Below are 115,343 nucleotides of genomic sequence, written 5' to 3'. Positions count from 1 at the left end.
CCGTGCGCTGGCGGCCCTTTTACCACAGGGGCGCTTTGTCAATTTGCCTTTGGGCACCAGTGAGGAGCAGCTAGCAGGATCTCTGGACCTGCAGGCAGCGTTGCAAGATGGCGAGGTGAGTTTCAAGCCAGGGTTGCTGGCCCTTGCCGACGGTGGCGTGCTTTATGTCGATGAGGTGAATCTTCTTGCAGATGGCCTGGTCGATTTATTACTCGACGCCTGCGCAAGCGGAGTAAACCGGATTGAACGTGACGGCATTTCGCATCAGCATGCCTCGCGTATTGCGTTGGTCGGCACCATGAACCCGGAGGAGGGCGAATTGCGCCCCCAACTACTCGACCGGTTTGGTTTATTTGTACGACTGGACGCCCAAATAGATGCCGGCAGCCGGGAAGCCATCGTGCGTAGCCGTTTAGCTTTCGATCGCGACCCGCAAGGTTTCGTCGAGCGCTATGCCCAGGCGCAGCAAGGGTTGATCACACGCATCGAGCAAGGGCGCGAGCGGATACGCCATTTAACCTTTAGTGATGCGCTCCATCGTCAGGTCAGTGAAATCTGTGTGGCAGCGGGCGTTGAAGGAGTACGGGCTGATTTGGTTCTTTTACGCGCTGCTTGTGCCCACGCTGCTTGGCTTGCGCACGATGAAATCAACGCGGCAGATGTAGACGCTGTGGCTGAGCTGGTGTTGGCCCATCGCCGCAAACATCCGCCCCAGCAGCCGCCAGCGTCGCAGTCGCCAAGTACTGCGGGCCTCGGTGTGAACAACACTGATAATGGCGTCAGTGAATGGGGGGAGATGCCACCCCAGGCCGTGCCGACTCAAACACTCAGCGGTATAAGGCCACTGCCGACAAAAAAGCCCTGAAACCGGCTGCTGTGGGTGAGCAACCGGTGCAAAGTGAGGGGCAAGCGCGGACCCGAGAAGTGGGTAGTGCGCAGAGCACTGCTATTCACTGGCCGCGTAGTCTGAGCAAAAAGGCCAATCAGCCGTGGCAGATGCGGCACCTGCAGTTCAAGCCACGAGCCGGTGGTGCCAGGCAACTGCACTGCTTACTGCTCGACTGCTCAGCTTCAATGCTCAAAGACCAAAACCTCGCACTGGCCAAAGGGCTGCTGATGCAGTGGACGCGCCAGCTTTATAAGCAGAGAAGTGAGCTGGCGGTGATTGTCTTTGCCGGTCGGCACGCGCGGGTGTTGCAAAAGCCACAGCGAGTGGCTGCGTTCAATCAGTGCTGGATTGAGCCCATCACGGGGGGAGGCGGCTCGCCGGTAGCCTCGGCCATTGATTTAGCCGAGCAGCTTATGGCGCAGGTCCGTCGGCAAGCGCCAGATAAGCAGTTACACCTGTGCCTGTTGACGGACGGACGTTATAGCCAGTTACCGCGACGGCCACTGCATACAGACCATTGCCTGGTGGTTGATTTTGAATCCGCCGCCTTGCGTTTGGGGCGCGCCGGGCTAATTGCCCAAGCATGGGCGGCGGACTATATCCATGCTGAAACACTGGCAGCTGACGCAGAACAGCTCAACGGCCGGTAAGGCCATTGGTGTCGTGTTTTTGCCGCTGTGCTTGTGGACGAAGCTGGCAAATGGGTATCATGCGAATAGTTATCATATGCATTTTTGGTGTCGACCGAATATTGCCTCTAACGTCTTTAGCATGCCGTGACAGCCCCGTCTTTTGAGAAGAAAAACATGACCACCCGAAGCCTGCGCAACTGGTATCTGGTGCACAAGTGGACCAGCTTGATCTCGACGATCTTTCTGCTGATGCTGTGCCTGACTGGCTTGCCGCTGATCTTCCACGAGGAGATCGAGCATTACTTTGAGCCCCATCCGGAGCTCACGCCAATCACCGCTGAAACCCCGGCGATCAATTTTGACGACGTCATGACCCGCGCTTTGGCTGCGCGGCCCGGCGAGGTTGCACGCTTTGTGTTTTTCGAGCAGGACGATCCACTGGGTGGGGTGATTTCCGGGCCAACATTGGTTCCTCCGCCAGAGAACGGTCATGTCCAGCCGTTCGATGCGCGCACCGGCGAGTTTTTTGACCCGCTGCCGCCACCCGGTGGCTTTATGTACATCATGCTCAAATTGCACACCGATATGTTCATGGGGTTGCCGGGCTATTTATTCCTCGGGTTTATGGGCTTGCTGCTGGTGGCTTCGATTGTGTCTGGCGCGGTGGTTTACACGCCATTTATGCGGAAACTTGATTTCGCCACCGTGCGCACCAAGCGCAGCACGCGTCTGAAGTGGCTGGATCTGCATAACGTATTGGGCATCGTAACGCTGATCTGGGTGCTGGTAGTCGGCTTGACTGGGGTGATCAATACCCTGGCAATCCCGATTCTGGGCTTGTGGCAGAGTGGCCAACTGGCAGAAATGACAGCGCCCTATAAGGACATGCCGCCACTCAAGGATCCAGGTTCACTGCACAGAGCCCTGGAGACTGCGAAAAAGGCTGCGCCGGGTATGGACGTCAGTTTCGTTGCATTCCCTGGCACCCAGTTCAGCAGTCAGCATCATTACGCGATCTATATGCGTGGTGCGACGCCGTTGACCGAGCGTCTGCTCAAGCCTGCATTGGTTGATGCGCAGACAGGTGAGTTGACCGATATGCGCGAAATGCCTTGGTACGTGCAAACCCTGCTGCTCTCACAGCCCCTGCATTTCGGTGACTACGGCGGGCTGCCGCTGAAAATCATCTGGACAGTGTTGGACCTTATCTCCATCGTCATTCTCGGCAGTGGCCTGTATCTGTGGTTGGGGCGGCGTAAGTCGTCGCTGGAAAAGCGTCTGGCTGAATTGGATGCAGGTGGAGTAATGGCGGAGGCCAAGGGATGAGGCGTGGATTATGGATGATTTTCCGCTGGCCCTTGCTGTTGGGTGTACTCAGCCTGCTCGGCTTGATTTCAGCATTGGTTGGCGATGATGGCTACGATCTGTTCTCTTGGCTCACGCTCGGCCTGCCGCTGGCGTTGGTGGGTTGGGTCTCCTGGCGCTTAACCCGACGGGTGTAGAGCTCTGTTTTGCAAACAATACCCTTCAATTTAAAAGGGTGTGGTTTGCCGCAAGTGAATACGGGTACCCGCGGGACCACGGTCAGGTCGTTGCCTATGACTTGGTTGACAAGGATAGCGCTGCGCATGTGCACAAATCTTCTAAACAGGTTTTGCAGAACCCCGTATTTTAGTAGTCCTTGCAGATTAAGCATGAACCACCAATGGAGTCGTTCGTGGATAAACGCAGCTGGATCGAATTGTCCCAGGATGCCGATACCGGGATCGAGTCGATCCGTGCCCACTTTAAGGGGCATGCCTATGATCCCCATTGGCATGACAGTTTTCTGGTGGGCGTCACCGGGCAGGGCGTGCAGCAATTCAATTGCCGGCGGGTTCGCCACCTGAGTACGCCTGGCAAGGTCATCATGCTGGAGCCTGGCGAGATCCACGATGGGTATGCCCCGACCGAGGAGGGCTTTACTTACTCCATGCTGTACCTCGATCCACATTGGCTGGAACGCGAGTTGCACGCCCTGTTTGAGCATGTACCGGCCGATAGCCAATTAGGTTTTGCCTCTACCCTGAGTCAGGACGCTGGCCTTTCAGCTGCTATAACGCAAGCCTTCCGCGCCTTTCATGAGGCCGATTTACGCATCGTTCGTCAGAGCACGCTCGACACCTTGCTCGGCTCACTGACCTGCCACCTTGATTGGCGCAAGCGTCAAGTTAGAGATCCGCGCCTGCCGTTGGTAGCCCAGGTTGCGCGTGACTACCTGCATGCACATATCTGTGATGACATCGGGCTGGACGATCTGGCTCAGGCCTGCGCTGTAGATCGCTTTCGTTTAACCCGGGCGTTCAAGGCCGCTTTTGGCTTGGCACCCCATGCGTATCTGATCCAGCTGCGGTTGGCCAAGGCACGACAACTATTGGCGCGGGGCGAGCTGCCGGCCCAAGTCGCCAGCACGCTTGGCTTTGCCGATCAAAGTCATCTGGGGCGCTGGTTTCGCCGGGCCTACCAACTCACACCCGCCGATTACCGCAAGCGCTGCTCAAACCTTCCAGACTGACCTGCAATGATTTGCCACGATGGACTTCTTAACTGATTGAGGAGTTCATGCCATGTGTTATTCATCATTGTTGCTTCGTATCAAGGGCGTTTGAGGGATGGAGACTCTATTGCCTTTCATCATGTTTGCCTTTGTCGCGGCGATTACTCCCGGCCCGACCAATATTCTGGTGTTGAGCCACAGTTCCAGAAATGGGCTAGGACCCACGGTACCAATCATTTTTGGAGCGTGCCTTGCAGCAGCGTTGATCGTGCTTGCCGTCGGTCTCGGCATCGGTGAAACAGCACTGCAATTTCCGCTTGTTCAGCAGGTGATGGCTTGGGCTGCAGTTCTGTGGTTGAGCTGGCTGGCTTGGCAGATTTTCCATAGCACACAGCTTTCACTGGACGTGGATGCGCCACGTGACAAAAGCCTGAATGTGGTTAGTGCTGCGGCGCTGCAGATGGTCAATCCAAAAGTCTGGATGATGGCAGTGGCTGTTGTGAGTGTGTTCGTTAGCGGGGCCGACAAGCGTACTCAAGTGGTGATCCTGTCGTTGTCGTTTCTACTGGTCTCATTGCCGTGTATGACGCTGTGGGCATTGCTCGGTTTGGGGAGTGTGCGGTTATTGGGTTCGCCACGGGCCGTACGACGGATGAACCAAGCGCTAGCAATCTTGCTGCTGATATCGGCCTGGTTGCCGGTATTAATCTAGACCGAGAAGGCCACGACCGGCCGGTCGTGGCCTATCACTCATTTGACGAAGCTAGCACCGCGAGTGTTGACGAAGACCGAATAGATGGAGTGACTGCTGGCCATAAACAAGCGGTTGCCTTGTGGGCCACCGAAGCACAGGTTGGCGCATCGTTCCGGCAGGGAGATAGGGCCGATGGCTTTCCCCTGAGGGCTGAACACGCGTACGCCATCCAGCTCTTCCGGTTTGCCCTCTGGCGAGCCATTGCTGCCCCAACCGCACCAGAGATACCGGCTTCGTCGCAATGGCTAATCCCAGTTCCAGCTGCTTTCAGCGACGGCGTCATGGGCATGTAAGCTTTCTGCGTGAACGACTTTGAGCTTGACGGCTGCACTACCTGGTTGCTCGCGCAAGGTCATATCAAGGCGCCTTGCGGCATCTTCACAGAACATCAGGTTTTGGCCGTTGCGCAGGGCGAATGCTTGTTCATCTGCGCGCTTGACTGCAGTTTGTACGGCGGTGCCCAGTGCTTTCTCGGCGCGATCAATCACCGCCAATACCGCAAAGTCAGTCGTCTGCTCATGCAAGCGCAGTTGGATGTGTGCTGTGCTGCGCTGACTATGGGGCGTGGCAACTATGCCGTCGGTGCTGCCGAGCCAGTTATGTATTTGCTCATGGAAGATGGGTGTATTGATGAACTCGTCAGCGAAGCGTTGTTGTATCAACTGCCGCGCCAATGCTGCCGAACAAGGACAGGTCGAGGAGTAGGTGAGGGTCACCCCAAGTTCTAACTTTAGGCCGTCAGCGTCCAAGTAGGCGTCAATGGTGACGGGATAGGATCTCCAGCCAGATAAGTCACTGACCAGTGCTTCGCGTTGGATCATCCAGTCCAGACTTATTCTCAGAGATGCACGCTGCGATAAGCCGCTGTGGCTAGTTAAAAACTCGGCCAATACGGCTTTGAGCAAAGCCGGTGACAGCGGCGTTTGCGCAAGCCTTTGCAGCGCCAAATACAGGCGCGACATGTGAATGCCGCGAGCCGTTTCATCATCAAGACTAACGCCCGCGTCTACTTTGCCAGCGGTGCGCTGTCCCTCGATAAGTAGCGGGATGTCGATATTGCACATACCGACCCAGTCGAGTGCTTGGCGCGCCGGCGCGGACTGCGCAGCGATATCGGGCAAAGTCTGGTTGTTGAGGGTCTGGCTACTGATAACCCGGTTGTTCATTGGGGGCCTCATGCGAATTGATTTTGATCTGCAGAGCACTTCAGGCGAAGCTGGCCGGTCAGGCTTCTCGCAGGTGTTTTTCTTTCAGCTCCTGACGCTCTTTAGCCTCAATACTGAGCGAGGCGGTTGGGCGAAAAAGCAGGCGCTTGAGGCCTATGGGTTCTCCCGTTTCACGGCACCAGCCATATTCGTCTCGCGCAAGACGTTCGAGCGCTTGATCGATCTTGCTCAGCAGTTTTTTCTCTCGTTCAAGCAAACGTAACTGCCACTGACGTTGCTCTTCGGCGCTCCCTGCGTCCATTGGGTCACTGTTGGGCTCTTGTTCGCGAAGCAGCTGTATTTCTTCCTCGATACGCCCTTGCAGCTCAATGCGTTGCCCTATCAGCAGGCTTTTGAAGAATGCCTGCTGAGCGCCATTCATATAGGCGTCGGTCGGTTGTTCGAGCAATTCTTTTTCGGTCAAGCAAGAACTTGCGGTGCTGGCGATGCTCATCAATTCTCCGCGGGGTGAGGGGTCAATAAATGTTAATTGTTAAGTTATAACATATCTTTTGAAAAGACATGCAATAACTCCATATTGGCGCACTTATAGAGAGCGATGGCGGGCGAGAGGGCGGGGCGTGCCTGCTCGGTCTGCGAGCAGGCCAGTACCTTAGCGCGTTGTCGGGTTCAGATCTTTGAGGCTCTTGACGGCGATACCGGGGAAGTCGGTGATGATGCTGTCGACGCCGAAGTCCGCCAGCCGCCGCATCAATGCGGGTTCGTTAACTGTCCAGACAGACACATGCAAACCCGCTTTTTGCGCCTTGATCAGTCGTTCCGGGGTGCAAAGCGTCCAGTTTAATGCCAGGTACTCACAGCCATAATGTTGGGCAACCTTGATAGGGTCGAGCCAAGAGTATTCTGCTACCAGCCCACGTGACAGGTGTGGAGCGAGACGTTGAAGGGCGCTGAGCACTTCCCGCGAACTGGATGTGACTGTGACTTTATCGCTAATGCCAAATTGATCGGCAAGTCTGGCGATGGCTTCAACGGTGCGCGCGGCACGAACTTTCGAGGCGCTTTTGACTTCGAGTTGCCAGTGTTCGAAGGCGCACTTCTCAAACAGCTCGCGGAGCCGGGGAATCGGGCAGGCCTTGACCCAGCCAGGACCGCCTTTGCGGGCGTCATAGCTGACGAGATCTTCAGCGTCGTGCTCAACCACCTTGCCGCGACGGCCTGTGGTGCGTTTGAGCGTTGGGTCATGAATGACCATCAGCTCGCCATCGCGAGACAGGTGCAGATCAAGCTCACAGCGGTTTACGCCATGCTCCAAGCACTGCTGAAAGCCAGTCAGGGTGTTTTCAGGGGCTTCGCCTTTCGCGCCACGGTGTCCATAGATCAGCGTCACAGTTGCTCCTTGGGTTTAACGGTCAGCGATGCACTATTGATAAAGCCAGTTACGTCGTCGGTCAAGCTGGCAGAGCGCTACTGCGCAGGATGCACTGGCAGGTGGCGTACGCTATCGACCACATGGTCATACTCGAAATAAACACTGAACTCGCGGTAGTCCCAGCGCGTGATTGGCGGTTGGCCGACAGGCTTGTGCTCTTCGTCGGCTAGCCCATAGCGATTTAGCACCGCGCTGCGTGACTCGCCACGCTTGGGCAAGGGTTGTGCTTGGTTAGCGTCGCCTTGATGGCCAATCGGGATGGTCAAAGTTTCAGCAAAGCTGCTAAGCGGCAGCATCAGGCTAAGCGCTAATAGGGTAGATAACAGGCGCGGCATAGGCACAATATCCCAGTGAATTAAGTCAGTTAGGGTTCTGCTCTGGTTGTTCCTCTGGCTGTTCAAGGGCTTGGCGGCGCTCGAAAGCCTGACGCTGGAGGATATGCCGAGCGAGTAATTGGCGCTGTGCGTCAGTCAAGGCTTCGAACTCAGTCCCTATTTCGAATTGGCCGTCGTCAGAGGCCAGGCAGTGAATAGTTTTGGCACGTAAAAGTAGGCCCAATGCTTGCGGCATAAGCACTAATTTAATTGCAAGGTGTGTCCCGACCTCAACCGCTTCCGGGCTATTGAAACTGACGCCGCCTTCGGAAATTGTGACCTGCTTAGGCGGCCCGATATCACCGAGCAGGCTCTGGGCTACGGTCTGCCCGAGCATGTCGATACGCTTGTTCATCACCTTTAAATAGCTGGCCAGAGTGCGGTCGCGCTCGCTGATGTGGCGCAGCAGATGCTGCGATTCGAAATCGAGAATATGCAGCTCGCTAAGCAGATTAAACAGCGGCGAGTTGTCATGCAGGGCATCGGTGGATTGCGCCTCGGTGTCGGATAGGCGGCTAAATTCCAGTGCTAAGGTATCTTCGATACGATAGTATTCACGGCGATCTTGATCATCTTGAGTCGACATGGCGAACCCATGGTAGCAGTGGTTGTCTGAGTGTAAGGCTGCTGCCCCAACCTCGCCACATGGACGTTTCTCTTTTCTTCGAACAAGCCCTCAAAAATGTTCAAACCCCTGTTCGTATTTATCGGCACGCGATACACCCGCGCCAAGCGTCGCAATCATTTCGTTTCGTTTATTTCCCTGACTTCCATGATCGGGCTGGCACTGGGTGTGCTGGTGATGATCGTGGTGCTCTCCGTCATGAACGGTTTCGATCACGAAATGCGCTCGCGTGTGCTCGGCATGGTGCCGCACGCCACAATCGAAAGCCCGACACCCATTGATAATTGGCGCAACCTGGCTGACAAAGCCTCGAAAAACCCGCAGGTGTTGGCGGTTGCCCCGTTCAGCCAGATGCAAGGTCTGCTGACCCACGATGGCAAGGTGCAGAAAGTGCTGATAAACGCCATCGACCCGAAAGAGGAGACCAAGGTTTCGATCATTGGCAACTTCTTTAAGGCCGGAAGCTTGCAAGCGCTGCAACCGGGTGAGTTCGGCATCGTTATTGGTGATAACGCCGCGAAAAAGCTCGGTGTTGGCATTGGCCAGAAAATTACCTTTGTTTCGCCTGAGATGACGGTGACCCCAGCTGGCATGTTTCCGCGGCTCAAGCGCTTTACCGTGGTCGGTATCTTTCACGTCGGTGCGGGTGAGATTGATGGTTATGTTGCCATGACCCATATCGACGATCTGGCGCGCTTGCAGCGCTGGAAAGTAGGGCAGGTTCAAGGTATTCGTCTGAAGTTTGCCGACTTGTTCCAAGCACCACGTACGGCTTGGCAGATTTCGCAAAGCCTCGGTCAGGGTGAGTACTACGCCCGCGATTGGACTCGCACCCACGGCAATCTTTATCAAGCTATTCGCATGGAAAAAGCCATGATCGGCTTGTTATTACTGCTGATTGTCGCGGTCGCCGCATTCAATATCATCTCGACCCTGGTGATGGTGGTGAATGATAAAAAAGGTGATATCGCGATTCTGCGCACCCTGGGTGCGACGCCGGGGCAGATCATGCGTATTTTTATGGTGCAAGGCACAGTGATTGGGGTATTTGGCACCGCAATAGGCGCCATACTGGGGATCTTTGCTGCACTTAATGTCAGTGCGGCGATTGCCGGCCTGGAACATTTGCTCGGCATTAAGTTTCTGAATGCCGACGTCTATTTCATCGACTATTTACCCTCGCAGCTATTACCCGCCGATGTTGTGCAGGTCTGCGCGGCTGCGTTGGTCTTGAGTTTCCTCGCCACTTTGTACCCAGCTTGGCGTGCTGCGCGCACCCAACCTGCAGAGGCGTTGCGCTATGAGTAATCAGATTAAAGGTGAGCACGTGATGCAGGATCAGGCTGTTCTAAGTTGCCGTAACCTCAGCAAATCCTATGATGAAGGCCCACAGTCGGTACTGGTGCTGGATGACTTGCAGCTTGAGTTGTTTCCCGGTGAACGTGTGGCGATCATCGGCAGTTCAGGCTCAGGTAAAAGTACCTTGCTCAATATGCTCGGTGGGCTGGATACGCCAAGCACCGGCAGCGTTTGGCTGGCAGGTGAAGAATTGTCTGCACTGAATGAAAAGCAGCGCGGCTTGTTGCGCAATCGCTCGCTGGGCTTCGTCTATCAGTTTCACCATTTGTTGCCCGAGTTCACCGCGCTGGAGAACGTGTGCATGCCACTGCTGATTGGCCGTACCTCGATCAGTGAGTCACGCAAGCGCGCGACAACCTTGCTTGAGCGCGTTGGTCTGGGCCATCGACTGTCGCATAAGCCGTCGGAGTTGTCCGGTGGTGAGCGCCAGCGTGTGGCAATCGCCCGTGCGCTGGTCAATCGGCCGGGGCTGGTGCTGCTTGATGAGCCAACCGGTAACCTCGATCATCACACTGCAGAAGGCATTCAAGAGTTGATGCGCGAACTCAGCAGTTCTTCGCAGACAGCATTTTTGGTGGTAACCCATGACCTGGAGCTGGCTCAGCAGATGGACCGTATCCTGCGTCTTGAGGACGGCAAATTGGTGGCTAACTGATGTTTCGCCCGCTGAGTATCTTTATCGGTGCCCGCTACACGCGGGCCAAACGCCGCAATCATTTTATTTCGTTTATCTCACTGACCTCGATGATTGGCTTGGCACTTGGCGTGCTGGCCATGATCGTGGTTTTGTCTGTGATGAACGGCTTTCAGCGTGAAATGAGTTCGCGGATTCTGGGCATGGTCCCTCACGCCAGCATTTCGGCAGTCACACCGCTGGATGATTGGAAAGCTGTGGCGAGCGCGGCGCAGAAAAATCCTGAAGTGGTGGCTGCGGTGCCATTCGCGGAGCTGGAGGGTATGTTGTCGTTTCGCGGCGCCATGCAGCCGATTCAACTGCAAGGCGTTGATCCTGAGTTGGAGCCTAACGTATCGATCATCGGCGATCACATGGTTAAAGGGCAGCTGGCTGACCTGAAACCCGGTGAGTACGGCGTGGTGATCGGTGAGATTACGGCGCGGCGTTTTCGTCTCAACCTCGGTGACAAACTGGCACTGATTGTCCCTGAAATCAGCACTGTACCCGGTGGTATTACGCCACGCATGAAGCGCTTGAATGTGGTCGGTATCTTTAAAGTAGGCGCTGAGCTTGATAGCTCGCTGGCGCTGATTAACGTTGCCGATGCGGCTGACATTCAGCGCTACAAGCCGGGGCAAGTGCAGAGTGTGCGCTTGAAGGTTAAAGACTTGTATGCCGCACCTAAGGTATCGGCAGAGGTTGCCGCCAGCTTGGGCGCCGAGTATCGCGCCAATGACTGGACGCAAACCCAGGGCAGTCTGTTTAGCGCCATGAAGATGGAGAAGACCATGATTGGTCTGTTGCTCCTGCTGATTGTCGCGGTTGCTGCATTTAACATCATCGCGACATTGATCATGGTGGTGGCTGATAAAGGCGCCGATATCGCTATTTTGCGCACCATCGGCGCAACACCACGGCAAATCATGGGCATCTTCATTGTTCAGGGCACCGTGATTGGCACTGTAGGGACCTTGATCGGTTGTGCGCTGGGCATCGTTGCCGCCTTGAATGTCAGCCAGTTGGTTGGATGGATCGAACGCGTCAGCGGCCAGCACGTGTTCAGTTCCGATGTGTACTTCATCAGCAACCTGCCTTCTGAATTGCAACTTACCGATGTACTGCTTATTTGCGCGGCTGCATTTGGCCTGAGCTTTCTGGCGACCTTGTATCCGTCGTGGCGTGCGTCGCGGATTCAGCCAGCGGAGGCCCTGCGTTACGAGTAGCCGCAACGCGGGTCCTAACGCGAATCAGTCATTCGCGGCCAATAAAAAGCCACTCATTTGAGTGGCTTTTTGCATCAGCTGGATTTGTTATTGCGGCGGCGCTCTTGGCGTTTGCGCCATGCGTGTTTGACCCACCAATGCCAATACGCATTGGTGGCAACATAACCGATAACAGCGAGAATTATGCCAAGGGTGAAGGACCCCAGAAACAGTGGCTGCCAGTGGCTTTGCAACACTTGGCCGACCCACGCGAGTGTGACGTGTTCAGGAATGTGCAGGGTAGGGGTGTCGGTCAACCAGGCGCCGAATTTGTAGCTGCAATAAAACACCGGCGGCATGGTCAGAGGGTTGGTCAGCCAGACCAAGCCAACCGATATCGGCATATTGGCGCGAGCCGGAATGGCTGTCAGCGCAGCTGCCAGCATCTGCATGGGCATTGGGATCATGGCCCAGAAAAGGCCAATTGCCATTGCCCGTGAAACCGAGTGGCGGTTGAGGTGCCAGAGGTTCGGGTCGTGCATCAGCGTTCCCAGAAAACGCAGGGATTTGTTGCCCTTGATTCGATCTGGGTTAGGCATGTAGCGCTTGAATAAACGACGCGGCATGAAGGTTCTCTGGCAGGCTTAAGCGGCAATATTATGCACACATTCATTGCAAACTGCCGCCTCGGATTATGAGACTGTCTGTTACACGACCGGTTAAGCCGGGTTTCATGGATGAAATCCAAAGGGCAGGCAATGATGCTCGCACCGATGATAACGCTGATTGCGGGTCTACTCACGTTAAGGTTTTTACCGCAGTTACCTTGCACATGGTTTTTGGCCGTTTGTTTATTGGTTGCATGGCTGCTGGTGCTGCGTCGGCGATTGCTGCCAGCGCTGTTTTTGCTCGGGTTTGTTTGGGCCTGCGTCAGTGCTCAGTGGGCGCTGGATGACCGGTTGAGGCCTGCGCTCGATGGCCGCACCCTGTGGTTGCAGGGCCAAATTGTTGGTTTGCCTGAGCAAGACGGCAAGGTCGTGCGATTCGAGTTGGCCAATGCTGTTTCACGCCGGGCGACGCTGCCCACGCTTCTGCGGTTATCCTGGTATGGCGGCCCCCCGCTTGTTGCAGGGGAAACCTGGCGCATGGCGGTTCGCCTGAAAAGACCCCATGCGTTGGTGAACCCGCAATCCTTCGATTATGAAGTCTGGCTTCTGACCCAAGGGATTGGCGGCACTGGCAGCATCAAGGCCGGTGAACGCATTAGTGCCGAAGGCGGCGTAAGGACCTGGCGCCAAAGCATTCGCCAGCGCATCCTGGCAGTGCCTGCTTACGGTCGAGAAGGGGCTTTAGCGGCCTTGGTTCTGGGCGATAGTTCAGGCATGAGCCGCGCTGACTGGCTCACTTTGCAGCACACGGGCACTGTTCATCTTATGGTGATTTCTGGTCAGCACATTGGGCTGCTGGCCACGTTGCTCTATGGCTTGGTCGCAGGCTTGGCACGGTTTGGCTACTGGCCAAAGACGTTGCCTTGGCTGCCCAGTGCCTGCTTGCTGGGTTTTGCTGGCGCCCTGATCTATGGCGCGCTGGCTGGCTTCGAGGTGCCGGTGCAGCGCGCCTGTGTGATGGTCGGCCTGGTACTGCTTTGGCGCTGGCGCTTTCGCCAGCTTGGACTGTTAATGCCACTAGTGATGGCAATGCTGTTGATTCTGTTGTGGCAGCCCCTGGCAAGTTTGCAGTCCGGTTTTTGGCTGTCGTTTGGCGCTGCCGGGTTGCTGATGCTGGTGTTCAGCGGGCGCCTCGGTCGTTTGAGTGGGTGGCGTTCTCTGGGGCGAGCGCAATGGGCGATGGCGTTGGGGCTATTGCCCCTGTTGCTGGGCTTGGGATTGCCGGTCAGCATCAGCGGGCCCCTGGTCAACTTGGTCGCCGTACCGCTGGTGGGGTTGCTGATTGTACCATTGGCGCTGCTGGGCACCCTGTTGTTACCGCTGCCATGGCTGGGAACAGCACTGCTCGGGTTGGCCGGCGGCTTGCTTGAGTTGTTGTTCCGAGCGCTGGAATTTGTCGCGCTGTGGTTGCCCGCATGGCTGCCGGCGGGCTTAGCACTTTGGGCCTGGATGCTGGTGGCCATTGCCCTGTTGCTGCTGATACTGCCTAGGGGCATACCGGGGCGCAGTTTGGCGTGGTTGTTGGTATTGCCGTTGCTGTTTACTAAACCCTCGCGTCCCAATGAGGGACACGCTTTGGTGGTGATGTTTGATGTCGGGCAGGGCTCATCTGTATTGGTGCAAACCCATGGGTATGCATTGCTTTATGATGCAGGGGCTCGTTCTCCGGGGTTCGATATGGGTGAACGAGTGGTTTTGCCCTCATTGCGAACGCTGGGACTTAACCATCTGGACATGCTGCTGATCAGCCATTCCGATAATGATCACAGCGGCGGCGCGCTAGCGATTTCTCAAGGCATGTCGATTGGCCAGGTGATGAGCGGCCAACCGGCTGAGCTACCTGTAGCACTGGCCGCGCACGCTTGCCAATCCTCGACTTGGCAATGGGATGAAGTGCGTTTTACCACATGGCAATGGCACGCCGCCAAGCACTCGAACCCCTTGTCCTGTGTCCTGATGGTCGAGGCAGCAGGCGAACGGCTGCTGTTAACCGGGGATATCGATGCGGCAGCGGAGCAGGCCTTGGTGGACAGTGGCATGGACGTGCGCGCTCAGTGGTTGTTGGCACCTCATCACGGGAGTGCCAGTTCTTCTTCGCCGCTATTTATCGACGCAGTCGCGCCGGATTCGGTCTTGATAGGCCGGGGTAAGCATAATTCGTACGGGCATCCCCACCCGGCAGTAGTGCGGCGTTACCAGCAAAGCGGCGCCACGCTCTACGACTCGGTTGAGTATGGCGCAGTGCTGATTAAGCTGGGTTCTTACGACTCTGCGCAAGGAATGCGAAAAATACCGCGCTTTTGGCGAGAAAAATGAGAACAGCTACGGTCGGCGCGCTCACAGCCCTATGCTAGAGTGACGCCAATTTTGTTGAGGGGATACGCCACCGTGTGGGAATTGGTTAAAGCTGGCGGCTGGATCATGCTGCCGATCATCATGTGTTCTATCGTCGCCGCAGCTATTGTTGCTGAGCGCTTATGGACGTTGCGGCCAAGCCGCGTCACCCCGCCCAATCTGTTAAGTCAGGTCTGGCAATGGATCAAAGACAAAAAGCTCAACAATCAAAAACTCAAAGAGCTGCGCGCAAGCTCGCCGCTTGGCGAAGTTTTGGCGGCGGGTTTGGCCAACTCCAAGCATGGTCGCGAGATCATGAAAGAGTGCATTGAAGAAGCAGCTGCCCGAGTCGTGCACGACATGGAGCGTTACCTCAATGCACTTGGCACCATCGCCGGTATTGCGCCACTGCTCGGCTTGCTCGGCACCGTGCTGGGCATGATCGAAATCTTCAGCTCCTTTATGGGCGCGGGAATGGCCAATGCTCCTGTTCTGGCGGGCGGTATTGCCAAAGCCCTGATTACCACTGCAGCGGGTTTGATCGTGGCAATTCCTGCGTTGTTCTTCCACCGTTACCTGCAGCGCCGGGTCGACGAGTTGGTGGTCGGCATGGAGCAGGAGGCAATCAAGCTGGTCGAGGTGGTACAAGGCGACCGCGAAGTTGATCTGGGTGGAGACAAGGCGTGAAGTTCCGGCGTAAAGCGCGGGAGAACGTCGATATCAATCTAGCGCCGCTGATTGATGTGGTGTTTATCCTGCTGTTGTTTTTCGTGGTGACGACGACGTTTACCCGCGAAACCCAGATGAAGGTGGACCTGCCTGAAGCCGTCACTGGCGCGCCTCTGGAGGACTCTCAGACCAAGCCGTTGGAAATTTTGATAGCCGCCGACGGCAGTTTTTCAATCAACGGTAAAGCGTTGCTGAAGAGTGACCTGGCAAGCTTGCTCACCGCGCTGGAAAGAGAAGCGGCAGGCAACTTCACTCAACCGCTGGTCATCAGTGCCGATGGTAAAACCCCGCATCAGTCGGTGATCACGGCGATGGACGCAGCTGGCAAGCTGGGGTTTGCCCACTTGCGCATGACCACGGTCGAGGCGCAACCAGCGCCTTGATGGAGATTGCTTGATGGCACTGTCTGATCGGCTGGTCGACGCTTGGTATAACGGCCACCCCGCGCTACGTTTGCTGGCGCCGCTGGAGGCCTTGTACCGGCGGGTTGTGCAGGGCAAACGTCAGCGTTTTGTTGCAGGCGAGGGCGATATCTACCGTGCGCCGGTACCCGTTATTGTGGTGGGCAACATCACGGTCGGTGGCACCGGCAAAACCCCGATGATTCTATGGCTGATCGAGCAGTGCCAACAACGCGGTCTCAAGGTGGGAGTGGTCAGCCGAGGTTACGGCGCTAAACCGCCTTCATTGCCTTGGCGGGTGACAACTGAGCAAAGTGCTGCCGTAGCCGGCGATGAGCCGCTCTTGATTGTCCAGCGTAGCGGCGCACCTCTGGTGATTGATCCTGACCGCAGTCGCGCGGTCCGGGCCTTGCTTGAGGCTGAACCGCTTGACCTGATCCTCAGTGACGACGGCTTGCAGCATTACCGGCTGGCCCGTGATCTGGAACTGGTGCTGGTGGATGCCGCACGTGGCTTCGGCAATCAGCGTTGCTTGCCGGCGGGGCCGTTGCGTGAGCCCATGGAACGCCTGCAGAGCGTTGATGCGTTGCTGTATAACGGCGCCACAAGTGACCCGGAAAAGGCTTACGCCTTTACCTTGCAACCGACGCAACTGATCAATTTGCGCAGCGGGGAATCTTGCCCACTTGATCATTTCTCGCCCGGTCAAGCAGTGCATGCCGTTGCTGGCATCGGCAATCCGCAGCGTTTCTTCAACACGCTTGAGGCGCTACACTGGCAGGTAAATCCGCATGCTTTTGCCGATCACGCGTCCTATAGCCGCGAGTTGCTGAATTTCAGCCCGGACTTGCCGCTGGTCATGACCGAAAAAGATGCGGTGAAGTGCCGTGCTTTTGCGGCTGATAATTGGTGGTATCTCGCCGTCGATGCGCAGCCCTCAGCGGCATTCGCTGATTGGTTTGATGCCCAATTGAAGGCTTTATTGCCGGCTCGCTAGCTTTATACTGGCGCCCGCCGTTTTACCTCAAGGATCACCCATGGACCCGAAGTTACTCGATATATTGGCCTGCCCGTTGTGCAAAGGCCCGTTGAAGCTGGTGAGCGACAAGACCGAACTGGTCTGCAAGGCAGACGCCCTGGCGTTTCCCGTGCGTGACGGCATCCCGGTGATGCTCGAAAGCGAAGCGCGGACCCTCAACGTTGACGAGCGTCTGGACAAGTAATGAGCCAAGCATTCTGCGTTGTTATCCCGGCGCGCTACGCCTCGACCCGCCTGCCGGGCAAGCCCTTGCAGGATATCGCCGGCAAGCCGATGGTCCAGCACGTTTGGGAGCAAGCCTGCAAAAGCAATGCTCAGCAAGTGGTTGTCGCCACCGATGACGCGCGCATTGTCGAGGCCTGCAAGGCCTTTGGTGCGCAAGTGGTGCTCACCCGCGTCGATCACAACTCGGGGACTGACCGCTTGGCCGAAGTGGCGACCGCATTAGGCCTTGAGCCCGACGCTATCGTGGTCAATGTGCAGGGCGATGAGCCGATGGTCCCGCCTTCGATTATCAATCAAGTGGCGGCTAATCTGGCGGCCAATCCGCAAGCGGCGATCGCCACGCTGGCTGAGCCGATTGAAGACGTTGCCGCGTTGTTCAATCCCAATGTGGTCAAGGTTGCTACCGATGTGACGGGGTTGGCGCTGACCTTCAGTCGCGCGCCGTTGCCGTGGGCCCGTGATGATTTCGCGCAGAGCCGTGACACGCTGCCGGCTGATGTGCCTTATCGCCGCCATATTGGCATTTACGCCTACCGCGCGCAGTTCCTCCACGATTTTGTTGCGTGGGGCCCGTGCTGGCTGGAAAACACCGAATGCCTGGAGCAGCTCCGCGCGCTCTGGTATGGCGTGCGCATTCATGTGGCTGATGCACTTGAAGCGCCGCCTGCGGGGGTTGATACCCAGGAAGACCTCGATCGCGTACGGCAGTTGCTGCGCCAGTAATGCGGATTTTATTCGTCTGTCTGGGCAATATCTGTCGCTCGCCAACGGCTGAAGCGGTGTTTCGCAGCAAGCTGGAGCAAGCGGGACTGACAGAGCAGGTGCAGGTCGATTCGGCTGGCACCGGCGACTGGCATGTCGGCAAGCCTGCTGATACCCGCGCCGGTCACGCGGCGCAATTGCGCGGCTACGATATGTCCGCCTTGCGCGGTCGACAGGTTGAAGCGGCTGATTTTCAGCGTTTCGATCTGGTATTGGCCATGGATAACAGCAATTTAAGCAATCTCGATCGCCTGCGCCCGAGCAATGGTGTCGCCGATCTGGATTTGTTTTTGCGCCGCTTCCAGCTTGAGGTTGATGAGGTGCCAGACCCTTATTACGGCGGTGATCAAGGATTCGAAGATGTGCTTGATCTGATCGAGCGAGCCAGCGATGCCTTGCTTATTGAAGTTAAAGGACGGTTATGAGTTTGCAGGTGGAGCACGGTGTTTCGCTCAAAGCCTATAACAGCTTTGGCATTGATGTGAGTGCGGCGCAGTTTGCTCAAGCCCATACCGATGATGAGGTGTGCGCGGCGATTGCCCATGCCAAGGCGCAGCAGTTGCCGCTGATGTTGCTCGGTGGCGGCAGCAACTTACTGCTTACGGCTGATGTGCAAGCCTTGGTGCTGCGCATGAGCGGTCGGGGTATTCGCATTCTCAGTGATACCCTTGAGCGTGTTGTGGTCGAGGCTGAAGCCGGTGAGCCTTGGCACCCGTTTGTGCAATGGACCCTGGCCGAAGGCTTGGCGGGCCTGGAAAACCTGAGCTTGATTCCAGGCACGGTTGGCGCCGCACCGATGCAAAATATTGGTGCCTACGGCGTCGAGATCAAAGACCTTTTCGTGGGCCTGACTGCCCTCGACCGGCAAACCGGCGAAGTGGCTGAGTTCAGCCTCGAAGACTGCCAGTTTGGATACCGCGACAGCATTTTTAAGCGCCAAGCCGGGCGCTGGGTCATCCTGCGTGTGCGCTTTGCGTTAAGCCGCGCTGCCCATCTGAATCTGGCTTATGGGCCGGTCAAGCAGCGCTTGAGCGAGCAGGGCATTGATACGCCAACGGCGCTGGATGTCAGTCGTGCCATTTGTGCCATTCGCAGCGAGAAGCTGCCGGACCCGGCAGTACTGGGCAATGCCGGTAGCTTCTTCAAGAATCCGCTGGTGCCTGCCGATTTGGTCGAACATTTGCGCAAGCAGCAACCCGATCTGGTGGCCTATCCTCAGGCCTGCGGCCAGTCCAAGGTGGCGGCAGGTTGGTTGATTGAGCGAGCAGGCTGGAAGGGCTTTCGTCAGGGTGATGCCGGGGTACATAAGCTGCAGGCGCTGGTGTTGGTCAATTACGGTAATGCCACCGGCACACAATTACTTGACCTTGCCCAGCGCATTCAGGCGGATATCAAGCAGCGTTTCGCAATAGCGCTTGAGATCGAACCCAACGTTGTGTAACTGATTCTAGCGTGGTCGATGCTCTGTTCGGCCACCATTTGCAGCCACAATCATCCAATATATTTGCAAATCCCACGGTGGCCAAGCTTCGCGTTGACACACCCTACAATTCGGCCTCTGCGTAGGTCCCGTAAGGTGGTTGACGCTTTTTCAGCCACCATTGCGATCTCTAATATCCGTGGTTTTTCGCGCCGGCCACGGTGGCCAAGCTTCGCGTTGCCAAACCCTTGATACGTTGAATCCATTTTTCAACTCGTTGCTAGCCATCCGCAATCGCTAAGTTTAATTCGGCTTATGGGTGAATTGGCTGTATGAAAAGCTAAATTCAAACTACCTATGTTAACGATAACATTATGCTGTTAGAGTGGCCGCTCATTGTTATTTTGCATTGGAGTACTGCCCGTGTTGACGTGTGGAGAGTTGTTGGTTGAGATGTTGGAAGACTGCGGTGTGGATACTGTTTTTGGTATTCCCGGCGTGCATACCGTCGAGTTGTATCGCGGCCTGCCGTCGACCAAGATCAACCACATTACGCCTCGACATGAGCAGGGCGCCGGCTTTATGGCCGATGGCTATGCGCGGGTCAGTGGCAAGCCGGGCGTGTGCTTTATCATCACCGGCCCGGGGATGACCAATATCACCACGGCAATGGGCCAGGCTTACGCCGATTCGATCCCGATGCTGGTGATTTCCAGTGTTAATAACACCGAGCAACTGGCCATGGGTGGCGGACGCCTGCATGAGCTGCCGTCGCAAAGCAATCTGGTGGCCGGGGTTGCCGCATTTAGCCACACCCTGATGCGTCCGGATGAACTGCCGGAAGTGCTCTCCCGTGCCTTTGCGGTCTTCAGCAGTGCCCGTCCACGGCCGGTGCATATTGAGATCCCGATCAACGTGATTACGGCCTCTGCCGATCATGTCAAACGCAAGTTAGGCGCCTTACCAAGCCGTCCGGCACCCTGCCCAGATGCGATCGCACGCGCGGTGCAGATGCTCAAGTCTGCCAAGCGGCCGTTGGTCTTACTTGGCGGCGGTACTGCAAATGCCAGCGTTGAAGCGGTGCGTCTGGTTGAGGCGCTGGATGCGCCAACGGCTTATACGATCAATGCCAAAGGTGTTTTGCCCAAGGGCCACCCCTTGGCGCTGGGCTCGAACCAGTCGCTGGTGCCGGTGCGTGAGTTGGTGCTGCAATCGGATGTGGTGTTGGCGATCGGCACTGAATTGGGCGAAACCGATTATGACGCGGTGTTTGATGGCAATTTCCGCATCGACAGCCAGTTGATCCGGATCGACATCGACGCCGAGCAGCTAAACCGCAATTACCCGGCTGATATCGCCATTCTCAGTGATTCGCGTATGGCCATGCAGGCATTGTCGAGTGGGTTGGGCGAGGGTGCAGGTTTTAGTGCGGATAGCCCTGGCAGCACGCTGGCCGCAGAGGTGCGGGGTCAGCTCGAAGCCTTGATTCCCGATGCCTGGATTGCACAGAAGCGGGTGTTGGATGTTTTGCAGGAAACACTGCCAGATATGGTCTTTGTCGGTGATTCGACGCAGATTGTCTATTCCGGTAATCACCTGTTTGAGGCCAATGCGCCACGCACCTGGTTCAACTCATCAACCGGCTATGGCACCTTGGGCTACGGCCTGCCTGCTGCTATTGGTGCTAAGTTGGCCGCGCCGCACAGGCCAGTGGTGTCATTGATCGGCGATGGCGGCATCCAGTTCACGTTGCCTGAACTGGCCTCGGCGGTTGAGGCCAATGCGCCGGTTATTGTCTTGCTGTGGAATAACAGCGGTTACGGTGAGATCAAGCGTTACATGCAAAACCGTAATATCCCGACCATTGGCGTCGATATCTACACTCCGGATTTCCTTGCACTGGCCAAGGGCTTTGGCTGCAACGCTGAACGGGCTGAGAGTTTTGCCCAATTGCGCGAGCTGCTATTGAGCGCAGCGCAGGCCGATCGGCCCACGGTGATTGAGATCCAGGAAAACGCGGCATTTGTGTCTGCCTGAGCCATGTGGCGACGGACCAGGACCCGTTTGCCATTAGTGATAGTGGCAAACGGTCTCGCCATGGATAATAGCCGCGCCTGCATCAGGCAGGTGCCATGAGGCAGTGAGCGTGACCAAGAATAAACCGACCGTTCAGGATGTCGCACGATTAGCCGGTGTTTCCGGTATGACCGTGTCACGGGCGCTGAGTAAGCCCGATCTGGTTTCGCAAGCCACGCGCGAACGCATTGATCTGGCGGTGCGTGAATTGGGTTATGTACCCAATCTGGCCGCCAGTGCGCTGGTAACGCGGCGCAGTGGCGTGGTTGGTGCGCTGATTACTACGATCACCAACCCGATTCTGGCGACCACCATCGAAATCCTCCAGCAAGGCTTGAGTCAGGCTGGGCTGCACATGTTGATTGGTGAAACGCGCTTTTCACCGGAAGAAGAAACCAAAATGCTTCGCGCTTTTCTTGGGCGACAGCTGGATGGTTTGATTTTGGCCTATGGGTATCACACGCCGGAAACCTACGAGCTGTTAGCGGCGGCGCGGATTCCGGTTGTCGAGTTGTGGGACCTGCCTGAAGGCGATAATCCGCGGCAACCAGTGGGGCAAGTGGTGGGTTTTTCTAATTGGGCCGCGGGTGCGGCAGCGGGTCGTCATTTGGTCGAATGTGGCTATCAGCGCCCTGCGTTCTTTGGCTTTGATGACGCCCGCGAGAATCTGCGCTGGTTGGGCTTCCGTCACGCCGTCATGCAGGGGCTGGCGATCGAGCCGCTACGGATCAAAACCTCGGCGATCCCGCATATTGATGATGGCGTCGATGTGATTGAGCGCTATGCAGCCGGAGAACTTGAGTTTGATGGGGCATTTTTCACCAACGACATGCCCGCCATAGGCGCGTTGTTCAGTTGTCAGCGTAAAGCGATTGATGTGCCCGGTGAACTGGGCATTTGTGGCTTCGGTGATTTGCCGATCGCCCGTGTCGCCACCCCCACACTGACTAGCGTACGGGTGCCAGCAGAGTTAGTCGCCAATGCGACGGTTGAGTTACTGACGCAAATGATCAAAGACCGAAGCCCAGCGGTGGGGCAGGTTGATGTGGGGTGCGAGCTGATTGCCCGTGAATCAACCAATCGCTAGCGACTGCGTGCGGCGATTGCAGGCTAAAAGCTATGCGACGAGCAATACATGCACCGCCCGTGGTCCGTGCGCGCCATACAGTAACTGACCACCAATATCGGCAGTGCTGGAGGGGCCGGTAATTAGCTGTATAGCCTGCGGGATGCGCTGATCTGTGTCGTTAAGCAGCGGCCAGAGCTGATCCAGATGGCTGAGCAGGCGTGTGCTGTGCAGCACCACCAAATGATGTTCGGGCAGAAAACTCAACCCGGCAGGGTTCTGTGCATTCGCCAGCATCACCAGGCTCCCGGTCGCGGCAATACCGGCGAACGCCTGAGCAACACCGATCTGGTGATGCCCCTGAGCCGTGCCACTGTCTATCTGTTGGCCAGCCTGGCTCCAAGGTAGCTGAGCCAAGGCTGGTGCGACTGCTAGGGCACCCTCCAACCGGTGGTCTAGGTAATACGCGCAGACAGCAGCTGGCACCTGGGAAATATCCGTCAGAAATTGCAGGGTCACACCGGTAATCTTCAGGCGCTCCAGGAAGCGCTGTTGCGGAGCTGCACTGACTTCGCTGAGTGCTATACGTTTTTTGAAGGGGTGCGCCTCAATCGCTGACTGAGGCTCGCGGCCGAGTGACTTACGAACATTGTCCAGGATAGCTTGGCGTGACGTACTCATTGTGTACCTTTGCTTGTTTGCGCTTGACGCTGCTTCCAGAGCTGCTGAAACGTTCGGCCTTGCGGTGCAGGCATGTCACGCTGCTGTGTCCATCCACCTGCAAGCGGCAAGCGCTTGATGTGGCCGTGTTTTTTACCGGCCAAAGCCATAATACGTGCCGCTACACCAGTGGCGAGGCGATAGAGTCTTGGCCGGCTTGTTAATGCTGCCCAGACACCGATACCCCAACGTGTCGTGGTCGCCGTCAGGTGCTTTTGCCATTGTTGATTGCGCAATACACGCATCATGTCGGGCAGGGGGATCTGCATGGGGCAAACCTCTGCGCAGCGGCCATTGAGCGTGCAGGCATTTGGCAGGTCGACCGTCTGCTCCAGACTCGTGAGTTGTGGCGTCCAGATTGAACCCATGGGTCCTGGATAAATCCATCCATAAGCATGGCCACCGACCCAGTTGTACACCGGGCAGTTGTCCATACAGGCGGCGCAGCGTATGCAACGCAGCATGGGTCGAAACTCACCTGCCAGCATTTCGCTGCGCCCGTTGTCGAGCAGTATGACGTAGCATTGCTCTGCGCCATCGAGCTCATCGGCCGTTTTCGGGCCGCCGTAAACAGTGGTGTAACTGGTGAGCGGCTGGCCGGTGGCACTCAGGGCGAGTAGCTGCAAATGGACCCCGGCATCTGCACAGCTTGGCAGCACTTTTTCAATGCTGGCGAGGACGATGCGCACTTTCGGCAAGATGCTTGTGAGGTCACCGTTGCCTTCATTCGTGACCAGTACGTGACTGCCATCTTCGGCGATCAAGAAGTTCGCGCCGGTAATGCCTACATCTGCTTCAAGGAAGCGCTTACGCAAAAGACGCCTGGCTTCTGCCAGCAAGTCGGCAGGCTCACTGAGAAAACCTTCCCGCCCCAGATCTTGATGATGCTCATGGAACAGCGTCTGTACCTGCTCCAGCGTCTTGTGAATGGCAGGCCCATTGATGTGGCTCGGTGGCTCATCTGCCAGTTGCAGTATGTATTCGCCCAAATCGGTCTCGTAACGCTCAATGCCCGCGCGGGCGAGGGCATCGTTGATGCCCATTTCCTCACCGATCATGGTTTTACCCTTGATCACGCTGCGTGCTTGAGCTTGATTACAGATGTCCAGCACGATCTGTTGCGCTTGTTCAGGCGTTTGCGCCCAGTGGACCTGTGTACCTTGCCGGGTTGCAGCGGCTTCATATTGCTCAAGGTAATGATCGAGGTGGGCCAGTGTGTGGTCTTTGATTGCTCTAGCTTGATCGCGTAAAACTTGAAAATTGATGGTCGAGTTAACCTGCTCACGAACATGGGCGGCAAAGTTACGATTCTCGGCCATCGCCGCTTGTAGATTTGGGTCCTGCAATGCCGCGCGAGCTGCATTTTTGAAGTTGGCGGAGGCAAGTTGCATCAGTGACGCTCTCCTTCACCAATAGCCGGGATATGGGTCATGCCGGCCAGAACTTCAGCCACGTGGAAGACCCGCACTGGGTTGTTTAAGCGAGTGAGTCGACCACTGATATTCAACAGGCAGCCGAGGTCGCCGCCGACAAGGGTATCGGCACCACTTGCGACAATATTGCTGACTTTCTGACTGGCCATGCGCGCGGACACTTCGGGGTATTTGACGCAAAATGTTCCACCAAAACCGCAGCAGGTCTCGGCTTCAGGCATCTCCACCAACGTCAGACCTTGCACCTGTCCAAGTTGTGTCCGGGGTTGCTGCTTGATGCCCAGGTCGCGCAAGCCGGAACAGCTGTCGTGATAGGTCACTGTGCCTTGATAGTGGGCTTGATTCTCGGTAACCCCCAGCACGTCACTGATAAAGCTAATCAGCTCGAAACTACGATCAGCCAACTGCTGTGCACGTTTCAGCCACTGTGGATCATCGCGGAAGAGTTGCGGGTAATGCACTTTGACTTGACTCATGCACGACCCGGAAGGGCCCACCACATAATCAAATGCTGCAAACGCCTCAATAACCTGGCGAGCCATTGCGCGGGCCGCATCAATGTTGCCGCTGTTGAAGGCGGGCTGCCCGCAACAGGTTTGTAAGCTCGGTACCTGCACCTCACAGCCAGCTTGTTCGAGCAACTGAACGCTGGCAAAGCCAATGCTCGGGCGATACAGATCAACCAGGCAAGTGTGCAGAAGCCCAACAAGAGGCTTGGATTTTGGCATTTGCATAATGGCCATTCGGCTGCGAGTGGGGAGGCCGTGAGTCTATGTTATCGATAACATTTCTGTCAATTAATGGCCTGACCAGGCTTTTTGCGGTTTCGAATGCGGGGCTAAGCCGTTCTATTCTGTGCGATATGGGATTGGGCGCTACGCTTGTTCACGCCATTGCAGCAACCATTGGGCGAAGTGATCGACCTTGGGCTCGCGATTCAATTTGGGCACGACCACATAGTATTCGCCGCAGTTGAGCGGGGTCTTGCACGCGATTTTGAGGCGTCCTGCATCGACTTCCGGAGTGACGAACAGGCGGGGCAGGACAGTTGCACCCAGGCCATGGAGTGCGCCATCAAGGACAAACTGAAAGTGCTCCAGGCGTTGCCCTGGGAGCATGTCTATTTCTTTTGGGCTGAGGCCCGCGTCGTCCAGCCAAAGTTGGGTCGATGACCTGAACTGTGGCGAATGAGCGGCGTGGTGCAGCAGGGGATAGCGCAGAATGTCACGGCGTTCGATGATTTCGCCATAGCGTTCCAGCAGTTCCGGTGTGCAGACTGCAACCATTTCACCGTGCATCAAAAATTGCGAGTCAAACTCCGGCCAGTGACCGTCGCCGTAGAGAATGCCAACGTCATACCCTTCATGGCCGTCATACAGACGGCGCAGGTCATTCATGATTTCCAGATCTATTTCCGGGTGCAGGCTTGCATAGTCGCGCAATTTCGGCAGCAACCAGCGTGTGGTGAAGGAGGGCTCAGCGCCGACCCGAAGGTGCCCGGCATGGCTGCTTCTAACCTGGTGGGTTGCGGCTTCGATTTGGTCCAGTAGCAGGCTGATTTCCTGTACGTACTGACGGCCATTGTCGGTCAGTTGCAGGCGCTGCTTGACCCGTTCGACCAATGAGCAACCCAGCATATCTTCCAGATTTTTGATCTGCCGGCTGACCGCGCTTTGGGTCAGGTTCAGCTCTTCTGCCGCTTTGGTTACGCTCATGTGACGAGCGAAGGCGGCGAAGCAACTCAGTGAGATCATGCTGGGAAGTTGTCTGCGCATGTGACTTCATGACGTTTTGGAATGATTTGCTCAAGAATAAGTCGATATTCCTCATGGTTCAAGCCACCTACTCTCGGCTCATGACAATAAGAGCAGTGGCGTGAACAGCCTGACTCAGCTAAAGCGTGGGTCGCAGTCTGCGCGGTTGCTCTAAATAGCCTGAGGAACCCTGATGCATAATAATTCAACCACAGAGCAGTCCCTGCGTACCGACTTGGCCGCTGCTTACCGGCTGCTGCAACTCAATGGTTGGAGCGATCAGGTATTCACCCACATCTCTGCGCGCATGGCCACGGCCGAACCGGCGTTCTTGATTAATCAGTACGGCCTGTTGCCTGAGGAAATCACAGCGTCCAACCTGGTCGGCATTGATGTCAACGGCAAGAAGCTCGATGCCAGCAGCCCGGACGTCAATCCAGCTGGGTTCACGGTACACAGCGCCATCCATATGCAGCGCCACGATGCTGTTTGCGTGATGCACACTCACACCCTTGCAGGCATGGGTGTGGCGGCGCTTGAAGAAGGCTTACTGCCGCTTAATCAGACCAACATGGCCTTCTATAATCGCGTGGCTTATTACGATTACGAAGGTATTCCGCTTGATCTGGAAGTGCGTGAGCGAATTGTTGGTGCTCTGGGCAACAAGAACTGCGCAATTATGCGTAACCACGGTTTGCTTACCGTCGGGCGCAGTGTCGCTGAAGCCTACTTCTTTATGTTTTACCTGAACAAAGCCTGCGAAATCCAACTTGAAGCCATGAAAACTGGACGGCCGTTGACTATCCCTTCGCCTGAAGATTGCGAAATGACCGCACGCCAATTTGAGCATCCGGCCTACCACCAGGAGAGTGTCGATTTGGTCTGGCAGGCAGAACTGCGCCGGCTTGATCGCATCGACCGTTCATTCCGCGGCTGAAATTCCCGGTTAAAGCGCACAGCTGGCTGCGCGCTTTAACGCCAACGACTGCGTGCCGTCAGAGCAGTACTACAACTACAAAAAAAGGTGAGAACATGCTGGAGTCATCCGAGACACAACCTGCATCAAGTCATAATGGATCGCCCTTGGGACCCTACACCACCAAGCAACTTTTACGCTTCATTATTCCGACGCTGATTGGAATATTGCTCTTCCTGACACCTGTGAGTGTTGATGGCCGTATCACGGTGATGATCGCCTTTATCATTGACTATGTTAATGATGTGCTTAAACCGACGTTGGTACCGGCCACAGTTGCCGTAGCAACCATTCCTAGTTTGATTACCCTGTTGGTGCGTTTTAGCCCGCTGAAAAACAACCCTAACCGTTTCATTCAGTTGTTCAATCCGAGCTTGGCCTGGACTGCTGTTCGGGTGATTGGCGCTGTGTTGATGCTGATGGTGTTTTTCCAGGTGGGGCCGGAGTGGGTCTGGAGCCGGGATACCGGTGGGGTCATGCTCTATGATGTTGGGCCGGTGGTGCTTGCGATTTATCTGCTGTCGGCCATCTTGCTGCCGTTGCTCACCGACTTTGGCCTGATGGAGTTTATCGGCACGCTGGTGAGTCGGGTTTTTGAGAAACTGTTTGGTTTACCTGGGCGTGCGGCAGTTGACTGCGCAGCATCCTGGTTGTCTGCCTCCAGCGTTGGCATCATGCTCACCACCCAGCAATACCGTGGCGGTTTTTATACCAGCCGTGAAGCGTGCGTGATCTCGACCAACTTCTCGATCGTATCCATTGCTTACTCCTACCTGTTGGTCAAACTGATCGGTATGGAGCACGTGTTTATTCAGTGGTACTTATCGGTCGCAGTAACTGGGGTTATTTGCGCGCTGATCGTACCTAAACTGCCGCCATTGCGTGGCAAGCTCAATAGCTACAACCCAAGTGTTGGCAAGCAATTGGCAACTGATAACGGCGAGGGGCAGGGATTGTTTGCGCTGGGTCTGAGCCGGGCAATCAAGCGAGCTGATAAAGCCGATGGCCCCGCTGAGCTGGTCAAGAAAGGGGTGCATATTAGCGCCGACATTGCGATTTCGGTGTACCCCGCAATGATGTTGATCGGGTGTGTGGGGCTGGCGTTGATCAAGTACACCAGCGTGTTCCACATCCTGTCGTTGCCGTTGGTGCCGTATCTGGAGTTACTGCAGATTCCGCAAGCCGCTGAGGCGGCGCCGGCGCTTTTGGCCGGTATTGTCGACAGCATCATGCCGTCGATCCTGGCGTCCGGCATCGAGAGTGAAATCACTCGCTTCGTGCTGGTCGGCGTTGCAGTCACCCAGATCATTTTCTTCACTGAAGCAGCCATTATTCTGGTGCGCGCTAACTTTGGTTTGCGCTTGCGTGACCTGTTTGTGATTTACCTGCTGCGGGTTTTGATCTCGCTGCCGGTACTGTCACTTATGGCCCATTTGGTGCTGTAGCGCACCGCTGTTTTTAGCGCACCAACGGTCTGTCCCGCCCGCTGGAGCGCCTTTTTGATATTTGACAATAATCTGCCTGCTTCGATTTGGCTCGACTGAGCCGCGGAGCATATTGCTTCGAGGTTTATTCGATGGCCAAGTCCGATAATTTTCTTTCCTCCAATATTCCGGGCGCAATCGGCGCCGCTGAGCTGGTGCTGATTAACGGTCGGATCTACACCGTTGATGACCAGCAAAGCTGGGCTGAAGCGGTAGCGGTCAAGCACGGCCGTTTTGTTGCGGTGGGCGATTACCACGCAGTTGAGCCATTTATTGGTGAGCAGACACGGGTGCTGGACCTTAAAGGCCGTTTTGTCATGCCGGGTTTGTATGACATGCACACCCACCCGGACCTGGCGCTGGCGCCGGGCTATTCCGGTGATCTGGCGATTGGTTTGGATGACCCGACGCCTGAGCAGGTTAAACAGTCGGTGCTTGATTATGCCGCTGCCAATCCGGGTGATGGCTGGGTCTACGGCCAATACTTTGTGCGCTACACATTCAAGCAAGCAGGCTTGGTAGCGGACCGTGAGTGGCTTGATAGTTTTATGCCGGATCGCCCGGTGGCAATTCTGGATCGCTCCTGGGGTTGCATGATGGTCAACTCCAAGGCACTGGAGCTGGCGGGAATTGATGCCGAGACCATGGATCCACGCCACGGTTATATCGAGCGTGACAGCATCACCGGCGTGCCGACCGGGGTGCTGGTTGATGGCGCCTATGCACTGATTCACGCCGCCATGCCGCCGACCCCGCAACATGCGCTCAAACGAGCCTACCGCGAAGGCGTGCAGTTCCAGAGTGGCCATGGCGTGGTCGGCACTAAATACGTGCATGTGTGTGAGCATCGACTTAATGCGCTGAAGTCGATCGATCAGGCCGGCGAACTGACGGTACGGGTTGAGGCTGCAATCAGTTGGCAAGATGACATCTTTCCGGTCAAGCGCCGCTGGGAACTGTTGGCCGGTGAGCGGCATTTCTATCGCAGCGCTCGCCTTAATGCCAACGCGGTGAAATTTCACTTTGATGGTACCCACGAATCACGTTCGTCCTACCTTTCCAGCGCTTGGCCAGGTGAAAGCAGCTGGCGCGGCCACCTTAACCTGACCCCTGAGCATATCAGCGACATGGTGGTGGATATGGACCGCAAGGGCGTGCGCGTCATTGCCCACTGTACCGGTGACGGTGCGTCGGACTTGTTCCTCGATGCAGTGGCTGAAGCGCGCCGTCGTAACGGCGATAGTGGCGTGCGTCATCAGTGTGCACACAGCACTACCTTGCTGGATGCCAACTTGCCGCGCTTTGCCGAGTTGCAGGTGACGGCTGAATTCTCTCCGGTTGGCTGGTTCCCGTCTTCCTTTGCCAATGCCCGGGCGGTGTTTGGTGAGGACCGTATGCAGCGTGCCTACAATTTCAAAGGTGTGCTGGAAGCGGGCGGGGTGGCGGTGATGGGCACCGACTGGCCTGTATCGAGCATCAATCCCTGGATTGGCTTCGAAGCGATGATCACCCGGGAAAATCCATTTGGTGATGTAGAAGGCTGCTTCTATGGCAACCCAATCACCTTGGAACAAGCCATGCGCGTGATGACCATCAATGGCGCCTGGTGCATGGGTATTGATGACAAGGCGGGCTCGATTGAGGTGGGCAAGTCGGCCGATTTGATCGTCCTCGACCGCGATCTGTTCGCCCAGAGTCCAAAGGGCAATATCCACAATACCCAGGTACAGCTGACCCTACTCGAAGGGGAAGTGATGTGGGACCGTTTAGGCGAGTTTGACGACACCGACCATGCTGCTATCTGGCAGGGCGAGTTACCCGATTTTTGATCGATATGAGCAGGGCGGGTGTTCTACTCAACAGTTTTGAGGCTTGCGGATTATGAACAGAAGACAAAGTATCCCGGTGACTATTGTTTCCGGCTTTTTGGGCGCGGGTAAGACCACGCTGCTTAACCGCATCCTTAACAGTGACCACGGCCTGCGTATGGCGGTCATGGTCAATGATTTCGGTGCGATCAATATCGACAGCCAGCTTATCGTCAGCCAGACCCAGACCACGGTAAGCCTCACCAATGGCTGCATCTGCTGCACCGTTGAAAGTGACTTGATTGAGCAGTTAAGTCGTTTGCTCAGCAGCCGGGAAAGTCGCCCCGAATATATAGTGATTGAAGCCAGTGGGGTTTCCAATCCGCAGAAAATCGCCAATACCCTCAGGTATCCGCAGTTCCGCGACGCATTGACTATCGACAGCATTGTGACCGTGGTCGACGCGGCGCAGTTTGATGGGCTCAAGGGTGAGATGGCGCAGTTGGCGATGGATCAACTGGATGCAGCCGATATTATTGTGCTGAACAAGATTGATCAGGTCGCTGAAGAGCAGGTAGCGGCGTTGCGCGCGCGCTGGCTCTATCCCAAGGTGCGCCTGTTGCAGGCCAACCACTGTGATGTGCCGCTGGAGTTGGTATTGGGAGTAGGGCGGATAAGTGTTGCAAGCAAGCTTAAGCCAGTGACCTCAGCCAGTGTTTTGGGTGCTGTAACTGAACCTGATCATGGCAATGTCTTTGCGACCTGGAGTTGGCAGTCTGATCAACCCCTTTCACTCAATGCCCTGCGAAATGCTCTTGCAGCGTTGCCTGCGAACATCTACCGGGCCAAGGGTATCTGTAATATCGCTGAAGCGCCTAAGCAGCGAAGTGTGCTGCACTTAGTCGGAAGCCGCAGCGAAATCAAATTGGCAGAAGACTGGCGCGATACCCAGCCTTACAGCCAAGTGATTGTGATTGGCACACGCGACGCGATCAACCCGCAAGACCTGCAAGCCGCATTTGATAAGTGTATTGCCTGACCCGTGGGGTGGATGGCGCTTTTTCATCCACCATTGCGGTTTCGAATATTTACGTGTTTTCGGCACCATGGTGGGCAAGCTTCGCGTTGTCACACCCTACGGATCCGCGATTGCGTGGCTCTGCCGTAGGATGGTCGACGCCTTTTTCGGCCACCATTTACGCTTACACATTCAATTATTGTTTGAGCCACGGTGGCCAAGCGGCGTGTTGTAATCTGGCGGAATGAAAAAGGACGCCGAAGCGTCCCTTTTTCATTACTGAGTGAACTTAGGCTTGCGGTTTTTCCGCGTCATCAGCCTGTTGCTCTTCAGCTTCTTTTACGTCTTTGCTTTCGACTTCCGGCGTTTCGGTAACCACTGGAGCGGGTGCTTCAGGGGTTATTTCAACCGGTGTTGCTGCTGGAGTCACTGGCACAACTTCAACCGGCTCATCTGCAACAACCACTGGTGTAGCTGGGGCTGCTTGTTCAGCTTCACGAGCCAGGCGTTCTTCTTCGCGCTTGCGGCGACGAACTTCGCGTGGGTCGTTCGGTGCACGGCCGTTGCTTGGAACAACCACTGGCGCAGGTTCAGCTTCTACTACGGGTTCAGCAGCCGCTTCAGTAACCATTGGTGCTGCTGGCTCTTGAGCTTCTACAGCAGCAACAGTCTCAGCTTTGGCTTCAATGACTGGCTCCGCGGCTGGCAAGACAGTTGGCTCAACAGCCTCAATGCGCGGCTCAGCTTTTGGCGCTTCAGGCGCTGACGGCTCAGGTGCAGCTTCAGGCGTTGGCAGAACAATAACCGACTCAGTAGCCAGTGCAGGTGCTTCTTCAGCTTTGCTTTCTGCCGCAGGGGCTTCGGTTTCGGCTGCAGGCGCTTGCTCTTCATACTGCTTGCGGCTGTGACGCTGTGGCGCTTCAGCTTGAGCGTCTTCAGCGACTGATTGATCGGCAGGTTGTGCGGCTTCAACTGTTTCTGCAACGACAACACTGGCGACTGCAGCAGCGGCTACGGCGCTGTCATCTTCGTTGCTTTCGCTGTTTTCATCAGTGTTTTCGATCACATTGCCATTGGCATCGCGCTGACGCTCACGACGATTGCTACGACGACGCTGACCGCGTGAACGACGACGTGGGCGCTCGTTCTCATTGCTGTCTTGATCATCATCCTGAGCATTTTCAGTGCTGCTCAGTTCTTCATCTTCAGTCGCCGCTGCAGTCTGCTCTTTACGCGGTTGACGCTCTTCGCGTGGCTGACGCGGCTGGCGTGGTTCGCGTTGCGGGCGCTCGTTGGCAACAGCAGTCTCACCGGCGTTTTCGCTTGGTGCGTCCAGCGGTTCACGCAGCTCACGTACCTGGCGCTCTTCGCGTGGCTTGCGCTCACGTGGTGGGCGCGACTGGCGATTTTCCTGCGGTTCACGAACTTCTACAACTTCGCGTGGCTGACGCTCTTCACGTGGCGCGCGCTCTTCACGCGGCTGGCGCGGTTGACGCTCTTCACGCGGAGCACGTTCTTCACGCGGCTTGCGCTCTTCATCGCGACCACCGTCACGACGGCCACCACGGTTACGGTTTTGTTGACGGCCATTGCGACGCTCGTCGTTACGCGCCGGGCGCTCCGACTTCTTCTCAATGACAACCACTGGCTGCTCTTCTTCCTTGGTCGCAAACAAGCTGACCAACGACTTGACCAGACCTTTGAACAGGCTCGGCTCGGCAGCAGCGACTGGCGCTACGGTTTCGCTCGGCGTTGGGGCGGAGCGAGGCGGGGCTGCCTTGATCGCAGCTTCCTGGCGAACCAAGGTGCGGGTGCCGGTAGCTGGCTTTTCTTCTTCAACTTCAGCGGTTGCCATTTCATAGCTGGACTGAGTCGTTTGCGCTTCCATGCTGTCATCACGCAGACGCTGCACTTCGAAGTGTGGCGTCTCGAGGTGATCGTTCGGCAGAATGACGATGCGGGCACGGGTGCGCAGTTCAATTTTGGTGATCGAGTTACGTTTTTCGTTCAGCAGGAAAGCGGCGACTGGGATCGGCACTTGTGCGCGAACTTCAGCCGTGCGGTCTTTCAGGGCTTCTTCTTCGATCAGGCGCAGGATTGCCAGCGACAGCGACTCAACATCACGGATGATGCCTTGGCCGTTGCAACGCGGGCAGACAATGCCGCTGGTCTCGCCGAGCGATGGGCGCAGGCGTTGACGGGACATTTCCAACAGGCCGAAGCGCGAGATGCGGCCGACTTGTACGCGGGCGCGGTCAGCTTCCAGGGCTTCGCGGACTTTCTCTTCTACGGCGCGCTGGTTTTTAGCCGGCGTCATGTCGATGAAGTCGATAACGATCAGGCCGCCGATGTCACGCAGGCGCAGTTGGCGCGCGATTTCTTCAGCGGCTTCAAGGTTGGTCTGCAGTGCAGTCTCTTCGATGTCGCTACCTTTGGTGGCGCGCGCCGAGTTGATGTCGATCGACACCAGTGCTTCGGTTGGGTCGATAAAGATCGAGCCGCCTGAAGGCAATTTAACTTCACGTTGGAAAGCGGTTTCGATCTGGCTTTCGATCTGGAAGCGGTTGAACAGCGGAACGCTGTCCTCGTAAAGCTTGATCTTGCTGGCGTACTGCGGCATCACCTGGCGGATAAAGCTCAGGGCTTCTTCCTGTGCTTCAACGCTGTCTACCAGAACTTCACCGATGTCTTGGCGCAGGTAATCGCGGATGGCGCGGATGATGACGTTGCTTTCCTGGTAAATCAGGAACGGAGCGGCGCGGTCTTGCGAAGCTTCTTTAATTGCGCTCCACAGTTGCAGCAGGTAGTCGAGGTCCCACTGCATTTCTTCGCTGCTACGGCCAAGACCAGCCGTGCGTACAATCAAGCCCATGTCGACCGGGGCATTCAAGCCGTTCAGGGCTTCACGCAGTTCGTTACGCTCTTCGCCTTCGATGCGACGCGAGATACCGCCAGCACGTGGGTTGTTCGGCATCAGTACCAGGTAACGACCAGCCAAGCTGATGAAGGTGGTCAGGGCTGCGCCCTTGTTGCCACGCTCTTCTTTTTCAACTTGAACGATAACTTCCTGGCCTTCGCTCAGCACATCTTTGATGTTGACGCGGCCATCAGGGGCTTTTTTGAAGTACTCGCGGGAGATTTCTTTGAGGGGCAGAAAGCCGTGGCGTTCTGAGCCGAAGTCGACGAAAGCGGCCTCAAGGCTAGGTTCAACGCGGGTGATACGGCCCTTATAGATGTTGGCCTTTTTCTGTTCCCGAGCGCCGGATTCAATGTCCAAGTCATAGAGGCGTTGGCCATCGACCAGAGCAACACGCAACTCTTCGGGTTGAGTTGCGTTAATCAGCATTCTTTTCATGTAGTACCGTCGGTTTCCGTTGCATCGGAAGCGGCGTTCGGCAAACACGACGTTCAGAGTCGGTGTTAGGCGCGTCAGAAACGGTTGTAAGGCGTTTCATTGTCGAGCGACGGTCAGCCAATTGTGCTGGGCCGCGACAGACGTCTCCTGCTTGCTGTATGTGACAGTAAGCACTAAGTCAGGAGGAGGAATCAGCAGTTGGTAGCGGACGAGATAAGGCGTCTTGATAAAGCTCATTGCTACGCAAACCAGCTGCTGTACATCTCCACCCTACACGTATCGCTGAAAATCTTGTGCCGCTCGCAAAATCCGTAGCGGGTTGGCTATTACCGCAACTCTCCAAAGGGGAGCGTTGCGCATCATTACGTTTTGAGGCTTTATTTCCGAATTCTTCGAGGGCCTTAAAAGGCCTATCTAGCTCTGAAGAACCCGTCGGACGGCCTTGCGTCCAAAATGAATTGCGTTGGTTGGGATGGCAATTTAGCGAACATCGCCGAACCAGACCGCTTTTGGCGGCATTCGCGACTATAACAGCAATGATTAAGTGCTTCAAATCCATAAAAAATTGTTATTATTGACTGAGGGTCTGTTCCCGTTTCAGCGCGAGCCGCGTTGCAGCGTAAAACCTTGTCAGGCTAGGCGGAGGACGCGGGTAATGGTTGTTCCCTTGCCAAGTTCTCCAGCACCGCATGGCGAGATTTTTACGCGCAACCTGAAGGGGCGGGCCTGTTTTAGTGCGATACTGCGTTTTTCGACACTTATTTGGAATAACCAAACTTCGTGTCTCGTGCCTTGCCTCGCGCTAAAGCAGGCTCCGGCGCGGCCGTGAACGAAACGAGAACAGACCCTTGATGACAAATCCTTCCCCTCCAACCTCTGGCGTGCAGCTGATTGAGGTTGCGCCGGAACTTGCCGGCCAGCGCATTGATAATTTCCTGCGCACTCAATTAAAGGGTGTGCCAAAGACATTGATTTACCGCATCTTGCGTAAAGGTGAAGTGCGGGTCAATAAAGGTCGGATCAAGCCTGAATACAAAATCCAGGCGGGCGATATCGTTCGCGTACCACCCCTGCGGTTGCCTGAGCGTGATGAGCCTGCACCTTTGGCTCAAGGGCTGCTTGAGCGTCTTGAGGCGTCCATCGTCTATGAAGACAAAGCCCTTTTGGTGATCAACAAGCCAGCCGGCATTGCGGTGCACGGCGGTAGCGGTCTCAACTATGGCGTGATCGAAGCTTTCCGTCAGTTGCGCCCGGACACTAAAGAACTTGAGTTGGTGCATCGTCTGGACCGCGACACGTCCGGGCTGTTGATGATTGCAAAGAAACGCAGCATGTTGCGCCACCTGCACGAAGCGTTGCGCGGCGATGGTGTCGATAAGCGTTATATGGCCTTGGTGCGCGGGAGCTGGCCTGCGGCCAAGAAGTCGGTCAATGCTCCGCTGCAAAAGAGCAACCTGCGTTCCGGTGAGCGCATGGTGGAAGTACATGATGAAGGCAAGGAAGCGTTGACGCGTTTTCGCGTGCTGCGTCGTTTTGGCGAGTTTGCCACCATTGTGGAAGCCAAGCCTGTTACCGGTCGCACCCACCAGATTCGCGTGCATGCGCAGTTCGCAGGGCATTGTATTGCTGGTGACACCAAGTACGGCGATGATGATTTCAGCCGCGAAATTCGCGATCTGGGAGGTAAGCGCTTGTTTTTGCATGCCTATGAGTTGGTGGTGCCGCTGCTTGATGGTGGTGAACTCAAGCTGTCTGCGCCGGTTGATGAGGTTTGGGCGAGGACCGTGGAGCGTTTGAGTGTCTGATTACCGTCTGCTGATTTTTGATTGGGACGGCACCCTGGTGGATTCGATTGGTCGTATCGTTGAAGCCATGCATCGGGCCTCTGATGCCTGTGGCCTGGTTCGCTGCACTGACAACCAAGTCAAGGGCATAATTGGCTTGGGCTTGCCCGAAGCTATCGCCACCTTGTACGCCCATCTTGATCCTGCTGCGATTGAAGCGTTCCGCGCTGTCTACAGCACGCAATACTTGGCGCTTGAGGCTGAACCTTCGGCCTTGTTTGCCGGGGTTGAGCAGTCGCTTGAGGCGTTTCGTCAGCAGGGCTATTTATTGGCTGTTGCAACCGGCAAGGGGCGTCATGGCCTTGAGCGTGTATTGCAGGGGCGTGGCTGGACTGATTATTTTGATGCCACCCGCTGTGCTGATGAAACGGCAAGCAAGCCGCAGCCTTTAATGCTTGAGCAATTGCTGGCTGAGTTTGATCTGCAGGCCAGTCAGGCATTGATGGTGGGCGATTCTGTGTTCGACTTGCAGATGGCGCACAATGCGGGAATGGATTGCGTGGCTGTGGGCTATGGCGCCCAGTCATTAGACGTTTTGCGTGCGTGTTCTCCGACGCTGGCGATTGAAGAATTTACTGAGCTGCGCAGCTGGCTGCAGAGGCGCGCAGGTAGTCAACGAGTTGAGGTGGGCAGTTATGTCGGATGAGTGGAATTTGCCTGAGTCAGGCGAAGCTAAGCAGTCGAAAGAAGACGTTAGAAGTTGGAAGCTGTTGGAAAAAACCCTGTTGGCGGGCGTGCAGGAACAACGCCGCTCGCGCCGCTGGGGGATTTTCTTCAAGGCGCTGACCTTTATATACCTGTTTGTCGCGCTGGCGCTGTTCTCGCCAATTTTCAAGCTCGGCAAGGGCGCAGTGGATGCCAGTGCTTCCCACACTGCCTTGGTCGAAGTGCGCGGTGTGATCGCGGATAAAGAAGCAGCCAGTGCTGACAACATTGTTGGCAGCCTGCGCGCTGCATTCGAGGACGAAAACACCAAGGGCGTGATTATGCGCATCAATAGCCCGGGCGGCAGTCCAGTGCAGTCGGGCTACATCTACGACGAGATCAAGCGTCTGCGCGGCGAGCATCCGAATATTAAGTTGTATGCAGTCATCAGCGATATCGGTGCCTCTGGCGCTTATTACATCGCCAGTGCTGCCGATGAAATCTACGCCGACAAGGCCAGCTTGGTCGGCTCTATTGGTGTTACGGCAGCAAGCTTTGGTTTTGTTGGCTTGATGGACAAGCTCGGCGTAGATCGTCGCGTCTACACCTCTGGCGAGCACAAAGCCTTTCTTGATCCGTTCCAGCCACCGAAACCTGAGGAAACCCAGTTTTGGCAGGGTGTGCTCGATACCACGCATCAGCAGTTTATCGACAGCGTGAAGAAGGGTCGCGGTGATCGTCTCAAGGTTGCTGAGAATCCGGAGCTGTTTTCTGGCTTGGTCTGGTCGGGTGAGCAGGCGCTCAAGATTGGCCTGATCGATGGCTTGGGCAGCACAAGCTATGTAGCGCGTGATGTGATCGGCGAGAAAGAGTTGGTCGACTACACCGTCCAGGATTCGCCGCTCGACCGCTTCGCCAAGAAGCTCGGTGCCAGTGTGGCTGAAGATCTGGCGCTGTGGATGGGCTTCCAAGGCCCGGCCTTGCGTTAATCAAGGCGCTCAACAAAAAAGCCCGGCACGCCGGGCTTTTTCGCATCTGTCATTTAGATAAAGCGCACGGCGCGGTTGAGGTTTTTTTCAGCCATCATTGGCAGCGCCGAAATTTTTCAGGGTGCCGGGCCGTTGAACTTGGGCGTCTCACGCTATCGCTTAATGCAGAGCAGGGTGGTGCGCTATGTCGAATTTTTCCGCGAGCCTGGCAAGGCGTTTGTCCAGTGTCCATAGCTGTGTGCTGGGTGTTGTGAGGGTGGAGGCAAGAAGGGTTATGTCTACTAGGCCGCAGTCGAGGCCATAGAGCTTTTCACGCTCGATGAGCGCCATTGCCTCGGCTAGGCTGGTCTGATTGCATTGCTGTAATAGCGAAAAGCTGTCCAGCGTCTGCGTTCTTGGAGCGGGTGGTGTGCCGCAGGCAATTTCCATAATGACCATCGGGTGAGTTATCGCAAGGTCAAGCCCAATAAGGTTGGTCAGTTGAGCATTGCCGTGGCGGAAGTGATCTACCCAGACCGATGTGTCGATAAGTACCCTCATTTCTACGCTGGGCCACCACTGCGGCGCGGTGCGTCCTGAATTTCAGGCGTCGTGCCGCTCAGCGCTGCAAGGCGCTTTCCAGCTTGTACGCGTATGAAGGTTTTCATGGCTTCACGGAAAATATCCGCTTTATCCATGGTGGGGTCGGCCATCTCAAGGGCTTTTTTATAGAGCGCGTCGTCGATGGTGATTGTGGTGCGCATGGGCTTGGCTCCTTGTCGCTTTTTTGTCCGTTATCTGCGCCGCATAATTCCGCTATTCGCTGAGGGGCGATGGACAAGCTTTGCTCGTCGCACCCTACGGGATTTTCCAGCCTTCGTTGTGCAGCATGTCAACCAGGCGGATCAGAGGCAAGCCGATCAAGCTATTGGCGTCTGTACCTTCGGTGCTGCGAAATAGGCTTACGCCTATGCCCTCTGCTTTAAAGCTGCCCGCGCAATCGAAAGGTTGTTCAATCTCCAGGTAGCGCTGGATCTGCTCTGGGCTAAGCTCGCGAAAGTGCACGGTAAAGGGTACGCAGTCGACCTGGTGCTCACCGGTGGCGCTATTCAGTAAGGCGAGGCCGGTCAGGAAGATCACGCTTTTGCCGCTGGCGGCGCTTAACTGGTCAGTGGCGCGCTCCAGAGTGTGGGGCTTGCCGAGCACCTGCTGGTCAAGTACGGCAACTTGGTCAGAGCCGATAATCAGGTGTTGAGGGTGGCTGCTGCTCAGTGCATGCGCTTTTTCAAGTGCTAGGCGTTTGACCAGGTCTATGGGCGTCTCGTCAGGGTGGCGGCTTTCATCGATATCGGGCGAGCTGCAACTAAATGGGATATTTAGCCGGCTCAGCAGTTCGCGACGATAGGGTGAGCTTGAGGCGAGAATCAGTGGCAGCATGGTGTGTCCTGTTGGGCGATCAAGCTATAGAAGGCGTTGGGTTGAACCGTTAAAGGTCTATTATAAAGGCTCTAGGTGCTACTGTTTAATTGGCAAAATTGGCGGCTTGCATGGCCAGATGTTGGGTGTAATCCTCGGTGTCAGGCGAAATTTTCACGCGAAATTAGGCGGGACTTGGCAGCTTAATAAAGATTGATGATCTTTTGTGCTGCAGATAAGCCTAATTTCCTTTGACAGGTACGGGTCTCATCCCTAGAATGCGGCGCCTATGTCGAATGGACCGATTCCACCTCACGTTGATCCGCGTAAGTTAGCAGATCGCACTGCCACCCTAGAGGGTGAGATTGCGCTTGCCGATTTACAAAGGCTCTGCAGCCCGCTTGCCGCTAATGACGGCATGGTGCGCGCGAAGTTTTTCTTCGAGCGTGACGAGCGCAATGCTGTGGTTTTCCACAGTGAGCTTGAGGTTGATGTCAAAATGGTTTGCCAGCGTTGTCTGGAACTGGTCGCTCTGCCGATCCAAAGCGCATGTGATTACGCTGTGGTGAAAGAAGGTGCGAATACCCAGTCTGTGCCGCAAGGCTATGACGTGCTGGAGTTGGGTGAAGATCCTTTGGATCTGCTTGCGCTGGTTGAGGATGAGCTTTTGCTTGCCTTGCCCATTGTCCCAGCTCATGACCCCGATGATTGCCAGCAGCCCGGCGGGCTCGATGAGCCTGAACCGAGCGAGGACGAGGTAACGCGGTCCAACCCGTTCAGTGTATTAGCACAGTTAAAGCGTGACCCAAACGTTTAGGAGTTAATTAGTATGGCTGTTCAGCAGAACAAAAAATCCCGTTCCGCTCGCGATATGCGCCGTTCGCACGACGCACTCGAAGGCAACGCTCTGTCCGTAGAGAAGAGCACCGGTGAAGTTCACCTGCGTCACCACGTATCGCCAGAAGGCGTTTACAAGGGTCGCAAAGTGATTGATAAGGGCGCTGACGAGTAATCTTGTCCGCTCCAATCATCGCGATTGATGCAATGGGTGGGGACTTCGGTCCTCACTGCATTGTTCCGGCAAGTATCGCTTGCCTGCAGAAATACCCCTCGCTGCACCTGGTCCTCGTCGGCCAATCTCCCGTAATACAACGTCTGATAGACCAGCATGCCGCTATTGATCGCTCGCGCCTGAAGATCGTTCACGCCAGCGAAACGATTGCGATGGATGAGTCGCCCGCGCACGCCTTGCGTAATAAGCCAGATGCTTCCATGCGCGTTTCTCTCGAGCTAGTTGCTGCTGGGCAGGCGGATGCGTGTGTCAGTGCCGGAAATACCGGCGCCTTGATGGCGTTGTCGCGTTATGTGCTTAAAACCTTGCCGGGCATCGATCGCCCCGCGATGATTACGGCTGTACCCACTGAGCGGGGTGTCAGCTATTTGCTTGATCTGGGCGCCAATGTAGATTGCTCGGCTGAAAACCTGCTGCAGTTTGCGTTGATGGGTTCTGTTGCGGCTCAAGCTCAAGGTATTCAGAAGCCGCGAGTGGGTTTGCTCAATGTTGGAACCGAGTTGATTAAAGGTAATCAGCAGGTGAGGGCGGCTGCGGCGCTGCTGCAGCAACATCCCGAGCTTAATTACGTCGGCTTTGTCGAGGGGGATGGTCTCTATCGCGGCGTTGCTGATGTTGTGGTTTGTGATGGTTTCGTTGGCAATATCGTGCTCAAGTCCAGTGAGGGGTTGGCGAGCATGATAGCCGGGCGTATTACAGAGTTGTTTACCCGCAATCTGTTGAGTCGTGCGCTGGGGCTGATGGTTTTGCCGCTTTTGAAGCGTTTGCAAGGGGAGTTGGCGCCCTCGCAGCACAATGGCGCGAGCTTGATGGGCTTGCAGGGGATTGTTGTCAAAAGTCATGGTGCGGCGGATGATGCAGGCTTTCAGAGTGCAATTCGCCGGGCTTTGACGGAGATCGAAGAAAATCTACCGCAACGATTGCAGGGTCGCCTTGACGATCTGTTGCGTTAGAATGTGACCGCACTGGATGCTCGGTCATCCAAGCGACAGCGTGTTGTGCACAGGTACCCCCTGCGCCAACTTCCCCGACGTTAAACAACACTAGGGATCTGTTTAAATGTCTGCATCCTTCGCATTCGTCTTTCCCGGTCAAGGCTCACAATCCTTGACCATGCTGGCTGACCTTGGCGCCCAGCAAACCGTCATTACCGACACCTTTGCCGAAGCCTCCGCTGCCCTCGGTTACGATCTCTGGGCGCTGACCCAGCAAGGTCCTGAAGAACAGCTCAATCAAACCGATAAGACCCAGCCTGCGATTCTCACGGCTTCGATTGCCTTGTGGCGTCTGTGGTTGGCTGAGGGTGGCGCTAAGCCGGCTTTCGTCGCCGGGCACAGTCTGGGTGAGTATTCGGCCCTGGTTGCGGCTGGCAGCGTTACCCTGGCTGATGCGGTGAAGCTGGTTGAGCACCGTGGTCAGTTGATGCAGCAGGCTGTGCCGGCTGGTCAGGGCGGCATGGCGGCGATTCTCGGTCTTGAAGATGCCGACGTCTTGGCTGCCTGTGCAGAAGCGGCGCAGGGTGACGTGGTCAGTGCAGTGAATTTCAATGCCCCGGGCCAGGTGGTCATTGCAGGCAGCGCTGAAGCTGTCGCGCGGGCTATCGAGGCGTGTAAGGCGCGTGGCGCCAAGCGCGCCATGGCATTGCCAGTCAGCGTGCCTTCGCATTGTGCACTGATGCGTCCTGCGGCTGAGCGTTTTGCCTCGGTTGTCTCGGCTATCGACTGGAAGATGCCACAGGTTCCCCTCGTGCAAAACGTCAGCGCTGCTGTGGTTAGCGATCTAGAAGTGCTCAAAGCTGACCTGTTGGCGCAGCTGTATAGCCCGGTGCGCTGGGTTGAGTCGATGGTTTGCCTGTCTGAACACGGGGTTACCGATCTGGTCGAGTGTGGCCCTGGCAAAGTGCTGTCGGGTCTTAACAAGCGCTGCGTAAAAGGTATCAATACCCATAATCTGGAAACTCCAGACGCTTTCGCTGCAGCACGTGCGGCGTTGGCCTGATTGAGGAAATGAGTATGAGTTTGCAAGGTAAAGTCGCACTGGTAACCGGTGCAAGCCGTGGCATTGGCCAAGCTATTGCCCTCGAATTGGGCCGTCAGGGCGCAGTGGTGATTGGTACTGCTACGTCCGAGTCGGGTGCCGGTCGCATTTCTGAGACGCTAAAATCCAACGGCATCGAAGGCGTTGGTATGATGCTCGATGTGTGCAGTGACGAATCAGTCAGTGCCGTGCTGGAAAATATTCAGAAAGAATTCGGTCAGCCGCTGATTTTGGTCAACAATGCTGGCATCACCCGTGACAATTTAATGTTGCGGATGAAAGACGACGAATGGTTTGATGTGATCAATACCAACCTGAACAGCCTGTATCGCCTTTCGAAAGCTGTTTTGCGGGGTATGACCAAGGCGCGTTTTGGTCGTATTATCAACATTGGCTCCGTTGTGGGTGCCATGGGCAACGGCGGACAGGTAAACTACGCTGCAGCTAAAGCAGGACTGGAAGGTTTTGGTCGTGCTCTGGCACGTGAAGTGGGGTCGCGTTCGATTACAGTGAACGCAGTGGCACCGGGCTTTATCGATACAGATATGACCCGTGAATTGCCGGAAGCACAGCGTGATGCGCTGCTAACGCAGATTCCGCTGGGCCGTCTTGGGCAGGCACAAGAGATAGCAAATGTTGTCTCTTTCCTCGCTTCTGATGGCGCAGCATACGTCACAGGGGCTACTATTCCTGTGAATGGCGGGATGTACATGAGCTAAATGTGACGGCGGTCATCCGAAAACTGTCATAGGTTTTGTCTAAAATCCGTTATAAAGCTGCAACAGGTTTATAGGCAGATCGTTGATGTGTTTTTGGGGGCCACCCTGCATTCAGCTTGAAATGCTAAAAACCCTTTATATACACTTGGCTGCACTGACAAGCTGCCTTGATTTGTCCAATTAGGAGTGAAAATACGGTATGAGCACCATCGAAGAACGCGTCAAGAAAATCGTTGCTGAGCAACTGGGCGTGAAAGAAGAAGAAGTAACCAACAGCGCTTCCTTCGTTGAAGACTTGGGTGCCGACTCTCTTGACACCGTTGAGCTGGTGATGGCTCTCGAAGAAGAGTTCGAAACCGAGATCCCGGACGAGCAAGCTGAAAAGATCACCTCTGTTCAGGAAGCCATCGATTACGTTACCGCTAACGCCTAACGTTTATCGTCGGTTACCCGATTAGAAAAAGCCGTACGGTCTTTATGTCCGTGCGGCTTTTCTTTAACTGGCTGTTGCTAGCCGGCTTTTTTGGATTGCAGCGCGTAGTGGCTCGGCTTAATCTGCCCGGTAATACGCGGCCTCTTCACTGTGCAGGTTTTTGCAAAGTGGCTGAGTGTTTAGTGCACTCGTATGGACTGCAACCGTGCGTTGTAAAACAGAATAAAGGAGATTGCTGTGTCGCGTAGACGCGTCGTAGTTACCGGTATGGGCATGCTGTCGCCGCTGGGTAACGATGTGCCGAGCAGTTGGCAGGGCATTTTGGCCGGACAAAGCGGTATCGGCCTGATCGAGCATATTGATCTTTCTGCTTACACCACCCGTTTTGGTGGCTCGATCAAAGGCTTTGATGTCGAGCAGTACTTGTCTGCCAAAGAGGCGCGCAAGCTCGATTTATTTATTCAGTACGGGTTGGCGGCCAGTTTTCAGGCCATGCGTGATTCCGGTCTGGAAGTCACCGATGCTAACCGTGAGCGCATTGGCGTGGCACTGGGTTCGGGTATTGGCGGTTTGACCAATATCGAAAACAGCTGCAAGGTTTTGCAAGACCAGGGCCCGCGGCGTATTTCGCCATTTTTCGTGCCGGGTTCGATTATCAATATGATTTCCGGTTTCCTGTCGATCCACCTGGGCATACAGGGACCAAACTATGCAATTGCAACGGCCTGTACCACCGGTACCCATTGCATTGGCATGGCAGCGCGCAATATCGCTTACGGCGAAGCTGACGTAATGCTTGCCGGCGGCGCTGAAATGGCGGCGTGTGGTTTGGGTATGGGGGGCTTTGCAGCGGCCCGTGCACTCTCGACGCGCAACGATGAACCCGCCAAGGCCAGTCGTCCGTGGGATGTCGACCGTGATGGTTTTGTCTTATCTGATGGTGCCGGTACGCTGGTTCTTGAAGAGCTTGAGCATGCCAAGGCACGGGGCGCACACATTTATGCCGAGTTGATTGGCTTCGGTATGAGTGGTGATGCTTTCCATATGACTTCACCGCCGGAAGACGGAGAAGGGGCTGCGCGTTGCATGGCCAATGCCATTCGTGATGCGGGCGTGAACCCGGATCAGGTGCAGTACATCAATGCCCATGGCACCTCTACCATGGCCGGCGACAAAGCTGAAATTGCAGCGGTCAAGTCGGTCTTCGGTGATCACGCCTACAAGCTCAGCGTCAGCTCGACCAAGTCGATGACTGGCCATTTGCTCGGCGCTGCCGGTGCTGTAGAGGCGATCTTCAGTGTATTGGCGATTCGCGATCAGATTGCGCCGCCGACCATCAACCTCGATCAGCCTGATGAAGGCTGTGATCTGGACCTGGTGGCGCACACGGCTAAAGAAATGCCGATCGATGTGGTGCTGTCCAACTCATTCGGTTTTGGTGGCACTAACGGATCGCTGGTGTTCCGCCGGTTCAACGATTGATGTTGAGTTGGATCGACGGTCGCCCTGAAGAGTTGCTGTCGATCAAAGATCGCGGCTTGGCCTACGGTGACGGTTTGTTTGAGACTGTCGCCGTAACTGCCGGGGCCCCGGTTTTGCTTGAGCGCCATTTGAGTCGTCTGGCTCAGAGTTGCGCCCAGCTGAAGATCGAACTTGATCATGCCCTTGTGCGTACCGAGTTGCTGACCTTTTGCGCCGCCTTGGGTGACGGCGTCGCCAAGCTGATCATCACCCGTGGTGACGGTTTGCGCGGATATGCACCACCGCCAGCTGCGCAGCCACGGCGTATCCTGCAAAGTTCTGCAACACCTGCCTACGCACCTGAAAACGCCGAACAAGGTGTGCGCCTGTTTGCCTGTGCCACGCGTCTAGCCGAGCAGCCTCTACTCGCTGGGATGAAGCATCTCAACCGTTTGGAGCAGGTACTGGCCCGCGCCGAATGGAATGACCCACTCCACGCCGAAGGCCTGATGTGCGATGTCAGCGGCCGGGTGGTAGAGGGGGTCTACAGTAATATCTTTATGGTCAGGGATGAGCAGTTGTTCACCCCGGACTTGAGTCGTTGCGGCGTTGCCGGGGTGATGCGTGCCGAACTGCTGGAGGCCGCCGCGAAGCTGTCGATACCCTGTAGGGTGACGGATATCAGCTTCGACGAACTGCGCCGCGCTGACGAGGTCTTTGTTTGTAATAGTGTTTATGGCGTTTGGCCGGTGCTGGAACTGCTTGATAGTCGCTGGTTGGCAGGGCCTATGACCCGTAAACTGCAAACAATCGCTCGTGATTTATTGGATAGCTAATTCGTGATTCGCAAACTACTGCTGTTTCTTGAAGTCTGTGTGCTGCTCGCGGGCCTGACATTTGCGCTGGCCGCCTGGCAGCAACATTCGGCTTTGGAGCAACCGCTTCAGCTCAGCCAGGAACGTCTGATAGAGGTGCCCAAGGGCGCTACACCGGGCGGGGTGCTCAATCGACTGGAGCGTGAAGGGGTCATTGATAAAGCCTTTTGGCTGCGCTTGTATTGGCGCTTCAATCTACGCGACGAACCCCTGCACAGCGGTGAATACCGCTTGATGCCTGGGCAGTCGGTGCGCGACATGATCGGCTTGTGGCGCCGGGGCGAAGTGGTGCAGTACAGCCTGACCTTGGTTGAGGGCTGGAATTTTCGTCAGGTTCGTCAGGCATTGGCGCGTCAGGATGCTTTGCAGCTCACCTTGAGTGATGTCACTGATGAGCAGTTGATGGAGCGTTTGGGTGAGCCTGGAATGAACCCGGAAGGGCGATTCTTCCCCGATACCTATCGCTATGTGCGCGGCATGAGCGATTACGAATTGCTTAAGCAGGCCCATACGCGCTTGCTGCAGGTGCTTGATGAAGAGTGGCAGGCGCGGGCGGATGGTCTGCCCTACAAAGCACCCTATGACGCCTTGATCATGGCTTCCATGATCGAAAAGGAAACCGGCGTGCCGCAGGAACGCGATCAAATCGCTGGCGTGTTTATCCGCCGGTTGACGATGGGCATGCGCCTGCAGACTGATCCTACGGTGATCTACGGCATGGGCGAGCGCTACAAGGGGCGGATTACCCGTGCAGACTTGCGTGCGCCGTCGCCGTACAACACCTATATCATTGATGGTATGCCGCCGACCCCCATTTCATTGGTAGGGCGTGAAGCAATCCATGCAGCGTTGCACCCGGCGCCAGGTAAAAGTTTGTACTTCGTCGCCCGCGGCGACGGCAGCCATGTATTCTCCAATTCCCTTGAGGCGCATAACAAAGCGGTACGTGAGTATCAGCTCAAACGGCGGGCGGATTACCGCTCAAGCCCTGCGCCGGTTCCAACCCCTGATCAAAAGGACACTCAGTGAGCGGTTTGTTTATCACCCTTGAAGGCCCGGAAGGCGCAGGCAAGAGCACTAATCGCGACTATTTGGCGCGCCAGCTCGAGTCGCAAGGTTTAGAGGTTGTCCTGAGTCGTGAGCCGGGCGGCACACCGCTGGCTGAGCGCGTACGCGAGTTACTGCTGACGCCCAATGACGAGCCGATGGCGGCAGATACTGAATTGTTGCTGGTATTTGCGGCGCGCGCCCAACATATCGCCCAAGTGATTGCGCCTGCACTGGCCCGTGGCTGCGTGGTGTTGTGTGATCGCTTTACGGATGCGACCTATGCCTATCAGGGCGGCGGGCGGGGTTTGTCAGAGGCGCGCATTGGCCAGTTGGAGCGCTTTGTCCAAGGTGACTTGCGCCCTGACTTGACCCTGATTTTTGATTTGCCGATTGAAGTCGGATTATCCCGCGCTGCAGCGCGTGGACGGCTTGATCGCTTTGAGCAGGAAGGCACTCAGTTTTTCAATGCCGTGCGTCACGCGTATCTGAAGCGTGCCCACGCTACGCCTGAGCGTTACCGCATTGTGGATGCAGCGCAAACCCTGGAGCAGGTGCAGCGGGCCCTGGATGCATTGCTGCCTGATATTCTGGAGTTGCGCCGTGGCTGAGGCTTACCCTTGGCAAGATCAACTGTGGCAGCAACTGGCTGGGCGCGCTCAACATGCCCATGCCTATTTGCTGCACGGCGCACCGGGCATCGGCAAGCGTGCGCTGGCCGAGCGCCTGCGCGCACGCCTGTTATGCCAGCGTCCACAGGGGCTGGATGCCTGTGGTGAATGCAAGGGCTGCCACTTATTGGCTGCTGGTACCCATCCTGACTCGGCCGTGCTGGAGCCGGAAGAATTTGATAAGCCAATCAAGGTTGACCAAGTGCGTAGTCTGGTCAATTTTTTGGTGCAGACGGCGCAGCTAGGCGGTCGCAAAGTGGTGTTGGTCGAGCCTGCTGAAGCAATGAACCTGAACGCCGCCAATGCTTTGCTGAAAAGCCTTGAAGAGCCTTCCGGCGATACGGTTATTTTGATGATCAGTCATCAGCCCAGTCGCTTGCTGCCAACGGTCAAGAGCCGCTGTGTGCAACAGGCTTGCCCCCTGCCAAGCGAGGCCATGAGCCTGCAATGGCTGGCTCAAACCTTACCCGATAACAGCGCAGACGAGCGCGCTGAGTTGCTGTGCCTGGCCGCAGGCTCGCCTTTGGTTGCAGTGCGCATGCAGGAGCAGGGCGTGCCTGAACAGCGCGCTCAGGTGGTTGAAGGTGTTAAAAAACTACTCAAGCAACAAATTGCCGCGAGTCCCTTGGCTGAAAGCTGGAACTCAGTGTCTTTGCAACTGCTGTTTGACTGGTTTTATGATTGGTCTCAACTGATGCTGCGCTATCAATTGACCCAGGATGAACAAGGGCTTGGTCAAGCCGATATGCGTAAAGTTGTGCAGTATTTGGCCGATAAAAGTTCACAGGCCAAGGTGATAAAAATGCAGGACTGGATTTTGCTGCAACGACAAAAAGTCATTGCAAAAGCTAACCTTAACCGTGTGCTGCTTCTCGAAGCCTTACTGGTACAGTGGGCAAGCTTGCCCGGACCGGGCTAGAATCGCCCACTAAGTATTAAAAAATCAGGAATGCCGCATGAGCTTGCCACCTAACCTGGGCCCGCGTAATGGAATTTTGTCTCTGACCATCAAAGACAAGTCCGTGCTCTATGCCGCTTACATGCCTTTCATCAAAAATGGCGGGTTGTTTATCCCGACCAACAAAAGCTACAAGCTGGGTGATGAAGTGTTTATGTTGCTCAACCTCATGGATGAGCCTGAAAAAATCCCGGTTGCCGGTAAAGTCATTTGGATCACCCCGAAAGGTGCGCAGGGCAATCGTGCCGCCGGTGTTGGGGTGCAGTTCAATGACGGCGACAACACCGCACGCAACAAGATTGAAACCTATCTGGCTGGCGCGCTTAAGTCGGACCGTCCGACGCACACCATGTAAGTGGATTGACGCACAGGCTATAAGGCAAAAGGCCGCATTGATTGCGGCCTTTTGCATTCACTCTATTTGCTGAAGATTATTGAGTTTTTATGTTGATTGACTCGCACTGCCACCTCGATCGCCTGGACCTTGGCGCCCACAACGGCTCGCTGGATGCTGCACTGGATGCGGCGCGCGCACGGGGTGTTGGTCACTTTCTATGCATTGGTGTCAGCGCGGATAACGCCGTAGCGGTCAAGGATCTGGCGGATCGCTATGCCGATGTGGATTGCTCGGTCGGCGTGCATCCGCTGGACTTGGAGCAGGGCGCTACCCCGACGATGGATTGGCTGCTCAGCGAGCTTGAGCACCCACGGGTGGTTGCTATCGGTGAAACCGGGCTTGATTATCACTACGAGCCAGAAGCCGCTGAATTGCAGCAGGCATCGTTTCGCCTGCACCTAGAAGCGGCTCAGGCCACCACCAAGCCTGTTATCGTCCATACCCGAGGGGCTCGCGCAGACACCTTGCAGCTGTTGCGTGAGGCCGCATTGCCGCAAGCCGGGGTTTTGCATTGCTTTACTGAAGACTGGGACATGGCCAAGGCCGCCCTGGACTTGGGTTTTTATATCTCACTGTCGGGTATTGTCACCTTCCGCAATGCTGACGCCCTGCGTGAAGTCGCACGCCAAGTGCCGGTTGATCGGTTATTGGTTGAGACCGACTCGCCGTATCTGGCGCCTGTGCCCCACCGTGGCAAGCCGAACCTGCCTGAGTACGTGCGTGACGTCGCTGAATATCTGGCGGTGTTGCGGGGGGTTAGCTTTGAGCAATTAGCCGAGCAGACGTCGACTAACTTCAAGCGTCTGTTTCCGTTGGCGAGGGTGGTCTGAAACCGGCGAAATTAACGCGCCGGGCAAAAAAAACCCGGGTTCTGGGGGATGAATCCGGGTTAAGACCATTAGGAGTAATCAAGGTACGCGGTCCACGGTACCTTGGCTGGCGAGTCACTTGGGGGGAGATGCCCCGCCAGTACCTATGAGTATTGGCCAACTTTTCCGATCGTCCAGTAGGTTCTTAAACGTATTTGGAATACCTCACCAACTGCTCAGTTCTCAGCCGCTGCTGGCTTGGCGTATAAGGCGTAAAGTCGACTCAATGACCTCAGGTTCCGTATAAAAGTGTGGCGAGAGGCGAATACCCTTACCCCGTCGTGCGCAGACTAAATTGTTCTGCTTGAGGTGCTCGAACAGCGCCTCAGTATTCCAGCTATCGAGGGTGAAGTTGATAATGCCCGCCCGCCGCTCTGGATTCAGCGGGCTGTGCAGGTTAGCCCCGTTAATTCGGCCCAGCTCAGTGGTCAGATGCAGCACGCGCGCTTCGAGTGCCTTGCCCACGGCATCCATACCCACCTCTTCAAGTAGCGACAGGCTGGCCTCAAGCGCCATGGTGCCAAGCATGTTGGGGCTGCCGGATTCAAAGCGTACGGCGCTCTTGGCAGGCTCCCAATCGGTGCGCGAGTAATCACCGGCATGCTCAAGCATGTGCCAGCCGTACTCATGAAGGTTGAGCTGGTCACGCAGTTCGTTACGGCAATAAAACAGGCCAAGACCTTCTGGCCCGAGCATCCATTTGTGCCCATCGGCCATGGCGAAGTCGCATTCACTGGCTTGCACATCGAAGGGCAGGGCACCAATGTGCTGTATCGCATCTACGCAGAACAACACGCCACGCTGTTTGCAGCCGTGACCGAGGCGTTGCAGGTTGAGGCGCAAACCGCTGGCAAATTGCACCGCGCTGATAGACAGCAACCGGGTTCGCGGACCACAGGCTTCCAGTAACGCCATTTCAGGGTCATTGTTGGCCAAGTTGACCTGTTTCACCTCGACGCCTTGAGAACTTAAGGCCTCCCAGACAATTTTATTTGAAGGGAATTCTTCGTCGCTGATAACCACCTGGTCACCGGGTTGCCAATCCAGTCCAAAGGCGACGTATGACAGCGCTTGGGATGTGTTTTTGACCAAGGCGATGTCGTCAGTCGAAGGCGCGTTGACCAAGCGGGCCAGGCGTTCGCGCAGCAAATGCTCGGTTGCCAGCCAGTCAGAATAGTTACGAGCGCCCAAGCTGGCGTTCTCATTGGCGAAACGATTTACTGCGTCTACGGCGCGCTTTGGCCAGGGTGAAATGGCGGCATGATTGAGGTAATTGATTGCAGAAAGCTGCTCAAACTCGTAACGAAGTGCGTTCATAGTCGGATGATCCGTGCAATTTGGCGCTATTGAGGCATAATAGTCGGCTTCGATTTTTGACCACTTAGTCCCTTTATGCAGAAAGAACCCCGTAAGGTCCGTGAGTTTCGCCGCCGCGAGCAAGAAATTCTCGACACTTCGCTAAAACTATTCCTTGAGCAAGGCGAAGACAGCGTGACTGTCGAAATGATCGCCGACGCAGTAGGGATCGGTAAAGGCACCATCTACAAACACTTCAAATCCAAGGCTGAGATTTATCTGCGCCTGATGCTCGACTATGAGCGTGACTTGAATGAACTGTTGCACTCGGCCGATGTAGACCGTGATCAGGAAGCCCTGTCACGTGCCTACTTTGAGTTCAGGATGCGCGACCCACAGCGCTATCGTCTGTTTGACCGTCTTGAAGAAAAGGTGGTCAAGGGCAATCAAGTGCCTGAAATGGTCGAGCAACTGCACAAGATCCGCGCCTCAAACTTCGAGCGCCTGACCTTGCTGATCAAGGGCCGGATTGCCGAAGGCAAGCTTGAGGACGTACCGCCATACTTCCATTATTGTGCCGCTTGGGCGTTAGTACACGGTGCGGTTGCCCTGTATCACTCGCCATTCTGGAGCAATGTTCTGGAAGATCAGGAAGGCTTCTTCCAGTTCCTGATGGACATCGGCGTGCGCATGGGTAACAAGCGCAAGCGTGATGGCGAGCACGACGCGTCCAAGCCGTTGTGATCGATTTCAGCCGCATCATCTCTTGGTGCGGCTGTCAGGCTCCCCGGCACGATAACGCTGTCGGGTGCAGCTGAAATGCCCCTGGCATAAGGCATTCAAAAATCCCCAGAACACTTTGAATCCCTCGTCTGTCTGCGCTGTAAAGCAGCGTCCTGTTATTAGGCGCTCGGTTCGCGCAGCATCATCGCCGCCTGGGTACGACTCGATACGCCCAGCTTGAAAAAGATGTTTTTCATATGCGACTTGATGGTTTCTGGGGTGACACCCAGTTGCTTGGCAATTTCTTTATTGGATAGACCGTCAGCCACCAAATTCAAGATTTGCAGCTCCTTGCTGGTCAGCTCGTCGGTGGGGTCGGTCAGGTTTTGCACCTCGCCTTGGATCATGCCCAGCAGTGCGCTGAGTTTTTCGCGCTGGTTACGGGTCAGCGTCGGTTGTGCGCTACAGATATTGAGTTGATTGCACAGGAGCCCGTGGGCCGGGTAGTCGAGCAGTATCTGGCAGGCGCCGCTTTGCTCAATCAACTGACTCGCCTCAAGCAGGCTAGTGCACGCCTGCTCAACTTCTTCAAGAACGGCCACGGCAATTAGCAGTTCGCTCAAGTGGATCGAGGCATTGCAGGTGCGGGCGATTTGTAACTGTTGTTGGAGTTGCGCTGTGTCTGGCAGTTTGGCCGGCGTTTCGCTGGCGGCAATCCAGAGTTGCAGCAGCAATAGCACTCTTTGCCCGGCGTCAATATCGGGGTTGCTTTGCAGAGTCTGTTCTAACTGCTGGGCGCAGGCTGAAGCCTCGGCCATGTTGTGTTCAAGCAGCGCCAATCGTCCACGCTCGAGGAGCATATGGACACTTAGGCGTGGCCAGTTGCGGCTCTGGGCAAGCGCTTCGGCTTCATCCATCTGTGCCCGCGCTGCAAGCGGGTTGCCGTGCAGAATATCCAGGCGGCAGGCAGTGCTGAGTGCGCGGGTGACACAGTCAAGAAAGCCGACTTGCTTGATGATGGTCAGCGACTCGAGGTTGAGCAGCCGTGCTTCTTTGTGCCGGCCTTGTTGATAGCGTATGTAGGACAGCAGTGCGGCTGGCAGTCCACGTAAAACCGGGCTGGCGTGCGGGTCAACACTGCCCATGCCCGGGGTTGCCTGACGGATTGCTTCCTGCAGCAGGGCACCGGCTTGCAGCAGACGCCCTTGATTGGTATCACCAAGCGCTATCAGGCAATGGCGGTAGGCCAGAGTCACCAAGTAGCGCTGGGACTTATGGGGCATGGCCAAGGTGGCGGGCAAACTGTAGAACGCTTGCCAGTCACAGGCTTGCAGGTCGCCAAAGCCGATCACGTTGTGCAGCACGTTGGCAATCCATGGGCGGTCATTGAGGTGCGGCAGGCATTCACGGGCCAGACTGGCACCGGCTGTGCTTTTGTCAGCCAAGGCTAGCAGCATGGCTTTTAGTGCAAGGCATTCCCACTTCAGCTCGCTGTGCTCAAGGTTGGGGCCGAGGGCGCGGCGGGCTGCATCAATCAATTGCAATGAGTGGTCGCTGAGCATCGCGAGGCCAAAGGCCCAAGCCAGCGCAAGTTGCAAGGGGACGGGCGCCTCGATCAAACGGTCATGAAGCCGACGCTGCCAATCGAGTAGCTGGATAAAGTCGCCGTGCTCTACCAGCGGCATTGCGCACTCTGAAATCCAGCGCAGTGCGTCCTGTTCTTCACCCGCTGCGAGCGCACAGCGCACGGCATGGGCCCACATCTTTTGTTCGGCAAACCAATGGGCTGCGCGCACTAAAGCCTGCTGCTGCGCTCCTTGGCGCGTGCGTAGGTGGCGCAGCAGGTGTTCGCGAAACAGCGGGTGCAGGCTGTACCAGGTACCGCTGTCATCCAGGGCATTGATAAACAGCTGTTGCTGCTCAAGCTGCTGGATCAATGCGTGGCCGTCGGTATCCGCGCATAACTCCCCGGCCAGAGTGGCGCTGAACTGCTCGACCACGGACAACGACAGGAGTTGTTCAAGCAAGGGGGCGGGAAGTTGTACCAGCAGGTTATCGAACACCTCGCTCACGCCAAGGCCTGCAGGAATCACCGCCTGGGGCGTCTGGCGCAGCATCAGTTGGCGCGCTCGAAGCCCGGCAATCCAGCCATCGGTTGATTGCTGCAGGCTGTGTGCGGTGCTGGCTTGCAGGGCGCTGTCGCCCGCGATCAATTCGCAGGTTTCTTCAAGCGTGAAGCGTAATTGATTGGAGCCCAGCAATAGCGCTGCATCGCCATACAGCGATTGGCTGAGGGAGGCGGGCAGGTCGCTTCGCCCTGACAAAATAAGGTGCAGATTATCGGGTGCGTAGCGGACCAGAGGCGCCACGGCTGCCTCGAGTATGGCGGGCGGCACGGTATGGCAGTCATCCAGGAACATGTAGCACGGGGCGTCGCATTGCTGCACTTCGTGTACTAGACGGCTGATAAGTTGCTCGCGCGGCATCAGGGCCAGGCTTTGCAGGGTTACGCTGGGGGCTTGCAAGGCGTGTCTGACCGAGGCCGTCATGTATTGCAGCAGCCGTTCCACATCATCGTCGTGCTCATCGAGCGTGAGCCAGGCCACCCTTGCGCCCCCGGCGCGTGCGGTCTCTGCCCAGGTGCTGATCAGGGTGGTTTTGCCAAAGCCAGGAGGCGCCTTGACCAAGGCCAAGGTCGTTTCGCCAATCTGCTGAATCAGTTGATCAAGGCGCGGCCTGGGCAGCGTGTGGCGGGCACGTCGCGGCGGGGCAAGCTTGGTGGTGATCAATGGTTCTGGATGGCTGTGGGTCATTTATTAGATTCATCCGCCCCCCATCAGGGGGATATATCCCGTTTAAGTACTTATCCAAGATCGCTCAATGAAAGCGGAGCCCCCGCTCGACAAAAATTTGGAGAGGACAACAACAATGAGCGGATACCTCCCGCGAGTAGAACTTGAACCCACTGGACTTGAAGTCGGCCTCAGTGAAATGGAGCGGGCGGTTCAGAACAACGTCCGGCGCTTTGCTGAAAAAACCTTAAGGCCCATCGGCCAACAACTGGACAAACTCAGCCCTGAGCAAGTCATCGCCGCCGACTCGCCATTATGGCGTGTGTTCGCCGAATTTTCCCAGCTTGGATTAACCCTGTCGGATATTTTTGCGCTCGAGCCGCAAGAGCAGGCTTCGATGATGAGCCTGGTGTTCGAAGAGTTGGGTTGGGGCGATGGTGGCCTGGCGGTTTCCCTCGGTGCTGCGATGTTGCCCAGTTTGGTAATGCACCTGATGGGTCGCCAGGATCTGCTTGAACGCTATGCGGACCGTCCTCTTGGCTGCTGGGGTATTACCGAGCCTGACCACGGTTCAGACATGCTCGACGCCAGTGGACATGCCCGACACCCGAATGTCGGCGTGGGTCGCCTGAGTTGCTATGCGCGTATCGAGGGTGACGAAATTGTGGTCAACGGGCAGAAATCTGCCTGGGTATCCAACGGGCCGATCGCTCAGGTCTGTGCATTGTTCTGCGGTTTGGATGATGGTTCCGGTGAGGACAAACGTTGCGTCGTGCTGGTGCCAATGGACGCCCAAGGTGTCAGCCGTGGCCAGCCGTTGGACAAAATGGGCCAGCGGGCACTCCCGCAGGGCGAGGTCTACTTCGATGAGGTGCGCATCCCCCGTGACCATTTGTTGGCTGGCCCCGAGGATTATCAACGCGCAGAGCAGGGCATTCTTGCTGAAGCCAATGCCCTGATGGGGTTGATCTGGACCGGGGTTGCCCGTGCCGCCTATGAGCTGGCCTATGACTACGCGCATGAGCGTAAGCAGGGCGGCGTAGCCATTATTCAGCACCAGAGTGTGCGCGCGCGTTTGTTCCATATGTTTGCCCGGGTCGAAGGGGCTCGGGCCTTGGCTCAGCGCGTTATTCGCTACAACTGTGTGGCGCCGGCCCCTGCGCTGCAAGGCTCGATTGCCTCGAAAATCACGGTGACCCAAACCGCGTTCGATGTCGCCTCCATGGCTATCCAACTGCACGGTGGCAACGGCGTTACCCGTGAGTATCCGGTCGAGAAGCTGTTGCGCGACGCGCGCTCATCGATGATCGAAGACGGTTGCAACGACATGCTCGCCATCAAGGGCGGCACTTTGATTTCTCGCGTTTGAGGCACAGTTTATGAAGATGAATGCTTATGTAGCTGGCGTTGGCATGGTGCCGTTTGGCAAACACCTGGATAAAACGCTCAAGAGTCTGGCTGGCCAGGCCATTGAGCTGGCCTTGGCGGATGCCGGGGTCGATAAGTCTGCCTTGCAGGCGGCCTGGATGGGCAACGCGGCAGCCGGTGTCGTCACCGGTCAGGAAATGATTCGCGGCCAGGTGGTGTTGCGCGCAATGGGCATCGGCAAGATTCCGGTGGTCAATGTCGAGAACGCTTGCGCGTCATCCTCCACGGCGTTTCAACAAGCCTGTGCGATGGTCACTGCCGGGCTGTATGACATTGTGCTGGTCTGTGGTTACGAGAAGCTGTTTCACGAGGATAAATCCCGCAGTCTCGGTGCGTTTTCCAGTGCCGTCGATGTTGAAGATCCGGACGGCGCAATCAATGTGGTGAAAAAGTTGGCTGAGGCTGCAGGTGAGCCTTTTGATGCGCAGGGCGCTGGCCAAAGCCGCTCGGTGTTTATGGACATCTACGCAATGATGGCCAAGAAGCACATGAAAAACTATGGCACTCGTGTTGAGCATTTTGCAATGGTCGCGGCGAAAAACTCGTTCCACGGGAGCCTCAATCCACGGGCGCAATTTCGTGATGTGCTGACCGTTGAGCAGGTGTTGCAGGCGCGACCTATCGTTGATCCCTTAACCCTGCCGATGTGTTCACCCATTGGTGACGGCGCGGCCGCAGTGATTCTGGTGAGTGAGCGTAAAGCCCGGCAGATGGGCTTACGCAACCCTGTGCGGGTGGCATCTTCGGCATTGGTTTCCGGTTGGGATTTCGAAGATCCAGACGACAGTGTTGGCGCCTTTGCTGCCGAGCAGGCCTATGCTGCCGCGGGCCTGGGTCCGGAGGATCTGTCCTGCGTTGAATTGCATGACGCCTCTGCACCCTCTGAGATTCAGGCCTATGAATACCTTGGCCTCTGTGGTCGTGGTCAGGGCAGCGAGTTAATCGAGTCGGGCGCTACCCGTCTGGGCGGACGTGTGCCGGTCAACACATCTGGCGGTTTGTTGCGCAAAGGACATCCGGTCGGCGCCAGTGGTTGTGCGCAAATTGTCGAGTTGACCGAGCAGCTGCAAGGTCGTGTCGGCGGGCGTCAGGTTGACGGGGCCCGTGTGGGCCTGGCGCATAACGGCGGTGGTGCCATTGGCCTGGATGCCGCCGCGACAGTGGTGAGTATTCTGGTGCGGGAGGACTTTTCATGAGTGCTCTGAGTGAGTTGCACCTCACTGGCCTGATCGGCAACCGTGCGGATCAGCAGCCGGATTTTCCGGTGCTGACCGTTGAGAATGCGGGCCGTAGCCCCTTACAAACGCGCACCTATGCTGAGCTCTGGCGCAACGGTCATCGTTTGGCGTGGGGCCTGAGCAAACTAGGTTTGAAACCGGGCGATAGCTTTGCCCTGTTAATGGCAAACCATGCTGAGTTTGTCGACGCGATGTTGGCCGCTGCAATCACCGGCACGGTATTTGTGCCCATCGATCCGCGGGCCAAGGGCGACAAGCTGGCGTTCTTCCTCAACCATGCCCATTGCCGTGGCGTGATCGTGGCCGATTACGCCCTGGCCAATCTGCAGGATGTACGGCAACAGCTGGAAACCGTCGACTGGGTGGTTGGCCTGGCGTCTGGCGAGGCAGCCAGCGCCGCACCGTGGCCAGAAAATGTTCGCTGTTATCAGCAACTGCAAGAGGACGCCGAAGGGTTGCACCCTCTGGCCGAGCAAAATCCTGAAGCGCCGATGCAGTTGATCTTTACCTCTGGCACCACGGGCGATCCCAAAGGGATTGTCATGACCCACGGCCGCTATTGCCAAACGGCATTGCTGACGCGTCAGGTTTTCGGTTATCGCGACGACGACCGACCTTACTCTGGGCTGTCGCTGACTCACGCCAATGCGCAACTGGTTACTCTGGGTGCTTCGCTGGCGCTGGGGCTGTCTTGCGTGCTGTCGCGACGCTTCAGTAAATCACGCTTGTGGGATATCTGCCGCGAATATGGTTGCACCAGCTTCACCTTGCTGGGCGGCATGACCACCGCTTTGTATGCCGAGCCGCCGAAAGCTGACGATGCCGACAACCCCGTACGGTTTGTCGTGTCGGCGGGTATGCCAAAGGCCATCTGGAGTGAGTTCGAACAGCGTTTCGGTCTGCAACTTCTGGAGTTCTACGGCGCTGCTGAAGGCGGCTTGACCGTGAAACCCATTGGTACTGGTCCTATCGGCAGCATCGGGAAGCCCGTGCCGAGCTTGCGCCATCGCATCGTCGACGCTGACGGCAATGACTGCGCCCGGGGTGAGCCGGGTGAGTTGTTATTCAAGCCGATTGATGGCAGCCCATTCAAAGTCGAGTATTTCGCCAATCCGCTCGCATCGGCCAAGAAGTGCGCCGATGGCTGGTTGCATATGGGCGATGTGGTCAGCGAAGACGCAGAGGGTTGGTTGTTTTTCCACTATCGCCAAGGCAGTGGCATTCGCCGTAACGGCGATTTTATCAACACTGCATTTATCGAAAAAGTCGTGGCCGAGTGCCCAGCAGTGGATGACGCCTACATCTATGGTATCGCCTCTGCAAACGGGGTGGCGGGCGAGCGAGATGTGGTCGCCGCCGTGGTACCCAAAGACATCAATGACTTTGATGTACAGCAGGTATTTAAGCGCTGCCGCAAGCAGCTGGAAGCCAACTCTGTGCCCAGCTATGTGCAGGTGCTGACGCAAATTCCCAAAACAGCTTCTGAAAAGCCCCAGGAGCGCTTTCTTGTTGAAGCGCTTGCAAGTGACCCCGTGAGTGTTCACCGCGAAGTGCGCTGAACCGCATCATTCTAATTACAAGAGAGGAACCCTTCATGACTCAAGCACCTAAAGTTCTCATCTATGGCGGCAGCGGCTACACCGGCAAACTCATCGCCGAAGCATTGGCCCGCCGCGAGATTCCGTTCTATTTCGCCGGCCGCACCCGCGCCAAGTTGGAGGCCGCGCTGAAAATCGTCGAAGAGCGCCGTGGCAGTCCAGTCAATGCAGAGATTGTTACTGCCAACAATACCGTTGAAGAGTTGCTGCCGCTGTTGCGTGAGGTCGACGTTGTGATCAATGTGGCTGGGCCGTTTATGCAAATCGCCTGGCCGGTGGTGGAAGCCTGTTTAGAGGCCGGCTGTCATTATATGGACACCACGGGTGAACAGGATTGGACAGCTGCCATCGCCGATAAATTCGGCGACGCCTTCGCTGCCAAGCAATTGCTGCTGGCTCCGGCTACCTCGTTTATGTGGGCCTCAGGCGCCATGGCGGCTGAAGTGGTATTGGAAAACCCGGAAATCGACAGCCTGGATATTCTCTACCAGATCGATAACGGTTTGCCGTCGGAAGCATCGACCAAGTCATTTCTGCGGATGGCCTGCAACGACACCTCCCAGTATTACTTGGAGCAAAAGCAGCTCAAGGCCTGGCCAAATGATGTGGCCTACGACGTGCAAGTGCCGTATCGCAACGCCAAGTTGCGTGCATTGCCTTGGGGTGGTGCCTGCGAGCCTATCTGGTTCAGCAAGGATGAGCGGGTGCTCAATTGCAAAGTGCTGACCGCGATTGGTGAACATTTGGTCGACGGTGTACTGGCGGCGATTAATGCATTCAACGCTGTGGCGCCGAGCCTCAGCCAAGAGGAGCGCGAAGCCTGGACCAACCAGATGGGCGACCAGATGGACACCGGCGAGCCGCCAAAAGATGATCTTGATGTGCAGCGTGGCGTGATTGTAGTGCACGGCCAAGGCCGCCAAACGACCAGCACTTACGTGATGAACTTGTCGGCAGCCTACAGCTGGACCGGTGAAATCTGCGCTGAGTCAGCCGAGCGACTGCTCAACGGCCAATTGAAAAATGCTGGCTTCCAATCTTCAGCCAAGGCCTTCGGTCACCGTGAACTGATCAGCGCCTTCCACAAACTGGGTTATTGCAGCGCGCTGCCAGACGCTAAGTAAGGGCATTGAGAATGACGAACTATTTAGAGCAAACACGTCTGGACGGCAAGGTTGCGTTGGTCAGTGGCGCTGCTCGCGGGCTGGGCGCTGAAATTGCAGAAGCACTGCTGCAAGCCGGTGCCTCTGTGATGCTCAGCGATGTGCTGAGTGATCTCGGCGCTGAAACCGCTGCCCGTTTGGCAGCTGCTCACGACGGCCGTGCGGCGTTTTTCAAGCACGATGTGACCCAAGAGAATGATTGGGCTGCAGTGGTAGAGGCAACAATCAAACAATTTGGCCGCCTTGATGTCCTGGTCAATAACGCCGGCATTGAAACCGCTGCGTTGGTGACTGACTGCGAGCTGGCGGATTTTCAGCGCACCATGTCGATCAACGTCGACGGGGTGTTTCTCGGTATCAAGCACGCCCTGCGTGCTATGCGTCCGGGCGGTAGTGCAGGGCAAGGCGGCTCGATCATTAACCTGTCGTCAGTTGCAGGGCTGGTTGGCATGCCGACATTAACCGCCTACTGCACCTCCAAGGGCGCCGTGCGGTTAATGAGCAAGGCTGCTGCAGTCGAAGCCGCCAAGTTGGGTTATGGCGTGCGGATCAACTCGGTTCATCCCGCCATTATCAAGACGGATATGGGCGCCAATGTGGTGAAGAACGTGGCACGCCTTGGCTTGGCGCCTGATGAAGCCAGCGCTGATGCTTATGTTGAATCCCTGCACCCTCTGGGGTACGGCCAGCCGCGTGACGTGGCGTCAGCCGTGCTGTTCCTTGCCAGTCCTGCGTCGGCGTGGATGACCGGTTCTGAGTTGGTGGTTGATGGCGGCGCTTCGGCGGCCTAGGCGAGGACAACTTGATGTCACACCGCAGCCTCTACCTCAGTGCAGCACTGTTTAACGGATTAGTTGGGCTGGGCCTGCTTTTCGCCCTGACGCCGCTGTTGCCGTTATTGCAGTTGGCGCCTATGACTGGCGCAGCGCAGCTGTTTGTCGATCTGTTTGCCGTGTTGGTATGCGGCTTTGGCATTGCGTACTACCTGCTGGCAATCGACTTTGAGCGTTACCGGGTGCTCGCTGCACTTGGCGCAGGTGCCAAGCTCGCGGTGGTCGCCCTGGTGCTCTGTTATTACCTAGCCGGGCATATTGCCTGGCCATTGCTGGCGCTTTCAGGTGGCGACTTTATTTATGCCTTGGTGTTTATCGGCACCCTGCGCAAACCAACGGCTTAGGCAGGCACGTCTGCAAATTCGGGAGTCTAACAATGAAAAAGACCGTAACCCTGTATGGCGCCACTGGTGTGGCCGGTAGCGCCTGCGTTGATGAAATGCTGGATCAAGGGCTGTTCAATATTCGCGTTCTGGTGCGCCAAGGCCAGGACCGCGACCGCTCGACCATGGGTGCCCGTGGTGAAGCAGAAAAGCAGCAGCTCTACACTCGCTGGCGCGACAGCGGTGTGGAGTTTGTCGAAGCCGATATCGCTTCCCATGCCTCCTTGATTCCAGCGCTCAAGGGCACAGATTATCTGGTGTCTTGTGCGCCGTATGCGGCCACCGAAAGCCAATATGCGTTGATTTATGCCGCGCGTGAAGCGGGTGTGGAGCGCTTTGTTCCCTCTGAATTTGGCTTTATCTATGAGTGGGAGCAATTCTGGCCCACCGAGACCGAGCACCGTGCGATGGCTCGGCAAAAGGCTTTTATCCGCCGGATGATCGAACTGGCTGGGCTCGACTACACCATCATCCCAGCGGGACTCTGGCCGGAGTACTACTTGCTCGAACCGGTTGCCGTCATGGGCGATGGCAACACCAAGTTTTCATGGTCAACCGGACGCGATGTCGGGCGCATCATTCCTCACGTGCTGGCTCACCCAGCCTCGCGCAATGCAGTCTGCCCGGTCGCGGCCACTGCTTACTGCACATGGAATGAGCTGCTCGCCGAGCGCGAACGTCTGCTAGGTCGCAGTGTGGAGCGCAACTATCTGGATGCAGCGCAGTGGCAAACCGCCTATGCCGCTCAGTCTCCCGGTCCGCTCAAAACGGTGATGGCCATTGGTGTAGCAGCTACTCAGTTCCCTGAAGGCATGCCGCTGTGGGCCAACTGGAATGGCTTGTACCTGCCTGACTTCAAAGGCACCCCGCTTGATCAGTTATTCCCCAATTATATTGAACCCTTCACCGCCGCCATGAAGGCGAGCCTGAATCTCTAGTGCATCGCGGCCGCGAAAAGCGTGCCGCAAAGGGAGCTGTTGATGAAACGTTTGAATAACCAAGTGTGTCTTGTCACGGGTGCTGCCAACGGTATTGGCTTAGCCACTGCCGAGCGCTTTTTGCAGGAGGGTGCGATCGTCATCCTGACTGATGTGGATGTTGCCAACGGCCAGAAGCAGGTTGAGCGCTTGCGTGGTGAAGGCTTCAATGCGCACTTTATTGAGCAGGATGTTAGCCAGGAGGCGTCATGGACGCAGACCTTGGCTCAGGTGCGCGAGTCTTGGGGCGCGCTGGATGTGTTGGTCAATAACGCTGGCGTCGCCGTGCTGGCAGATGTCGAGAGTTTGACCCTGGAGCAGTGGCGCAAGACCAATGCGGTGAATCTTGACGGTGTTTTTCTGGGCACTCAGCAGGGCATCGCAATGATGAAAGGCCGTGGCGGCTCGATCATCAATGTCGCCTCGATCGAAGGCATCATCGGTGAACCCTTGGTGCCTGCATACAACGCCAGCAAGGGTGGTGTGCGCATCTTCACCCGCTCTGCAGCGGCACACTGCGCGCGCAAGGGCTACAACATCCGCATCAACAATGTGTGTCCCGGCTATGTTGCAACGCCCATGATAAGTGGTGGATTGGTCGATCTACCCAGCGAGCAAGCCCAAGCGTTCCAGGCTTATCTGGGCCAACGTATTCCGATGGGCCGTTTGGCTGAGGCCGCCGAAATTGCATCCGCTATCGCCTTTCTCGCCAGTTCAGACGCGAGTTATATGACGGGCAGCGACATGGTCGTCGATGGCGGTTATCTGGCGCAGTAGAGGCTTACGCCCCAATGAAACTTTATGGGTTTCAACTGTACCAATTCAGAGGTACTACACTGCATGTGTTTTGAGCTGTTGCAGCTAAACACCTGCATTTACCAGGAGTGGTTGAATGAACATGGACACGCGCATAAGCAAACTTAAACTTATCGCGGTGGCGTGCGGCATGCTATGTGCCGTTCAAGCAAGCGCCGCCTCAACTGACCTACAACGCTTGCAGGCGTTGGCGCAGCAACCTTTCGTTAAAGATTATCCCACCGAGCAAACCAGTCGCACGCTTGAGCAGGAGCTGTTCTTTCAGCGTGCTGTGCAGGTTTATCACTGGGCATTGCCTGCTGTAAATATGTACGCGATGAAAGAGGGGGCCGAGAAAAATTACGGCGCGGGTTACAACGTATTGAGTATCTGGAAGAAACGCCTCGATGCCAAGACGCTGATTCTGACGCCGAACTCAGACGTGATCTACGGTGTGGGTTTTCTCGATCTAGCCAAAGATGGGGCGATGGTGGTTGAAGCACCGCCAGGCTTGCAGGCATTAATTGATGATTTTTGGCACCGGCCAATTCAAGGCCCGACCATTGAGGGTCACACCTATTTCGCTGATATTGGCTTGCCCGGACCCGACAAGGGTAAAGGTGGCAAGTACCTGATACTGCCGCCAGGCTACAAGGGTGAAATCCCCGATGGCTACTTTGTGTATCGCAGTGAAACCAATGGGGTTTTTCTGTTCTTGCGCAGTTTCTTCAAAGACCCGAAAAATCTTGAACCTGCAGTCAGCAGTATGGAACAGATCAAGGTCTATCCACTGGCCAAGCAGAAATCTGCCAGCGCCATGGAATTTCCTGATGCTTCGGGCGTAGCAGCCAACCTGTTGCCGCCGGGTGACGGGCATTATTTCGATATTCTTAATCGCTTTATCCAAGGCGAGGTGGTCGACCCTGAAGACCACTACATGCGCGGCATGGCCGCTGCCATCGGCATCGTCAAAGGCCAGCCATTCAAACCCAGCGAAGAGCAGCGCCAACTGCTGGATCTGGCCGCTAAGACAGCCTGGAAGATGGCCAAGGTCGTCGCTTTTGACCAATTTGAGAAACAGCCCAAGGCCAAATGGTATGCCGACCGTCAGTGGCTAGCGCATGTGCGCAATGGCGGCGACGACTTTGCTCAATCGAGCGTCAATTTCAATTACGAAGTTGAGGGCGAGCACTACACCGACCTTGATGCTCAGGTGCATATGTTTATCAATGCCTACTCAATGAGTCCGGGCATGATGACCTCGATCCCCGGTGTGGGGGCTAAATACCTGGAAGGTGCCAAGGACGCTAGCGGCCAGTTCTTGGTCGGCGATAACACCTACAGTCTGACATTGCCTAAAGGCATCCCGGCTAAGTTGTTTTGGTCGGTCACCGCGTATGACGCCACTACCGGCTCTGGCCTGGCTAACGGCCAGCCATTTCCGTCAATTGGCTCGCGTGACAATGTCAAGGCCAATGACGATGGCTCGGTCACGCTGTATTTCGGCCCCGAGGCGCCTGAAGGCAAAGAGACCAACTGGGTGAAGACAGTACCTGGCAAGGGCTGGTTCTCGTTGTTGCGCCTGTATGGCCCTGAAAAGCCGTTCTTCGATAAGGCGTGGATTCCGGGCGACTTCGAAAAAATGCAGTGACGCGCACCTAAATCCTCCGGCCGGTGATGCATCCGGCCTGTTGCTTGGTAGACATGGAGTAAGTGAGATGAAGCAATTTGCAGTGGCAACCTTAAGTGCGCTGACCCTAGCGGTGGCGTTCAGCGCCCAGGCTGACGGCGTACCCCTCGAGCAGGCCAAGCTTCACGGCGACGAGACGATTCAAACGCCGGTTGGCGATATTGAGCTGCAAGACAGCTACTTTAATGATGATGCATCCAAGCGTTTGTTCGATGAAATGGACTATCAGCGTGCCAGCCAAGCCTATATCTGGAGCACCCCGCTGGTTAGCATCACCGCCTGGCGCAACAATCAGGGCAAAGCCTACGGGGTTACCAAGGACACCGACTTTGTGGTGCTTGAGTCACTGAAAGAAAAGCGTGGCATCGTTACCGGCAACCTGACCACGCCTTATATTTTCAATTTCATTAGCCTTAAGGATGGCCCGATCGAGATCAAATACCCGGCGGGCAAAACTGCTGGCGGGGTGCTCGACTTCTGGCAACGCCCGATTTTTGACTTGGGTTTGACCGGGCCGGATAAGGGCCAGGGTGCCACTTATGTGCTCGTTGGACCGGGCCAAGACCCCGCCAAATTCAAGAAAGACGGCGTCAATGTCTATCAAAGTGAGACCAATAACGTTTTTATCGGCCTGCGAATTCTTGAGTCCGACCCCGGCTACTTCGACAAATTTGCCAAGCAATACCAGATGGGGCGTGTCGGCAAACCCTTGGCTGCGAGTCGCTTTATCAAGAGCAAAGATGTTGAATGGAGTGCCACTGCTCCCCGCGGTATCGAGTACTGGAAGCTGCTCTCCGATATCCTCAATGAGGAGCCTGTACGCCCGATCGACAAAGCCTGGACCGCCATGCTCGCACCGCTTGGCATAGAGAAAGGCAAGCCGTTTGAGCCTAATGAGCGCCAGAAAACAGCCTTGCTCAAAGGGGCGGCCATGGGCGAGCTGATGACCCGTAACCTGCAGGTTAATCCGCGTTACGTCGACGTCTACTGGCCGGGTACTTCCTGGTATAAGAGCTTTGATTTCCAGACCGAACAGGAAACCAAGGATCGTGCGCAGATTGATGAGCGTGCAACCTGGTTCTATGAAGCGGTATCCAGCACAAAAGGTATGCTGAATCCGCAGCCTGGTTCTGGGCAGGTCTACATGACCACCAAGCGCGACAGCGAAGGTCGACTGCTACGGGCTGACAAAAACTACAAGCTGCACGTGCCTAAAGATGTGCCGGTGGCGCAGTTCTGGGCGCTGACGCTGTACAGCGAGAATACTCGCCGGCCTTATGACAATGGCGGTACTGATATTCGCAGTGCCAACCTCGACAGCCACCTGAAGGACCTCAAGCAAAATGCCGATGGCAGCATTGATCTGTACATCGGGCCAAAAGCCCCAGCCGGCTTTGAAAAGAACCACATGAAGACTGTGGGTGACGACGGTTGGTTCGTTTACTTCCGCCTGTATGCGCCAACCCAGCCCTTCTTCGACAAGAGCTTCAAGCTGCCGGACTTCGAACGGTTGGACTGATGCCGTTTGTTTGAATGCACCACTGGTTATGGAGCGCTTGCGCTCCATAACTCATTTGAATCTTGGTTTGGCCGAACACCGATTTCTGTTGCCGTTGTACTGGCTTTTCCCTCCTGATTTCTTACGCCCGCAAATCGCTGGTTGTGATTGTTCGGCTGTGCGTTGCTGATCAAAAATTTGATGAGCTATTCGTGTGATTTTGGCCGGCAGCGAGTATCTTTGCAGTTATTATTCCCCGCCTGAATTGCTTCTTGACCGTTATTCAGTCGGATCGACTATCTGACTTGGTTTGAGTGATTTCCCATGGCTGCAACATTTCCCATTGACTATATCGAGCCGGTATTTCGCCCGCCGAGTGAGGCGCATTCGCTGATCTTGCCGGTTACCAACGGCTGCTCATGGAACAATTGCAGCTTCTGCGAAATGTACACCCAACCACAAAAGAAATTTCGCGCCCGTGATGAAGCGCTGGTGCTTGAGGAAATTCGCAAGACTGGCGAGCAGTTGATCGTGCAGCGCGTATTCCTAGCCGATGGCGATGCGCTGGTGCTGCCCACACGGCGCTTGCTGACTATCCTCAACGCGATCCGCGAACACATGCCTGATGTTAATCGGGTATCGAGTTACTGCCTGCCGCGTAACCTGCGTAAAAAATCGGTGGCTGAACTTAAAGAGCTGGCAGATGCTGGCTTGCGCATGGCTTATGTGGGGTGTGAGTCTGGCGACGATGAGGTGCTGGCACGCATCAACAAGGGCGAAACCTACGAGTCGAGTCTCAGTGCGCTGGAGAAACTGGGCGAGGCGGGGATCACGCGCTCAGTGATGATTCTCAATGGTCTGGGTGGCAGTGTGCTGAGCGAGCAGCATGCCGACAATTCGGCGCGCTTGATGAATGCTGCGCAGCCCGAGTTTCTGTCGACCCTTGTGGTGAGCTTTCCCCAAGGTGAGGCACGCTTGCGTCGCGGCTTTGCTGACTTTGAGCAACTGAGCCAAGCGCAGTTGTTTGTTGAAATTGAGCGATTACTCCAAGGCCTTGAGCTCAAGGACACCGTATTTCGCAGCGACCATGCCTCGAATTATCTGGTGCTCAAAGGTAACTTGGGTGCCGATAAGCGACGTTTGCTGGCGCAGGTTCGGGAAGCCATTGAGCGCCCGCAGCAGGCGCATTTACGCCAAGAGTGGCAGCGCGGGCTTTAGGAAACCTCTGAAAACTCCCATCGCTCGCCACCTTTTTCAGAGGATCCTTAGCGGCTACGCGAAGCTGGCTACATGGCGTACCCTGTATAGCCGGTCTCTGTAGAAGAAGGAAACCCGCATGAGTTGGTCTGCCCAGCAGTATTCGATGTTCGAGCAGCAACGCACTCGCCCGGTTCGTGACCTTGTCGCTGCAATCGCCACGGCGGAGGTGCGCACCGCCGTCGATCTGGGCTGTGGCCCCGGCAACTCAACTGAGGTGTTGGTCCAGCACTTTGCTGGCGCGGCCGTCAGCGGTCTCGACAGCTCCGAGGACATGCTGGTGAAAGCGCGTCAGCGTTTGCCTGGGATTAACTTTGAACTGGCCGATATCGCGCGTTGGCAGCCCGTGCAACGCTTTGATGTGATTCTGGCGAATGCTTCATTGCAGTGGTTGCCGGATCATGCCGTGCTCTATCCGCATCTGGTCGCGCAACTCAATCGCGGCGGCACCCTAGCGGTACAGACCCCAGACAACCTGAATGAACCCGCCCACCTTCTTGCCCGTGACGTTGCTGTGAACGGTCCCTGGGCTGAGAAGATTGGCGATGTGAAACACAATGAACGCCATACAGCGAGCTATTACTATGAGCTGCTCAGCCCACATTGCAGCACCGTGGATGTCTGGCGCACGACTTATCATCACCCGTTAGCCGATGGGCATGAGGCAGTTGTGGAGTGGTTCAAGGGCACCGCGTTGCGCCCGTTTTTGGCTCCGTTAACGGTCGATGAGCAGGCTAGCTTTATCGCCGATTATCGCCAACGAATCAGTCAGGCATATCCCGCACAGGCAGACGGCACTGTGTTGCTGCCATTTCCGCGGCTGTTTATTGTTGCTCAGCGTTAGCTGCGATCGATAGAACCTATGCCAGGCATCAGGCGAAACGGCGAGTGGCTCTGCTGTCGTTTAATCTGTAGACTAGATATTGTTAGTTCTAAGTCTGTAGATTGTTGGTGAGGTGGCAAAGATGAACGCAGTTATCCAGACTCAGGAGTTTTCCAAGAGCCAATGCGTGGCTGGCTTGCGCGCGGCATTGAATATTCTCGATAAGTGGCAGGCTACTGCCGAGCAAGCGTGTCGCGTGTTGCGCATTTCGCGCAGCACCTATACGCGCGCCAAACAACCTGATTCGGAGTGGGCCGTGGCTCTGGATTCTGATCAGATGCAACGTATCAGCTTGCTGCTCAATATCCATGGGGCGCTACGGCTGGTGTTCGACAATCCGGATAACGTCTATGGTTTTGTCGGGATGGAGAATCACAATGAGTTCTTCAATGGCCGCACTCCGCTTGAGATCATTGCTCAGGGCGACATGATTTCCCTGTATGAGACATTCCGGCGCATTGATGCGCTGCGTGGTGGGCTGTGGTAATGCTCAATAGCTTGGCCGTGTTGGATGGCGAGCGTTTGCAGGCATATCGGTTGGTGAATTCCAAGTTTCCGCCCATTGCCTTGTTCGATGATGTGGCTGATGCAGCGGATTTCGACACCCTATATTCACTACAGGCAATGACCAATCCCAGGTTGCTAAATGAGGTGGGTCGCCTTGAGCTAATTGCGCGCAGTGAAATTCCGTTCGGTATCACCGGCTGCTCATATGCAACGGCGCCATTTACCCATGTAAATCCACGTGGCTCGCGTTTTAGCAGGGGTGGGTTTGGTGTCTTGTATTTAGCGGACAAGATGGAGGTGGCCATTGCTGAAGTGCGTCATCATCAAGGGCAATACTGGTCGAAGGTGCAGGGGCTGAACTATGAGCGGTTTGTCTTTCGTGGGCTGACGTGCAAGTTCGCTGACACGCAGATGCGAGACCTTGGGACCGTGGCTTTGACCGACCCGGTTTATGACCCTGACGATTACACTCAGTCGCAACAATTAGGCGATCAAGCCAAACGCGACAAGTGTCCGGGGCTGCGGTACAACTCGGTGCGCTCGCCAGGCGGTGTGTGTTGGGCACTGCTGACGCCTCGACCGGTCACCTCGATTATCCAGGCTGCCCATTACGAGATGATCTGGAGCGGGCAAATCATTAGCGTCAATCGGCTCAGCAAACCCACTCCGCGCTAAGGGTTGCTACTAGTGCTTGGGCGAAACATTGTCGTTGCACGGAATCACCCGTCTGACCACTTTGCCGATGGTCATACCCTGCACCAGTATCGAAAACACCACCACCAGATAGGTCAGGGAAACCACCAGGTCGCGTGCTTCGCCCGCCGGCAGCGACAACGCCAGCGCTACGGATATTCCGCCGCGCAAGCCACCCCAGGTGACCACACTCCAAGAGCCTTTTGGTAGCCTGAAACGCTCGCCAAGCAGGGCAATCGGCAAGCCCACGGTTACCCAGCGGGCAACTAAGGTCAGCAGGATAATCAGTGCACCGGTGGCAAGCAGTGAGTTGGAAAACTGGATCAGCACCACTTCTAAGCCGATCAGCACAAATAGCACCGCATTGAGGATCTCATCGATGAGCTCCCAGAACATGTCGACGTTTTTCTCGGTCTGTTCAGACATCGCATAGGAGCGGCCTTGATTGCCGACGATCAGGCCCATTACCACCATCGCCAGCGGACCGGAAATGTGTAGGTGAGTGGCAACGGCATAGGCGCCAAGAACGGCCGCCAAGGTGATGAGTACCTCTTCTTGGTAGCTGTCGATGCTCTTGAGCATGCGGAAGGTGATGTAACCGACCACTGCGCCTAACAAGACCCCACCGCCGGTTTCCGTGAGCAATAGCTGCGAGGCCCCGGAGACAGACGGTGCTTCACCACTGGCGATCATTGCCACAATGAGTGAAAAGAGTACGACGCTGACGCCGTCGTTAAACAGTGATTCGCCGGAGATCACCAGCTCAACGCTCTTCGGCGCACCTGCTGACTTGAGGATGCCCATTACTGCGATGGGGTCGGTCGGGGAGATGAGCGCACCGAACACCAGGCAGTAGCCAAACGGCAATTGCAGATCAGTCAGGGATAACAGTTTCCAGAGCACAAAGCCGATAAACAGTGTTGACAGGGTTGTACCCACCACTGCCAATGATGCGACTTGCCAGCGATAGGCGCGCAGTTGCGACAAGTCAACATGCAGCGCACCGGCGAACAACAGCAACGACAAAATGCCCTGCATCAGCAGCTCGGAGAAATCGATCGATTCGACCAGCGACTGCTCCAGGGTGTGCAAGGTGTGAAAGCCCACTGCATCGAATGCCATGTTCAGCAACGACAGCACTAGCGCAATCCCCATTACACCGATGGCGGACGGCAAGCCGATATAACGGCGATTAAGGTAGGCGAGCGCTGCCGTGATGCAGAGAAATAGCGCAATTATGTCGAGCATTGGGCAGGGGATTCCTTATGTGCGAATCGTCATTCTCATCTCAGCAGGTGACCGCGCGTTACACGTCCGGGGACTCCAGCATACACCTTGACAGCCCGGCCAAGGCCTCAAAGACCAGATATTGACTAGACTTTTGGTACTAACCGTCGGTGTTGTGCGTGACGAAATCCGTTGTTTTTTTAAGTTTTTGTAACGGTTTATTTGCCGAAGGTGCTGAAACCCAATAACCTAACCGTTAAGTCAGGTTTTGATTTCCGCTCAATCGCTTGGTTTCGTCAGAAATAGCGTTTTTGAGCGACTAAGCTTGCAATACATAAGCAAAAGGGCAGGCCGATAACTGCCCAGAGGATGAGTTATGTCCAACCGTGATATTTCCCGACGTTCGTTTCTTCAGGGCGGGCTCGTAGCGGGCGTGAGCGTGACGCTTATGCCTCTGGGCAGCAAGGCCATGGCTGCCTTGATGGAAGACAGCGTAACCGTACCGTCCGAGCAGTGGCTCGGCAATAATGGCAAAGCGCGCGCACGCAACGATGCCTTGTCCAAAGTCTGTGGCAGCAAAGTCTTCGCCCGCGATATCCGCGCCAAAGACATGCCCGGTTGGCCTGAGCAGCAGGGGCACGCCATGCTGCTGAAGACCATTAAAGCCGACCATATTTATGCTGGCATGGATTTGACGTGGCTCGGCGCCGAGTTGCAACCCGACCGCATCGTCACCGCCGAAGATCTGGTGAACGATGGCATCGTGTTCCCTGAAGAACATGCCCCTGATCCGCTGTTGCCAGCCGGTAAAGTGCCGATGTTCATTGGTCATCCGGTGGCGATTCTGATCTGGAACGATTTCGAGCGTTTCCGTCAGGCCAAAGCCAAGCTCAAGTTCAATGACAAGGCCATTCGCTACGGCGCCAAGGCACCGCTGTACCAAACAGATCCCTATGGCAGCTTCCGCTATGTGCGAGTCGGCGGGGCGACCTCGGCGGATGAAGATGAGTTTGCCAGCCTCAAGGACTCGATCCTCTTTCCGATGCTGCGCAATCGGCGCCCAGTGTGGAATTCACAACCGGATCTGCACGGCAACCTGACCGAGCGCGGGCTGTTCTATGCCGAGCGCATGAAGCAGCAGGTCGAAAGCCCGCCTGACAACTGGTTGGTCTTCGATGAACGCTATAAAACGCCTTCAATCGAACCCGCTGCGATGGAGCCGGATAACGGCAACGGCTGGTATGACCCGGCGACCCAAACCTTGCATTTTGTGGTGGCTACCCAGTGTCCGCATGAGGCCGCAACAGAAACCGCGAAGATGATCGCGCCGTCGCGTTTTGGCTTGGCCAAGCTGAATATGCACCCCGGTTATACCGTGGGTTACGGCTCCAAGGACCACAATATTTTTGTGTACTACGCAGCCCTTGCGGCCTTGTACGGCGCCGGTGTGCCAGTGCGTCTGGCCAATGATCGCTACGAGCAGTTCCAGAGCGGAATCAAGCGTCACCCGTTCGATATTCGTTACCAGTTGGCGGTGGACAAAACCGATCATAGCTTCAAGATTTTCCGCGCTGAAATGACCGTTGATGGCGGCGGTCGGGCTAATTACAGCCCTTCGGTGGCGGCGGTTGGTGCTACCGCAGCGCAGTCGATTTACTACATGCCGCAGAACGACTTGCAGGTTACGGCCTATCATTCGCGCGGTGTCGAAGCCGGATCGATGCGCGGCTACGGCACGCTGCAAAGCATGGCCTCGACCGAAATGATGGTCGATGAGATTGCCGGTCGCCTGGGTATTGATGCCATCGATTTGCGCAAGAAAAACGCCATGGTCTCGGGCATGAAGAACACCCAGGGCGCAGTGCCAGCAGGTGCGTTACGTCTGCACGAAATTCTCGACAAGGCTGCAGCTCACCCGATGTGGAAAAATCGCGATGCCTTCAAGCAGCAACGCGAAGCTGCAGATGCGGATCACTGGTATGGCGTTGGGTTTGCCATCTGCCAGAAAGACTTCGGCACCGGCTCCGAAGCGCCGATGGCCAGCGTCGAATTTACTGCCGATGGTCACATCAGCCTACGCCACATCGGTATTGAAATTGGCACCGGTATGTCGACGTCCCAGGCCTTGGTGGTGGCCGATTTTATCGGCTTGCCGGCCAGTGAGGTGAAGACGGGCGAAACCGAATGGCAAGAGTTGCAGCTCACCTCGGGCGGCAACCCATACACCATGAGTCAGGCTGAGCAAGACGGTTTTTTGCGCAACCCGCGTTGGGTTGGCAAGTTGGCCTCGGCTTCATCAGCGACCAACTCCGCCTACTACTTCAGCCATGCTACCCGTGAAGCCGCACGCGTGCTGTTCAACCATGGTTTATGGCCTGCGGCGCTGCAGATATGGCGTCAAGGTCCTTACGGCGGTCAAGCCAACCCCTACGTGGTTCGTCGTGAAGACGCCCATTGGGTTGACGGCAAACTTACCGCCAATGGCATGCAGCCGCTGAGCTTTGCCGAACTGGCCAAGCACGCCCATGAGCAAGGTCTGGTCACTGGCGCGACCGTGCATGGTTTTAACCGTTGGAGCTGGGCAGAGGCTGAGTTCAGCATTGACGGTGTACGTGAACGTCTGCCGCTCGACGGCCTGGCCGTGAAATACGGCGATGGCGCTGCGGATGTCAAAAAAGCGCAGATGAGCAGCGCTGGCTTCCATCTGCTCGACCGCCAGAACGTGCATTACCCGGACACGCAGTTGAACAACGCAGCGGTGACTTACTACAGTCCGGTGGCGACCTTGGTCGAGCTAAAGGTCAATAAGGGCACCTATGACGTCCAGGTACTCAACCATCATTCATGGGTCGAGTGTGGTCGGGTGCTGGTTGAGGAACTGGTCAGAGGGCAGTTGGAAGGCGGGATAGCCATGGGCATTGGTCACGCGCTTATGGAGGAAATGCCGTTGTATGAGGGCGGGCCGGGCGAGGGGGACTGGAACTTCAACCGATACCGTCTGCCGATGGCGCGGCATGTTGCGGTCTGGAAACAGACTGCGGACATACTGCCGCCGTTGTCACCGAGTGACCCGTCCAAAGGCATCGCCGAGGTGGTGATGATCCCGGTCGTGGGCGCTATCGGCAATGCCGTGACCCACGCCATCGGTAAGCGCATTCGCGACTTGCCTATCACTTCTGCGCGCATCAAGGAGGCCCTCAATGGCTAATCGTCCGCTGCAACTGACCCTCAACGGTAAAACCGTCGACTCCGCGGACATCCCTGATGACCTGCCGATGATCGACTACCTACACGAATATAAAAATCTCACCGGCTCGCGCTTGGGTTGTGGTCAGGGCATCTGCCATGCCTGCGTGGTGATCGTCGATAATCCCGACGGCACCAGTGAGGAAGTGCGCACCTGTATCACTGGGGCCCATTATTTCGCCGGCAAAAAAGTGCGGACCATTGAAGGTCATGCCAGTCGTGATGAGCAAGGGAAGGTGACCGAGCTCAACCCGATCCAGCAGCGCTTTGTCGATGAATTTGCGTTTCAGTGCAGCTACTGCGCGCCGGGTTTCGTCAATGCGGCCACCCTGTTGGTGGAAAAGCTGCAACGCAAGCCGGTCCTCACCAGTCAGTTGGAGCAGGTTATTGAAGGCAGTCTCGGCCATCACATCTGCCGTTGCACTGGCTATGTGCGTTACTACAGCGCTACACGCAATGTGCTGACCGATCTTGGTCTGGTCAAGGAGGGTTGAGCATGAAGTACCTACTTTCTTGCATGACCCTGGCGCTGGGCATGGCTGCACCGGTGCTCCAGGCCCATGCCGAAGATCAAGCGCAGCGCGGTGCCTATCTGGCTCGTGCGGCCGATTGCATGGCGTGCCATACCCAGCCGGGTGGTGCGCCTTACGCCGGTGGTTTGCCGATCGTTTCACCGTTCGGCACCATCTATGGCACCAATATCACCCCGAGCAAAGAGCACGGCATTGGTCTGTACAGCGATGAGGAGTTCTTTGCTGCGCTTACCGAAGGTAAGCGTCGTGACGGTGCCAATCTGTATCCAGCAATGCCGTACACCTCGTATCACCTGATGCCCCGTGAAGACTCAGACGCAATACACGCCTATCTGAAAACCATCGAGCCGATTGAGCGTGCTGCGCCAGAAACCAGCCTGAGCTTTCCGTTCAATGTGCGCTTGGGCTTACTCGCCTGGAACATGGTCTATGCCGACGATTTGCAACTGCAACCCGCAGAAGGCAAAAGCGCTGCCTGGAAGCGTGGTCAGTATATGGTCGAAGTACTGGGACATTGCGGCGAATGTCACACGCCTCGCAGCCAGACCGGTGCGATGGAGCTGGACAAGCGCCTGACCGGGGGCGTGCTCAATGGCTACTTAGCGCCGAGCTTGCTGACCAATGATTTGGCCGCCCGTGGCTGGAATCATCAGGACCTGAGTTCTTTTCTCAAGCATGGCATGAGCGCTCAGGGCACCATGTTTAACGAGATGTATCCGGTGTTTCACAACAGCACTCAGCACCTGAGTGACGCCGATCTTGCGGCGATGGCGACATTTCTCCTCAGTGATAAACCACCAGAGGCGAAAGCGCTGACTGAGGTGCCATTGGATAAGCTCAGCGCCAGTGCCCAAAGCGGTCGCCAGCAGTACCTCAATGTTTGCGCCGGTTGTCACGCCGCCGGCGGTGAGGGCAAGCCGCATATTGCCGTGGCCATGCGCGGGAACACAACCTTGCGCCTGGATGATCCGCGTAACCTGTTGCGGGTGATTGAGGATGGCATCGGTGAGCAGCAATTCACCGGCTTTGAGCGGATGCAACCCATGCCGGGGTTCGCCGACAAGCTGAGCCAGCAACAACTGACTGACCTGCTCAATTACCTGCGCCAAAGTTGGGGAGGTAACGCCGGGGATATGGCGCTGAGTGATGTGCAAAAATTGCAGGAAGAGGCGCCGCAGACCGAGCATTAATCAAGTGCTTTAACCTGTAAGCCCGCTGTCATCCAGCCAGATGCCAGCGGGCTTTTTTGTTGAAGGTGTGTAGGGTGGATGACGCTGTTTTCATCCACCATTTTCGTCTTGCCATTAAAGCTGAGGATCAAGATGGGGCAGTAAGCGTGTGGCGTGCGCTGTTTTGGTTCCCCTGGCTCGGTGTTTTCCACTCACGCGCATTTCAAGCGTCCACGAGAGGGCTCTGCGGCGCAGGTCGGGCTAGTTTGGCGCGCAATTTGCTCTGTTACTGGTGAGTTAATTGATACAAGCGCTACAAATCAGCTGGAGCCCCATGATCAACGGCGATCAGAAGGCATAACCCTTCACTGACAGTTGCGCAAACAGGGCGATAGAGCCCCTAGAATAAACAGGCAAAGGCGCCTGGAGCTGAAAGGCTTCAGGCGTCTTTTTTTTTTGCGTTTAAATACCCCCACTCAGAGAATAAATATGTCCTATTTAGCGCCCGCTGAGTTTGTCAGCAAAATGGTGGATGCCGGCGAATCAAAGGTGTTCATGTCTACCCGCGACACCCTTATTCGGGCCTTTATGGCCGGTGCAATTCTGGCGTTGGCGGCTGTTTTTGCGATCACCATCACCGTGCAAACAGGGATGCCATTGGTTGGCGCCATGCTGTTTCCGGTTGGTTTTGTGATGCTCTATCTGATGGGTTTTGATCTGCTCACCGGGGTTTTCGTGCTTGTTCCCCTGGCCTTGCTCGACCGCCGCCCGGGTGTGACAGTCAAGGGTGTGCTGCGTAATTGGGGCCTGGTGTTTCTGGGCAACTTCGCAGGAGCTCTGGCCGTGGCTTTTATGATGGCATTTGTTTTCACCTACGGCTTCTCTACCAGCCCAGGTGTTATCGGCGAAAAGATCTCGCACATTGGTGAGGCCCGGACGCTGGGCTATGCCGAATATGGGCTTGCCGGTTGGTTGACCATTTTCCTGCGCGGCATGCTGTGCAACTGGATGGTATCGATGGGTGTTGTGGGTGCGATGATCTCGACCACAGTAAGTGGCAAAACCATCGCCATGTGGATGCCGATCATGTTGTTCTTCTACATGGGTTTCGAACACTCAGTTGTGAACATGTTCTTGTTTCCTTCAGCCATGATTATGGGTGGAAACTTTTCGGTGATGGATTACATGCTGTGGAACGAAATTCCTACCGCACTGGGAAATCTGGTTGGCGGCATGGCATTTACTGGACTGACGCTGTACACCACTCACGTGAAGACTGCTCCCAAGCGCACCTTCAGCTAATAGTGCTAGAGCGGCTTGCCTGCAGCATTGGCAGGCCGTAGTGGGAGCCGCATGGCAAATCAGCTCAGTGTCTCAGTGGGGCAATATTCTGATAAGGGGCGCAAAGCTGCCAATCAGGACTTTCACGGCATCTGCATTCCTCAGGAACCGCAATTATCGGCCAAAGGCATTGCTATCGCGCTGGCAGATGGCATCAGCAGTAGTGCTGTCAGTCATATCGCCAGCGAGTCTGCGGTTGCCAGCTTTCTCGGTGATTATTTCTGCACCTCCGATGCATGGTCGGTAAAGAAATCTGCACAGCGGGTGCTGATGGCGACCAACTCCTGGCTATACGCGCAAACACGGCAAAGCCAATACCGTTATGACCTCGACCGTGGTTATGTGTGCACCCTGAGCGCCATGGTGATCAAATCCACCACCGCACATATCTTTCATGCCGGCGACACGCGTATTTACCGCCTGCGCAATTCCAGCCTGGAGCAGTTGACCGAGGATCACCGGCTCTGGGTTTCTCAGGACAAGAGCTATTTGAGCCGGGCGCTGGGCATTGGTACTCACCTTGAGCTTGATTACCGCCGTTTTACCGTGGAGCAGGGTGACCGCTTTGTATTTGCCACTGACGGTGTTTATGAATTTGCCAGTGCTACACGTATGGTCGAGCTGATTGACGCTCAGGATCACGATTTGGATGAGGCCGCACGTGCAATTGTCGAGCATGCTTTTGAGCAGGGCAGCAATGACAACTTAACCGTGCAGATTGTGCGGATCGACAGTGTGCCGCAGCAAGGTGCAAGTGAACTGCAGCAGCAATTGACTGAGCTGCCGTTTACGCCGGTACTTGATGCCCGAGCAGAGTTCGATGGCTATCGGATCATTCGTGAGTTGTACGCCAGTAGTCGTAGCCACATTTATTTGGCTGAAGATCTGAGCAGTCATGCCCAAGTGGTGATCAAAGCGCCATCGGTGGATTTGCACAGTGACCAGGCACATTTAGAACGTCTGCTCAGCGAGGAGTGGGTGGCGCGGCGGATCGACAGCCCCCATGTACTTAAAGCGCCCACGCAGACACGCAAGCGTAACTACCTGTATAGCGTCAGTGAATTTGTCGAAGGGCAAACGCTGCGCCAATGGCTGCTTGATCACCCCCAATCTGAACTGGAGAAGGTCCGAGATATAGCTGAGCAAATTGGCAAAGGCCTGCAGGCATTTCATCGTATGGAAATGCTTCATCAGGATTTACGCCCCGATAACATCATGATCGATGCCTGTGGCAGCTTGAAGCTGATCGACTTTGGATCGGTGCAAGTTGCAGGTCTGATGGATACGGCTTCGCCGATTGAGCGCAATCAACTGCTGGGCACTGCGCAATACACCGCACCGGAGTACTTTTTGGGCGAGAGTGGTTCACCGCGCTCTGACCAATTCTCACTGGCGGTTATCGTTTATCAAATGCTCAGTGGGCGGCTGCCTTATGGTGCCGAAGTGGCCAAGTGCAAAAGCCGCGCAGCGCAGAATCGTCTGGTTTACCAGCCGTTACGCAATAATGAACGAGAGTTGCCTGCATGGCTGGACGATGTTCTGCGCAAAGCGCTGCAGCCTGATCCACTCAGGCGCTACAGCGCGCTTTCGGAGTTCATTTTTGAATTGCGCCAACCGAGCAAGGAGATCCTTAGCAAGCACCGCGCACCCTTGTTGGAGCGAAACCCCTTGCTGTTCTGGAAGAGTTTGTCGGCGCTGCTTCTGGTGCTGGTCGTCTGGTTGCTCAGCCGCGGCTATTGAGTTATCCGGCATCAGACTGGTGCACAGCACCTGCAACTGCACCAATGGCGTTCTAAAGCAGCGCCTAATTAATCCTTTTGTTTTGGTAGTGAAGCCTCTGGTACGGCGCTTCTGGGTAAATGGCATAGCCTTTGCTAATACTGGGTAGTGCTCTCACACGTTGAGAGCGGCCCAATCGATCAATGGCGATCGAAACATCTGCAATGCAGTTGGGCATCAAAGGCTAAACGAGGCATTGCGGCCGGTTGTTTAGCGGCAATGAACAGGCAAAGGCGCCTGAGACCGAAAGGTTTCAGGCGTTTTTTTTGCTTTGAAAATGTGCATGGCTTGGATGGGTGAACTATGAACTCCACTGACGCAACCTTGAATCATCTGCAAACCCTGATTGTTATCGGCAACGGTATGGTCGGTCATCATTGCGTCGAGCAATTGATTGAGCGCGGTGCGTTAGCCCAATACAGCATTCACGTATTCAGCGAAGAGCCGCTGCGCGCCTATGACCGCGTGCACCTGTCCGAGTACTTTACTGGCCGTGATGCCGAGTCATTGGCCCTGAGCAGCGTTGAACTGTATCAGCAGCCTGGCGTGACCCTGCATTTGGGCGTACCCGTGCTGGAGATCGACCGTGAGCGCCGCGAAGTAATCACCGCAGACGGCTGTTTCTCCTTCGATAAGTTGGTGCTTGCGACGGGCTCTTATCCATTTGTACCGCCAATTGAAGGCGCTGAAGGCAATTCGCGCCTGGTTTATCGCACCCTGGCCGATCTCGACACCATTCAGGCTGCTGCAAAGGGTGCCCGGCGCGGTGTCGTCGTCGGTGGCGGCCTGCTGGGCCTGGAGGCCGCCAATGCACTTAAATCCTTGGGGTTGGAAGCCCATGTGGTGGAGTTCGCCCCACGGTTGATGCCGGTACAATTGGATGATCACGGCGGTTTGGCGCTCAAGGCCCAGATCGAAGCACTGGGCGTCAGCGTGCATTTGTCCCGCGCGACTCAATCGATCAGCGCTGGCACCGAATACCGCTACCGCATGAATTTTGCGGGCGATGAGTTTCTTGAAACCGATCTGATCGTGTTTTCTGCCGGTATTCGCCCACAGGATGTATTGGCCAAACAGTGCGAATTGACGCTGGGCCCGCGCGGTGGGATTGCAATCGATAGCCAATGCCGAACCAATGATCCGGATATCTTTGCGATCGGTGAGTGCGCGGCATGGAACGGGGGCGTCTATGGTTTGGTTGCTCCGGGTTATCAAATGGCCCGCGCGGTTGCCACGCAATTATGTGGCGAAGACAGTGAGCCATTTATGGGCGCCGATATGTCGACCAAGCTGAAGTTGCTCGGCGTCGATGTTGGCTCTATTGGTGATGCCCATGGCGCCACACCCGGTTCACGCAGTTACCGTTTTATCGATGAGGCCACCGCCAGCTATCGCCGTTTAGTCGTCTCGCCAGACGGCAAACATGCCATTGGCGCGGTACTTGTGGGTGACAACAGCTACTACGACAGCCTGCTGCAGTACGTGCAAAACGGTATAAAGCTGCCAATAGACCCATCCTGCTTGATCCTGCCGCAAGGCGAGGGCGCACCGGCCTTGGGTGCGGATGCATTGCCGGACACGGCAACCATTTGCTCCTGCCATAACGTCAGCAAAGGTGCGATTTGCACTGCCATTGACGGCGGTTGTGGTGACCTTGCTGGGCTCAAGGCCTGCACCAAAGCAGCAACAGGCTGCGGGGGCTGTGCGGCCCTGCTCAAACAGGTATTCGAGCACGAGTTAACAGCCCGCGGTGTGGTGGTTGATAAGAGCTTGTGTGAGCACTTCGCTTATACCCGCCAAGAGTTGTACGCGATTGTGCGTGTCGAGGGCATCGAGACGTTCGATGAGCTATTGAGCACGCATGGCAAGGGTCATCTGGGTTGCGATATCTGCAAACCCGCAGTGGGCTCGGTGCTGGCGTCCTGCTGGAACCGTTCAATTACGGATCCGCTGCTGGTGCCGCTGCAAGACACCAACGACACTTTTATGGCCAATATGCAAAAGAACGGCACCTACTCGGTGGTGCCGCGTATTCCGGGTGGTGAGATCACCCCGGATGGCTTGATCGCGATTGGCGCGGTAGCAAAAAAATACGACCTCTACACCAAAATTACAGGTGGTCAGCGCATCGATTTGTTCGGTGCGCAACTTCATGAGCTGCCTGATATCTGGGGCGAATTGATTGCAGCGGGCTTTGAAACTGGCCACGCTTATGGCAAATCACTGCGCACGGTGAAGTCCTGTGTGGGCAGCAACTGGTGCCGTTACGGGGTGCAAGATAGCGTTGGCATGGCGTTGATTCTTGAGGACCGCTACAAAGGGCTGCGCTCGCCCCACAAAATCAAGTTCGCCGTCTCTGGCTGCACCCGCGAATGTGCTGAGGCGCAGAGCAAGGATGTCGGTGTTATCGCTACTGAGAACGGCTGGAATCTCTACGTTAGTGGCAACGGTGGTATGCGCCCACGCCATGCCGAGTTGTTTGCGACTGATTTGGATGACGCCACGCTGATCCGCTATATCGACCGCTTTCTGATGTTTTATGTGCGCACTGCCGACCGTTTGCAGCGCACCTCGGTGTGGCGTGAATCATTGGAAGGCGGTTTGGATTACCTCAAGGCCGTGATCATTGATGACAGCCTTGGTCTCGGCGCGGAATTGGAGTCGCAGATGCAACTGGTAGTTGATCGCTACGAATGCGAATGGGCCAATGCGCTGAAGGACCCAGAGAAACTCAAGCGCTTCCGCACCTTCGTGAATGACAAACGCAGTGATCCTGACATTCGCCTAGTGACCGAGCGCGAGCAACGGCGCCCAGTACGCGCGACCGAACTGTCACTTATTCCGCTCTATGAAGAGGTGGTCTGATGAGCCTTCCAAAAGCCGTTAAGCAACAGCAAGCCCTGAATTGGCAATTGCTGTGCAACCGCCAAGATTTAGTCGCTAATTCCGGGGTTGTTGCCTGGGTCGATGGCGCGCAGGTGGCACTGTTCTATGTGCCGACCGATACGAACGGTCAGCAACTGTACGCCGTTGATAATCGTGATCCTAAGTCCGGTGCCAATGTGATTGGTCGTGGCATTATCGGCAGCTTAGCGGGTGATCTGGTGATTGCCGCGCCGCTGTATAAGCAGCACTTTCGTTTAAGCGATGGCACATGTCTGGAGTATCCCGAGCAACGCCTGCGGACCTGGCCAGTGCGCTTTGATGGCGAAGCGGTCGAGATTGCAGTGCGCTGAATAGCTCCCCGAGGCAGGGCTAGTCTGGCGTTGCCTCGGGGGGCGGTTTAGATCTGCGTGAACAGGTAGCCACCGCACACAGCGCAGATCCAACCCAGAACCTGCAATATGGCTCGGCCCTTGGTCAGCTTGAATAGAAGCGTCGCGCCCACGGCACCCACTACATGAAGAAATGCGGTGGTGCTGAGAAAGCCGGCCGAGTAGGCCAGTTTGTTATCCATCACCGGCATTTCGTAGCCGTGGGCGTAACCGTGAAATACCCCGAATATGCCCACTCCGAGCGCTGCGATTGCGACAGGAAAGGTTTTCTCCAAGGCAATCGCAAGGCCTAGCAACACCACCGACAGGCAAATGCCGATCTCTGCACCGGGCAACTCCACTTGCTCAAAGCCGACAAGGCCGCCGAGCATCATGCAGCCGACAAAAGCGCTGGGCACAATCCAGATGGCGCGGCGTCCCATTTGGCAACTCCAGGCCCCAATCGCAATCATTGCCAGCAGGTGATCGAGGCCGGATAACGGATGGAGCCAGCCAGCCTGGACACCGGCGTGCGCCTCGGCGCCGGTACTGGCGAACATGATAAGCAGCCAGATCACCAGTTGCTGAAGCTGTTTCGGGCGATAGGTCATGGGGTTTTACTCGCTGGATTTGTTGGTCAGCTGGACGGTCAGGGATGCCCACAGGCTTTCCCAGTCACTCCCGTCTTCGATGCTGGGCTCCATGTGTACGGCGTTGAACAGCCATAGTCCGTCTTTGGGAAGCTTGAAGCTAACGCGACCTTGGGCATCGGAGGTGGCGCTTAACTCAATAACCGGATCAGCTTTGAGTTGTGCCTTGATCAAGGTATTCGGCAATGGGTCACCGAGGTACATCAGTTGCAAGTTGAACGGCTGCTCAGGGCTCAGTGCCAGTGGGTCTGACAACGGCGTAAGCTCCATGGGCAGTCCGATCTGCCGGTCAAACCCCTGGCTTTGCCCGTCAACCAGAACGATGCTTTTGGCGCAGCGGGAGAAGTTTTCCCGGCTTGGCGCATCACTCATGCCGAAACGCTCGCGGGTCTTCAGTACCTCGGTAAGACCTTCGTCCTTGAGGTACTGATTGAACTCCGAAGCCGGTAACTCAAGATGAGCGCTGTTGGTGCGCATGCCAACCACGGTCGCGCCTGGCGAGCGGGTGGTGAAGTTGCCGACTGCAAGGGTGCCATCGCGACCGGCGACCGGCCATTCGCCTTGGGCATCCTTGGCTTTGAACCAATTAACCAGGTTGTCGATGCGAGGTGTCTGTACCCCAGGCCACGTCGGCCCGACGCGCAATTCAAAGACCACTTTTTGCTTGAGGCCAGTCTGTGCATCGTGGGGCACCAGCCAGAACTCATGAGCCATGGCCAGCGGAGTGAACATCAACATTGCCAGCAAACCGATGCACAGGCGTAGACGCCGGGTCAGAGGCGCAGGCAAAGCACCGCCTGCTAAAAAATGCGTTAGCGAAAACACGGTTTCATCCTTGCTTATGAGGGAGGCTACCCGCCACGCAGCCATTTGGTGCATGGCGGGTAGTGGGCCTGAGGCCGATCAGTTAGCTGTCGTTGGGATCAGGAAAGGGAAAGCTGTAGTATGCAGTTTCGGATTGCTGATTTTCTGATCCGTCGGCGTGCCCAGCAGCAGGGTCAATACGGTGCTCATTGCATCGTCGTCCAGCGAACGGCCATTGCGCTCGCTCACGGCATACTTGGCCGGTGTGCCAACCTTGTAAGTGAGCACATCCGGCACCAGCAAATCGGCTGTTTTGTCAGCGTATTTGATTGGGTCTTGCTGTGATTTTGCCAGCAACACGGCCCGGGTGATGCGCGCTGAGACTATAGACTTGGTTGCCTTTTGCGTGTCCGGACGGCTGCCGTCATGCGCGGCCTTGAGAGCGGCATTCTCGAACAACATGGAGTGCGAGAGCAGCGGGTTAGCCGAGTATTGGACCTGCTGCCATGCACCGTTTTTCTCAACATCGGTGGTCATAAATACGCGGATGTCAGCGCCCAGCATTTTGTTCGGCACATCCAAGACGATGGCCGCGGCTTTACGGCCGATAAAGATGCTTTTGCCTTCAGCCTGTGCCCAGATGGCCGGGTTGTAAGGGCTGCCATTGTGCAACTGGGCGCGCAGCAGGCCCAAGCTGGTGGAGTTGCCATAGAACGGATCTTTAACCACGCCGGTCCAGGCTTTGATGCCGTCAGCCAGTTCGATGACCTTGCCAACACTACCTGATCCAAGCTTGTTGCCCATGCTGCCGGGGGCCGCGTTGGGAGCGTCGGTGCCATAAGCGCTGAACTTGTCTGCACCTTGGAAACTGAAGCTAAAGGTGTGCCCGGTTTTATAGGCTTTGTCGTTGGCTACGTGGATGTTGTACAGGCCATGAGTTGAGAACGTGCCATCAACCCCGGCTTTCGGCACTGCGCTTACCGTCATCACAAATACGGTGTGGTCGGGGCGGTCCGAGGGGAAAACGTAGTTATCTAACTGATTAAGCGTGGGGGTTTGCTGAACGATGGTGGATTCGAAGTGATGGCTGGCCAGTGCTTGGCCGCTGCAAACGATAGCTGTTGTAAAGGCGATTGCCGTGCCGATGCGCTTGAACATGTGTATCTCCCTATTGAGTGTGTTGAGCGCGGTCACGCCTGTCCATCGCGAAACCGTCCGTAAGGATGTCGAACCTGTGCTGTGTGAGGTGATATCACGGTGCCCAGGTCCAACGACTCAAGGCGGGCAGGGTATAGATCGAGTTTCGGTGGGTCAACATAGCTGGACAAGTGGTTAACAGAGCGACTTTGTGGCAACTGGGCTGTTACTACAGACTGGGCCGGCACTACATAGTTGGATTCGCGCAACTGGGCAAATGATTGATCAGCACAGCAAATGCTGGCTACCTTTACCCCGCGCCAAGCGCTGTTTCCGGGGTTTTGGCTCATTGCCAAGCACGCTCAATGGGGATTGCAGCACGTAGTTGGCTGACCGTTTTTCCTAGCGACACCTATTGTGATCCACGAAACCATATCGACTAAAGCGGGCTTGTCGTTCGCCAAAGGTACGGTGCTGCCTCCCGCAATCGGGCTTGGCGCCGGATTTTTCGCAGTTGCAAGCGTACTTTGCGGGCGGCAAAGTTCACACTTTCGCTGGGCGTTATTGCTGGGTTACTGCTTTGCCTGGCCCTGGCTGGCGTATGGATTGTCACCCATGACGGCCTTATTCTCTGGCGTACTCTATTGAAGGCGCTGCAGCTCAAGTTGAGTGAAGGAACAAGGCCGAATGCTGTGCGGTTGTTGACCGGCGCCCCTAAGTAATGAGCACTTATTTCAGGCGGCGTTGTCATCTAGGCATAGAGCAGTATTACTTAAAGATTGCCTCCCGAAGGATAACAACATGGACTTACGCTCAGGGCACTGTTTTTGGCCAATTAAGTCAGGTTTGGTCCGCACATATCCGAGCCTGTCGCAAAGCCTTGATTGTGATGTGCTGGTCATTGGTGCAGGCATTACCGGCGCGCTGGTGGCTGATCATCTTGCACAGCAAGGTCTGAAAATCGTGGTGCTGGATCGGCGCGATGTCGGTCGGGGGAGCACCAGCGCCTCTACTGCGATGCTGCAATATGAAATCGATATGCACCTCAGTGAGTTAATCACCCGTATTGGCAAGGCACCCGCCCAGCGGGCCTATCAGCTATGTTCTGACGCCATCGACACATTGGCGGATATCACCCAGCAATTACCCGATTGCGGTTTTTCCCGCCAGACCAGTTTTTACTTTGCCTCATCTGCAGATGACGTTGAGTCCCTGGAGCAGGAGTACCAAGCGCGTAAGGAGGCGGGGTTCGATATTGAGCTTTGGCGGCAGAAAGACATTGAAGCCCGGTTCAATTTCAGCGCGCCGTGCGGGCTGTATTCCAAACAAGGCGCACAGGTTGATCCCTTTTTATTGACCCACGCTTTACTGCAGCGTGCAGCGGATAATGGTGCGCAGATTTTTGATCGCACGCAGGTGGGTAAGATCGAACAGGCAGAGCAGGGTGTGACGGCTTTCACGCAACGGGGCTACCAGGTTCGTGCGCAAAAGGTGGTTTTCGCTTGCGGCTATGAAGCGCAGAGCTTTCTTGAAGAAAAGGTCGTCGACCTCAACAGCACCTTTGCATTTATCACCGAGCCCGTTACGACCTTTGAGGGCTGGCATGAGCAGTGTTTGCTCTGGGAGTCGGCGCGCCCCTACACCTATATGCGCACCACCAGTGACAACCGGATTATTATCGGAGGGGCCGATGAGGCCTTCAAAAACAGCGAATTGCGTGACGCCGTGCTGCCAGTAAAACGCGCGGCGCTGAGTAAAAAACTCGCCGAACTCATGCCGAAGATACCGTTCGAGATCGCCTATGCATGGGCGGGAACCTTCGGCGAGACTAAGGACGGCCTCGCTTATATCGGCGAGACGGCCGAGTTTCCCAATGCATACTTTGCCTTGGGTTATGGGGGCAATGGCATCACCTACAGCGTGGTGGCCGCGCAAATCATTGCCGATCTATATCAGGGTAAGCCTAATGCCGATGCGGAGATATTCCGCTTTGGGCGCTAGCATCCACAGCAGCCTGTCCCTCTGATTGCGGTCGCTGCGCAGTCCAGCTGCATTTTGGCGTGGATTCTGCATTGCCTGCTTATTCGCCGGTTTTCTGTCACCGGTACCGGAGGGATGTAATGCGTAGCCTGTTTCCATTGTTAGCCATGCTGGCACTCCTGCCGCTCAGCGGATGCATGACCGTCAGCGATATGGCGGCGGGTACCGAGTACCAATTGCGCGACGCTGGCGTGCTCGACCACAGCAATACGCAACGAGCCAACTCGCGGCGCCTGCAGGCCGATTCGTTTATTTATATCGCCCAAGGCTACTTCACGCCCCGCGGCGAGGCCAACCCCAAGGCAAATATCGTCGCCGAGGAAGCCTTTAAGGGCTTTATCGAGTACTTCCCTCTGGTTCGTAGGGCGAAGACACCGCTTGGGTTAGAGCAGGCGATGAGCGAGGCACGGGCGGCCGGGGCGCATTATCTGCTATATGGACGCTTCGCCACCGCAGATGACCGCATCGGCACCGGCACCGAGTGGGAAGATCAAGAGGCGTTGGACCGCATTGGTGTGGACAGCGGCGTGATTCAGTTGATGCTGATCGAGACCAACACCCGTTATCTGGTCGATACTGCGCGAATTCGTAGCCGCGGCGGCTTCCTGACGTTTTATGATGAGAAGCCTGAGGACTTGATCGGGCCACCGCTGGAGCAATATGCGCGTAGTCTGATTGGCTTAAGTGATTAATTTCCCAGTGTTGGACCTTCGTGCCGATGCTGACCAGAGCATGGAGGAGAGGGTATGAGTGATCCAGGCAAAGCCAATGACCTGCTTTCGCAGATTCCGAAGAGCGAGAAGAAAGGTCTGCCGCCGGTGCACCTTTGGAATCCGGATTTCTGCGGCGATATCGACATGCGTATCGCCCGCGATGGCACTTGGTTCTATATGGGTACGCCCATTGGACGTAAGCCGATGGTCAAACTGTTCTCAACCATTATCCGCCGCGATGGTGATGACTACGTGCTGGTGACCCCAGTCGAAAAAGTCGGAATTCGCGTCGATGTAGCACCTTTTGTCACCATAACGCTGGCGGTTGAAGGTGACGGTGAGGGCCAGGTTTTGCGCTTCACTAACAATGTTGACGATGAAATTGTTGCCGATGCCGAGCATCCGATTCGTGTCGAGCTCGACCCGCAGACCCAAGAGCCTGCGCCGTTTCTATTGGTGCGCACTAACCTTGAGGCACTGATCCATCGCAATGTGTTTTATCAGCTCGTTGAATTAGCGGTGCCTCGTGAGATTGATGGTCAGAACTGGCTCGGTGTCTGGAGCAGTGGAGAGTTTTTCCGAATAGCCCCGCAACCGGACTGAAGTGTGGCTCGTCTTGGGTATGGCAACGGGAAAATTGTCGCCCACTGTTCGGCAATGTGCCGAATCTCTGCGAGCAAATGGTGGATGAACAAGGCGTAGTCGGCCCGCTGAATCCTTTAGATCGCAGCCATAAAAAATGCCCGCTGATTTAGCAGCGGGCATTTTTCTTAGCGGCTGAAATTACATGTTCGGGTAATTCGGGCCGCCAGCACCTTCAGGCGCCACCCAGGTAATGTTCTGGGCAGGATCTTTGATGTCGCAGGTCTTACAGTGCACGCAGTTCTGCGCGTTGATCTGGAATTTCTTCTCGCCGTCTTCCTTGGTCACGATCTCGTAAACCCCTGCAGGGCAATAGCGCTGCGCCGGTTCATCGTACATCGGCAAGTTCTTCTCCACTGGAATGCTCGCATCGGCCAGTTTCAAGTGGCACGGCTGCTCTTCTTCGTGGTTGGTGCTGGAGAGGAATACCGACGACAGCTTATCGAAGCTCAACTTGCCATCCGGCTTTGGATAGTCGATGCGCTTGGAGTCAGCCGCCAGCTTCATGCAGGCATAATCAGGTTTGGTGTCATGCAAGGTGAACGGAATTTTACCGCCAAAGATATTCTGGTCGATAAAGTTGAACGCACCACCGAGCAGGGCGCCGTATTTGTGCATGGCTGGGCCAAAATTACGGCTGCAGAACAGCTCGTCGTAGAGCCAGCTCGACTTGAAGCCGTCGACGTAACCGGTCAACTCGTCGCCACCTTCCTTGCCGGCGAACAGTGCGTCAGCCACGGCGTCTGCTGCCAACATGCCAGATTTCATGGCGGTGTGGCTGCCCTTGATCTTGGCGAAATTGAGGGTGCCCAAATCGCAACCGATCAGTGCACCGCCGTTGAAGACCATTTTCGGCAGTGAATTAAGACCCCCTTTGGAAATCGCACGCGCGCCGTAGCTGACGCGCTTGCCGCCTTCCAGGTACTGAGCAATCACCGGGTGATGCTTGTAACGCTGGAATTCATCGAATGGCGAGAGGAATGGGTTGCTGTAGGACAGGTCAACGATCAGGCCGACCACCACTTGGTTGTTTTCCAGGTGATAGAGGAACGAGCCACCCATGTTCTCATCGTCCAGCGGCCAGCCGGCGGTGTGAACAACCAGGCCTTGCTCATGTTTGGCAGGGTCGATGTCCCAGATTTCCTTGAGACCGATGCCGTAATGCTGGGCATCTGCTTCGGTGTCGAGGTTGAATTTTTTGATCAGTTGCTTGCCCAGATGGCCACGGCAGCCTTCGGCAAACAGGGTGTACTTGGCGCGCAATTCGATGCCCGGCGTATATACGCCTTCTTTAGGATTGCCTTCGCGGTCAACGCCCAGATCGCCGGTGAGAATACCAGTGACGACGTTATTTTCGTTGATCAGCACTTCTTGTGCGGCGAAGCCCGGGTAAATCTCTACACCAAGGTTTTCAGCCTGCTGGGCCAGCCAGCGGCACAGGTTGCCCAACGAGATAATATAGTTACCTTCGTTGTGCATGGTCTTGGGCACAAACAGGCCAGGGATCTTGGTGGCACTGTTAGCGTTCTTCAACATATAGATGTCGTCACGCTTGACCGGGGTGTTGAGCGGGGCTTCAAGCTCTTTCCAGTTAGGGAACAGCTCGTTCAGCGCGCGCGGCTCGAATACCGCACCGGATAAGATGTGCGCGCCGACTTCAGATCCTTTCTCGACGACACAGACGCTGATCTCTTTACCTGCGTCGGCAGCTTTTTGTTTCAGTCGGCAAGCGGCAGACAGGCCAGCAGGCCCAGCGCCGACGATGACGACGTCGAACTCCATAAATTCGCGTTCCACAGGTTATCTCCTACTCAGGCACTCTTAATATTTTATAATGTTGGCTGGCTCGCGCCCAAAGCCATGCTGGCGCATTATATCTACACACGCCGTTTGGGCCAATACAAACGTTTGTTTGAATTTTCTGTAGGGCATGTAGAATAGTACTACATGAAAGATGACTGGCCAGTTCGGTGTATTGACCACACCGGGCTGTGCAGTCAAGATACGGTCGGTTTTGCGCTCGCCGTCTGGGCTGAAAAGTCGGTTAACCCCGATTGGCAACACTGGCCAGGTCCATCTTGGCGACATTCCTATTCACCAGAGAGTAACGGGGAATCCATGAAGGTTCTTGTAGCTGTCAAACGAGTGGTCGACTACAACGTCAAGGTTCGCGTTAAAGCGGACAACAGCGGCGTTGATCTTGCGAACGTCAAGATGTCGATGAACCCTTTCTGCGAAATCGCTGTTGAAGAAGCGGTCCGCCTGAAAGAAAAAGGCGTGGCGAGCGAAATCGTCGTCGTGACTATTGGCCCGACAACGGCTCAAGAGCAACTGCGCACTGCGCTGGCTCTGGGTGCTGATCGTGCAATCCTGGTTGAATCCAGCGAAGAATTGAGTTCCCTGGCTGTGGCCAAGCTGCTTAAAGCAGTGGTCGACAAAGAGCAGCCGCAGTTGGTCATCCTTGGTAAGCAAGCGATCGACAGCGATAACAATCAGACCGGCCAAATGCTGGGCGCTCTGACCGGTTACGCTCAAGGCACCTTCGCCTCCAAGGTAGAAGTGGCTGGCGACAAAGTTAACGTAACCCGTGAAATCGACGGCGGCCTGCAGACTGTTGCACTGAATCTGCCCGCTATCGTGACCACTGACTTGCGCCTTAACGAGCCGCGCTACGCGTCGCTGCCAAACATCATGAAAGCCAAGAAGAAGCCACTGGAAAACATCACCCCAGACGCACTGGGTGTTTTCACCGCTTCTACCGTCAAGACCGTGAAAGTCGAAGCGCCTGCTACGCGCAGCGCTGGCATCAAGGTGAAGTCGGTGGCTGAATTGGTCGAGAAACTGAAGAACGAAGCGAAGGTAATCTAAATGGCTATCTTAGTTGTTGCAGAACACACCAATGACGCGCTGGCTCCTGCCACGCTGAACACTGTCGCCGCGGCAAAAGCGATCGGTGGCGATATTCACGTACTGGTTGCAGGTTCGGGCTGTGGCGCTGCTGCTGAAGCCGCTGCCAAAGTTGCAGGCGTGGCTAAAGTACTGGTTGCCGATAACGCTGCCTTTGCTCACCAGCTGCCTGAAAACGTTGCTCCGCTGATCGCTACTCTTGTTAAAGAGAGCGGGGGTGCTGGCTACAGCCACATCCTGGCGTGCGCGACCACCAACGGCAAAAACTTCCTGCCACGCGTTGCAGCGCAGCTAGACGTTGATCAGATCTCTGAAATTATCTCGGTCGAAAGCCCGGATACCTTCAAGCGTCCGATCTACGCCGGTAACGCCATCGCGACCGTGCAGTCCTCTGCTGCGATCAAAGTCATCACCGTGCGTTCCACAGGTTTTGACCCGGTTGCTGCTGAAGGCGGCTCTGCTGCCGTTGAAGCCGTATCGGCTGGCGCTGATTCGGGTAAATCTGCATTTGTTGGCGAAGAGCTGGCGAAGTCTGATCGTCCTGAGCTGACCGCTGCTAAAATCGTCATCTCTGGCGGTCGTGGCATGCAGAACGGTGATAACTTCAAGCACCTGTACGCGGTTGCCGACAAGCTGGGCGCTGCTGTAGGTGCTTCGCGCGCTGCCGTTGACGCAGGCTTTGTACCAAACGACATGCAAGTCGGTCAGACCGGTAAAATCGTTGCGCCACAGCTGTACATCGCTGTCGGCATCAGCGGTGCCATCCAGCATTTGGCTGGTATGAAAGACTCGAAGGTTATCGTCGCTATCAACAAGGACGAAGAAGCACCGATCTTCCAGGTTGCAGACTACGGTCTGGTTGCTGACCTGTTCGAAGCCGTGCCTGAGCTCGAAAAACTGGTTTAATCCGGTTTAGCCCGCTCAATAAAAACCCGCTCATCGAGCGGGTTTTTTTATGCCTGTATAAGGCCTCAGGTAGAGGGCTTTGCAGTGGATTGGGCAACTTTGTCGAGAAACGCTTGGTAATGCCCGGCTGTTTCGTCCGGGCGTTCGAGCATAGGTACGTGCCCGCAGTCTTTCATCACCACCACGCTTGGGTGTTTAAGCAGCGGCTGCATCACCTCGATACTTGATACATCAAGCACGCGGTCATGATCACCCCAGAGCACCAGCGTTGGTGCTTCAATCTTGCCCAACTCGGGCTCAAGTGGAATGTAGCGATCACGCAATTGCTGGAATATCTGTTGATTCATGCTGCTATTGGCAATGGCTTGCTCGGCCATGTAATGCTTGAGACGTTCAGGCAGCGCCGGGGCTTGGTAAAACACGAAGTCGATCAATTGATCGAACTCTTGCACCCTGTTGACCACCAGAGGGTTGGGCTTGCCCTGTTCAATGCGCTGGTAGAGCTCGCTTTCGTGTGGGGCATTGATGCCGGCATTGTCCAGCAACGCGGCACTGGCTACTTGCCGCGGATAGCGCGCCGCATAGAGTGCGGCGATGTGCCCGCCCATGGAGTTGCCAATAATGTGCAGCCGCTTGATACCCAATGCCTGGGTGAACGCTGCAATGCGTTCAACTTGAGTGCCAACATCGTAACTGGCGTGGGGTTTACTGCTTTCACCAAAGCCGGGCAGATCAAGCGCGATAACGTGGTAGCGCTGGGTGAAGTGACGGGCAAATTGCAGCCAGTTATTTTTATCGGCGCCAAAGCCATGAACCATGACGATGGTTTCGCCGTCCTGTGGGCCGCCTTCATAGTAATGAATGCTAAGATCGGCGACTTCAACTTGCTTGCTCGAAAGGCCGGCAACGGTTTGGCCGATCAACTGAAGGCTTGCCATCAGCGTGGCCGGGAATACATAAAGCACTGCGCCCGCGGTAGCAATGACCAGGATCAGGGCGAGTAAAATTTTTTTCATTGCATGTCCTTATAACCCGTTATTCTGCGCTGGGGTTAAACTATCACGAAGTTCAATCCGGGCGTTGGCGCAACATCAAAGGTTAATTTGAGAGTTATGAATGCTTGATCGTCACTTGCTAAAATCCTGGGTACTGGCCATCTCATGCATGAGCGCTTGTAGCCTGACTTTTGCCGAAGGTTCCTGTGAGCGGCTAGTCGCAACGGGCAACCCGAATAACCCGCCATTCATGTGGCGTGACCCGCAAAATCCCAAGCAATTGATGGGCGCCCAGGCCGACATGCTGCAAAAGGTCGCCAAGGACCTTGGGCTGCAACTGGATGTGCTGTACAGCCGCTCATGGGAGAAGGCCGAGGATGAGGTGCGCAGTGGGCGCATCGACCTGTTGGCCGGCGCAGAGCTTAAGCCAGCCGCGCTGGATGATATGGATTACATCTACCCGTCGGTATACAGCCATGATTCAGTAGTCTGGGTGCGAAACATCCTTAGCTTCCCCTACATAGAATGGGCTGACCTGCGTGAACGCAAAGGCGCGAAAGCGGCGGACATATTGAGCCCAGCCTTTACCGGCTATGCCAAAGCCAATTTGAACATCGAGCAAGCGGCCAACCTCAGTCAGGCTTTTCAGAAGCTGATGCTGGGTGAAGTGGATTATGTACTGGCCGAACGTGAGTCGGGGTTAGCGCGAGCCACCACCATGGGTTTGCAGGACGATTTGTTGCCGCTGTCGCCGCCGATCGAAGGGCAGCCAATGTATCTAGCCTTGTCGCACAATTCAGCATGCAACGATGCGTGGCTGCGCGGACAGTTGGCGAAAAAAATGACAGAATTGACCGCGTCCGAGTTGCCTGCCTCCTTACTTCAGAAAAATTTGCAGCGTTGGAAACAGCAACAGCCGCAGTTGGAATCTGTCAGCGCGCCTAAATCCTAGGGTATTTCAGTGATTAATCGATTTTTCCCAGCCTCCCTGGCTTTGCTGGTGTTGACCGGCTGTGCCAACGACCCAGTGCCAACCGAACAATTGCGTCTTACCGATCAGGCCATTGAGCAGGCGACTGCCGTCGGCGCAACCGCTGATGATGCCTCGATGCAGTTAGCCTTGAGCAAGCAACAGCTTGCCCAGGCTGCGCTGTTGGATGAGCAGTACAAAGAGGCGCGCGTTCTGGCAGAGCAAGCTGAGCTGGACGCCCGTGAGGCAGAGTCGAGGGTGTTGGCGAGCAAAAGCACTGAGCAATTGGTGGAAATCAATAAGCGTATTAACCGTCTGCGCAAACAATTGGGTTATCAGTTATGAAAAAACTGAGCCCCGTTATTATCAGCGCCGTTCTAGCCTTGGCGCTGAGTGGCTGTGCCAGTTCGCAGCAGACCAGCGATGATGCATTGGAAGTGGCGCGCTCAAGTTTTCAGTCGGTTAAAGAAGACTCGAATGTATTGCGCAGTGCGCCCAAGGATGTGATTCGTGCGGGCGAGTCATTGGCGCGCGCCGATCGGCTATCAAATTACTGGGGCAGCGAAGCGGATGTTGAGCATTATGCTTACCTGAGCCAGCGCTACAGTGCGATCGCCAAGCAGAAAAGCGAGTTGATGCTTAATCAGGAGCGTGAGGCCAAGCTTGAGCTTGAGCGTCAGCGCCTGCAGTTGGCTCTGCGTGAAGCAAAAATGTTGAGCCTGCAGGAGCAGGGCAGCTTGCTGGGCGATCAGATGATCAACTTGGCTACGACTGAGACCGAGCGCGGTTTGATCATCACCCTGGGCGATGTGCTGTTCGATGCAGGTCATGCTGATTTGAAGGCCTCAGCCAATCGCACCGTGCTCAAAGTTGTGCAGTTCCTACAGCTCAATCCACGGCGCATTGTGCGCATTGAAGGCTATACCGACAGCAGCGGTGATGACGCGCAGAACCTGGAGTTGTCACGCGACCGGGCGCAGGCGGTGGCGGATGTCTTGACTGATTTGGGCGTCGAGAGCCGGCGCATCAGTGTCAAAGGCTTGGGCGAAAGCTTCCCGGTTGCGGAGAATGCCTCGGTCAAGGGCCGGGCGCAGAATCGTCGGGTTGAAATCGTTTTCTCTGACGAGCAGGGCAGTCTGGGTGAAAGCCGTTAACGTATCGCCTGATTGCTCATAAGTTGGCTGACGATTTTTTCAGCCACCATTTCCGCGCGCACATTCACAATACCGACCCCACCGCGGTGGGCACGCTACACATTGCCGGGCAAAGCTTATCCCGCTTGGATGGCGCTCAATCAAACAGCGATTTCTTGCTGGTCTGCTGGCCTGACCACAGCTCATCAAGGTGTTTAAAGTTCCACTTGGCAGGGTCTTCGCGGCTGACGATCTTGTCGCGTCCGGCGATCTTGCTCAAGTCGACTATTTCTTGATTGATTGGCACTTTCGAGCGTGCTGAAAAGAATACTTTAACCACCGGGGTCAGCAATGATTTTGTGCTTTGCTCCATGACCAACGCGAGTCTGCCGCTCTCGAGACGCACTAAGGCACCGCAGGGATAGATACCGACGCATTTGACGAAGGCCTGGAATACCTGCGCATCGAAATGGCCGTGCCACTCCGCCATTTTGCGGATCGATTCGGCCGGGTCCCAGCCTTTTTTGTAGGGGCGGTCCGAGGTGATAGCGTCATACACATCACACACCGCACCCATGCGCGCAAACAGGCTGATGTCCTGCTCTGTTGATCCATTGGGATAACCGCTGCCGTCTATCTTTTCATGATGGCTTAGGCAAACATCCAGTACTTGTGCGCTGATCTGCGGGTTATGCAATAGCATTTCATGGCCGGCAGCAGGATGGCTGCGTACGATATTGAATTCTTCTTCGGTCAGGCTGCCTGGCTTGTTCAGAACTGAATCGGCAATTGCCATCTTGCCGATGTCATGCAGCAGGCCACCAATTCCAGCTTCTCTGACGAGTTCCGCCGGAAGCTCAAGCTCTTGGGCCAAGGCGATCATCAGTGCGCTGACCGCGACCGAGTGCATGTAGGTGTACTCATCAGCCGTTTTTAGTCGGGCCAAACTGATCAAGGCACTGGGATGGCGCTGCACTGATTCAGTCATCTCGTCTATGAGTGCCGAAACCTGTTCGACTGCAACCGCTTTGCCCATGCGTGCGTCAGTGAACATCTCAACCACGGCGGCTTTAGATTTGGCGCATACCCTTAAGGCACGGGTGATCTCATCATTAAGATCGACTTTGCCGGCCCGTTTTGAATGCTGCGCACCGCTGAGCAATGCATCGGTTTCCTCGGCGACCTGGGCCTGAGTTTTGCTGTTTTCCACGTCGGCAATATCATCGCCCTTGCTTGCGTCTATCCACAACTCACGCAGGTTGGAGTTACGAATCGCCCGTAAATCTTCAATTCGAGTAAGTAGGAAACGGCCTTTCCAGAAAGGGTGATCCATCCATGAACCACTGAACTCATGGATATACATCCCCATTCGCAACTGGCTGACTTCGATTTTTTTGAGCACGGTAGGTCGATTACTCAAGCGGTTATCAACTGAGTTTAGTGGCGAAATGTCGAGGCCGTGAAGCAAATCAGTGAGCGCCGTAACAATTGTCTGGCCGAGGCGAGGGGATGCACACAATGAGTTGCTGCCATTTGGCGTTTAGCGCTTACCTGCGCTGGCGAAACTCAACTGTATCGTCCACTATAAAATAATCTGTACCGGTGCAGTTTGCAGGGTTCAGGTTACTGTAACGGTTCAGTAAAGCGAGATCGCCAATATGACCAATCTGTTGCTCTACCAACGTATCGCCCAGCAATTAGCTGAGGATATTCGCCGGGGGGTTTATCAGCCCGGAGAGCGCGTGCCATCGGTGCGTAAGATGAGTACTCAGCTCAGTGTCAGTCATGCCACAGTGTTGCAGGCCTATGCCAACCTTGAAGATCAGGGGCTGATCCGGGCGCGTCCGCAGTCCGGTTACTATGTTCACCAAACCCCAGCATTGACGGCGCCCACGCCTGATGTGGCGAGGGTTGAGCGGCCAAGTCTGGTGACCCGCAGTAGCATCATCAATCAGGTGCTGGATGAGTCACGCCGGGAAGGGGTGTTCCCATTGGGCGCCGCTGTGCCACATATTGACTATCTACCGGCGCGGGCCCTGCATCAGCAATTGGCCAAGGTTACCCGTTTTCAGAGTGCGCGGGCCTTCAACTATATGTTCAGCCCCGGCTATGAGCCTTTGCGCCGCCAGGTTGCTATCCGCATGCGTGATGCGGGTGTGGTGGTTGATCCATCGGAAGTGGTGATCACCCACGGCTGTGTGGATGCGCTGCAAATGTCGTTACGCGTATTAACCAAGCCTGGCGACCTGATAGCGACTGAATCACCCACTTATTATGGCCTGCTGCAGTTGGCAGACTTGCTTGGTTTGAAAGTGATCGAGATCCCCAGCGATCCCACCACTGGCATGAGCCTGGAAGCATTGCAGTTGGCCGCCAGCCAGTGGCCAATCAAGGCCATGGTATTGACCCCGCGCCTGAGTAATCCCCTGGGCGGAACGATTCCAGAGGACCGGCAAAAGCAGTTGCTCAGGCTCGCCGAGGACTTCGATATCCAGATTATCGAGGACGATATCTACGGTGAGTTGATGTTCGAGCAAGGGCCGACCAAAGCCTTGAAGTCAAATGACCTCGAAGGGCGTGTGGTGTATTGCTCAAGCTTCTCGAAAACCCTGTCGCCCGGTGTGCGAATCGGCTGGATTATCGCCGGTAAGTATCAGGATGAGATTCAGCGTTTGCAGACCTTTTCGACCCACTCAGCTTGCAGTGTCACGCAGATGACGGTAGCGGCGTATCTGGAAAACGGTGGCTATGACCGGCACTTGCGCTATATCCGTCAGGAGTACCGGAAAAATCTCAGCGCCTTCCAGCTTGCGGTGCAACAGCATTTTCCAGAAGGTACGCAAATGACCCGGCCCAAAGGCGGCTTTATCTTGTGGGTGAGCTTGCCAGCGCGAGTCAACACCAAGGACCTGCACACCCGCGCCTTGCAGCAAGGCATCAGCATTGCCCCAGGCCTGATCTTCAGCAATACCGAACAGTTCAACCATTGCGTGAGGATCAACTGCGGTGTGCCTTGGAACCGTGAAGCTGAACGTGCGGTGATGACCTTGGGAATGCTCGCCACTCAACTGTGCCAAGAGGTGCAGCCCGCGCAAATAAATTAATGGCGGTTAACCCGGCTGATTGAACGGCTGCGTCTACTTGGATGAAAGGAATTTTATTCAAGGAGACGCTGTCATGCGCACCCCCATTCGTTGCCCTGAATCACTGGTCTATGGTTTCACCGGTTCGCTGCTGATCGCCTTAAGCGCTTGCAGTTACGATGCACCTGATCCGGCTAAAGCGACTTTAAAAAGCCCGCAACCGGCAGCCGACGCATTGCAACAAGAGATAGTCGCCCCGGCACTGCGCAAGCAGCTTAGCCGTGAGCCTGTGCAACTGTCTGAGTACGCGGCAAGCCCCGCCAGCCAAGCCTATATCCTGCCGGCTCCAGTCGAATCTCAGGCGGCCCTTTACGCCACTGAGGACCGTGAGCAGTACCAGCATTACCCGCAGAACCCGGTCTTCGCAGTGGCGCAGGCGCCCGTATCGACCTTTAGCATTGATGTCGATACAGGCGGCTATGCCAATGTGCGGCGCTTGCTTAACCAAGGTCAGCTGCCGCAACCGGATGCGGTGCGCCTGGAGGAGATGGTTAATTATTTTCCCTACGCATACCCTCAAGCCAAGAGCGACGCGCCTTTCGCACTGAGCACCGAGGTAGCCCAAACGCCATGGAATGCGCAGAGTTTGCTGTTGCGTGTGGCGATCAAAGCTGAGGATCGCTCGGTTGCAGAGTTGGCACCGGCGAATTTGGTGTTCCTGGTGGATGTGTCTGGCTCGATGGATCGGCGTGAAGGTTTGCCCATGGTGCAGAGCACGCTAAAACTACTGGTGGAGCAACTGCGTCCTCAAGACCGTGTCTCGCTGGTTGCCTATGCTGGCAGTTCATCAGTGGTGTTGGCGCCTACATCCGGAAGCGACAAGTCAACCATTCGTGCCGCTATCGACCAACTTCAGGCCGGCGGCTCGACTGCGGGCGAATCGGGAATTGAGCTGGCCTATCAGCAAGCGCAGAAAGGCTTTGTCAAACAGGGAATCAACCGAATTTTGCTGGCCACCGATGGCGACTTCAATGTGGGGATCAGCGACTTTGATGCACTGAAGCAACTGGCAGCAAGCAAGCGCAAAAGCGGAATATCACTGACAACGCTGGGGTTCGGCACTGGCAACTACAACGAGCGGTTAATGGAGCAGTTGGCCGATGCGGGTGACGGCAATTATGCCTATATCGATAACCTGCGCGAGGCCCGCAAAGTGCTGGTTGATCAACTTGGTTCAACCCTGTCGGTGGTCGCTAAGGATGTAAAAGTCCAGCTGGAGTTCAATCCTGCGCAAGTCAGTGAGTACAGCTTGCTGGGCTATGAAAATCGCGCACTGGCCCGCGAGGATTTCAGCAACGATAAAGTAGATGCGGGTGAGGTTGGCGCAGGCCATAGCGTGACAGCCTTGTATGAAATTGTCCCGGTGGGTAAGCAGGGTTGGCTGGAGCCTTTGCGCTATCAATCAGTAACCGCCAAGCCCGCCGCAGACCAGCCCAGCGACGAATTAGCCTGGATACGTCTGCGCTATAAAGCACCTGAGCAAAACACCAGTCGTCTCCTGGAAGTGCCAATCGCCAAGCCTGCACAAGTGGCCGCCATCGACAAGGCTTCTGAGGATTTGCGCTTTGCCGCAGCCGTTGCCGCCTTCGCCCAGCAGCTGAAAGGTGGCCAATACACACGGCAGTTTTCGCTAAAAGACAGCGCCGAGCTGGCCCGCGGGGCTAAAGGTGATGACCGCTTTGGTTTGCGCGCTGAGTTTATTCAGCTGGTGGAATTAGCGCAGAGCTTGCAAACTTCAACCCATGATCTGGCCACTAATCGAGTTGACTGAGTGTGAAATCAGCTGTTTCTGAATCCAAGGAGAGCGATGACGCCAGCCTGTTGCTGCGTTATCGACAAGGTGATGCCGATGCGTTTGCGCAACTGTACCAGCGCCATCGCCTTGGCTTGTTTCGTTTCTTGTGCGGACTGTGCGGTGATCAGGCTCTGGCCGAGGAGATCTTTCAGGAAACCTGGCTCAGCATTGTCCGCAGTCAAACGGTGCAGCGCGAAGCGGTTTTATTTAAAACCTGGCTGTACCAGATCGCACGTAACCGCTTGATCGATTATTGGCGCAAACATGGCAAGCGTGATGCCTTGCTCGATGAATACGATGAGCAGGAGCATGCCCAGGTCGATTCGCAGCGCGGGCCTGAACAGCAGCTCGACTTGAGTCAAGATCAGCGCCGCCTGCAATTAGCCTTGGATGAATTACCGCCGGAGCAACGCGAGGTGTTTATGTTGCGCGCGCAGGGCGAGATGGAGCTGCACGAAATAGCCGAGTTGACCCACACAGCGGCTGAAACGGTGAAGAGCCGCTTGCGTTATGCGATGCAGAAGTTACGTCGGTTGCTGGAAGAGGTGGCAGTATGAAAACCCAACATGATGATCAACAGCTATTGGAACACTTTCGCCAGAACCAGCAGCAGGCGCCTTCAGCTGAGCTGGATGCGAGCATTTTGGCTGCAGCCAGCGCCGAAGTACGCAAACCCTCTATAGGGGCGCGTCTGCACCGCTGGTTCTTCGCTGGCGGACACGGGCGTTGGTCGGTGGCGTTAGGCAGCCTTGCGGTCGTGGGGATTGCGGTTGGTCTTGTGTTCAACGGTTATCGGCCTTCTTCTCCTGCCTATGACAACCCGGCCCCGGCAATGCAGCGTTACGCTGCGCCAGCGCAAGCCCTTAGCAGCGCGCCACAAGCGGATAGTGTGCCGTTGCTGCGCAAGTCCATGCCGGCCAAGGAGGCTGCTGGCGAGGAGATGGTTGAACCAGCCATTGCTCCCCGGGCCGCTGAGGAGGCGCTGACCCAGTCACCGTCATCAGTTCAGGCTGAGGCCGACGAGCTGCAGAGGCAGCTGCAACTGATTCTTCGTTTGCGCAGAGACGGCCACACACAGCAAGCTGAGGCCCTGACTAAAGACTTGCAAGTGCAGTATCCAAGACTCGACATCGATCATGAGTTGCAAGCCTTGGGTACACAAGGTAAATAGCCGGTGCGACAAAGGCGAGAGGCGTACTATTGCCAATGTGCCTGCCAGCTTAAGGATGATGCAGGAGGTGTGCAGAGGTGCTGTTACTGCATGGGTTTAATTTTATGTGTGTAGATTAATCATGAATGTGATGCGTTTTGCCCTTGTATCAGTTTTATTTGTCGCCCTGAGTGCTTGCGGCCCTGATAACGAGCCTGCCAAGCCGGCTGTGAAGGCTGATAATTCTTCTAAAGACTCAACCGCTTCGTCAGCGGCAAAAAGCCCCGCAGTTCCGCAGGCTGGCCAGGCAGATAGTAGCGCTGAAACGAGCGTAGAACCCGCGCCTGCCGCTAAGCCCGAAGCGTCAGAGCAAGCCGTGAAGCTGGATCTTAATTTGAAGTTGAAGCCAGCGCCCAAGCTTGAAACTGATTTTGAGCCCGAACTGGAGCCCGAGCCGGTTGTGGAAACACCAGTTGAGAAGCCGGCGGTGGCCAAGCCGGTGGCAGAGGTGCCAAAGCTCAAGCTTGATCTGAGGCTACCCAAGGATTTGGTCCAGGAACTCAATGATGCAGATACCAATGAGTACAGCGCGGAACGGGCCTTGCCGCCGATGTTCGCGCCCAAGGACGCTGAGCCAGAACCCTTTGAATTGAGTGGCAAGTTGCTGATGGATGAAACCGGAAGTAATGGCTCCCATGACACTATCGACGGTGCGCAGCTGCAATTCAAATTCAAGCAGTAACCCGTTGCTTTTCCAGTCGACATAGTGGAACCGGCATCAATGGCACAGCATCTCAGTTTGACTTAGAAGCGGTAGTGCTCAGCAGCGATCGCCAAATACACCTGTGCGGTTAAAGGCGTAAAGCTATCGCTACCCGGTAGGCGGACGAACAGTGGATCTTCAACCCGCTCCGGGTTGTAAGCGCTGTGTTTAAGCTCGGCCTTTTTGTACTTGAAGGTGCCGGTTGTTTCAACATGATCAAGCAGGCGAATAAACACCGGTACTGCATACCCAGGCAGTTGACTATCCAGGTAGTGGGCCAAGGCCGGACCGTCAAAGCTCGACTCTGAATCGAGGCGCAAGGCGGCCATGCCGCACCGGCCACTGGCGCCTGCAATCTCGACACCGTAGACCACCGCATCTTCAATGCCGGCAAAGGTTAGCAGCGTACTTTCAACTTCGGTCGTCGAAACGTTTTCACCTTTCCAGCGGAAGGTATCGCCCAGGCGGTCAACAAACTGGGCATGCTTGCAGCCGATGTTGCGCATCAAATCACCGCTGTTGAACCATGCATCGCCCTTTTTGAAGACATCACGCAGAATCACTTTTTCACTATTGGTGGCGTCGGTATAGCCGTCAAAGGGCCATTTATCAGTGATCTCGCTGATTAACAGGCCGGGCACGTTTTTCTTGGTTTTTTGCATAAACCCCTTGGCGTTGCGCACTACCCGGTCATGCTCCAAGTCGTAGTTGACGATTGCAAAGGTCGCCGGTGAAAAGCCCACGGTATTGTTGAAATTAAACACATTGGTAAAGCCAATGTTGCCTTCACTTGAGGCATAGAATTCGGTCACTTGCTCAATTGCGAAGCGCGCTTTGAAGGTGTGCCAGATGGCAGGCCGTAATCCGTTGCCGATCATGCAGCGCAAACTGTTGTTCTGTTCCTCGGGGCACTCCGGTTGATTGAGCAAATAGCCACACAGCTCGCCGATGTAGCCGAAGCAGGTCGCGTTAAAAAACTGCACATCAGCCCAGAATGCGCTGGCCGAGAAGCGCCGACGTAGCGCGATCGCTGCTCCAGCGGCAATCGCGGCGCTCCAACACACTGTCACGGCGTTATTGTGGTAGCAGGGGAGTGTCAGGTACAACACGTCGTTGCAATTCAGGGTCAGGCCCGAGTGACCAAAGCCACCGTAGGCTTTGATCCATTTGCCGTGACTCAATATCGAGGCTTTAGGCAGGCCTGTGGTGCCTGAGGTGTAGATATAGAAGCAGGGGTGCTTCATTTTCACCTGATAGCTTTCTACAGGATTGTTTTCGGGCTGGCCCTGCGCATGCTGTAACAGGTTTTTCCAGCCTTGAGGGGCGCAGCCGGTATCTTGCAGGCAGTCTTCGTCGGCAACCCAGTAACGTTTAACAGGGGTGGGCTCCAGCAGCGGCGCGGCGTCACTGATGCTGGGCAGCAGTTCTTCGCCAATCACCATATAGCTGGGCTTTACCAGATTGATGCTGTGCGCCAGAACCTTGCCCCGTTGCGTGGTGTTGATCAGCGCCGAGACCGCGCCCAATTTGCTCAGTGCGGCGAGAATTGCCAGTAACTCAAAACGATTTTCCAGCATCACCGCGACCACCGAACCTCGGTGCACGCCATCCGTTCTTAAGGCGGCGGCGATGCGGTTTGCCCAGGCATTTAACTCGGCGTAGGTGAGTGAGCGTTGTTCATCAATCAGGGCAGGGCGTTGTGGGTACTTAGCCACTGTGCGTTGCAGCGCCCAGGCTAGCGAAAGGTTTTTTTCGCGATTACCTATGCGGGTGTAGTACAGCCCCAACAGTCTACGTGGTAGGTCTGGCAGCTGTTTCGGCAGAACACGGAGGAGATCTAGCGGGGAGATTAAGTCTGAATGGCTCATTAGGCTCGCACCCTTGGCTTGGCAAATAGCCACTCTAGGTGCGGGCTATCACGCCCGACTATGGCCCTAAGGCGAAACAGTCGGGCAGATTGGCGAACTTCAGGCAGTCGTGCGGTTAATCGAGGAACAGGTCGGCGATCAGCGGGCCGCCTTGCGGGTCGTAACGGTAATGCTCGAACTCGGTGTGTCCTTGTTCGCGCAGGATTTCTTCATCAATCAATAAGCGCCCGCTGATGCTGCGCTTATCGCTGCTTATAATTGCACATGCGGCATCCGCCATGATTAAAGGGGTGCGTGCGCGCTTGAATACATCGCGGCTGCCCAGTTCAAATTCAATGGCTGCGGTGGCAATCATGGTTTGCGGCCACAGCGAGTTCACGCTGATGGCGTATTTCTTGAATTCCTCACTCATGCCCAGGGTCAGCATGCTCATACCGTACTTGGTTACGGTGTACGGTCCATGCTGGGCAAACCATTTGCGGTCTAAATTGAGTGGCGGTGAGAGGTTCAGGATGTGGCCGTTGGCGCTTTTTTTAAGATAGGGCAGTGCAGCTTGGCTACACACCATCACCGCGCGGGTGTTGATCTGGTACATCAAGTCAAAGCGTTTAGGGGGAAGATGTTCAACCCCGAGTAGCTTGATCGCGCCGGCGTTATTGATCAGCACATCAATGCCGCAGAAGTGTTTAGCTGCTTGCTCCATGGCCTGTTTGACAGCCTCTTCATCGCGCACATCCACTTGCAATGCCAGCGCTTGGCCGCCTGCGGCTAGCACTTCTTCAGCGACGCTATGAATGGTGCCCGGCAGTTTGGCGTGCGGCTCTGCGCTCTTGGCTGCAATTACAACATTAGCGCCCTCACGGGCCGCGCGCAGGGAAATCTCGCGGCCGATGCCACGACTGGCGCCGGTAATAAAAAGGGTTTTGCCTGACAGTGACATTGAAGTTCTCCGGTTTAGCTCGCCAACACGTCGGCGTCATTGGCTTGAATTTCGACCAGCAGTTGACGGTTTTTCACCTGCTCCCCTTGATTGACCTGCACGCGGCTGATGACGCCATCAATACTGGCCTTGAGCGGGTGTTCCATCTTCATCGCCTCGAGCACCACGAGCAGCTGCCCTTTAGTGACATGACTACCGGGCTCAACCAGCACCGCCACGATGGCGCCGTCCATGGGCGCTTTAACTAAGCCGTTGCCGGCCGTTTCAGTGCTGCCTATGGTTGTATGTGTGGCGTTGTGGATTTTCAGCGAGCCGTTATGCCCAAACAGATGCAGGGTTGTGCCTGTCAGTTGATAGGCATAGCGTTGGCGCACACCGTCGATTTCGACGCTGCAATCAAGGCCATCTGCGCTCAGTAGCTGCAACTCGAAACAGTGCACCCCATGGTTGACGCGCAGTTTGGGTTGCTCGCCAGCTTGAACAATATGGACCGTTAGCTGGACGCTATCGTCAGACGAGTCGAGTTGGTAGTTCAGTGCTGGGCTAGCCGCATTACTCCAGCCGCTGAGCCCGGGTTGATGGGCTCGGCCCATAGCCGAGTCCTGATAGAACAGCGCTGCCGCCAATGCTAATTCTTTGCTCGAAATCGCCGCTGCGCTCAGGCTTGGGTCATCGCTGAAGTCTTCGCTGACAAAGGCTGTAGTGGCGTTGCCTGCGGCAAATTGTGGATGCTTGAGCAGGTTGGCGAGAAAGCGTTGGTTGGCTTTAACCCCAAGCAACACACAATCTTCAACTGCACGGGCGAGCTTACGCCGGGCTTCTTCGCGGGTGGCGCCATAGGCGATGATTTTTGCCAGCATCGGATCATAGAAAGGACTAACCAGTTGTCCCTCGCGTAAACCATGGTCAATACGCACGCCCTCCAGCAGGGCCGGTTGCCAGCGTAAAACTTTTCCGGTTTGCGGCAGAAAACCATTAACAGGATCTTCTGCATACAAGCGGACCTCCATAGCATGGCCGCTGAGGCGTATCTGCTCTTGTTTGAGCGGCAATGGCAGACCTTGGGCCACGCTGATTTGCCAGGCAACCAGATCTTGGCCGGTCACCAGTTCGGTTACAGGGTGCTCAACCTGCAAGCGGGTGTTCATTTCCAAAAAGTAGAAATCACCGCTCTGATCGAGGAGAAACTCGACCGTGCCGGCGCCTACATAGTTGACCGATGCGGCCGCCTTAACCGCTGCTTCCCCCATGGCTTGGCGCAGCGACTCGGTCATGATCGGACAGGGTGCTTCTTCTACGACTTTTTGATGCCGGCGCTGCACTGAGCAATCGCGCTCGCCGAGATAAACCAGATTGCCGTGCTGGTCGCCGAAGACCTGGATCTCAACGTGACGCGGTTTTATCACCGCTCGCTCGAGAATTAACTCTCCAGAGCCAAAGGCGTTGAGGGCTTCTGAACGGGCAGTACTTAACTGCTCGGTAAGGTCAGTCGGTGACTCGACTAAACGCATGCCGCGACCGCCGCCACCTGCGCTGGCTTTAATCATCAGCGGGTAGCCAATGCGCTGCGCCTGCTCATTCAGGGTCGCGTCGTCCTGGGCTGCACCTTCATAGCCGGGTATGCAGGGCACGCCCGCTTCGAGCATGGCAATTTTCGAAAGGCGTTTGCTGCCCATCAAGTGAATCGCTTCAACGCTCGGACCGATAAATGTGATTCCGGCGGCTTCGCAGGCTCGGGCGAACTCGGCGTTTTCCGACAGAAAACCGTAGCCAGGGTGAATTGCATCTGCAGCGGTTTTTTGTGCTGCGGCGATGATAGTGTCGATCTGCAGGTAGGACTGGTTGACCTGGGCGGGCCCGATACACACGGCCTCATCCGCCATTTGCACATGAAGGGCTTGAGCGTCAGCCTCGCTGAATACCGCCACTGTGCGGTACCCCAGGGCATGTGCTGTACGCATGACACGACAAGCAATTTCGCCGCGGTTAGCAACCAGTATTTTGTTGAAGGCGGGCATGTCGATTACTCCTGCCGGGTTGCGAATTGTGGGGGCACATGGCAGCTCATAGCGCCCAGCCGGGTGCGCGTTTCTGTACAAACGCGAGGGTGCCTTCGACGCCTTCCTCGCTCACTACAGCTTCGGCAAACGCCTGCGCGGCCTGATCCAATAATTGCTCAAGGGGTTGTAACTCAGTGTTCAAGAGCAGGGCTTTGGTGGCAGCGTTGGCTTGCGGTGCGCAGCGTTTTATCTGCACCAGGGTTTCGTCGAGGCGTTGCTCAAGGGCAACAGTGCTGGCTTCACTGAAATGCACAAGACCCAAGCGCGCGGCCTCCTGGCCGTTGAAGCGGGCTGCGGTGAGCGCAAGACGTCTGGCTTGGGTTAAGCCGATGCGTTTTGCCACAAATGGGGCGATTTGTGCAGGCAGGATGCCAAGGGTGGTTTCCGGCAAGCCGAACTTGGCGTCGTCGATGGCGATAGCAATATCCGAGATGCAGGCCAGACCAAAACCACCGCCCAAAACCGCCCCCTCAAGCACGGCAATGACCACTTGCGGTAGTTGCTGCGCGTGCTCAAGCATGCTGCCAAAGGCACGGTTCAGATCGCGGTAGGCATCGATTCCGCTGGCCCGTGCGTTGGCCATGTCCTTGATGTCGCCACCGGCACAAAAATGGCCGCCAGCGCCACGAATAACGATGGCCCGAACACTGGATTCACAGGTGAGCTGGCGAAACAGTTGGCTTAGCTCCTCAACCATATTCAGGCTCATGGCGTTACGCGATTCAGGACGGTTGAGGATCACCGTCAGAACACCGTGCTGCAGGCTTACAAGCAGTGTTTTAAGTTCAGGCAGTTGCATGGGCGTATCTCTGGCTGAGGGCTTACGGGCGGTCTGCGTCAGTCTTTCTTTTTGCCGGGCAGAATGCCCATCAGTTTGCAGATGATGCCAAGCATGATTTCATCGGCGCCGCCGCCAATCGAAACCAGGCGCACATCACGGTAGGCGCGAGACACAGGGTTGTCCCACATAAAGCCCATGCCGCCCCAATATTGCAGGCAACTGTCGCTGACTTCACGGCCCAGTCGACCGGCTTTAAGCTTGGCCATCGATGCCAGCTTGGTGACGTCCTTCCCGGCGACATACAGCTCGGTAGATTGATAGACCAACGCACGCAGGGCTTCGATTTCGCAGGCCAATTCGGCCATGCGGAAATGAATAACTTGGTTGTCGATAAGTGCGTTGCCGAACGTTTTGCGCGTTTTGCAGTAGTCGATGGTGACGTCGACGCAGTGCTCCAGGCCTTTGATCATATTGGCAGCACCGAACAGGCGTTCTTCCTGAAACTGCAGCATCTGCATCATGAAGCCAGCGCCTTCCTGGCCGATCCGGTAGCGCTGCGGCACCCGTACATTGTCGAAGAATACTTGGGCGGTCTCGGAACTGCGCATGCCCAGTTTGTCGAGGTGCGGGCTCAGGGTGATGCCCGGACTGTTCATCGGCACCATGATCAACGACTTGTTGACGTGTGGCTTGCCGTCCGAGGTATTGGCCAGCAAGCAGATAAAATCTGCGCTAGGGGAGTTGGTGATCCACATCTTGCTGCCGTCGATGATGTAGTCGTCGCCGTCTTTGCGGGCAGTGGTTTTCAAGCCGGCGACGTCTGAACCCGCCCCCACTTCCGACACCCCGATGCAGCCGACCATTTCACCGCTGATCGCCGGGCGCAGGAATTCATCGCGCAGTTCGTCAGAGCCAAAGCGGGCAAGGGCGGGCGTGCACATGTCGGTCTGTACGCCCAATGACATCGGCACGCCGCCACAATGGATGGTGCCAAACTCCTCGGCTGCAACGATTGAATAGCTGTAATCAAGGCCCATGCCGCCGAATTTTTCCGGTTTGGAAATTCCCAGCAATCCGAGATCACCGGCTTTCTTGAACACCTCGTGGATAGGGAAGCGGCCGTCTTTTTCCCACTGATCAACATAGGGGTTGATCTCTCTATCAACGAAGTTTTTAACCGTGCGGCGCAGCTCTTGGTGTTCTTGAGTGAAGATCATTTTATTATTCTCCAGAGCAAAGAGGCTTAAGTCGGGCTGGCAGGGCTAGAAGCGGGCCACGCCAAAATGGTTGGTTTTAAGAGGGCGGACGGCAGCTTCTGCACAGATATCCAGCAGGTAACCCAATAGCTTGCGGGTGTCGCGGGGGTCGATCAGGCCGTCATCCCAGAGGCTCGCCGTGCCGTACAGCGCCGTCGACTGGCTATCGAGCTTTTGCGCGGTGACCTGTTCCAGCATGTCGAGCATTTTGGGATCTGCTTCTTTTCCTTCTTTGACATGTTTGGCCTCAGTGACAATGCGCAGCACCTTGCCTGCCTGTGCTCCGCCCATGACGGCCGTTCGGCTGTTGGGCCAGGCGAAGATAAAGCGCGGGTCAAGGCCGCGTCCGCACATTGCATAGTTACCCGCACCGTATGAACCGCCGACTACGATAGTCAATTTGGCCACTGTGGCATTGGCCACTGCCTGAATCATTTTTGAACCATGCTTGATCACGCCCTGTTGCTCAGACTCGGTGCCAACCATAAAACCTGTGGTGTTGTGCAAGAACAAAAGAGGCGTATTGCTCTGTTCACACAACTGGATAAATTGCGCCGCCTTGCTCGCACCTTGGGGCGTGATGGGACCGTTGTTGCCAATCAAACCGCAACGTTGCCCTTCGATACTCAGGTGACCGCATACGGTTTGCTGATCGAACTCGTGTTTGAAATCGAGAAACTCTGATCCGTCGGCAATCCGCGCAATGATTTCACGTACGTCGTAGGGCTTTTTTGGGTCCGCAGGAACAACACCCAGTAGCTCTTCAGCGTCATGCAGCGGCGGGCAATAGCGCTGTGTTGGGCGCACAGGCAACTGCGCATTCCAGGGCAGCATGCTGACAATTTCCCGTGCAAGCCGGATGGCGTCGGCATCATTTTCGGCTAGGTATTCAGCGGTGCCGGCGGTTTGCGCATGCATTTCGGCGCCGCCGAGTTCTTCATCGGTTGCCACTTCACCGGTTGCGGCTTTGAGCAGGGGCGGGCCCGCGAGAAACATCTTGGCTTTGCCACGCACCACCACTACATAATCGGAAAGCCCGGGTTGATAGGCGCCTCCCGCCGTGCTGGAGCCATGCACCACGGTGATTTGCGGCAGACCCATGGCCGACATGCGCGCCTGATTGGCAAAGCCGCGCGCGCCCTCGATAAAGATGTCTGCTGCGTAGTTGAGGTTGGCGCCGCCACTTTCAGTCAGCGCAACCAGGGGTAATTTGTTCTCAACCGCAATCTGCTGCAGTCGCAGGGTTTTTTTCAATCCGGTTGGCGAGATGGTGCCGCCCTTGATCGCACTGTTGCTCGCGCTGATCAGGCAGCGCACGCCGGCGATATAGCCGATGCCCGAGATGATGCCACCGCCGGCTTGGGTGCCGTCTTTATCGTCGTGCAGCTTGTAGCCCGCCAGTGACGACAACTCAAGAAAAGGAGCGCCGGGGTCGAGCAGCAGGCTCAGGCGTTCGCGGGGCAACAATTGCCCACGTTTGTCGAATTTGTCTTTGGCCGCTGCGGCTTTATCCAACACCTTTTGTTCGGCGTCGCGAAAGCTGCCAATGGCTTTGAGCATGGCGTGGCGATTATCAGCAAACTCGCTGCTGAGCACATCCAACTCAGATTGAATCACCGGCATGGCTTATTCCCCTTTGAGCACGTCTGGCAGGTAAGCGCGGTGAAAACCATTGAATGGCGGATTCGCGCCAGCTTGGGCTTTGGCCAGCGGGAAGGCGCGGGTGCCTTGGCTGGATGCGCCATCAATACGCAGGGTGGTGCCACTTATAAATGCTGCGCCGGGGCTGAGCAAAAAGACAATCGCCGCAGACACTTCAGACTCAGTGCCGATGCGTTTCAAAGGCACATGTTCACGCAGCACCGGAATGATTGCCTTGAACGCGCCTTCATAGGTGTCCATGCCGCTGGAGGCTATCCAGCCAGGCGCTACGGCGTTTACGCGCACGCCTGAGCACGCCCATTCAACGGCTGCGGTTTTGGTGAAGTTTTCCATCCCAGCGCGAGCTGCCCCTGAGTGACCCATCCCAGGCATACCGCCCCACATATCGGCAAGCATATTGACGATACTGCCGCCGGTATTTTTCATTGACTGATTAAAGACTTCGCGGGCGACTAAAAAACCGCCAATCAAATTCGTTTTGACCACCGCCTCGAAGCCTTTGAGGGTGATTGAAGCCAATGGTGCCGGATATTGCCCACCGGCGTTGTTGACCAAGTGGTGAATCTGGCCGCGCTCGGCAACGATGTTTTCAATCAAGCCTTTTACTGCGACTTCATCGCGAATATCGCAGCTGTAAAAACTGACGCTGCCGTTGTCTTGACTGATCTCAGTGGCGGTTTTTTCGAGCTTTTCAATATTGCGCCCAACCAGCACGATATGAGCACCCAGCGCCGCCAGTTCATGAGCAGTGCAGCGACCAATCCCACTGCCACCACCGGTGACGATGATGGTTTGGCCGGCGAACAAATCAGGCTGAAAAATCGAGTTATAGCTCATTGTTATTCTCGTCTGGTAGAAGGCATAAATACCGCTGTATCGGGATCAATCACTCGAGGTCATTTGCCAGCGAATTTGGCACGGGTACTGGAAACTCCAGCAATTGTTGGGCGAAAGCTTTGCCCTGTGGATCTATGCGCACGCTGGCAACACCACCGCCACCCAAGGCATTTTCGAGCAAAAAATTCAGACTATGGCTGCCGGGCAAATACCAACGGCTGACCTTGCTCTGTTGCGGGTCAAGGACGTGGGCCATCCATTCGGCCACGGCTGACTCGGTTAATGCAGCCGCGATCCACGCCATGTACTCGGGCTTTCTGGCCATGACCCCGATATTGCTGTGATTACCCTTGTCACCTGAACGCGCCACTGCCAACTTCACCAACGCTACCTGTGTTTCAGTCGAGCCGGAGACTGTCGGCGCTTCGACTTCTGGCGCATGTGGTTGGGATGTTAGCTGTGAGGGCAGGGCAACGCTGGTGCGCTCTCCGTTCAATTCGACTTCAAGCGTGCAAGCGCCTTTGTCGGTCAGAAATGAGAACAGGCGAATGACCGGGTAAACCGTAGGTCGCCCACCGACAATGCCGGTAAGGCCCGGCGCCATGCCTGTGGCCGCTTGGGCGATCTCCCGGGAGAATAGAATCAAGGCATGTTTATTGGCGTGGCGTACCCCAAGTTTGATCACTACTTCGCGGCTGTCCTGACGTTGCCCATGGGGACCATAAGTGGCTTCGCTGCCGAGTAGTTCTATATTCACCTCGCGATAGTTGCCCCAACCACGTTCAGCGAAAATCTCCTGGGTTTTATTGATAATCGCTTGGCTGACCCGCTGGGCTTTTTTCACCGCATCGATGCCACTGATCAAGCAACTCGCGCTGCAACGAAAGCCATCTGGGTAAGTTGCGCTGACTTTATAGCTGTCTGTTGGCGGCAAACCTTTAGCACCGCTGACGCTGACAACGTTTGCTGCAGACTGCTGCAATTTGACCTGACTAAAATCGCAGATGACGTCCGGCAGCAGGTAAGCCCGAGGATCACCTATTTCGTAAAGCATTTGTTCACCAACTGTCAGTATGCTGACCAGCCCACCAGTGCCTGCTGGTTTGGTGACAACAAAGCCGGCATCGGCATTGACTTCAACCACCGGGAAGCCGATGTGCTCATAATCGGGTACGTCTTGCCAGTCAGTGAAGTTGCCACCGGTGCATTGCGCGCCGCATTCAATGATGTGCCCGGCCAGCGCTGCTTGTGCGAGTTTGTCGTAATCATTCCACGACCAGCCAAACTCATGAACCAAGGCGCCACTGACCACCGCGCTGTCGACCACACGGCCGGTAATTACGATATCTGCGCCAAGCTCAAGCGCCGCGGTAATTGCCGGTGCCCCAAGGTAGGCATTTACCGAGACGCAAAAGGCTGGCATTGCGGCGCCGCTGAACATTTCTACGGTGCCTGCTTTGGCCAGTTCTGCGGCTTTTCCTTGAAGGTTGTCGCCATGCACCACAGCTATTTTGAGATCCACACCAGCCGTGTGGCAGGCAGCGCTTAGCGCGGCTGCGCAGGCTTGCGGGTTAACCCCGCCCGCGTTACTGATGACCCGAATCTTGTTGCTGGCGATTTTATTCAACAGGGGCGCCAAGGTCTCGACGAAGTCAGTGGCGTAGCCGGAATCCGGGTTCTTCATTTTCGCCGCGGCCATGATCGACATAGTGATTTCGGCGAGGTAATCAAATACCAGGTAGTCAAGCGGGCTGCCGTTGACGAGCTGGGCAGCGGCAGTAGAGGTGTCGCCCCAGAATGCGGAGGCGCAGCCAATGCGAACGGTTTTAGTCATTAGAGTGGGCCCGCAACACGCTGATAAGGTGGAGTCAACACTACCAAGCAAGCGCTTGGTTGAAAAGCCCTGGTGGAATATTTATCGGGGAAAGTAGTGCCAAGCGCTTGCTTGGTTTACTCTGTGGCATAGATCTTAGTTAATGCCATCAAGCACTTGCTGCGCACTCTTAATCACTTAAAGAGCAGGCGGCTCGCAGAGGGAGTAACGGTTTGGATGACTTAAAAGCCCAGGCAGTGATGCAGGATTTGGTGGCCAGAGGTTTGGTAACCGATCCCGACAGCGCCCGCGGCAAATTACTGCAAATGGCCGCTCACCTGTTTCGCAGTAAAGGCTACGAGCGCACAACCGTGCGCGACTTGGCCAGCGCTGTAGGTATTCAGTCAGGCAGTATTTTTCATCACTTCAAAAGTAAAGATGAGATTCTGCGTTCGGTAATGGAAGAGACCGTTCGCTACAACACGGCATTGATGCAAGCCGCGTTAAGCGACGCCACCACTTTGCGTGAGCGGGTTCTAGCGCTGATTCGCTGTGAATTGCAATCAATTATGGGCGGCACGGGTGAGGCGATGGCCGTGTTGGTGTATGAGTGGCGGTCCCTGTCGGATGAGGGCCGTGCGCATATTTTGGCCCTGCGTGAAACCTATGAGCAGATTTGGCTTGAGGTTTTGGACCAGGCAAAAGCCAAGGGCTACTTCAATGCGGACCCTTTCATTATCCGACGCTTTCTGACGGGCGCGCTGAGTTGGACCACAACCTGGTTTCGCCCGGAGGGGCCAATGGGGCTGGACCAGTTGGCCGAAGAGGCGCTGTCGCTGGTTTTGAAAGACTAAGCTGTCGAAATCGGACAAAGCTTAGCGGAAATCAGCCATTTTCAGCCGAGTGGTCATTTCGGTCATTTTTCAGTTTGCTTAAGTGGGGTAGAGTTTGCGTTAGTGGCTATTTGCCAATATGGATGTTCGGGTAATAGGCCAGACTATGTTCAAACCCTTTCTAGCGCTTGTGTTTATCATCTTCTCCACCCCGCTGCTGGCGAAACAGATCGTTAATGTCAGCGGTGTGTACTTCCCGCCCTATGCGTTTGGTGACAGCGAGGTGACGACCCGTGGCATATTGCCTGAGTTGATCGCCGCATTGAACAGCCAGCAGTCTGAGTTTCAATTCCTGATTGTCCCGACTTCCTTGCAGCGCCGTTACGCGGACCTGAACAGCGGACGTGTGGATATCAGTCTGTTCGAGAACCCGGATTGGGGGTGGCAGGCTATTCCACATCAGACTCTGGATATGGGGCTCGAAGATGCCGAGGTGTTTGTCGCACGTACCGCACAAGGCCGAAATCAGGCTTATTTCGACAATATACTGGGCAAACGCCTAGCCTTGTTTAACGGCTACCACTACGTGTTTGCAGGCTTTAATACCGATCCAGACTATCTGGCTAAAAACTACAATGCCATGGTCAGTCGATCGCTAGACGGTAACATCAAGATGGTGATGCACCGGCGGGCTGATATCGCGTTGATAACGCGCTCGTACCTGAAGGTTTTTCTCGAGGACTACCCCAAGTATGCCAAGAGCCTGTTGATCTCCCAGCGGGTCGATCAGATCTACAGGCACCATGCGATTTTGCGGCCCAATTCGCCCATCTCTGCGCAGCGCTTTCAGCAGTTGTTTGAGAGCCTGCGTCAATCAGGGCGGCTGGAGAAAATATTTGCGCCTTACAGCATCAAGG

108 protein-coding genes and 1 pseudogene (2 of these 109 cut by a window edge) are annotated in these 115,343 nt (G+C 55.9%); 77 read left to right on the top strand and 32 right to left on the bottom strand.

The genetic code is table 11. The features are described from left to right. The 6 genes from AACY09_RS00805 to AACY09_RS00780 all read left to right on the top strand — a co-directional run. Positions 1-865: the 3' portion of an ATP-binding protein gene (locus AACY09_RS00805; RefSeq protein WP_339485504.1), read on the top strand. Its footprint begins 143 nt before the window's first position; only the last 865 of its 1,008 coding nucleotides appear in the window; its start codon lies off the left edge, out of view; its stop codon occupies positions 863-865. Beyond that, on the top strand, positions 787-1,539 hold the full coding sequence (locus tag AACY09_RS00800; RefSeq protein ID WP_339485503.1) for a vWA domain-containing protein: 753 nt from the start codon (positions 787-789) through the stop codon (positions 1,537-1,539). Before AACY09_RS00805 ends, AACY09_RS00800 begins: the two co-directional genes overlap by 79 nt. A 156-nt stretch (positions 1,540-1,695) precedes the next feature. Then, positions 1,696-2,847: a PepSY-associated TM helix domain-containing protein gene (locus AACY09_RS00795; RefSeq protein WP_339485502.1), complete on the top strand. Its 1,152-nt coding sequence runs from the start codon at positions 1,696-1,698 to the stop codon at positions 2,845-2,847. After that, entirely contained in the window at positions 2,844-3,023 is a 180-nt protein-coding gene (locus tag AACY09_RS00790; RefSeq protein ID WP_339485501.1) for a hypothetical protein, read from the top strand. The genes AACY09_RS00795 and AACY09_RS00790 overlap by 4 nt, the downstream gene beginning before the upstream one ends. Positions 3,024-3,238: 215 nt before the next feature. Beyond that, positions 3,239-4,075 carry an AraC family transcriptional regulator gene (locus AACY09_RS00785; protein ID WP_339485500.1) on the top strand — a complete coding sequence of 279 codons (837 nt, stop codon included), beginning with the start codon at positions 3,239-3,241 and terminating at the stop codon, positions 4,073-4,075. 97 nt (positions 4,076-4,172) lie between these two features. After that, positions 4,173-4,769 (top strand): LysE family translocator, encoded by a 597-nt coding sequence (locus AACY09_RS00780; RefSeq protein ID WP_339485499.1) that lies wholly within the window; start codon positions 4,173-4,175, stop codon positions 4,767-4,769. 38 nt (positions 4,770-4,807) lie between these two features. On the opposite strand, the pseudogene AACY09_RS00775 reads toward AACY09_RS00780, so the two are convergent. The 6 genes and pseudogenes from AACY09_RS00775 to AACY09_RS00750 form a co-directional block, all read right to left on the bottom strand. Continuing rightward, a pseudogene (locus tag AACY09_RS00775) lies at positions 4,808-5,076 on the bottom strand (SMP-30/gluconolactonase/LRE family protein); the annotation flags it as partial. After that, a complete protein-coding gene (gene folE2 / locus AACY09_RS00770; protein WP_339485498.1) occupies positions 5,057-5,977 on the bottom strand; it encodes a GTP cyclohydrolase FolE2 in 921 nt (306 codons plus the stop codon). The pseudogene AACY09_RS00775 and the gene folE2, both read right to left, overlap by 20 nt. Before the next feature lie 58 nt (positions 5,978-6,035). Next, a complete protein-coding gene (gene dksA / locus AACY09_RS00765; protein ID WP_339487041.1) occupies positions 6,036-6,440 on the bottom strand; it encodes an RNA polymerase-binding protein DksA in 405 nt (134 codons plus the stop codon). A gap of 189 nt (positions 6,441-6,629) precedes the next feature. Further along, positions 6,630-7,367, bottom strand: a complete 738-nt coding sequence (locus AACY09_RS00760) for a glycerophosphodiester phosphodiesterase (RefSeq protein ID WP_339485497.1) — start codon at positions 7,365-7,367, stop codon at positions 6,630-6,632. Positions 7,368-7,444: 77 nt separating this feature from the next. Next, entirely contained in the window at positions 7,445-7,735 is a 291-nt protein-coding gene (locus AACY09_RS00755; RefSeq protein WP_445323780.1) for a phosphodiesterase, read from the bottom strand. Positions 7,736-7,769: 34 nt separating this feature from the next. Beyond that, positions 7,770-8,369 (bottom strand): PilZ domain-containing protein, encoded by a 600-nt coding sequence (locus AACY09_RS00750; RefSeq protein WP_339485495.1) that lies wholly within the window; start codon positions 8,367-8,369, stop codon positions 7,770-7,772. A gap of 96 nt (positions 8,370-8,465) precedes the next feature. On the opposite strand from AACY09_RS00750, the gene AACY09_RS00745 reads away from it, so the two are divergent. The 3 genes from AACY09_RS00745 to AACY09_RS00735 are packed head-to-tail and all read left to right on the top strand — an operon-like array spanning position 8,466 to position 11,666. After that, a complete protein-coding gene (locus tag AACY09_RS00745) occupies positions 8,466-9,716 on the top strand; it encodes a lipoprotein-releasing ABC transporter permease subunit (RefSeq protein WP_339485494.1) in 1,251 nt (416 codons plus the stop codon). Positions 9,717-9,738: 22 nt separating this feature from the next. Beyond that, positions 9,739-10,422, top strand: coding sequence for a lipoprotein-releasing ABC transporter ATP-binding protein LolD (gene lolD / locus AACY09_RS00740; RefSeq protein ID WP_339487040.1), 684 nt, complete (start codon positions 9,739-9,741; stop codon positions 10,420-10,422). Next, on the top strand, positions 10,422-11,666 hold the full coding sequence (locus AACY09_RS00735) for a lipoprotein-releasing ABC transporter permease subunit (protein WP_339485493.1): 1,245 nt from the start codon (positions 10,422-10,424) through the stop codon (positions 11,664-11,666). Before lolD ends, AACY09_RS00735 begins: the two co-directional genes overlap by 1 nt. A 74-nt stretch (positions 11,667-11,740) precedes the next feature. Here the strand turns inward: AACY09_RS00735 and AACY09_RS00730 are convergent, their stop codons facing one another. After that, the gene (locus tag AACY09_RS00730; protein ID WP_339485492.1) at positions 11,741-12,271 is read right to left on the bottom strand and encodes a DUF2062 domain-containing protein; all 531 of its coding nucleotides are present in this window, start codon (positions 12,269-12,271) and stop codon (positions 11,741-11,743) included. A gap of 147 nt (positions 12,272-12,418) precedes the next feature. Between AACY09_RS00730 and AACY09_RS00725 the strand changes: the two genes are divergently transcribed. The 10 genes from AACY09_RS00725 (at position 12,419) to AACY09_RS00680 (ending at position 22,386) form a co-directional block, all read left to right on the top strand. Beyond that, positions 12,419-14,629, top strand: a complete 2,211-nt coding sequence (locus AACY09_RS00725) for a DNA internalization-related competence protein ComEC/Rec2 (RefSeq protein WP_339487039.1) — start codon at positions 12,419-12,421, stop codon at positions 14,627-14,629. Between the two features lie 72 nt (positions 14,630-14,701). Then, positions 14,702-15,334 carry a MotA/TolQ/ExbB proton channel family protein gene (locus tag AACY09_RS00720; protein ID WP_339485491.1) on the top strand — a complete coding sequence of 211 codons (633 nt, stop codon included), beginning with the start codon at positions 14,702-14,704 and terminating at the stop codon, positions 15,332-15,334. Further along, a complete protein-coding gene (locus AACY09_RS00715; protein ID WP_339485490.1) occupies positions 15,331-15,759 on the top strand; it encodes an ExbD/TolR family protein in 429 nt (142 codons plus the stop codon). Before AACY09_RS00720 ends, AACY09_RS00715 begins: the two co-directional genes overlap by 4 nt. Positions 15,760-15,772: 13 nt before the next feature. Continuing rightward, positions 15,773-16,774, top strand: coding sequence for a tetraacyldisaccharide 4'-kinase (lpxK, locus tag AACY09_RS00710; protein ID WP_339485489.1), 1,002 nt, complete (start codon positions 15,773-15,775; stop codon positions 16,772-16,774). A 40-nt stretch (positions 16,775-16,814) separates the two neighbouring features. After that, on the top strand, positions 16,815-17,000 hold the full coding sequence (locus AACY09_RS00705; RefSeq protein WP_339485488.1) for a Trm112 family protein: 186 nt from the start codon (positions 16,815-16,817) through the stop codon (positions 16,998-17,000). Beyond that, complete coding sequence (gene kdsB, locus AACY09_RS00700) at positions 17,000-17,764, top strand: 3-deoxy-manno-octulosonate cytidylyltransferase (RefSeq protein ID WP_339485487.1); 765 nt, start codon at positions 17,000-17,002, stop codon at positions 17,762-17,764. The genes AACY09_RS00705 and kdsB overlap by 1 nt, the downstream gene beginning before the upstream one ends. Next, on the top strand, positions 17,764-18,228 hold the full coding sequence (locus AACY09_RS00695; RefSeq protein WP_339485486.1) for a low molecular weight protein-tyrosine-phosphatase: 465 nt from the start codon (positions 17,764-17,766) through the stop codon (positions 18,226-18,228). The genes kdsB and AACY09_RS00695 overlap by 1 nt, the downstream gene beginning before the upstream one ends. After that, entirely contained in the window at positions 18,225-19,244 is a 1,020-nt protein-coding gene (gene murB, locus AACY09_RS00690; protein WP_339485485.1) for a UDP-N-acetylmuramate dehydrogenase, read from the top strand. Before AACY09_RS00695 ends, murB begins: the two co-directional genes overlap by 4 nt. A 402-nt stretch (positions 19,245-19,646) precedes the next feature. Next, positions 19,647-21,260 carry a 5-guanidino-2-oxopentanoate decarboxylase gene (locus tag AACY09_RS00685; protein ID WP_339485484.1) on the top strand — a complete coding sequence of 538 codons (1,614 nt, stop codon included), beginning with the start codon at positions 19,647-19,649 and terminating at the stop codon, positions 21,258-21,260. Positions 21,261-21,369: 109 nt separating this feature from the next. After that, on the top strand, positions 21,370-22,386 hold the full coding sequence (locus AACY09_RS00680) for a LacI family DNA-binding transcriptional regulator (protein WP_339485482.1): 1,017 nt from the start codon (positions 21,370-21,372) through the stop codon (positions 22,384-22,386). Positions 22,387-22,416: 30 nt separating this feature from the next. On the opposite strand, the gene AACY09_RS00675 is transcribed toward AACY09_RS00680, so the two are convergent. From AACY09_RS00675 to AACY09_RS00660, 4 genes are all read right to left on the bottom strand, one after another. Next, complete coding sequence (locus tag AACY09_RS00675; protein WP_339485481.1) at positions 22,417-23,046, bottom strand: LutC/YkgG family protein; 630 nt, start codon at positions 23,044-23,046, stop codon at positions 22,417-22,419. Then, entirely contained in the window at positions 23,043-24,476 is a 1,434-nt protein-coding gene (locus tag AACY09_RS00670; protein WP_339485480.1) for a lactate utilization protein B, read from the bottom strand. The genes AACY09_RS00675 and AACY09_RS00670 overlap by 4 nt, the downstream gene beginning before the upstream one ends. Beyond that, positions 24,476-25,252 (bottom strand): (Fe-S)-binding protein, encoded by a 777-nt coding sequence (locus AACY09_RS00665; protein ID WP_339485479.1) that lies wholly within the window; start codon positions 25,250-25,252, stop codon positions 24,476-24,478. The genes AACY09_RS00670 and AACY09_RS00665 overlap by 1 nt, the downstream gene beginning before the upstream one ends. 141 nt (positions 25,253-25,393) lie before the next feature. After that, positions 25,394-26,293 (bottom strand): LysR substrate-binding domain-containing protein, encoded by a 900-nt coding sequence (locus AACY09_RS00660; RefSeq protein ID WP_339485478.1) that lies wholly within the window; start codon positions 26,291-26,293, stop codon positions 25,394-25,396. Positions 26,294-26,465: 172 nt separating this feature from the next. Here AACY09_RS00660 and AACY09_RS00655 point away from each other — a divergent pair, with 172 nt between their 5' ends. The 4 genes from AACY09_RS00655 to AACY09_RS00640 all read left to right on the top strand — a co-directional run bounded on the left by AACY09_RS00655 (position 26,466) and on the right by AACY09_RS00640 (position 31,579). Continuing rightward, positions 26,466-27,209, top strand: a complete 744-nt coding sequence (locus tag AACY09_RS00655; RefSeq protein ID WP_339485477.1) for a class II aldolase/adducin family protein — start codon at positions 26,466-26,468, stop codon at positions 27,207-27,209. Between the two features lie 95 nt (positions 27,210-27,304). After that, on the top strand, positions 27,305-28,693 hold the full coding sequence (locus tag AACY09_RS00650; protein WP_339485476.1) for a YjiH family protein: 1,389 nt from the start codon (positions 27,305-27,307) through the stop codon (positions 28,691-28,693). 131 nt (positions 28,694-28,824) lie between these two features. After that, positions 28,825-30,561 (top strand): amidohydrolase, encoded by a 1,737-nt coding sequence (locus tag AACY09_RS00645; protein ID WP_339485475.1) that lies wholly within the window; start codon positions 28,825-28,827, stop codon positions 30,559-30,561. A 52-nt stretch (positions 30,562-30,613) separates the two neighbouring features. Then, entirely contained in the window at positions 30,614-31,579 is a 966-nt protein-coding gene (locus tag AACY09_RS00640; RefSeq protein ID WP_339485473.1) for a CobW family GTP-binding protein, read from the top strand. 268 nt (positions 31,580-31,847) lie between these two features. Here AACY09_RS00640 and rne read toward each other — a convergent pair whose 3' ends face one another. Continuing rightward, positions 31,848-34,913, bottom strand: coding sequence for a ribonuclease E (gene rne, locus AACY09_RS00635; protein WP_339485472.1), 3,066 nt, complete (start codon positions 34,911-34,913; stop codon positions 31,848-31,850). A gap of 851 nt (positions 34,914-35,764) precedes the next feature. Between rne and rluC the strand changes: the two genes are divergently transcribed. Genes rluC through sppA form a run of 3 tightly spaced genes read left to right on the top strand, consistent with a single transcriptional unit; the run spans position 35,765 to position 38,391 of the window. Next, the gene (rluC, locus tag AACY09_RS00630; RefSeq protein WP_339485471.1) at positions 35,765-36,718 is read left to right on the top strand and encodes a 23S rRNA pseudouridine(955/2504/2580) synthase RluC; all 954 of its coding nucleotides are present in this window, start codon (positions 35,765-35,767) and stop codon (positions 36,716-36,718) included. After that, on the top strand, positions 36,711-37,403 hold the full coding sequence (locus AACY09_RS00625) for an HAD-IA family hydrolase (protein WP_339485470.1): 693 nt from the start codon (positions 36,711-36,713) through the stop codon (positions 37,401-37,403). Before rluC ends, AACY09_RS00625 begins: the two co-directional genes overlap by 8 nt. Next, the gene (gene sppA / locus AACY09_RS00620; protein ID WP_339485469.1) at positions 37,393-38,391 is read left to right on the top strand and encodes a signal peptide peptidase SppA; all 999 of its coding nucleotides are present in this window, start codon (positions 37,393-37,395) and stop codon (positions 38,389-38,391) included. Before AACY09_RS00625 ends, sppA begins: the two co-directional genes overlap by 11 nt. 159 nt (positions 38,392-38,550) lie before the next feature. Here the strand turns inward: sppA and AACY09_RS00615 are convergent, their stop codons facing one another. From AACY09_RS00615 to AACY09_RS00605, 3 genes are all read right to left on the bottom strand, one after another. Continuing rightward, the gene (locus AACY09_RS00615) at positions 38,551-38,931 is read right to left on the bottom strand and encodes a type II toxin-antitoxin system VapC family toxin (RefSeq protein WP_339485468.1); all 381 of its coding nucleotides are present in this window, start codon (positions 38,929-38,931) and stop codon (positions 38,551-38,553) included. A gap of 2 nt (positions 38,932-38,933) precedes the next feature. Next, positions 38,934-39,134, bottom strand: a complete 201-nt coding sequence (locus tag AACY09_RS00610) for a type II toxin-antitoxin system VapB family antitoxin (RefSeq protein ID WP_339485467.1) — start codon at positions 39,132-39,134, stop codon at positions 38,934-38,936. Between the two features lie 94 nt (positions 39,135-39,228). After that, positions 39,229-39,807 (bottom strand): Maf family protein, encoded by a 579-nt coding sequence (locus AACY09_RS00605; RefSeq protein ID WP_339485466.1) that lies wholly within the window; start codon positions 39,805-39,807, stop codon positions 39,229-39,231. Positions 39,808-40,075: 268 nt separating this feature from the next. Here AACY09_RS00605 and AACY09_RS00600 point away from each other — a divergent pair, with 268 nt between their 5' ends. The 13 genes from AACY09_RS00600 to AACY09_RS00540 all read left to right on the top strand — a co-directional run bounded on the left by AACY09_RS00600 (position 40,076) and on the right by AACY09_RS00540 (position 50,286). Further along, positions 40,076-40,603 (top strand): YceD family protein, encoded by a 528-nt coding sequence (locus AACY09_RS00600; RefSeq protein ID WP_339485465.1) that lies wholly within the window; start codon positions 40,076-40,078, stop codon positions 40,601-40,603. A 12-nt stretch (positions 40,604-40,615) separates the two neighbouring features. Next, on the top strand, positions 40,616-40,798 hold the full coding sequence (gene rpmF, locus AACY09_RS00595) for a 50S ribosomal protein L32 (protein ID WP_010488930.1): 183 nt from the start codon (positions 40,616-40,618) through the stop codon (positions 40,796-40,798). A gap of 2 nt (positions 40,799-40,800) precedes the next feature. Beyond that, complete coding sequence (gene plsX, locus AACY09_RS00590; protein WP_339485464.1) at positions 40,801-41,811, top strand: phosphate acyltransferase PlsX; 1,011 nt, start codon at positions 40,801-40,803, stop codon at positions 41,809-41,811. Positions 41,812-41,917: 106 nt separating this feature from the next. Next, positions 41,918-42,856, top strand: a complete 939-nt coding sequence (gene fabD / locus AACY09_RS00585; RefSeq protein ID WP_339485463.1) for an ACP S-malonyltransferase — start codon at positions 41,918-41,920, stop codon at positions 42,854-42,856. 14 nt (positions 42,857-42,870) lie between these two features. Next, positions 42,871-43,614: a 3-oxoacyl-ACP reductase FabG gene (fabG, locus tag AACY09_RS00580; protein ID WP_339485462.1), complete on the top strand. Its 744-nt coding sequence runs from the start codon at positions 42,871-42,873 to the stop codon at positions 43,612-43,614. A gap of 199 nt (positions 43,615-43,813) precedes the next feature. Then, positions 43,814-44,047, top strand: coding sequence for an acyl carrier protein (gene acpP, locus AACY09_RS00575; RefSeq protein WP_010488922.1), 234 nt, complete (start codon positions 43,814-43,816; stop codon positions 44,045-44,047). Positions 44,048-44,284: 237 nt separating this feature from the next. Continuing rightward, positions 44,285-45,529 carry a beta-ketoacyl-ACP synthase II gene (gene fabF, locus AACY09_RS00570; protein ID WP_339485461.1) on the top strand — a complete coding sequence of 415 codons (1,245 nt, stop codon included), beginning with the start codon at positions 44,285-44,287 and terminating at the stop codon, positions 45,527-45,529. Continuing rightward, positions 45,529-46,344: an aminodeoxychorismate lyase gene (gene pabC, locus AACY09_RS00565; RefSeq protein WP_339485460.1), complete on the top strand. Its 816-nt coding sequence runs from the start codon at positions 45,529-45,531 to the stop codon at positions 46,342-46,344. The genes fabF and pabC overlap by 1 nt, the downstream gene beginning before the upstream one ends. Positions 46,345-46,347: 3 nt before the next feature. Further along, positions 46,348-47,412 carry an endolytic transglycosylase MltG gene (gene mltG, locus AACY09_RS00560; protein ID WP_339485459.1) on the top strand — a complete coding sequence of 355 codons (1,065 nt, stop codon included), beginning with the start codon at positions 46,348-46,350 and terminating at the stop codon, positions 47,410-47,412. Continuing rightward, the gene (gene tmk, locus AACY09_RS00555; RefSeq protein WP_339485457.1) at positions 47,409-48,041 is read left to right on the top strand and encodes a dTMP kinase; all 633 of its coding nucleotides are present in this window, start codon (positions 47,409-47,411) and stop codon (positions 48,039-48,041) included. Before mltG ends, tmk begins: the two co-directional genes overlap by 4 nt. Then, positions 48,034-49,020 carry a DNA polymerase III subunit delta' gene (locus tag AACY09_RS00550; RefSeq protein ID WP_339485456.1) on the top strand — a complete coding sequence of 329 codons (987 nt, stop codon included), beginning with the start codon at positions 48,034-48,036 and terminating at the stop codon, positions 49,018-49,020. Before tmk ends, AACY09_RS00550 begins: the two co-directional genes overlap by 8 nt. A gap of 37 nt (positions 49,021-49,057) precedes the next feature. Beyond that, positions 49,058-49,414, top strand: a complete 357-nt coding sequence (locus AACY09_RS00545; protein ID WP_339485455.1) for a PilZ domain-containing protein — start codon at positions 49,058-49,060, stop codon at positions 49,412-49,414. An 89-nt stretch (positions 49,415-49,503) separates the two neighbouring features. Next, positions 49,504-50,286: a TatD family hydrolase gene (locus AACY09_RS00540; RefSeq protein ID WP_339485454.1), complete on the top strand. Its 783-nt coding sequence runs from the start codon at positions 49,504-49,506 to the stop codon at positions 50,284-50,286. Between the two features lie 222 nt (positions 50,287-50,508). Here the strand turns inward: AACY09_RS00540 and AACY09_RS00535 are convergent, their stop codons facing one another. Then, a complete protein-coding gene (locus tag AACY09_RS00535; RefSeq protein ID WP_339485453.1) occupies positions 50,509-51,642 on the bottom strand; it encodes an aminotransferase class V-fold PLP-dependent enzyme in 1,134 nt (377 codons plus the stop codon). A gap of 75 nt (positions 51,643-51,717) precedes the next feature. Here AACY09_RS00535 and AACY09_RS00530 point away from each other — a divergent pair, with 75 nt between their 5' ends. Continuing rightward, positions 51,718-52,365, top strand: a complete 648-nt coding sequence (locus AACY09_RS00530) for a TetR/AcrR family transcriptional regulator (RefSeq protein WP_339485452.1) — start codon at positions 51,718-51,720, stop codon at positions 52,363-52,365. A gap of 158 nt (positions 52,366-52,523) precedes the next feature. On the opposite strand, the gene AACY09_RS00525 is transcribed toward AACY09_RS00530, so the two are convergent. Further along, positions 52,524-55,157 (bottom strand): LuxR C-terminal-related transcriptional regulator, encoded by a 2,634-nt coding sequence (locus tag AACY09_RS00525; protein WP_339485451.1) that lies wholly within the window; start codon positions 55,155-55,157, stop codon positions 52,524-52,526. A gap of 115 nt (positions 55,158-55,272) precedes the next feature. Between AACY09_RS00525 and AACY09_RS00520 the strand changes: the two genes are divergently transcribed. The 14 genes from AACY09_RS00520 to AACY09_RS00455 all read left to right on the top strand — a co-directional run bounded on the left by AACY09_RS00520 (position 55,273) and on the right by AACY09_RS00455 (position 70,061). Further along, positions 55,273-56,505, top strand: coding sequence for an acyl-CoA dehydrogenase family protein (locus AACY09_RS00520; RefSeq protein ID WP_339485450.1), 1,233 nt, complete (start codon positions 55,273-55,275; stop codon positions 56,503-56,505). 10 nt (positions 56,506-56,515) lie between these two features. After that, complete coding sequence (locus AACY09_RS00515) at positions 56,516-57,760, top strand: thiolase family protein (protein WP_339485449.1); 1,245 nt, start codon at positions 56,516-56,518, stop codon at positions 57,758-57,760. After that, on the top strand, positions 57,757-59,361 hold the full coding sequence (locus tag AACY09_RS00510; RefSeq protein WP_339485447.1) for an AMP-binding protein: 1,605 nt from the start codon (positions 57,757-57,759) through the stop codon (positions 59,359-59,361). Before AACY09_RS00515 ends, AACY09_RS00510 begins: the two co-directional genes overlap by 4 nt. A gap of 35 nt (positions 59,362-59,396) precedes the next feature. Beyond that, positions 59,397-60,524 carry a saccharopine dehydrogenase family protein gene (locus tag AACY09_RS00505; RefSeq protein WP_339485446.1) on the top strand — a complete coding sequence of 376 codons (1,128 nt, stop codon included), beginning with the start codon at positions 59,397-59,399 and terminating at the stop codon, positions 60,522-60,524. Positions 60,525-60,535: 11 nt separating this feature from the next. Then, positions 60,536-61,354, top strand: a complete 819-nt coding sequence (locus AACY09_RS00500) for a glucose 1-dehydrogenase (RefSeq protein ID WP_339485445.1) — start codon at positions 60,536-60,538, stop codon at positions 61,352-61,354. A gap of 14 nt (positions 61,355-61,368) precedes the next feature. After that, the gene (locus AACY09_RS00495) at positions 61,369-61,740 is read left to right on the top strand and encodes a hypothetical protein (protein WP_339485444.1); all 372 of its coding nucleotides are present in this window, start codon (positions 61,369-61,371) and stop codon (positions 61,738-61,740) included. Positions 61,741-61,772: 32 nt separating this feature from the next. Continuing rightward, positions 61,773-62,717, top strand: a complete 945-nt coding sequence (locus AACY09_RS00490; protein ID WP_339485442.1) for an NmrA family NAD(P)-binding protein — start codon at positions 61,773-61,775, stop codon at positions 62,715-62,717. Positions 62,718-62,759: 42 nt separating this feature from the next. After that, positions 62,760-63,533 carry a glucose 1-dehydrogenase gene (locus tag AACY09_RS00485; protein ID WP_339485441.1) on the top strand — a complete coding sequence of 258 codons (774 nt, stop codon included), beginning with the start codon at positions 62,760-62,762 and terminating at the stop codon, positions 63,531-63,533. Positions 63,534-63,654: 121 nt separating this feature from the next. Continuing rightward, the gene (locus tag AACY09_RS00480; RefSeq protein ID WP_445323779.1) at positions 63,655-65,202 is read left to right on the top strand and encodes a DUF1254 domain-containing protein; all 1,548 of its coding nucleotides are present in this window, start codon (positions 63,655-63,657) and stop codon (positions 65,200-65,202) included. A 67-nt stretch (positions 65,203-65,269) separates the two neighbouring features. Then, a complete protein-coding gene (locus AACY09_RS00475; protein ID WP_339485438.1) occupies positions 65,270-66,760 on the top strand; it encodes a DUF1254 domain-containing protein in 1,491 nt (496 codons plus the stop codon). Positions 66,761-67,063: 303 nt separating this feature from the next. Beyond that, entirely contained in the window at positions 67,064-67,957 is an 894-nt protein-coding gene (locus tag AACY09_RS00470; protein ID WP_339485436.1) for a radical SAM protein, read from the top strand. 118 nt (positions 67,958-68,075) lie between these two features. Continuing rightward, positions 68,076-68,840 (top strand): trans-aconitate 2-methyltransferase, encoded by a 765-nt coding sequence (tam, locus tag AACY09_RS00465; RefSeq protein ID WP_339485435.1) that lies wholly within the window; start codon positions 68,076-68,078, stop codon positions 68,838-68,840. Between the two features lie 121 nt (positions 68,841-68,961). Beyond that, a complete protein-coding gene (locus tag AACY09_RS00460; protein ID WP_339485434.1) occupies positions 68,962-69,366 on the top strand; it encodes an antitoxin Xre-like helix-turn-helix domain-containing protein in 405 nt (134 codons plus the stop codon). Next, a complete protein-coding gene (locus AACY09_RS00455) occupies positions 69,366-70,061 on the top strand; it encodes an RES family NAD+ phosphorylase (protein ID WP_445323750.1) in 696 nt (231 codons plus the stop codon). Before AACY09_RS00460 ends, AACY09_RS00455 begins: the two co-directional genes overlap by 1 nt. A gap of 9 nt (positions 70,062-70,070) precedes the next feature. On the opposite strand, the gene AACY09_RS00450 is transcribed toward AACY09_RS00455, so the two are convergent. Then, the gene (locus tag AACY09_RS00450; RefSeq protein WP_339485432.1) at positions 70,071-71,327 is read right to left on the bottom strand and encodes a cation:proton antiporter; all 1,257 of its coding nucleotides are present in this window, start codon (positions 71,325-71,327) and stop codon (positions 70,071-70,073) included. Between the two features lie 355 nt (positions 71,328-71,682). On the opposite strand from AACY09_RS00450, the gene AACY09_RS00445 reads away from it, so the two are divergent. From AACY09_RS00445 to nirD, 7 genes are all read left to right on the top strand, one after another. Further along, positions 71,683-74,514, top strand: a complete 2,832-nt coding sequence (locus tag AACY09_RS00445; protein WP_339485431.1) for a xanthine dehydrogenase family protein molybdopterin-binding subunit — start codon at positions 71,683-71,685, stop codon at positions 74,512-74,514. Next, entirely contained in the window at positions 74,507-75,046 is a 540-nt protein-coding gene (locus AACY09_RS00440; protein ID WP_339485430.1) for a (2Fe-2S)-binding protein, read from the top strand. Before AACY09_RS00445 ends, AACY09_RS00440 begins: the two co-directional genes overlap by 8 nt. 2 nt (positions 75,047-75,048) lie before the next feature. Beyond that, positions 75,049-76,275 (top strand): c-type cytochrome, encoded by a 1,227-nt coding sequence (locus tag AACY09_RS00435; RefSeq protein WP_339485429.1) that lies wholly within the window; start codon positions 75,049-75,051, stop codon positions 76,273-76,275. Positions 76,276-76,743: 468 nt separating this feature from the next. After that, on the top strand, positions 76,744-77,556 hold the full coding sequence (locus AACY09_RS00430) for a formate/nitrite transporter family protein (protein WP_339485428.1): 813 nt from the start codon (positions 76,744-76,746) through the stop codon (positions 77,554-77,556). A gap of 51 nt (positions 77,557-77,607) precedes the next feature. After that, complete coding sequence (locus AACY09_RS00425; RefSeq protein ID WP_339485427.1) at positions 77,608-79,335, top strand: bifunctional protein-serine/threonine kinase/phosphatase; 1,728 nt, start codon at positions 77,608-77,610, stop codon at positions 79,333-79,335. Between the two features lie 342 nt (positions 79,336-79,677). Continuing rightward, positions 79,678-82,239, top strand: coding sequence for a nitrite reductase large subunit NirB (gene nirB / locus AACY09_RS00420; RefSeq protein WP_339485426.1), 2,562 nt, complete (start codon positions 79,678-79,680; stop codon positions 82,237-82,239). Then, entirely contained in the window at positions 82,239-82,610 is a 372-nt protein-coding gene (nirD, locus tag AACY09_RS00415; RefSeq protein ID WP_339485425.1) for a nitrite reductase small subunit NirD, read from the top strand. Before nirB ends, nirD begins: the two co-directional genes overlap by 1 nt. A 47-nt stretch (positions 82,611-82,657) precedes the next feature. Here the strand turns inward: nirD and AACY09_RS00410 are convergent, their stop codons facing one another. The 3 genes from AACY09_RS00410 to AACY09_RS00400 form a co-directional block, all read right to left on the bottom strand. Further along, positions 82,658-83,239: a HupE/UreJ family protein gene (locus tag AACY09_RS00410; protein ID WP_339485424.1), complete on the bottom strand. Its 582-nt coding sequence runs from the start codon at positions 83,237-83,239 to the stop codon at positions 82,658-82,660. Between the two features lie 6 nt (positions 83,240-83,245). After that, positions 83,246-84,103, bottom strand: a complete 858-nt coding sequence (locus AACY09_RS00405; RefSeq protein ID WP_339485423.1) for a DUF4198 domain-containing protein — start codon at positions 84,101-84,103, stop codon at positions 83,246-83,248. A gap of 78 nt (positions 84,104-84,181) precedes the next feature. Continuing rightward, a complete protein-coding gene (locus AACY09_RS00400) occupies positions 84,182-85,240 on the bottom strand; it encodes a DUF4331 family protein (RefSeq protein ID WP_339485422.1) in 1,059 nt (352 codons plus the stop codon). A 396-nt stretch (positions 85,241-85,636) separates the two neighbouring features. Here AACY09_RS00400 and AACY09_RS21960 point away from each other — a divergent pair, with 396 nt between their 5' ends. The 4 genes from AACY09_RS21960 to AACY09_RS00385 all read left to right on the top strand — a co-directional run bounded on the left by AACY09_RS21960 (position 85,637) and on the right by AACY09_RS00385 (position 88,575). Then, complete coding sequence (locus tag AACY09_RS21960) at positions 85,637-85,867, top strand: MASE2 domain-containing protein (protein WP_445323749.1); 231 nt, start codon at positions 85,637-85,639, stop codon at positions 85,865-85,867. 153 nt (positions 85,868-86,020) lie between these two features. Then, positions 86,021-87,220, top strand: a complete 1,200-nt coding sequence (locus AACY09_RS00395; RefSeq protein WP_339485421.1) for an NAD(P)/FAD-dependent oxidoreductase — start codon at positions 86,021-86,023, stop codon at positions 87,218-87,220. A gap of 119 nt (positions 87,221-87,339) precedes the next feature. Further along, the gene (locus AACY09_RS00390) at positions 87,340-87,951 is read left to right on the top strand and encodes a DUF4823 domain-containing protein (RefSeq protein ID WP_339485420.1); all 612 of its coding nucleotides are present in this window, start codon (positions 87,340-87,342) and stop codon (positions 87,949-87,951) included. A 54-nt stretch (positions 87,952-88,005) separates the two neighbouring features. Beyond that, entirely contained in the window at positions 88,006-88,575 is a 570-nt protein-coding gene (locus AACY09_RS00385) for a DUF1285 domain-containing protein (protein WP_339485419.1), read from the top strand. Between the two features lie 180 nt (positions 88,576-88,755). Here AACY09_RS00385 and AACY09_RS00380 read toward each other — a convergent pair whose 3' ends face one another. After that, positions 88,756-90,411 (bottom strand): electron transfer flavoprotein-ubiquinone oxidoreductase, encoded by a 1,656-nt coding sequence (locus AACY09_RS00380; protein ID WP_339485418.1) that lies wholly within the window; start codon positions 90,409-90,411, stop codon positions 88,756-88,758. Between the two features lie 321 nt (positions 90,412-90,732). On the opposite strand from AACY09_RS00380, the gene AACY09_RS00375 reads away from it, so the two are divergent. Together AACY09_RS00375 and AACY09_RS00370 are read left to right on the top strand one after the other, a co-directional pair. After that, positions 90,733-91,482 (top strand): electron transfer flavoprotein subunit beta/FixA family protein, encoded by a 750-nt coding sequence (locus AACY09_RS00375; RefSeq protein ID WP_339485417.1) that lies wholly within the window; start codon positions 90,733-90,735, stop codon positions 91,480-91,482. Next, complete coding sequence (locus AACY09_RS00370) at positions 91,483-92,427, top strand: electron transfer flavoprotein subunit alpha/FixB family protein (protein ID WP_339485416.1); 945 nt, start codon at positions 91,483-91,485, stop codon at positions 92,425-92,427. Between the two features lie 65 nt (positions 92,428-92,492). On the opposite strand, the gene AACY09_RS00365 is transcribed toward AACY09_RS00370, so the two are convergent. Next, the gene (locus AACY09_RS00365; protein ID WP_339485415.1) at positions 92,493-93,443 is read right to left on the bottom strand and encodes an alpha/beta fold hydrolase; all 951 of its coding nucleotides are present in this window, start codon (positions 93,441-93,443) and stop codon (positions 92,493-92,495) included. A gap of 100 nt (positions 93,444-93,543) precedes the next feature. Between AACY09_RS00365 and AACY09_RS00360 the strand changes: the two genes are divergently transcribed. Genes AACY09_RS00360 through AACY09_RS00350 form a run of 3 tightly spaced genes read left to right on the top strand, consistent with a single transcriptional unit; the run spans position 93,544 to position 95,546 of the window. Next, positions 93,544-94,374, top strand: a complete 831-nt coding sequence (locus AACY09_RS00360; RefSeq protein ID WP_339485414.1) for a substrate-binding periplasmic protein — start codon at positions 93,544-93,546, stop codon at positions 94,372-94,374. 9 nt (positions 94,375-94,383) lie between these two features. Beyond that, the gene (locus AACY09_RS00355) at positions 94,384-94,737 is read left to right on the top strand and encodes a DUF4398 domain-containing protein (RefSeq protein ID WP_339485413.1); all 354 of its coding nucleotides are present in this window, start codon (positions 94,384-94,386) and stop codon (positions 94,735-94,737) included. After that, positions 94,734-95,546, top strand: a complete 813-nt coding sequence (locus tag AACY09_RS00350) for an OmpA family protein (protein WP_339485412.1) — start codon at positions 94,734-94,736, stop codon at positions 95,544-95,546. Before AACY09_RS00355 ends, AACY09_RS00350 begins: the two co-directional genes overlap by 4 nt. A 136-nt stretch (positions 95,547-95,682) precedes the next feature. Here AACY09_RS00350 and AACY09_RS00345 read toward each other — a convergent pair whose 3' ends face one another. Continuing rightward, positions 95,683-96,927 carry an HD-GYP domain-containing protein gene (locus AACY09_RS00345; protein WP_339487038.1) on the bottom strand — a complete coding sequence of 415 codons (1,245 nt, stop codon included), beginning with the start codon at positions 96,925-96,927 and terminating at the stop codon, positions 95,683-95,685. 256 nt (positions 96,928-97,183) lie between these two features. Between AACY09_RS00345 and AACY09_RS00340 the strand changes: the two genes are divergently transcribed. The 5 genes from AACY09_RS00340 to AACY09_RS00320 all read left to right on the top strand — a co-directional run bounded on the left by AACY09_RS00340 (position 97,184) and on the right by AACY09_RS00320 (position 102,355). Beyond that, positions 97,184-98,629 (top strand): aminotransferase-like domain-containing protein, encoded by a 1,446-nt coding sequence (locus tag AACY09_RS00340; protein WP_339485411.1) that lies wholly within the window; start codon positions 97,184-97,186, stop codon positions 98,627-98,629. A 73-nt stretch (positions 98,630-98,702) separates the two neighbouring features. Then, a complete protein-coding gene (locus AACY09_RS00335) occupies positions 98,703-100,439 on the top strand; it encodes a vWA domain-containing protein (RefSeq protein WP_339485409.1) in 1,737 nt (578 codons plus the stop codon). Positions 100,440-100,441: 2 nt separating this feature from the next. Beyond that, the gene (locus AACY09_RS00330) at positions 100,442-101,020 is read left to right on the top strand and encodes an RNA polymerase sigma factor (RefSeq protein WP_339485408.1); all 579 of its coding nucleotides are present in this window, start codon (positions 100,442-100,444) and stop codon (positions 101,018-101,020) included. Continuing rightward, positions 101,017-101,634: a hypothetical protein gene (locus AACY09_RS00325; RefSeq protein WP_339485407.1), complete on the top strand. Its 618-nt coding sequence runs from the start codon at positions 101,017-101,019 to the stop codon at positions 101,632-101,634. Before AACY09_RS00330 ends, AACY09_RS00325 begins: the two co-directional genes overlap by 4 nt. A gap of 355 nt (positions 101,635-101,989) precedes the next feature. Further along, entirely contained in the window at positions 101,990-102,355 is a 366-nt protein-coding gene (locus AACY09_RS00320) for a hypothetical protein (protein ID WP_339485405.1), read from the top strand. A gap of 62 nt (positions 102,356-102,417) precedes the next feature. Here AACY09_RS00320 and AACY09_RS00315 read toward each other — a convergent pair whose 3' ends face one another. The 8 genes from AACY09_RS00315 to AACY09_RS00280 form a co-directional block, all read right to left on the bottom strand. Continuing rightward, positions 102,418-104,244 carry a long-chain-acyl-CoA synthetase gene (locus AACY09_RS00315; protein WP_339485403.1) on the bottom strand — a complete coding sequence of 609 codons (1,827 nt, stop codon included), beginning with the start codon at positions 104,242-104,244 and terminating at the stop codon, positions 102,418-102,420. Positions 104,245-104,359: 115 nt separating this feature from the next. Continuing rightward, entirely contained in the window at positions 104,360-105,184 is an 825-nt protein-coding gene (locus tag AACY09_RS00310; RefSeq protein ID WP_339485401.1) for an SDR family oxidoreductase, read from the bottom strand. Between the two features lie 14 nt (positions 105,185-105,198). Further along, on the bottom strand, positions 105,199-107,202 hold the full coding sequence (locus AACY09_RS00305; protein WP_339485399.1) for an acetyl/propionyl/methylcrotonyl-CoA carboxylase subunit alpha: 2,004 nt from the start codon (positions 107,200-107,202) through the stop codon (positions 105,199-105,201). A gap of 46 nt (positions 107,203-107,248) precedes the next feature. After that, entirely contained in the window at positions 107,249-108,043 is a 795-nt protein-coding gene (locus AACY09_RS00300; protein WP_339485397.1) for an enoyl-CoA hydratase/isomerase family protein, read from the bottom strand. Positions 108,044-108,081: 38 nt separating this feature from the next. Then, positions 108,082-109,242: a citronellyl-CoA dehydrogenase gene (gene atuD, locus AACY09_RS00295; RefSeq protein ID WP_339485395.1), complete on the bottom strand. Its 1,161-nt coding sequence runs from the start codon at positions 109,240-109,242 to the stop codon at positions 108,082-108,084. Between the two features lie 45 nt (positions 109,243-109,287). Then, positions 109,288-110,904: a geranyl-CoA carboxylase subunit beta gene (gene atuC, locus AACY09_RS00290; protein ID WP_339485394.1), complete on the bottom strand. Its 1,617-nt coding sequence runs from the start codon at positions 110,902-110,904 to the stop codon at positions 109,288-109,290. Between the two features lie 3 nt (positions 110,905-110,907). Further along, positions 110,908-111,780 carry an SDR family oxidoreductase gene (locus AACY09_RS00285; protein ID WP_339485393.1) on the bottom strand — a complete coding sequence of 291 codons (873 nt, stop codon included), beginning with the start codon at positions 111,778-111,780 and terminating at the stop codon, positions 110,908-110,910. Between the two features lie 49 nt (positions 111,781-111,829). Next, positions 111,830-113,614 carry an acyclic terpene utilization AtuA family protein gene (locus AACY09_RS00280; RefSeq protein ID WP_339485391.1) on the bottom strand — a complete coding sequence of 595 codons (1,785 nt, stop codon included), beginning with the start codon at positions 113,612-113,614 and terminating at the stop codon, positions 111,830-111,832. A 212-nt stretch (positions 113,615-113,826) separates the two neighbouring features. Between AACY09_RS00280 and AACY09_RS00275 the strand changes: the two genes are divergently transcribed. Then, the gene (locus AACY09_RS00275; RefSeq protein ID WP_339485389.1) at positions 113,827-114,447 is read left to right on the top strand and encodes a TetR/AcrR family transcriptional regulator; all 621 of its coding nucleotides are present in this window, start codon (positions 113,827-113,829) and stop codon (positions 114,445-114,447) included. A 145-nt stretch (positions 114,448-114,592) separates the two neighbouring features. Then, on the top strand, positions 114,593-115,343 hold the 5' portion of the coding sequence (locus AACY09_RS00270; protein WP_339485388.1) for a substrate-binding periplasmic protein. The gene runs 98 nt beyond the window's last position; 751 of the gene's 849 nt are visible here — the first part of the coding sequence; the start codon lies at positions 114,593-114,595; its stop codon lies beyond the right edge, outside the window.

Source organism: Pseudomonas sp. EL_65y_Pfl2_R95 (assembly GCF_963971045.1).
In the GTDB taxonomy this organism is placed as follows: Bacteria; Pseudomonadota; Gammaproteobacteria; order Pseudomonadales; family Pseudomonadaceae; genus Aquipseudomonas.
Note: the sequence above shows the minus strand (reverse complement) of the source record. Positions and strands in the feature narration are given on the sequence as shown.

Excerpts from the sequence above, each read along its gene's own strand:
- AACY09_RS00800 (WP_339485503.1), top strand. The coding sequence starts at position 787 with ATGGGGGGAGATGCCACCCCAGGCCGTGCCGACTCAAACACTCAGCGG.
- AACY09_RS00795 (WP_339485502.1), top strand. The coding sequence starts at position 1,696 with ATGACCACCCGAAGCCTGCGCAACTGGTATCTGGTGCACAAGTGGACC.
- AACY09_RS00790 (WP_339485501.1), top strand. The coding sequence starts at position 2,844 with ATGAGGCGTGGATTATGGATGATTTTCCGCTGGCCCTTGCTGTTGGGT.
- AACY09_RS00780 (WP_339485499.1), top strand. The coding sequence starts at position 4,173 with ATGGAGACTCTATTGCCTTTCATCATGTTTGCCTTTGTCGCGGCGATT.
- folE2 (WP_339485498.1), bottom strand. The coding sequence starts at position 5,977 with ATGAACAACCGGGTTATCAGTAGCCAGACCCTCAACAACCAGACTTTG.
- AACY09_RS00750 (WP_339485495.1), bottom strand. The coding sequence starts at position 8,369 with ATGTCGACTCAAGATGATCAAGATCGCCGTGAATACTATCGTATCGAA.
- AACY09_RS00745 (WP_339485494.1), top strand. The coding sequence starts at position 8,466 with ATGTTCAAACCCCTGTTCGTATTTATCGGCACGCGATACACCCGCGCC.
- lolD (WP_339487040.1), top strand. The coding sequence starts at position 9,739 with ATGCAGGATCAGGCTGTTCTAAGTTGCCGTAACCTCAGCAAATCCTAT.
- AACY09_RS00735 (WP_339485493.1), top strand. The coding sequence starts at position 10,422 with ATGTTTCGCCCGCTGAGTATCTTTATCGGTGCCCGCTACACGCGGGCC.
- AACY09_RS00730 (WP_339485492.1), bottom strand. The coding sequence starts at position 12,271 with ATGCCGCGTCGTTTATTCAAGCGCTACATGCCTAACCCAGATCGAATC.
- AACY09_RS00725 (WP_339487039.1), top strand. The coding sequence starts at position 12,419 with ATGATAACGCTGATTGCGGGTCTACTCACGTTAAGGTTTTTACCGCAG.
- lpxK (WP_339485489.1), top strand. The coding sequence starts at position 15,773 with ATGGCACTGTCTGATCGGCTGGTCGACGCTTGGTATAACGGCCACCCC.
- AACY09_RS00705 (WP_339485488.1), top strand. The coding sequence starts at position 16,815 with ATGGACCCGAAGTTACTCGATATATTGGCCTGCCCGTTGTGCAAAGGC.
- kdsB (WP_339485487.1), top strand. The coding sequence starts at position 17,000 with ATGAGCCAAGCATTCTGCGTTGTTATCCCGGCGCGCTACGCCTCGACC.
- AACY09_RS00695 (WP_339485486.1), top strand. The coding sequence starts at position 17,764 with ATGCGGATTTTATTCGTCTGTCTGGGCAATATCTGTCGCTCGCCAACG.
- murB (WP_339485485.1), top strand. The coding sequence starts at position 18,225 with ATGAGTTTGCAGGTGGAGCACGGTGTTTCGCTCAAAGCCTATAACAGC.
- AACY09_RS00675 (WP_339485481.1), bottom strand. The coding sequence starts at position 23,046 with ATGAGTACGTCACGCCAAGCTATCCTGGACAATGTTCGTAAGTCACTC.
- AACY09_RS00670 (WP_339485480.1), bottom strand. The coding sequence starts at position 24,476 with ATGCAACTTGCCTCCGCCAACTTCAAAAATGCAGCTCGCGCGGCATTG.
- AACY09_RS00665 (WP_339485479.1), bottom strand. The coding sequence starts at position 25,252 with ATGCAAATGCCAAAATCCAAGCCTCTTGTTGGGCTTCTGCACACTTGC.
- AACY09_RS00660 (WP_339485478.1), bottom strand. The coding sequence starts at position 26,293 with ATGCGCAGACAACTTCCCAGCATGATCTCACTGAGTTGCTTCGCCGCC.
- AACY09_RS00655 (WP_339485477.1), top strand. The coding sequence starts at position 26,466 with ATGCATAATAATTCAACCACAGAGCAGTCCCTGCGTACCGACTTGGCC.
- AACY09_RS00650 (WP_339485476.1), top strand. The coding sequence starts at position 27,305 with ATGCTGGAGTCATCCGAGACACAACCTGCATCAAGTCATAATGGATCG.
- AACY09_RS00645 (WP_339485475.1), top strand. The coding sequence starts at position 28,825 with ATGGCCAAGTCCGATAATTTTCTTTCCTCCAATATTCCGGGCGCAATC.
- AACY09_RS00640 (WP_339485473.1), top strand. The coding sequence starts at position 30,614 with ATGAACAGAAGACAAAGTATCCCGGTGACTATTGTTTCCGGCTTTTTG.
- rne (WP_339485472.1), bottom strand. The coding sequence starts at position 34,913 with ATGAAAAGAATGCTGATTAACGCAACTCAACCCGAAGAGTTGCGTGTT.
- rluC (WP_339485471.1), top strand. The coding sequence starts at position 35,765 with ATGACAAATCCTTCCCCTCCAACCTCTGGCGTGCAGCTGATTGAGGTT.
- sppA (WP_339485469.1), top strand. The coding sequence starts at position 37,393 with ATGTCGGATGAGTGGAATTTGCCTGAGTCAGGCGAAGCTAAGCAGTCG.
- AACY09_RS00615 (WP_339485468.1), bottom strand. The coding sequence starts at position 38,931 with ATGAGGGTACTTATCGACACATCGGTCTGGGTAGATCACTTCCGCCAC.
- AACY09_RS00610 (WP_339485467.1), bottom strand. The coding sequence starts at position 39,134 with ATGCGCACCACAATCACCATCGACGACGCGCTCTATAAAAAAGCCCTT.
- AACY09_RS00605 (WP_339485466.1), bottom strand. The coding sequence starts at position 39,807 with ATGCTGCCACTGATTCTCGCCTCAAGCTCACCCTATCGTCGCGAACTG.
- AACY09_RS00600 (WP_339485465.1), top strand. The coding sequence starts at position 40,076 with ATGTCGAATGGACCGATTCCACCTCACGTTGATCCGCGTAAGTTAGCA.
- rpmF (WP_010488930.1), top strand. The coding sequence starts at position 40,616 with ATGGCTGTTCAGCAGAACAAAAAATCCCGTTCCGCTCGCGATATGCGC.
- fabD (WP_339485463.1), top strand. The coding sequence starts at position 41,918 with ATGTCTGCATCCTTCGCATTCGTCTTTCCCGGTCAAGGCTCACAATCC.
- fabG (WP_339485462.1), top strand. The coding sequence starts at position 42,871 with ATGAGTTTGCAAGGTAAAGTCGCACTGGTAACCGGTGCAAGCCGTGGC.
- acpP (WP_010488922.1), top strand. The coding sequence starts at position 43,814 with ATGAGCACCATCGAAGAACGCGTCAAGAAAATCGTTGCTGAGCAACTG.
- pabC (WP_339485460.1), top strand. The coding sequence starts at position 45,529 with ATGTTGAGTTGGATCGACGGTCGCCCTGAAGAGTTGCTGTCGATCAAA.
- AACY09_RS00545 (WP_339485455.1), top strand. The coding sequence starts at position 49,058 with ATGAGCTTGCCACCTAACCTGGGCCCGCGTAATGGAATTTTGTCTCTG.
- AACY09_RS00540 (WP_339485454.1), top strand. The coding sequence starts at position 49,504 with ATGTTGATTGACTCGCACTGCCACCTCGATCGCCTGGACCTTGGCGCC.
- AACY09_RS00535 (WP_339485453.1), bottom strand. The coding sequence starts at position 51,642 with ATGAACGCACTTCGTTACGAGTTTGAGCAGCTTTCTGCAATCAATTAC.
- AACY09_RS00530 (WP_339485452.1), top strand. The coding sequence starts at position 51,718 with ATGCAGAAAGAACCCCGTAAGGTCCGTGAGTTTCGCCGCCGCGAGCAA.
- AACY09_RS00525 (WP_339485451.1), bottom strand. The coding sequence starts at position 55,157 with ATGACCCACAGCCATCCAGAACCATTGATCACCACCAAGCTTGCCCCG.
- AACY09_RS00520 (WP_339485450.1), top strand. The coding sequence starts at position 55,273 with ATGAGCGGATACCTCCCGCGAGTAGAACTTGAACCCACTGGACTTGAA.
- AACY09_RS00515 (WP_339485449.1), top strand. The coding sequence starts at position 56,516 with ATGAAGATGAATGCTTATGTAGCTGGCGTTGGCATGGTGCCGTTTGGC.
- AACY09_RS00510 (WP_339485447.1), top strand. The coding sequence starts at position 57,757 with ATGAGTGCTCTGAGTGAGTTGCACCTCACTGGCCTGATCGGCAACCGT.
- AACY09_RS00505 (WP_339485446.1), top strand. The coding sequence starts at position 59,397 with ATGACTCAAGCACCTAAAGTTCTCATCTATGGCGGCAGCGGCTACACC.
- AACY09_RS00500 (WP_339485445.1), top strand. The coding sequence starts at position 60,536 with ATGACGAACTATTTAGAGCAAACACGTCTGGACGGCAAGGTTGCGTTG.
- AACY09_RS00495 (WP_339485444.1), top strand. The coding sequence starts at position 61,369 with ATGTCACACCGCAGCCTCTACCTCAGTGCAGCACTGTTTAACGGATTA.
- AACY09_RS00490 (WP_339485442.1), top strand. The coding sequence starts at position 61,773 with ATGAAAAAGACCGTAACCCTGTATGGCGCCACTGGTGTGGCCGGTAGC.
- AACY09_RS00485 (WP_339485441.1), top strand. The coding sequence starts at position 62,760 with ATGAAACGTTTGAATAACCAAGTGTGTCTTGTCACGGGTGCTGCCAAC.
- AACY09_RS00480 (WP_445323779.1), top strand. The coding sequence starts at position 63,655 with ATGGACACGCGCATAAGCAAACTTAAACTTATCGCGGTGGCGTGCGGC.
- AACY09_RS00475 (WP_339485438.1), top strand. The coding sequence starts at position 65,270 with ATGAAGCAATTTGCAGTGGCAACCTTAAGTGCGCTGACCCTAGCGGTG.
- AACY09_RS00470 (WP_339485436.1), top strand. The coding sequence starts at position 67,064 with ATGGCTGCAACATTTCCCATTGACTATATCGAGCCGGTATTTCGCCCG.
- tam (WP_339485435.1), top strand. The coding sequence starts at position 68,076 with ATGAGTTGGTCTGCCCAGCAGTATTCGATGTTCGAGCAGCAACGCACT.
- AACY09_RS00460 (WP_339485434.1), top strand. The coding sequence starts at position 68,962 with ATGAACGCAGTTATCCAGACTCAGGAGTTTTCCAAGAGCCAATGCGTG.
- AACY09_RS00455 (WP_445323750.1), top strand. The coding sequence starts at position 69,366 with ATGCTCAATAGCTTGGCCGTGTTGGATGGCGAGCGTTTGCAGGCATAT.
- AACY09_RS00450 (WP_339485432.1), bottom strand. The coding sequence starts at position 71,327 with ATGCTCGACATAATTGCGCTATTTCTCTGCATCACGGCAGCGCTCGCC.
- AACY09_RS00445 (WP_339485431.1), top strand. The coding sequence starts at position 71,683 with ATGTCCAACCGTGATATTTCCCGACGTTCGTTTCTTCAGGGCGGGCTC.
- AACY09_RS00440 (WP_339485430.1), top strand. The coding sequence starts at position 74,507 with ATGGCTAATCGTCCGCTGCAACTGACCCTCAACGGTAAAACCGTCGAC.
- AACY09_RS00435 (WP_339485429.1), top strand. The coding sequence starts at position 75,049 with ATGAAGTACCTACTTTCTTGCATGACCCTGGCGCTGGGCATGGCTGCA.
- AACY09_RS00430 (WP_339485428.1), top strand. The coding sequence starts at position 76,744 with ATGTCCTATTTAGCGCCCGCTGAGTTTGTCAGCAAAATGGTGGATGCC.
- AACY09_RS00425 (WP_339485427.1), top strand. The coding sequence starts at position 77,608 with ATGGCAAATCAGCTCAGTGTCTCAGTGGGGCAATATTCTGATAAGGGG.
- nirB (WP_339485426.1), top strand. The coding sequence starts at position 79,678 with ATGAACTCCACTGACGCAACCTTGAATCATCTGCAAACCCTGATTGTT.
- nirD (WP_339485425.1), top strand. The coding sequence starts at position 82,239 with ATGAGCCTTCCAAAAGCCGTTAAGCAACAGCAAGCCCTGAATTGGCAA.
- AACY09_RS00410 (WP_339485424.1), bottom strand. The coding sequence starts at position 83,239 with ATGACCTATCGCCCGAAACAGCTTCAGCAACTGGTGATCTGGCTGCTT.
- AACY09_RS00400 (WP_339485422.1), bottom strand. The coding sequence starts at position 85,240 with ATGTTCAAGCGCATCGGCACGGCAATCGCCTTTACAACAGCTATCGTT.
- AACY09_RS00395 (WP_339485421.1), top strand. The coding sequence starts at position 86,021 with ATGGACTTACGCTCAGGGCACTGTTTTTGGCCAATTAAGTCAGGTTTG.
- AACY09_RS00390 (WP_339485420.1), top strand. The coding sequence starts at position 87,340 with ATGCGTAGCCTGTTTCCATTGTTAGCCATGCTGGCACTCCTGCCGCTC.
- AACY09_RS00385 (WP_339485419.1), top strand. The coding sequence starts at position 88,006 with ATGAGTGATCCAGGCAAAGCCAATGACCTGCTTTCGCAGATTCCGAAG.
- AACY09_RS00375 (WP_339485417.1), top strand. The coding sequence starts at position 90,733 with ATGAAGGTTCTTGTAGCTGTCAAACGAGTGGTCGACTACAACGTCAAG.
- AACY09_RS00370 (WP_339485416.1), top strand. The coding sequence starts at position 91,483 with ATGGCTATCTTAGTTGTTGCAGAACACACCAATGACGCGCTGGCTCCT.
- AACY09_RS00365 (WP_339485415.1), bottom strand. The coding sequence starts at position 93,443 with ATGAAAAAAATTTTACTCGCCCTGATCCTGGTCATTGCTACCGCGGGC.
- AACY09_RS00360 (WP_339485414.1), top strand. The coding sequence starts at position 93,544 with ATGCTTGATCGTCACTTGCTAAAATCCTGGGTACTGGCCATCTCATGC.
- AACY09_RS00350 (WP_339485412.1), top strand. The coding sequence starts at position 94,734 with ATGAAAAAACTGAGCCCCGTTATTATCAGCGCCGTTCTAGCCTTGGCG.
- AACY09_RS00340 (WP_339485411.1), top strand. The coding sequence starts at position 97,184 with ATGACCAATCTGTTGCTCTACCAACGTATCGCCCAGCAATTAGCTGAG.
- AACY09_RS00335 (WP_339485409.1), top strand. The coding sequence starts at position 98,703 with ATGCGCACCCCCATTCGTTGCCCTGAATCACTGGTCTATGGTTTCACC.
- AACY09_RS00325 (WP_339485407.1), top strand. The coding sequence starts at position 101,017 with ATGAAAACCCAACATGATGATCAACAGCTATTGGAACACTTTCGCCAG.
- AACY09_RS00315 (WP_339485403.1), bottom strand. The coding sequence starts at position 104,244 with ATGAGCCATTCAGACTTAATCTCCCCGCTAGATCTCCTCCGTGTTCTG.
- AACY09_RS00310 (WP_339485401.1), bottom strand. The coding sequence starts at position 105,184 with ATGTCACTGTCAGGCAAAACCCTTTTTATTACCGGCGCCAGTCGTGGC.
- AACY09_RS00305 (WP_339485399.1), bottom strand. The coding sequence starts at position 107,202 with ATGCCCGCCTTCAACAAAATACTGGTTGCTAACCGCGGCGAAATTGCT.
- AACY09_RS00300 (WP_339485397.1), bottom strand. The coding sequence starts at position 108,043 with ATGCAACTGCCTGAACTTAAAACACTGCTTGTAAGCCTGCAGCACGGT.
- atuD (WP_339485395.1), bottom strand. The coding sequence starts at position 109,242 with ATGATCTTCACTCAAGAACACCAAGAGCTGCGCCGCACGGTTAAAAAC.
- atuC (WP_339485394.1), bottom strand. The coding sequence starts at position 110,904 with ATGCCGGTGATTCAATCTGAGTTGGATGTGCTCAGCAGCGAGTTTGCT.
- AACY09_RS00285 (WP_339485393.1), bottom strand. The coding sequence starts at position 111,780 with ATGAGCTATAACTCGATTTTTCAGCCTGATTTGTTCGCCGGCCAAACC.
- AACY09_RS00280 (WP_339485391.1), bottom strand. The coding sequence starts at position 113,614 with ATGACTAAAACCGTTCGCATTGGCTGCGCCTCCGCATTCTGGGGCGAC.